The sequence below is a fragment of the Pseudoalteromonas sp. MMG006 genome (genome assembly GCF_018101025.1).
Classification (GTDB): domain Bacteria; phylum Pseudomonadota; class Gammaproteobacteria; order Enterobacterales; family Alteromonadaceae; genus Pseudoalteromonas.
Genome location: NZ_JAGJEJ010000017.1, coordinates 1 through 97088, shown reverse-complemented (window position 1 = coordinate 97088; position 97088 = coordinate 1). Strand labels below are relative to the sequence as shown.

Annotated in this window: 98 protein-coding genes and 2 pseudogenes; 67 read left to right on the top strand and 33 right to left on the bottom strand. The window is 38.4% G+C overall.

All coding sequences use genetic code 11. The features are described 5' to 3' along the window. Positions 1 to 154 precede the first annotated feature (154 nt). Positions 155 to 271, top strand: a pseudogene (locus J8L73_RS15255) (transposase); the annotation flags it as partial. A gap of 92 nt (positions 272 to 363) precedes the next feature. After that, positions 364 to 1338 (top strand): transposase, encoded by a 975-nt coding sequence (locus J8L73_RS15250; RefSeq protein ID WP_211018340.1) that lies wholly within the window; start codon positions 364 to 366, stop codon positions 1336 to 1338. A 305-nt stretch (positions 1339 to 1643) separates the two neighbouring features. Here the strand turns inward: J8L73_RS15250 and J8L73_RS15245 are convergent, their stop codons facing one another. From J8L73_RS15245 to J8L73_RS15225, 5 genes are all read right to left on the bottom strand, one after another. Beyond that, positions 1644 to 2246: a thiamine biosynthesis protein ThiC gene (locus J8L73_RS15245; RefSeq protein ID WP_211018338.1), complete on the bottom strand. Its 603-nt coding sequence runs from the start codon at positions 2244 to 2246 to the stop codon at positions 1644 to 1646. A 341-nt stretch (positions 2247 to 2587) separates the two neighbouring features. After that, a complete protein-coding gene (locus J8L73_RS15240; RefSeq protein WP_211018336.1) occupies positions 2588 to 3289 on the bottom strand; it encodes a metal-dependent hydrolase in 702 nt (233 codons plus the stop codon). Positions 3290 to 3466: 177 nt separating this feature from the next. After that, positions 3467 to 5098, bottom strand: coding sequence for a sensor domain-containing diguanylate cyclase (locus tag J8L73_RS15235; protein WP_211018334.1), 1632 nt, complete (start codon positions 5096 to 5098; stop codon positions 3467 to 3469). Then, a complete protein-coding gene (locus J8L73_RS15230; RefSeq protein WP_210999422.1) occupies positions 5091 to 5531 on the bottom strand; it encodes a hypothetical protein in 441 nt (146 codons plus the stop codon). Before J8L73_RS15230 ends, J8L73_RS15235 begins: the two co-directional genes overlap by 8 nt. Then, positions 5531 to 6793, bottom strand: coding sequence for a hypothetical protein (locus J8L73_RS15225; protein ID WP_211018333.1), 1263 nt, complete (start codon positions 6791 to 6793; stop codon positions 5531 to 5533). Before J8L73_RS15225 ends, J8L73_RS15230 begins: the two co-directional genes overlap by 1 nt. 422 nt (positions 6794 to 7215) lie before the next feature. Between J8L73_RS15225 and J8L73_RS15220 the strand changes: the two genes are divergently transcribed. The 4 genes from J8L73_RS15220 to J8L73_RS15205 all read left to right on the top strand — a co-directional run bounded on the left by J8L73_RS15220 (position 7216) and on the right by J8L73_RS15205 (position 12903). Then, positions 7216 to 7983, top strand: a complete 768-nt coding sequence (locus tag J8L73_RS15220) for an ATP-binding cassette domain-containing protein (protein WP_211018351.1) — start codon at positions 7216 to 7218, stop codon at positions 7981 to 7983. Further along, a complete protein-coding gene (locus J8L73_RS15215) occupies positions 7980 to 9437 on the top strand; it encodes a DUF3526 domain-containing protein (protein ID WP_211018331.1) in 1458 nt (485 codons plus the stop codon). Before J8L73_RS15220 ends, J8L73_RS15215 begins: the two co-directional genes overlap by 4 nt. After that, positions 9434 to 10705: a DUF3526 domain-containing protein gene (locus J8L73_RS15210; RefSeq protein WP_211018329.1), complete on the top strand. Its 1272-nt coding sequence runs from the start codon at positions 9434 to 9436 to the stop codon at positions 10703 to 10705. Before J8L73_RS15215 ends, J8L73_RS15210 begins: the two co-directional genes overlap by 4 nt. An 86-nt stretch (positions 10706 to 10791) precedes the next feature. After that, positions 10792 to 12903 (top strand): TonB-dependent siderophore receptor, encoded by a 2112-nt coding sequence (locus tag J8L73_RS15205; RefSeq protein WP_211018327.1) that lies wholly within the window; start codon positions 10792 to 10794, stop codon positions 12901 to 12903. A 91-nt stretch (positions 12904 to 12994) separates the two neighbouring features. Here J8L73_RS15205 and J8L73_RS15200 read toward each other — a convergent pair whose 3' ends face one another. The 3 genes and pseudogenes from J8L73_RS15200 to msrA all read right to left on the bottom strand — a co-directional run bounded on the left by J8L73_RS15200 (position 12995) and on the right by msrA (position 15167). Further along, positions 12995 to 13738, bottom strand: a complete 744-nt coding sequence (locus J8L73_RS15200) for a transporter substrate-binding domain-containing protein (RefSeq protein WP_211018325.1) — start codon at positions 13736 to 13738, stop codon at positions 12995 to 12997. Between the two features lie 129 nt (positions 13739 to 13867). Then, a pseudogene (locus J8L73_RS15195) lies at positions 13868 to 14212 on the bottom strand (2OG-Fe(II) oxygenase); the annotation flags it as partial. Positions 14213 to 14567: 355 nt separating this feature from the next. Further along, positions 14568 to 15167, bottom strand: coding sequence for a peptide-methionine (S)-S-oxide reductase MsrA (gene msrA / locus J8L73_RS15190; RefSeq protein WP_211018323.1), 600 nt, complete (start codon positions 15165 to 15167; stop codon positions 14568 to 14570). Positions 15168 to 15421: 254 nt separating this feature from the next. Here msrA and J8L73_RS15185 point away from each other — a divergent pair, with 254 nt between their 5' ends. After that, positions 15422 to 15616, top strand: a complete 195-nt coding sequence (locus tag J8L73_RS15185; protein WP_210999415.1) for a CPXCG motif-containing cysteine-rich protein — start codon at positions 15422 to 15424, stop codon at positions 15614 to 15616. A 59-nt stretch (positions 15617 to 15675) separates the two neighbouring features. On the opposite strand, the gene J8L73_RS15180 is transcribed toward J8L73_RS15185, so the two are convergent. After that, positions 15676 to 15876, bottom strand: a complete 201-nt coding sequence (locus J8L73_RS15180; protein ID WP_211018322.1) for a hypothetical protein — start codon at positions 15874 to 15876, stop codon at positions 15676 to 15678. A gap of 103 nt (positions 15877 to 15979) precedes the next feature. Between J8L73_RS15180 and J8L73_RS15175 the strand changes: the two genes are divergently transcribed. The 3 genes from J8L73_RS15175 (at position 15980) to J8L73_RS15165 (ending at position 18093) form a co-directional block, all read left to right on the top strand. After that, positions 15980 to 16462 carry a GNAT family N-acetyltransferase gene (locus J8L73_RS15175; RefSeq protein WP_211018321.1) on the top strand — a complete coding sequence of 161 codons (483 nt, stop codon included), beginning with the start codon at positions 15980 to 15982 and terminating at the stop codon, positions 16460 to 16462. A 136-nt stretch (positions 16463 to 16598) separates the two neighbouring features. Further along, positions 16599 to 17210 carry a MarC family protein gene (locus J8L73_RS15170; protein ID WP_211018320.1) on the top strand — a complete coding sequence of 204 codons (612 nt, stop codon included), beginning with the start codon at positions 16599 to 16601 and terminating at the stop codon, positions 17208 to 17210. Position 17211: 1 nt separating this feature from the next. Next, positions 17212 to 18093 (top strand): alpha/beta hydrolase-fold protein, encoded by an 882-nt coding sequence (locus J8L73_RS15165; protein WP_211018319.1) that lies wholly within the window; start codon positions 17212 to 17214, stop codon positions 18091 to 18093. A 497-nt stretch (positions 18094 to 18590) separates the two neighbouring features. Here J8L73_RS15165 and J8L73_RS15160 read toward each other — a convergent pair whose 3' ends face one another. Together J8L73_RS15160 and J8L73_RS15155 are read right to left on the bottom strand one after the other, a co-directional pair. Next, a complete protein-coding gene (locus J8L73_RS15160; RefSeq protein WP_211018318.1) occupies positions 18591 to 19730 on the bottom strand; it encodes an MFS transporter in 1140 nt (379 codons plus the stop codon). A gap of 23 nt (positions 19731 to 19753) precedes the next feature. Then, entirely contained in the window at positions 19754 to 20929 is a 1176-nt protein-coding gene (locus J8L73_RS15155; protein WP_348771988.1) for an MFS transporter, read from the bottom strand. Between the two features lie 108 nt (positions 20930 to 21037). On the opposite strand from J8L73_RS15155, the gene J8L73_RS15150 reads away from it, so the two are divergent. Continuing rightward, positions 21038 to 21946, top strand: a complete 909-nt coding sequence (locus tag J8L73_RS15150) for a LysR family transcriptional regulator (protein ID WP_211018317.1) — start codon at positions 21038 to 21040, stop codon at positions 21944 to 21946. 62 nt (positions 21947 to 22008) lie between these two features. On the opposite strand, the gene J8L73_RS15145 is transcribed toward J8L73_RS15150, so the two are convergent. After that, complete coding sequence (locus J8L73_RS15145) at positions 22009 to 23217, bottom strand: porin (protein ID WP_211018315.1); 1209 nt, start codon at positions 23215 to 23217, stop codon at positions 22009 to 22011. A 592-nt stretch (positions 23218 to 23809) separates the two neighbouring features. On the opposite strand from J8L73_RS15145, the gene J8L73_RS15140 reads away from it, so the two are divergent. The 5 genes from J8L73_RS15140 (at position 23810) to J8L73_RS15120 (ending at position 31085) form a co-directional block, all read left to right on the top strand. After that, a complete protein-coding gene (locus J8L73_RS15140) occupies positions 23810 to 25399 on the top strand; it encodes an ABC-F family ATPase (protein WP_104643645.1) in 1590 nt (529 codons plus the stop codon). Between the two features lie 160 nt (positions 25400 to 25559). Continuing rightward, positions 25560 to 26042, top strand: coding sequence for a 5-(carboxyamino)imidazole ribonucleotide mutase (gene purE / locus J8L73_RS15135; protein ID WP_058550060.1), 483 nt, complete (start codon positions 25560 to 25562; stop codon positions 26040 to 26042). A 2-nt stretch (positions 26043 to 26044) separates the two neighbouring features. Then, complete coding sequence (locus tag J8L73_RS15130; protein WP_211018313.1) at positions 26045 to 27196, top strand: 5-(carboxyamino)imidazole ribonucleotide synthase; 1152 nt, start codon at positions 26045 to 26047, stop codon at positions 27194 to 27196. A gap of 116 nt (positions 27197 to 27312) precedes the next feature. Then, positions 27313 to 28476, top strand: coding sequence for an endonuclease/exonuclease/phosphatase family protein (locus J8L73_RS15125; RefSeq protein WP_211018311.1), 1164 nt, complete (start codon positions 27313 to 27315; stop codon positions 28474 to 28476). A 104-nt stretch (positions 28477 to 28580) separates the two neighbouring features. Beyond that, positions 28581 to 31085 (top strand): prolyl oligopeptidase family serine peptidase, encoded by a 2505-nt coding sequence (locus tag J8L73_RS15120; protein ID WP_211018309.1) that lies wholly within the window; start codon positions 28581 to 28583, stop codon positions 31083 to 31085. Positions 31086 to 31158: 73 nt separating this feature from the next. Here the strand turns inward: J8L73_RS15120 and rrtA are convergent, their stop codons facing one another. Beyond that, positions 31159 to 31743 carry a rhombosortase gene (rrtA, locus tag J8L73_RS15115; RefSeq protein WP_211018307.1) on the bottom strand — a complete coding sequence of 195 codons (585 nt, stop codon included), beginning with the start codon at positions 31741 to 31743 and terminating at the stop codon, positions 31159 to 31161. 97 nt (positions 31744 to 31840) lie between these two features. Between rrtA and ggt the strand changes: the two genes are divergently transcribed. The 3 genes from ggt (at position 31841) to J8L73_RS15100 (ending at position 36291) form a co-directional block, all read left to right on the top strand. After that, entirely contained in the window at positions 31841 to 33616 is a 1776-nt protein-coding gene (gene ggt, locus J8L73_RS15110) for a gamma-glutamyltransferase (protein ID WP_211018306.1), read from the top strand. 141 nt (positions 33617 to 33757) lie between these two features. Beyond that, positions 33758 to 35452, top strand: coding sequence for an NAD-dependent malic enzyme (locus J8L73_RS15105; protein WP_210999402.1), 1695 nt, complete (start codon positions 33758 to 33760; stop codon positions 35450 to 35452). Positions 35453 to 35562: 110 nt separating this feature from the next. Continuing rightward, complete coding sequence (locus J8L73_RS15100) at positions 35563 to 36291, top strand: SIMPL domain-containing protein (protein ID WP_211018304.1); 729 nt, start codon at positions 35563 to 35565, stop codon at positions 36289 to 36291. A gap of 27 nt (positions 36292 to 36318) precedes the next feature. Here J8L73_RS15100 and J8L73_RS15095 read toward each other — a convergent pair whose 3' ends face one another. Further along, a complete protein-coding gene (locus J8L73_RS15095) occupies positions 36319 to 37671 on the bottom strand; it encodes a DUF2254 domain-containing protein (RefSeq protein WP_211018302.1) in 1353 nt (450 codons plus the stop codon). Between the two features lie 160 nt (positions 37672 to 37831). Here J8L73_RS15095 and J8L73_RS15090 point away from each other — a divergent pair, with 160 nt between their 5' ends. The 14 genes from J8L73_RS15090 (at position 37832) to J8L73_RS15025 (ending at position 53448) form a co-directional block, all read left to right on the top strand. Then, a complete protein-coding gene (locus tag J8L73_RS15090) occupies positions 37832 to 38206 on the top strand; it encodes an MAPEG family protein (protein WP_211018300.1) in 375 nt (124 codons plus the stop codon). Then, on the top strand, positions 38207 to 38836 hold the full coding sequence (locus J8L73_RS15085; RefSeq protein WP_211018298.1) for a sulfotransferase: 630 nt from the start codon (positions 38207 to 38209) through the stop codon (positions 38834 to 38836). It abuts the gene before it with no gap. 75 nt (positions 38837 to 38911) lie between these two features. Then, positions 38912 to 39484 (top strand): tRNA-(ms[2]io[6]A)-hydroxylase, encoded by a 573-nt coding sequence (locus J8L73_RS15080; RefSeq protein ID WP_211018296.1) that lies wholly within the window; start codon positions 38912 to 38914, stop codon positions 39482 to 39484. Between the two features lie 183 nt (positions 39485 to 39667). Further along, positions 39668 to 41587, top strand: coding sequence for a pilus assembly protein N-terminal domain-containing protein (locus J8L73_RS15075; protein ID WP_210999396.1), 1920 nt, complete (start codon positions 39668 to 39670; stop codon positions 41585 to 41587). Next, positions 41584 to 42261: a hypothetical protein gene (locus J8L73_RS15070; RefSeq protein ID WP_211018294.1), complete on the top strand. Its 678-nt coding sequence runs from the start codon at positions 41584 to 41586 to the stop codon at positions 42259 to 42261. The genes J8L73_RS15075 and J8L73_RS15070 overlap by 4 nt, the downstream gene beginning before the upstream one ends. A 542-nt stretch (positions 42262 to 42803) precedes the next feature. Beyond that, on the top strand, positions 42804 to 43193 hold the full coding sequence (locus J8L73_RS15065) for a hypothetical protein (protein WP_210999394.1): 390 nt from the start codon (positions 42804 to 42806) through the stop codon (positions 43191 to 43193). A 67-nt stretch (positions 43194 to 43260) separates the two neighbouring features. After that, positions 43261 to 44028, top strand: a complete 768-nt coding sequence (locus J8L73_RS15060) for a hypothetical protein (RefSeq protein ID WP_211018292.1) — start codon at positions 43261 to 43263, stop codon at positions 44026 to 44028. 6 nt (positions 44029 to 44034) lie between these two features. Beyond that, the gene (locus tag J8L73_RS15055) at positions 44035 to 45330 is read left to right on the top strand and encodes an ATPase, T2SS/T4P/T4SS family (RefSeq protein WP_211018290.1); all 1296 of its coding nucleotides are present in this window, start codon (positions 44035 to 44037) and stop codon (positions 45328 to 45330) included. Continuing rightward, complete coding sequence (locus J8L73_RS15050) at positions 45327 to 46202, top strand: type II secretion system F family protein (protein WP_211018289.1); 876 nt, start codon at positions 45327 to 45329, stop codon at positions 46200 to 46202. The genes J8L73_RS15055 and J8L73_RS15050 overlap by 4 nt, the downstream gene beginning before the upstream one ends. Next, on the top strand, positions 46199 to 47014 hold the full coding sequence (locus tag J8L73_RS15045) for a type II secretion system F family protein (RefSeq protein WP_211018287.1): 816 nt from the start codon (positions 46199 to 46201) through the stop codon (positions 47012 to 47014). Before J8L73_RS15050 ends, J8L73_RS15045 begins: the two co-directional genes overlap by 4 nt. A gap of 9 nt (positions 47015 to 47023) precedes the next feature. After that, positions 47024 to 48190, top strand: coding sequence for a hypothetical protein (locus J8L73_RS15040; protein ID WP_211018285.1), 1167 nt, complete (start codon positions 47024 to 47026; stop codon positions 48188 to 48190). Further along, a complete protein-coding gene (locus tag J8L73_RS15035; protein ID WP_211018283.1) occupies positions 48187 to 51024 on the top strand; it encodes a response regulator in 2838 nt (945 codons plus the stop codon). The genes J8L73_RS15040 and J8L73_RS15035 overlap by 4 nt, the downstream gene beginning before the upstream one ends. Before the next feature lie 339 nt (positions 51025 to 51363). Next, entirely contained in the window at positions 51364 to 52188 is an 825-nt protein-coding gene (locus J8L73_RS15030) for an alpha/beta hydrolase (protein WP_211018281.1), read from the top strand. 483 nt (positions 52189 to 52671) lie between these two features. Next, positions 52672 to 53448, top strand: a complete 777-nt coding sequence (locus J8L73_RS15025; protein ID WP_211018346.1) for a DNA/RNA non-specific endonuclease — start codon at positions 52672 to 52674, stop codon at positions 53446 to 53448. A 511-nt stretch (positions 53449 to 53959) separates the two neighbouring features. Here the strand turns inward: J8L73_RS15025 and J8L73_RS15020 are convergent. After that, positions 53960 to 54238 carry a hypothetical protein gene (locus tag J8L73_RS15020; protein WP_211018279.1) on the bottom strand — a complete coding sequence of 93 codons (279 nt, stop codon included), beginning with the start codon at positions 54236 to 54238 and terminating at the stop codon, positions 53960 to 53962. 249 nt (positions 54239 to 54487) lie between these two features. Between J8L73_RS15020 and J8L73_RS15015 the strand changes: the two genes are divergently transcribed. From J8L73_RS15015 to J8L73_RS14920, 21 genes are all read left to right on the top strand, one after another. After that, positions 54488 to 54733: a hypothetical protein gene (locus J8L73_RS15015; RefSeq protein WP_211018277.1), complete on the top strand. Its 246-nt coding sequence runs from the start codon at positions 54488 to 54490 to the stop codon at positions 54731 to 54733. 972 nt (positions 54734 to 55705) lie between these two features. Then, entirely contained in the window at positions 55706 to 55939 is a 234-nt protein-coding gene (locus J8L73_RS15010) for a hypothetical protein (RefSeq protein WP_211018275.1), read from the top strand. Further along, complete coding sequence (locus J8L73_RS15005) at positions 55923 to 56540, top strand: hypothetical protein (RefSeq protein WP_211018272.1); 618 nt, start codon at positions 55923 to 55925, stop codon at positions 56538 to 56540. Before J8L73_RS15010 ends, J8L73_RS15005 begins: the two co-directional genes overlap by 17 nt. 13 nt (positions 56541 to 56553) lie before the next feature. Further along, positions 56554 to 57153 carry a hypothetical protein gene (locus J8L73_RS15000; RefSeq protein WP_211018270.1) on the top strand — a complete coding sequence of 200 codons (600 nt, stop codon included), beginning with the start codon at positions 56554 to 56556 and terminating at the stop codon, positions 57151 to 57153. 2 nt (positions 57154 to 57155) lie between these two features. Continuing rightward, the gene (locus J8L73_RS14995; protein ID WP_211018267.1) at positions 57156 to 57848 is read left to right on the top strand and encodes a hypothetical protein; all 693 of its coding nucleotides are present in this window, start codon (positions 57156 to 57158) and stop codon (positions 57846 to 57848) included. A 431-nt stretch (positions 57849 to 58279) separates the two neighbouring features. Beyond that, the gene (locus J8L73_RS14990) at positions 58280 to 59179 is read left to right on the top strand and encodes a major capsid protein P2 (RefSeq protein ID WP_247659675.1); all 900 of its coding nucleotides are present in this window, start codon (positions 58280 to 58282) and stop codon (positions 59177 to 59179) included. A 9-nt stretch (positions 59180 to 59188) separates the two neighbouring features. Then, on the top strand, positions 59189 to 59509 hold the full coding sequence (locus J8L73_RS14985) for a hypothetical protein (RefSeq protein WP_211018265.1): 321 nt from the start codon (positions 59189 to 59191) through the stop codon (positions 59507 to 59509). 9 nt (positions 59510 to 59518) lie between these two features. Beyond that, positions 59519 to 59668: a hypothetical protein gene (locus tag J8L73_RS14980; protein WP_211018263.1), complete on the top strand. Its 150-nt coding sequence runs from the start codon at positions 59519 to 59521 to the stop codon at positions 59666 to 59668. Next, the gene (locus J8L73_RS14975; protein ID WP_211018262.1) at positions 59668 to 59916 is read left to right on the top strand and encodes a hypothetical protein; all 249 of its coding nucleotides are present in this window, start codon (positions 59668 to 59670) and stop codon (positions 59914 to 59916) included. The genes J8L73_RS14980 and J8L73_RS14975 overlap by 1 nt, the downstream gene beginning before the upstream one ends. 1 nt (position 59917) lies before the next feature. After that, positions 59918 to 60298, top strand: a complete 381-nt coding sequence (locus tag J8L73_RS14970; protein ID WP_211018252.1) for a hypothetical protein — start codon at positions 59918 to 59920, stop codon at positions 60296 to 60298. Beyond that, positions 60295 to 60429 (top strand): hypothetical protein, encoded by a 135-nt coding sequence (locus J8L73_RS19465; protein WP_282098647.1) that lies wholly within the window; start codon positions 60295 to 60297, stop codon positions 60427 to 60429. The genes J8L73_RS14970 and J8L73_RS19465 overlap by 4 nt, the downstream gene beginning before the upstream one ends. Before the next feature lie 9 nt (positions 60430 to 60438). Further along, the gene (locus J8L73_RS14965) at positions 60439 to 61272 is read left to right on the top strand and encodes a hypothetical protein (protein ID WP_211018250.1); all 834 of its coding nucleotides are present in this window, start codon (positions 60439 to 60441) and stop codon (positions 61270 to 61272) included. Continuing rightward, a complete protein-coding gene (locus J8L73_RS14960) occupies positions 61272 to 61922 on the top strand; it encodes a hypothetical protein (protein ID WP_211018248.1) in 651 nt (216 codons plus the stop codon). Before J8L73_RS14965 ends, J8L73_RS14960 begins: the two co-directional genes overlap by 1 nt. After that, positions 61910 to 62785: a hypothetical protein gene (locus J8L73_RS14955; protein ID WP_211018246.1), complete on the top strand. Its 876-nt coding sequence runs from the start codon at positions 61910 to 61912 to the stop codon at positions 62783 to 62785. The genes J8L73_RS14960 and J8L73_RS14955 overlap by 13 nt, the downstream gene beginning before the upstream one ends. Continuing rightward, entirely contained in the window at positions 62778 to 62987 is a 210-nt protein-coding gene (locus J8L73_RS14950) for a hypothetical protein (protein ID WP_211018244.1), read from the top strand. The genes J8L73_RS14955 and J8L73_RS14950 overlap by 8 nt, the downstream gene beginning before the upstream one ends. A 43-nt stretch (positions 62988 to 63030) precedes the next feature. Then, complete coding sequence (locus tag J8L73_RS14945) at positions 63031 to 63462, top strand: hypothetical protein (protein WP_247659674.1); 432 nt, start codon at positions 63031 to 63033, stop codon at positions 63460 to 63462. A gap of 93 nt (positions 63463 to 63555) precedes the next feature. After that, positions 63556 to 63978 (top strand): hypothetical protein, encoded by a 423-nt coding sequence (locus J8L73_RS14940; RefSeq protein ID WP_211018242.1) that lies wholly within the window; start codon positions 63556 to 63558, stop codon positions 63976 to 63978. Further along, positions 63971 to 64159, top strand: coding sequence for a hypothetical protein (locus tag J8L73_RS14935; protein WP_211018240.1), 189 nt, complete (start codon positions 63971 to 63973; stop codon positions 64157 to 64159). Before J8L73_RS14940 ends, J8L73_RS14935 begins: the two co-directional genes overlap by 8 nt. A gap of 123 nt (positions 64160 to 64282) precedes the next feature. Beyond that, complete coding sequence (locus J8L73_RS14930; protein ID WP_211018231.1) at positions 64283 to 64570, top strand: hypothetical protein; 288 nt, start codon at positions 64283 to 64285, stop codon at positions 64568 to 64570. 87 nt (positions 64571 to 64657) lie between these two features. Further along, positions 64658 to 64873: a hypothetical protein gene (locus J8L73_RS14925; RefSeq protein ID WP_211018230.1), complete on the top strand. Its 216-nt coding sequence runs from the start codon at positions 64658 to 64660 to the stop codon at positions 64871 to 64873. Between the two features lie 131 nt (positions 64874 to 65004). Next, positions 65005 to 65487: a hypothetical protein gene (locus J8L73_RS14920; RefSeq protein WP_211018227.1), complete on the top strand. Its 483-nt coding sequence runs from the start codon at positions 65005 to 65007 to the stop codon at positions 65485 to 65487. 160 nt (positions 65488 to 65647) lie between these two features. On the opposite strand, the gene J8L73_RS14915 is transcribed toward J8L73_RS14920, so the two are convergent. The 7 genes from J8L73_RS14915 to J8L73_RS14885 all read right to left on the bottom strand — a co-directional run bounded on the left by J8L73_RS14915 (position 65648) and on the right by J8L73_RS14885 (position 73525). Continuing rightward, the gene (locus J8L73_RS14915) at positions 65648 to 66121 is read right to left on the bottom strand and encodes a DUF3653 domain-containing protein (RefSeq protein ID WP_211018226.1); all 474 of its coding nucleotides are present in this window, start codon (positions 66119 to 66121) and stop codon (positions 65648 to 65650) included. A gap of 606 nt (positions 66122 to 66727) precedes the next feature. Next, positions 66728 to 67687, bottom strand: coding sequence for a sugar-binding transcriptional regulator (locus J8L73_RS14910; RefSeq protein WP_211018224.1), 960 nt, complete (start codon positions 67685 to 67687; stop codon positions 66728 to 66730). A 201-nt stretch (positions 67688 to 67888) separates the two neighbouring features. Beyond that, positions 67889 to 68902: an ATP-binding cassette domain-containing protein gene (locus J8L73_RS14905; RefSeq protein WP_211018222.1), complete on the bottom strand. Its 1014-nt coding sequence runs from the start codon at positions 68900 to 68902 to the stop codon at positions 67889 to 67891. Between the two features lie 10 nt (positions 68903 to 68912). After that, positions 68913 to 69743, bottom strand: a complete 831-nt coding sequence (locus tag J8L73_RS14900; protein ID WP_138682298.1) for a carbohydrate ABC transporter permease — start codon at positions 69741 to 69743, stop codon at positions 68913 to 68915. A gap of 3 nt (positions 69744 to 69746) precedes the next feature. Beyond that, entirely contained in the window at positions 69747 to 70619 is an 873-nt protein-coding gene (locus tag J8L73_RS14895; RefSeq protein ID WP_138682297.1) for a sugar ABC transporter permease, read from the bottom strand. Between the two features lie 123 nt (positions 70620 to 70742). Continuing rightward, complete coding sequence (locus J8L73_RS14890; protein ID WP_211018220.1) at positions 70743 to 72050, bottom strand: sugar ABC transporter substrate-binding protein; 1308 nt, start codon at positions 72048 to 72050, stop codon at positions 70743 to 70745. A gap of 143 nt (positions 72051 to 72193) precedes the next feature. Then, positions 72194 to 73525: a hypothetical protein gene (locus J8L73_RS14885; RefSeq protein ID WP_211018218.1), complete on the bottom strand. Its 1332-nt coding sequence runs from the start codon at positions 73523 to 73525 to the stop codon at positions 72194 to 72196. 537 nt (positions 73526 to 74062) lie between these two features. Here J8L73_RS14885 and J8L73_RS14880 point away from each other — a divergent pair. From J8L73_RS14880 to J8L73_RS14860, 5 genes are read left to right on the top strand one after another with little or no spacing between them, the layout of a single operon-like run. Next, positions 74063 to 74446 (top strand): response regulator, encoded by a 384-nt coding sequence (locus J8L73_RS14880; RefSeq protein WP_211018216.1) that lies wholly within the window; start codon positions 74063 to 74065, stop codon positions 74444 to 74446. Positions 74447 to 74459: 13 nt separating this feature from the next. Then, positions 74460 to 75365 carry a MoxR family ATPase gene (locus J8L73_RS14875; protein WP_211018214.1) on the top strand — a complete coding sequence of 302 codons (906 nt, stop codon included), beginning with the start codon at positions 74460 to 74462 and terminating at the stop codon, positions 75363 to 75365. A 5-nt stretch (positions 75366 to 75370) separates the two neighbouring features. Continuing rightward, positions 75371 to 76357, top strand: a complete 987-nt coding sequence (locus J8L73_RS14870; RefSeq protein ID WP_211018212.1) for a DUF58 domain-containing protein — start codon at positions 75371 to 75373, stop codon at positions 76355 to 76357. Beyond that, a complete protein-coding gene (locus J8L73_RS14865) occupies positions 76357 to 78327 on the top strand; it encodes a DUF3488 and transglutaminase-like domain-containing protein (protein WP_211018210.1) in 1971 nt (656 codons plus the stop codon). Before J8L73_RS14870 ends, J8L73_RS14865 begins: the two co-directional genes overlap by 1 nt. A gap of 8 nt (positions 78328 to 78335) precedes the next feature. Beyond that, on the top strand, positions 78336 to 79658 hold the full coding sequence (locus tag J8L73_RS14860) for a Na+/H+ antiporter family protein (RefSeq protein WP_211018208.1): 1323 nt from the start codon (positions 78336 to 78338) through the stop codon (positions 79656 to 79658). Positions 79659 to 79856: 198 nt separating this feature from the next. Here J8L73_RS14860 and J8L73_RS14855 read toward each other — a convergent pair whose 3' ends face one another. Genes J8L73_RS14855 through J8L73_RS14845 form a run of 3 tightly spaced genes read right to left on the bottom strand, consistent with a single transcriptional unit; the run spans position 79857 to position 81965 of the window. Next, positions 79857 to 80291, bottom strand: a complete 435-nt coding sequence (locus J8L73_RS14855) for an acyl-CoA thioesterase (protein WP_104642633.1) — start codon at positions 80289 to 80291, stop codon at positions 79857 to 79859. A 5-nt stretch (positions 80292 to 80296) separates the two neighbouring features. Further along, positions 80297 to 81115, bottom strand: a complete 819-nt coding sequence (locus J8L73_RS14850; protein WP_211018207.1) for a M23 family metallopeptidase — start codon at positions 81113 to 81115, stop codon at positions 80297 to 80299. After that, positions 81108 to 81965 (bottom strand): 6-carboxytetrahydropterin synthase, encoded by an 858-nt coding sequence (locus tag J8L73_RS14845; protein WP_211018205.1) that lies wholly within the window; start codon positions 81963 to 81965, stop codon positions 81108 to 81110. Before J8L73_RS14845 ends, J8L73_RS14850 begins: the two co-directional genes overlap by 8 nt. 203 nt (positions 81966 to 82168) lie before the next feature. Here J8L73_RS14845 and fabA point away from each other — a divergent pair, with 203 nt between their 5' ends. After that, on the top strand, positions 82169 to 82684 hold the full coding sequence (fabA, locus tag J8L73_RS14840; RefSeq protein WP_058550023.1) for a bifunctional 3-hydroxydecanoyl-ACP dehydratase/trans-2-decenoyl-ACP isomerase: 516 nt from the start codon (positions 82169 to 82171) through the stop codon (positions 82682 to 82684). 68 nt (positions 82685 to 82752) lie between these two features. Here the strand turns inward: fabA and rmf are convergent, their stop codons facing one another. Next, entirely contained in the window at positions 82753 to 82923 is a 171-nt protein-coding gene (gene rmf / locus J8L73_RS14835) for a ribosome modulation factor (protein ID WP_004586522.1), read from the bottom strand. A gap of 427 nt (positions 82924 to 83350) precedes the next feature. Here rmf and J8L73_RS14830 point away from each other — a divergent pair, with 427 nt between their 5' ends. The 3 genes from J8L73_RS14830 (at position 83351) to J8L73_RS14820 (ending at position 85519) form a co-directional block, all read left to right on the top strand. Further along, a complete protein-coding gene (locus J8L73_RS14830; RefSeq protein WP_211018203.1) occupies positions 83351 to 83986 on the top strand; it encodes a TetR/AcrR family transcriptional regulator in 636 nt (211 codons plus the stop codon). 50 nt (positions 83987 to 84036) lie between these two features. Next, on the top strand, positions 84037 to 85029 hold the full coding sequence (locus tag J8L73_RS14825) for an MDR family oxidoreductase (RefSeq protein WP_211018201.1): 993 nt from the start codon (positions 84037 to 84039) through the stop codon (positions 85027 to 85029). 73 nt (positions 85030 to 85102) lie between these two features. Beyond that, the gene (locus J8L73_RS14820; RefSeq protein WP_210999371.1) at positions 85103 to 85519 is read left to right on the top strand and encodes a VF530 family protein; all 417 of its coding nucleotides are present in this window, start codon (positions 85103 to 85105) and stop codon (positions 85517 to 85519) included. A 102-nt stretch (positions 85520 to 85621) separates the two neighbouring features. Here J8L73_RS14820 and J8L73_RS14815 read toward each other — a convergent pair whose 3' ends face one another. Beyond that, positions 85622 to 86053 (bottom strand): DUF3859 domain-containing protein, encoded by a 432-nt coding sequence (locus tag J8L73_RS14815; RefSeq protein ID WP_210999370.1) that lies wholly within the window; start codon positions 86051 to 86053, stop codon positions 85622 to 85624. A gap of 164 nt (positions 86054 to 86217) precedes the next feature. Between J8L73_RS14815 and J8L73_RS14810 the strand changes: the two genes are divergently transcribed. Next, the gene (locus J8L73_RS14810; RefSeq protein ID WP_211018199.1) at positions 86218 to 86769 is read left to right on the top strand and encodes a hypothetical protein; all 552 of its coding nucleotides are present in this window, start codon (positions 86218 to 86220) and stop codon (positions 86767 to 86769) included. 52 nt (positions 86770 to 86821) lie between these two features. Here the strand turns inward: J8L73_RS14810 and J8L73_RS14805 are convergent, their stop codons facing one another. Beyond that, positions 86822 to 88639: a serine/threonine protein kinase gene (locus J8L73_RS14805; protein ID WP_211018197.1), complete on the bottom strand. Its 1818-nt coding sequence runs from the start codon at positions 88637 to 88639 to the stop codon at positions 86822 to 86824. Between the two features lie 226 nt (positions 88640 to 88865). On the opposite strand from J8L73_RS14805, the gene J8L73_RS14800 reads away from it, so the two are divergent. Next, positions 88866 to 90881, top strand: a complete 2016-nt coding sequence (locus J8L73_RS14800) for a TonB-dependent receptor (RefSeq protein WP_211018195.1) — start codon at positions 88866 to 88868, stop codon at positions 90879 to 90881. Between the two features lie 119 nt (positions 90882 to 91000). On the opposite strand, the gene J8L73_RS14795 is transcribed toward J8L73_RS14800, so the two are convergent. The 5 genes from J8L73_RS14795 to J8L73_RS14775 all read right to left on the bottom strand — a co-directional run bounded on the left by J8L73_RS14795 (position 91001) and on the right by J8L73_RS14775 (position 94397). Next, positions 91001 to 91354, bottom strand: coding sequence for a hypothetical protein (locus tag J8L73_RS14795; RefSeq protein ID WP_247659673.1), 354 nt, complete (start codon positions 91352 to 91354; stop codon positions 91001 to 91003). 185 nt (positions 91355 to 91539) lie between these two features. Next, positions 91540 to 92199, bottom strand: coding sequence for an NAD(P)H-dependent oxidoreductase (locus J8L73_RS14790; protein WP_211018193.1), 660 nt, complete (start codon positions 92197 to 92199; stop codon positions 91540 to 91542). 416 nt (positions 92200 to 92615) lie between these two features. Further along, entirely contained in the window at positions 92616 to 93074 is a 459-nt protein-coding gene (locus J8L73_RS14785) for a hypothetical protein (protein WP_211018191.1), read from the bottom strand. Between the two features lies 1 nt (position 93075). After that, on the bottom strand, positions 93076 to 93312 hold the full coding sequence (locus J8L73_RS14780; protein ID WP_211018189.1) for a hypothetical protein: 237 nt from the start codon (positions 93310 to 93312) through the stop codon (positions 93076 to 93078). A 71-nt stretch (positions 93313 to 93383) separates the two neighbouring features. After that, on the bottom strand, positions 93384 to 94397 hold the full coding sequence (locus J8L73_RS14775; RefSeq protein WP_211018187.1) for a DUF5924 family protein: 1014 nt from the start codon (positions 94395 to 94397) through the stop codon (positions 93384 to 93386). A gap of 438 nt (positions 94398 to 94835) precedes the next feature. Between J8L73_RS14775 and J8L73_RS14770 the strand changes: the two genes are divergently transcribed. Further along, positions 94836 to 95810 carry a DUF1852 domain-containing protein gene (locus J8L73_RS14770; RefSeq protein WP_211018185.1) on the top strand — a complete coding sequence of 325 codons (975 nt, stop codon included), beginning with the start codon at positions 94836 to 94838 and terminating at the stop codon, positions 95808 to 95810. 30 nt (positions 95811 to 95840) lie between these two features. After that, on the top strand, positions 95841 to 96872 hold the full coding sequence (locus J8L73_RS14765) for a methionine synthase (protein WP_211018177.1): 1032 nt from the start codon (positions 95841 to 95843) through the stop codon (positions 96870 to 96872). Positions 96873 to 97088 lie beyond the last annotated feature (216 nt).

The window sequence follows — 97088 nt, the reverse complement described above, 5'->3', positions numbered from 1 at the left end:
AAATCCTCTTTGTGAATTAGTCTTAAAGAGTAAAATGGCTGTCACTTTAAATAAAAACTAATAATAAAACTAATAAGACACCCATTCTAAATTTTGCACTTTTCAAAGTTAGAGGCTAGCCTTTATTTAGTGCAAAAAACAAGCAGGGTGTCTTATGGCAATTGCAAGAAAGCGTCAAGTAAGTTTGGTTGATACAAAATACTACCATTGTATTTCACGCTGTGTTCGTCGTGCATTTTTATGTGGAGAAGACCGTTTTACTGGTCAATCTTAAGAAATTAACAAGACACCCACTTTAAATTTTGCACTTTTCGAAGTTAGAGCCTAGCCTTTGTTTAGTTTGATAAACAAGCAGGGTGTCTTATGGCAATTGCAAGAGAGCGTCAAGTAAGTTTGGTTGATACAAAATACTACCATTGTATTTCACGCTGTGTTCGTCGTGCATTTTTATGTGGAGAAGACCGTTTTACTGGTCAATCTTACGAGCATCGACGAGGGTGGGTTGAAGATAAGCTGCTTGAGTTAGCTAAGATATTTTGTATTGACGTCTGTGCTTATGCAGTAATGAGTAACCACACCCATTTAGTCCTGTATGTTGATGATAAAAAAGCGAATCGATTAAATGACAAAGCGATTGTTATTCGCTGGCATAAACTCTGTAAAGGCACATTGTTAACGCAAAAATACATGCAAGGTGAAAAGCTAAGTAACGTTGAGCTCATCTTTTTCAATCAAACGGTAAAACAATACCGAGAACGTTTAGCAAGTATCAGCTGGTTTATGCGGCTATTAAATGAAGACATTGCGCGTAGAGCAAATAAAGAAGATAACTGTACAGGAAGGTTCTGGGAGGGTAGGTTTAAATCGCAAGCACTCCTTGATGAAGCAGCACTTGCAGCGTGTATGGCCTATGTAGACTTAAACCCCATCAGATCCAAAATGGCAAATACACCAGAAGACTCTAACCATACAAGTGTACAAAGGCGCTTAACAAGTGCAACAGAAGGTAAGCAACCTAAGCAGTTACTTCGCTTTGCAGGTATGCCACGTCAGATTATGCCTAAAGGGCTGCCGTTTGAGCTTAAATCGTACCTTGAACTTGTTGAGCTAACAGGGCGAATAATACGAGAGGATAAACGCGGGCATATTGATAATATGAACCTTCCTTTGCTTGAAAGGTTAAATATATCCCCAGGAAACTGGTTAAAACTCACCACACAATTTACGCGCGTATTCCACGGTGCAGTAGGCAGGCCCACTTCACAAGCAAGTTACTGTGAAAATTTAAACCGCAAGCGGCGGACAAATATCAGTAATTGCGAAAAGCTACTCGCATAAAGCTTAAACTACTCAGTAAAACTATCAGTAATAAATCACAACTTCACCATGCAGTCATTTTCATGCGTGCAATTTAGGTTTAATAGGGCTAATTACTCATTTAACAGATGAAATAAAGTGACCCAGCCATAAAAGATAAATTTTGAACTTGAAGAGCAAATATTAGTGTCACAGTTTTGTTTGTTCAATAGGAGTGGCTGTCTAGTTTGGTTATCAAACGAAAAACATCGGCGGATTAGCACTCTAATACACGCCGATGTTTATAACTTATTTGAATAAGCAAATTACCTGTAAGGTATTTGGCCTTAGTCTTGTTTACGGTAAAGACTAATCAAACATATCGCTAAAAGTAATGTTGCAATCATACCCGAAGCGCCAGCAACACCTGATGGAAGAAATCCACCACGACCAAAGGTAATTAAAATGCCATTGGCTAACATTGCAGCTCCGCCAGCTAAGGCTGTAAGCCCGCCAATTGCTTTACCGCCTTTAGCGATGAAAGACAGGCCAAAAACAAGTGCTGCTAAGCCTAATAATAATTTAGCTGCGTAGTAAATCATGAATGACAACGACACCACGCCACCAATTAAAGGTTGTGCGCCTTCTACTGTACCTGCAACTTTTCCAAATGTTGAAAACAACGTTAGGCCAACGCTTACCTGCACTATGTTAAGTACTGCGCTAAACGCGATAGCCGACCAACCTAGTTGAGCGTTTTTTGCTTGCACCATAGCTGTGCCTGCAAAGGCAACAAGTAAAGTAAATATTAGTGCTTCTAACCCCCAAGCAACTTGCCTTGAAAAGCTAATTTCAGCACTGTAAAGGGCTGAATAAATACCCTGTGATATCGCTAATATCAACAATAACGATGCTGTAATTAGGGTGGTGCGTTTATGTGTAAATTCCATTATGGACCTCTTTTGATTTTATATTTTTCGCTTTCAACAGGGATTGCGAGTTTGAATGTATCAAACTGTTTAGTCTTTGTATTTAAATAGCGTTTATCGTTGTAGGTATAAGACAGGTAAAGCGAGTTAATTATTTCACCTAAATCTATAAAAAGTATTAATTAATAACAAATTAGCTCAGGTTACTGCTTTTAATTAAACTTAACTTTGCAAAGCTGCTTTTATTTAAGCCATGTACGCTAATAAAACACGGCGCTTTGCACCCGTTTAGTGAATTAGCTTTAAATTACCAAACGGGCACTAATTTGAGTATGCAGTAAACTGGCTTATTACTAATTTTGTTAAGATAAAAACCTAAAATTAGACCAGTCACTTAACGCTATGATTGTGTGCTTGGTAGGGGGCGCAATATAGATTAAACCTGCAATGGCAATAACCGATGCCAACGTGATTAATTTATTATCAAAGTCAGCTATTTTTAAAGCCGTACCAAAAGAGCGTTTAATGGTGACATTATTCAAATCGACACTGTAAAGTTCATCGAGTAATAAATGGATTAACCCGCCGAGTAAAATAAACCCACCTGTTAACCAGGCAAAAGTAGCGGCTTGTGCGGTTGTTTGGTCGTTTAGTTTCCACGTTACTTGGGTTGTTAATAGTGCGCATAGCAATAAAAACAGTAAAGAGTGGCAACTGCCTCTATGTACAGTGATCCATTCAAAAATGGGTCTAATAATGTATTTCATAAACCCGTACACTAATAGCGGGACTACTATTAACTCAACAAAACTAATAGTAATAATAAGCTCGGTGGTTATGTAATGCAGCACCAGTAATACAGCGCTCAGTGCAAATAAGTTAAAAATAGTATCGAGCGATGTGGATTTATCTGAGTCTATGTCGGGTAATAAGCCGCCAATAGAGCCTAAAAACCATAACCAAAGCGCGCCGTTTAAATCAACATGGCCTGCAGATAATAAAGTGGCTGAACCTAAACCGGTGACGATGACTGCAGTATTAAGATGAGTATTGAAATTTGCCATTGTATCTCTTGATAGAAAAATAGGTTGGCATTCTAGCAATCAAAAACTTAATTGTTCAATGTACTTTATAGGTTGGGCTTAAAATATGTTTTTGTTAGTTTAATTAACTGTGGTTTATTACATCAACGTGATATTTGAATCGATGAAGTGATAACTTTTGCCGTTTATTACTAATCGCTATTTTTTAAACTCATCGAAAAATGCAATTTGCCCTCGGCCTGTTTCTTTAATGTGGTAGAGCATGTTGTCTGCGTTTAGCATTAACGCAACTAGTTCGTTACCATCATTTGGGGCTACTGCAATACCTATGCTTGCACCTACTGCGCATGTTTTATTTTGCGCAATATTAATATCGTGTTTTAATTCACTGAGTAGGGCGTTCGCTGTTTGTTGTGTTGCCGCTTTATCGTAGGTTTTAATTTGCTGAGCAACAATAAATTCGTCGCCGCCTAGGCGGATACACATGTCGTTTTTTTCGTGAAAAAGTGTTTTAAATCTGTGTGCTATTTCAATTAGCACTTTGTCGCCGGCTTCGTGGCCATAGGTGTCGTTAATGGGTTTAAACTTATCTAAATCAATCATCATAAGCACTAAGTGCTCATTATGTTTAATACATTCACGCAGTGCTTTTTTAAGGCGTTTTTCGCCGGCACGCCTGTTTAATAGGCCGGTTAGCGGGTCGTGATCGGCTTCAAAGCGGGTTTGCAGTTCGCGCTCTGCGCGCTCGGTTACATCGTGTAAAATTACTTCTACTAGTTGCTCTTGTTTGTGGCTTCGTTTACTTTCTCTTTGGTCTGTTAATCTTACAAATAAGCAATGAAACCACACCGTTTTGTAGCCAACCTTACACTCAATATCTAAGGTGGTTTGTGGTGGGTTTTGAGTAGAACGAATATCGTCCAGTAGGATTTGTAATTCTTCTACGTTGCTTAGTAACTCAGGAAAATGCAAGGTAGGTAACTCTTTTTCACCAGGTACAGTAAAGTAATGCTTAAATGCTGGGTTAAATGTGGTGATACTATTTTTGCTATCGAGTAAACAAATACCTGCGCTGGCTTGTTCAAAAATAAGTCTAAACTTGGCTTCTAGCTCTTGGGTTTTTTTACGCAGCGTTTGCTCATTACTAATCGTTAAATGCAACTCGTTCATTAAGGCATTTATACCGTGTGTTAAACGGCTTATTTCGTCTCGTTTGCCTTGCTTAAAGGTCAGCATTTTAAGGGTTTCTGGCTCGCATGGATTTATTTTAGCAAAGCTATCGGTCAGGTTTTGAATAGGTTGAGTAAGCCAACGTTGTACTACTAGCGATACAAAAAATGCGATAACAATAGATTGAATTAACATTAAAATGAATTCTTTTTTAAGCGCTGCTTGTGCTTGTTGCTGTATAAATTTATCGTCGGGGTATATTGATAATACCCCTATATAAATGTCATCCAAAAAAGGGTGAGCAAGCTTAACTAACACCGCTTCTTTTTGTTTATTAATAGTGCCGTTGGCAATAAATAACGCCATGTCGCCTTTTGCGTTTGTTTCACCTTCTAGGCTTGCGCCTTGTACTAAGTCGTTACTTAGTAGGCCGTTGATTATTTCTTGACTTAATTCATTATCGTTTAAATAAGCAGCTATGGCGGCTGTTTTTTCCATTGTTTGCGCTAACTGTTGAACAAGTAAGTAGTTGGTGTTTTTCTTTTCTTTATAGCCTGAATAATATGACAGCATAGAAGAGAGTAGAGACACAACAATAGCCACTAACGCAATTGATATTGCGACACGTATGTAGAGTTTTTGGCTAATAACTTTAATCAAATTTGTATACCACTTTTACGGCATCTGAAACTTGCGATAGCGGAATGTAGCCAATCGCAAATTGTGATGATGCAATTTTTTTTATTGCGTCCTCTACCGATGTTGAAGGAGATGGAGGGTTTGCACGCCCTGAAAATAACAGCCTTGCCCAATACGCATTTATTTTTTGCTCGTCTTTATTAACCAGTTTTAAGTAAAAGTCGTTTTTTAAAGTTGATTGCGCGGGCAAATCAATTGGTTTTGAAGTTTCACCATCAGGAAAAGTTAAATACCGGCCCATGTAAATATCAATAACTTCTCGTTTTGATAATGCGTTAATCGTATTTTTTTTATTAACGACGACCACAAATTCTGTCGATTTAGCACAAAAGCTCACAACAAGCAGGCACAAAGGCAGCAAGGCATTTATAAATAGGTTGCGAGGGCTCATCATTAAAACACCATACTAGCATTTAGACTAAGTATGTGTACTTTGTGGCCCTTATCAACGTCTGAAGGTTTACTAAGGCTCCATAGGCCAGCGCCTTGAGGCTTTATATCAAAGCGGTCTAACTGGGCTTTTAATGCTACGCGCTCAGACAGTTGCCATTTTACACCTACGTTAATTGAGTGTTGGTGAACATTGGTAATTTTAAAAGCAGACTGGCTGGCAACTGCGAGCTGCTGTATTGGCACTGTAAATTGTTCAGGAGTACTTGGCGCAAAAGCGGGATCGTTTACTTTTATTACATCATGACGGTGTTTAGCCGCTGAAAAACCGGTGTAAAATATTGCGTTGTCTACTCGGTAACCTGTACTAATGTAGCCACTAAGAACTGATGGGGCAACTATCCAATCAGATTCTGAAATACCTAGCTCAGACTGAATAAGCCAATTGTTATGATCGTAAGTAAGCCCAAACGCAGCGTATTCTATACTGTTGCTTTTGGTGTTAAATTTGCTTGATATTTTTTGTGCATGCGGCCATAAACTTTGTGGTACGGCATCAAGTGCGGCTAAATACTCATCTAAAACAGTTGACTTATAATCTCCAAAGTCTGATTTCGATAATGAAAGTCGCATAGTCCATGCATCTAAAGAGTAGGTTGCGCTAAAAGTTGTTAAGTTTTCAAAATCAATAAAGAAGTCGTCATTATAGGCTTGTAGCTTGGCTGTTGTACTACCATAAGCAAGTTTTAAACGTAAAAAACCGTCGTTAAAGGCTTTGCTGTATTCAACATCTATACCGTCGAAGTTTCCTGCAAGGTTTGCAAACGAGTAGTACGAATGCGGCGGGCGTACCCATAAATAGGCATACCCTACGTAAGGATATTCAGACAGTAAGTAAAGATCGCTGTTCAACCTACCAGCACGAACAGCCCAATGGCGCGAGGGACGATAACGTACAAAGGCGAGTTCTAAAAAATTATCAAAGCTTTTAAAAGCATGATCTTGAATGACAACTTGAACCACAGAGTCCCAATTTTTGGCCAATGATATATTAGCCTGCCCACCTAATATTGAATCTCGCGTTGCTGAAAAACCAGAGTCGTTGACATTTGAATAATTCGATGCAAAGCCAATATCTGAATCGTCCGTGTAGCTGAGTGTTAAGGATGCAAAACCGCTAAATTGTACGTCTATGTCGTTTGCATAGGTTTTATTAGCAGCGGAAATTGCCAATATTGCTATGGCAATTGTACCTCGGAACAACATGTTAGCCCGTATTTTTGAAATGTAGATAATAAAAAGATAGCACAATTTATTAAATTACCAACGTGATCAACATGGTCTTTAACTAAATCCGTAAGAATGATGAATTTAAGAAAATGACATTATTTAGCATTAGCGCAAAATTTTGATTGTTTAACGTTAAATTATGTATAAAACGCAATTGATACAAGTGGTTAAGTACATGCAGATTAGTTAGCTACATATATAAAATGCGAAGTAAACGTATTTACAATAGGCTTTGTAACTGACAGATATATTTTATATCGTTTGTTAATGATTTGAACGTTATATTGTTGCATTTAAATATTGATATAGTATAACATTCGCCGAATTCTAATTCATGAAAGAGCTTGAATGTGACAACACACCAACCGGTTAACCACACATCTAATAATGTTTCTACAATTGCAGAACAATCAAATAATCAAAATAATGACAATAAGAGTGCTAATTATAAAGCGATTATTGAAGTGGACTCGCTTAGTTTTAGTATTAAAAACAACGCTATATTAAAAAACTTAAACTTTACTGTGGGCTCAGGCGAAATTTACGCATTACTTGGCGGTAATGGGGCGGGTAAATCAACCACGTTAAAAACGTTACTGGGCTTTAATAAACCAACGCAGGGTTCGGTACGAGTAGCGGGTAAAGAGGTGATTAAAGCACTTGATTTTGTTCGTGGTAAAACGGCGTACTTACCAGAGTCTGCAACGTTGTACCCGCATTTAACAGCACGCGAAAACATAGAATATTTTTTATCACTTGCTGATATTAATAAAACAGACGAGCAGATTAACGCCGCGTTTAAGCGTGTTGCTTTGCAAGAAGGGGCGTGGGAGCGGCCTATGCAAACGTACTCTAAAGGCATGAGACAAAAAACCGCGATTGCATTAGCTATTTTACGTGAGGCACCGATATTTTTACTTGATGAGCCTACATCAGGCCTTGATCCTGTTGCCATTGATGAGTTTAACCAGTTAGTACGTGAGCTTGCATTATCAGGCGCCACTATTTTAATGGTTACACACGATGTTTATGGCGCCTGCCAAGTAGCAAACCGAATTGGTTTACTAAGAGCGGGTGAGCTGGTGGGCGAATTTGACGCGCCCGAAAATGGCCGTATTGATACTGAACAAGTGCATGCAGCCTTTGCGCAAAGAGGCGCGTCATGAGCATAAATAACTTATCAAAAGTGGTTATAGTCGCCAAAGATGAATGGCGCTATTGGCTACGCTCAAAACTAGCAATGACTGTGCTGGCTATTGGTTTATTGCTAACGCTTTCATCGGTAGTGGTTACCGCCATTACTATGCATGAACTTAGCCATGCTCGCCATGAACTTCAATCAAATGCTGAGCAAAGCTTTGTTGATCAGCCCGATCGTCACCCGCACAGAATGGTGCACTATGGGCACTATGGGCACTATGCATTTAGAACGCCTTCACCACTGAGCACGCTCGATCCAGGTATTGACGCTTACACAGGCAATTCAATATTTTTAGAAGGGCATAGGCAAAACAGTGCCATGTTTGCCGACCAACGACAAGGTACAGCGCTGACTAAATTAGGTAGTTTAACACCTGCTTTTATTGTGCAAACATTAGCGCCGTTACTTCTTATATTAATTGGTTACAGCTCTATTAGTCGTGAGCGTGAATCGCAAACGCTTTCATACTTATTAGCGCAAGGCACATCGGGTATTACATTAATAGTCGGTAAAGGTTTAGCGCTGCTTTCTGTTGTAGGCTTAATTATTGCGCCACTGGCAGTATCGGCTTTATTTACGGTATCTTCGGGCGAAAGCTTACTAGTAGTTACAAGTTTTGTTGTAGGTTACGCGTTATATTTAACCGTGTGGGTCTTACTCATTTTATTAGCATCGAGCGTGTTTAGTAAAAACAGTGGTAGCTTTACGGCACTTGCGTTTATGTGGATTTTACTGTGTATTGTTATGCCGCGTGTTGCAAGTACAAGTGCATCAACAGCTGTACCATCAACGGGCAAAATAGAAACCGACTTTGCAGTTAAAGCTGAGCTTAGAAAACTAGGCGATGGCCACAACACGAACGATCCTGCATTTAAGCAATTTAAACAATCACTCCTTGAAAAGTACAACGTAAATAGCATTGATGAGCTGCCAGTAAACTTTAGAGGGTTAGTGGCCAGTGAGTCAGAGGCAAAACAAACCGATGTACTGAACCAGTTTGCCGAGCAGCGTATGCAAGCTGAGCTTAAGCAAACGCAAGTGTCGCGTTATTTTGGCTGGGTTTCACCTATGGTGGCTATTCGCTCGCTCTCAATGATTGTGGTGGGTACAAGTATAGAAACGCACCACCGATTTTTACGCGAAACCGAGCAACTACGTTTTGATTTTGTGCAAGGGCTTAATAAAGTTCACATTGAAAAACTTAACTACCAAGACGACATGAACCGCAATGCCAATGCCGCAGCGACTCAAAAAGCACGCGTAAGCGCTGATAATTGGCAAATTCTTCAAGAGTTTAACTTTACTGTAGATAGCGCAAATATTCGCGCACAAAGAAGTGTACCTGCTTTTTTACAATTATTGCTGTGGATAGCAGTGCTAGTAGGCGGTATTAAATTTGTAGGGAAGCGTTTGTCATGAACTATTTAATTAAGCAATTTACGCGTGAATGGGGCTTTTTACTGCGCCAAAAATACGTAGTGGTGTTACTGCTTTGTAGCCTTGTTTTATCTGGTTTTGCTATTTACAGCGGGCTAAGCGAAGTAAGCGCGCAGCAGCAAACTATTGAGCGTTTAAAAGCTGCAGATCAGAGCGATCGCGCTAACGTACAGCAAAAGCAAAACGATGCGGGCATGTTAGCGTATTACAGCTTTCATTTAACGTACTCTCAGCCATCTAACCTTGCATTTGCTGCATTAGGTGAACGCGATATTTTCCCGTGGAAGCACCGCATTAATTTGTTGGCGCTTGAGGGGCAAATTTACGAAAGCGATGCACAAAATGCTGAGCTGGCCCAAGCCGGAAAAATAGACTTTGTGTTTGTAATTAGTGCGCTTGCGCCACTGGTTATTATTTTGCTGTTTCATGATTTATTTGCAAGCGAGCGCACAAGCGGCAGACACGATTTACTCGTTACTACGGCTAAGTCTTACTTTGCTTTATGGGGCGCACGCATAACCGTGAGGTTTGTAGCGGTAATAGTGTGTTTAATGCTGCCATTTTTTGTGGGTGCTTTTATAGCTGGAGCAAGCGTCTTTGAAGTGGTGTATGTATCGCTTTTATGCATTGCATACCTTGCATTTTGGGCGGTGCTTAGTGTGTGGCTAGGTAAAAATGCAACCAGTGCGCCGCGTGTTGCTTCAAGCTTAATTGGTTTGTGGGTGTTATTTGCTTTTATTATTCCTATTTTAGGCGACCTTGCTATTAATAAAGCGGTGCACTCTCCTAATGGTGGCGACACTGTGCTTACCCAGCGTGAAGCGGTAAACGACGCGTGGGATTTACCTAAATCAACCACCATGAGTACTTTTATTAAAGAGTACCCAGCACTTGCGCCTTACGTTGATATGAGCAGTGAATTTGAATGGAAATGGTATTACGCATTTCAGCAAATGGGGGACTTGAAAGCGGCAGAACTTTCACAAGCCTACCGCGATGCAGCCGCTAAAAAATATGAGCTAGCGGGCACTGTATCTTGGTTGTCGCCACCGCTTTTATTACAACGTAGCCTAACGCGTGTAGCTAATACCGACTCGGTGGCCGCTTATAACTACGAGCAGCAAATTAGAGATTACCATCAACAATTGCGCGAGTTTTATTACCCGTGGTTATTTTACAAAGGCGACCCAACTAAAGCAGCCCTTGAAAACATGCCACGCTTTGAAAGCACCACGCAAAGCAGCAACTAAAAATACAGTGCTGAACATAGCTGTTTAGCGCAATAACATATTTAAAACACAACTATAAAATACGTACATTACTCACAAGGTAAAACATGAAAACCAATACAAAAGGGCATAAGCTCACCTATTTAAGTGCTTGTTTAGTAAGTTTGTTTAGCAGCCAGATTATGGCCGCAGAGCAAAAGCAGCAAGTTAAAAGCGTAACGGATGACGCAATTGAAAAAGTAACCGTTGTTGCAACTCGCCAAGCTTACCAAGGTAACTTTAGCCCTTTAGAAACACCTCAATCGGAGCTTAAAATAGATTTAGAAGCCCTCGAAAACGCTGGTGCAGTAAGCCTTGATCAAGCACTTGACTTATCAGCCTCTGTTGCGCGCCAAAATAACTTTGGTGGGCTTTGGAATAGTTTTGCATTACGTGGTTTTGTAGGTGATGAAAACCTACCTAGTAACTACTTAGTAAATGGCTTTAATGCTGGGCGTGGTTTTGGTGGCTCGCGTGACTTATCTGGTATTGAATCGGTTGAGGTTTTAAAAGGCCCACGCGCGGCGTTATTTGGCCGTGGTGAACCAGGTGGTACAGTAAACTTAGTTACTAAACGCCCAACGTTCGATACTGCAGGTGAAATTAAACTCTCTGTAGGTAGTTTTGATACTTACCGCGCCAATGTTGATTATACAACGCCGCTTAACGACGACGTAGCAATTAGACTGGTTGGTTTTTACGAAGACGCCGAAAGCTTTAGAGATACCATAGAAACCACTAAGCAAGGTTTTAGTCCATCAATAGTGTGGAATATAAACGACAGCAGCCAGCTAATATATGAGCTTGAATATTCAGACCAAGAAGTCCCATTTGATAGAGGCGTATTAGCAATAGATGGCGAACTTGGTTTAATTCCTGAAAGTCGCTTTTTAGGTGAGCCGGGGGATGGCCCAATTGAAGCCGATGTACTAGGGCATCAGTTAGAGTACATTCATGACTTTGATGATAACTGGAGCATTTTATTTGGTGCAAACTATCGTGATACCTCTATGGAGGGCTTTGCAACCGAAACCGGCTTTGATGGCGTGATTGACGGTGAAGTAAATCGCTTTAGACGCTACCGCGATTTTGACGCGAAATATCAAGTATTTAGAACTGAGGTAAGTGGTAATCTTGAGCTTAGCGGGTTTGAGCACCGTTTAATTATGGGTGTTGATGCCGATAAATTTGAAAACGATCAAGTAATTTTACGTGTACGTGGTGATCAATATATTAATGTATTTAACCCTGTTTACGGCGCGTACGAATTACCAACGCCAACAGCTAATACTGACCGCGTAGAAATTCAAGAGTCGGTAGGGATATTCATTCAAGACCAAATAAGCATTACCGATAAGTTAGATATTCGCATTGGTGCACGTTTTGATGATTATGAGCAGCGCTTAAATAACCGCTTAGCCAACACCAACACAAAACAAACTGAGTCACGCGTAAGCCCGCAGTTTGGTGTGGTGTATGAAGCAAATGATTACGTAGCTGTTTATAGTGCTTATGGTGAAAACTTCCGTCCGCTTTCGGGCACTGATGCTAATGGCGAGGGCTTTGAACCAAACCAATCTACATCTGCTGAGGTGGGTGTTAAGTTTACGCTAAACGACGGTGCTTTATTTGGTACTGTTGCTGTGTTTAAAGTAGAGCAAGACAACATGCTAGTAGTTGATGACCCAACTGCATTTACCTACGCAGCTATTGGTGAAGCGCAAAGTAAAGGTGTGGAAATTGATATTACAGGCGAGCTTACTGACACCCTTGAGATTTGGGCGTCGTATGCGTATGTAGATGCCACTATTGAAAACTCATTTTTTGATGCTAACTTTGGTTTCACAGTAGAAGCGGGCGCGTCATTATTAAACGTGCCAGAGCAACAGCTTAGCTTACAGTTAGTTAAATCGGCTGATTTTTACGGTAAAGCTATAAAATTGGGTGGTGGTTTAATACATGTTGGTAAGCGTAATGGCTTTTTTGGTACCGACTTTGAACTACCAAGTTACACAACCGCGCGTGCTTTTGTAAATTACGATGTAACAGACGCGATTGATATTACGGCTGAGGTAAATAACGTGTTTGATGAAACGTATTATACAAACTCGTTTGCCGATACATGGGTACAACCTGGTACACCTAGAAACGTTAAGTTTTCTGCATCATATAAGTTTTAAATTTTTAGTTTTAAACTTTTAATTTTAAACTATAAATTCAAAACTAAAAAAGGCTGCTTTAATTAGGCGGCCTTTTGTTTATTTGAATTGATTATTCTAGGTATTTATCAAATATTTGTTTGTACTCGCCGGATTCTTTGATTTTTTTAAGTTGTACATTAAAGTCATCTCGCACTTTTTTAGAGTTAAATAAATATCCATTAGGGCTTTTACCAAACAAAGCAAACCTATCAATCTTTTGTGTTGTATCAATATCTTTTATATTTGTGCGAAAGTAGTTAAAGCTATGTTTGTCCATTTGTATTACATCAACCTTGTCTAAGTACAAAAACTTCACTTGAAGCGACTGGTCGTGGATTTCATTATAACGCGGGTTAGCTTTAACCATATGTGCATACTCATCCCCTAAGTGAATAGCAGCACTTGGCCAAGACAGTAAACTATAACTTTTTAAATCGGTTATTTTACTAAGGTTAATGTTATTTTTACTTAAAGCGACCGCTACATTTTCGTATGTGTAGGATTCGTTTGATAAATAGCCTTTTAGAAGGCTTCCGTTGGCGGTATTTAAATTAATATCTGCTATTACATCAATTTTTTCTTTTTTGTAGTCGTTAGCTCGCCTTGAATAAGGGTAATAAAGCGCCTCAATTTTATACCCCAGAGGGGTTAATGCCGCTGTAATAATATCTACCGTTAACCCACTATTTGATTGAGGAAATACAAAAGGAGGGAGTTTTTCACCAAAGCCTACAACAAGCTTTTGTTGAGTGGTTGAGGCACTAACGAAAGGGGATATTAGTAATGTGGCTATTATTATGGTGTTTAACGTCATTTTTTCTGCAATAAATTAACTATTAATATTAAAAGGTAGTAACTAACGGGTTATACAACAAGTAAAAAGCCCATTAAACTAACGATTAATTAGCGTTAATGGGCTGAGTTATCTGTTGTTTAAGCACTATTAAAACGGTGCGTAGCCATCATTTGGATTGTTAGGGTTAGTCCAGCGCTGTTTAGGGTCTATTTCTAGGCGTGGTGTGCCTTGCAATGGTAATTGGCCGCGCTCTCCATATAACCACAATACAAAGTTAGTTCGCTCGCCACTGGAGATAGGTTTGGCGGCGTGTGCAATATTACCACGATGTAACATAGCTGCTCCGGGTGTAAAGGTAAGTGATTTAATGTCACCTGTGTACGGGTGATAAAAGTCTACTTCTGATCCTGTAAACTCTTCCCCTGGTAAGTTTAAGTTGATATTAAGCGTTACCGATGATGCATCGGTATGTGGACGAATAGAGGCATCTGTAATCAAGCTCTTTGAATTGCCAAAAGAATATATCTTTATCTTGGTTTCTAGTTGCTCGCATGTCTACTAAATTTAGGTGCACTGACTGTGGGGCGCTTTATGAGTTTACTCAGCGGCATAAACTAATTGGTATTGTTGCTGTTATTCCACTGTTAATTATAGTGAATGTGTTAGAGCCTTTGGTCACTATCTCAATCCTAAGGTTTGTTATAGTGTTAGCTATTGCGGTTACAGTGATGATTTTTATACCTAAGCAGCACACTCTCTAAGTGCATGACATTTTAAAAAAGGATGAAGATAAAAATAAACATAATGGATTAATACTTAACCCATTATGTATTAAACAATCTAGCATTTAGTGTGTAACTCTATCGCCCCAAATTTCTTCTAAGCGACTGTCACGCCCACAACGCCAGCGATAAGTGTTGTATCGAATAGGGTTATTTTTATAATAATCCTGATGATAGCTTTCTTTTCCTTTTATAGGGTAAAAGGTACTCGCGTTTAAGATTGGTGTAACAACCGTTTTATTTGGAAATTCGTTTATAACGGCCTGTTTAGTTTGCTCTGCTAGTTTACGTTCTTGCTCGTTAGCTACAAAAATAGCGCTTAAGTAGCTAGGACCTTTATCACAAAATTGACCTCTGGCATCAAAGGGATCTATGTTAACCCAGTAGTGATCGAGTATGCCTTTGTAACTTACTACGGCTGGGTCGTAAGTAATTTCTACTGCTTCATAATGGCCTTGATGATTACCATTGTAAGTAGGATTTTTAAGTTCCCCACCAGTAAAGCCTGATATTACATCTTTTACGCCTTCGAGTTTTTCAAAGTCGCTTTCCATACACCAAAAACAACCGCCAGCTAACACTGCTTTTTCGGTTTTAGCCGCGTGGGTAAATGTGCTAAACAAAATTGCGGCAGATGTTAAAGCAAATGTGAGTGATTTTTTCATAAAATTATCCACCTGTAGAGTGAGTTTAAAAACATAACCTGACACTAAATTAAAGGGCTTAGGATCTATTGAGACACCAACGGGTGTTCTAGCTGTAAATGATTCAGGTTACCTATATAGCTAGACCCGTTAATACCCAATACTCTTTCAGTGTTTTTGATAGGTTTACTAACGGGTTAATTTAGCTATTGTTGTATTATTACCGTGTGTTTATTAAAGTGATCACATTATTAAGGTAAATTAGCAGGTGTTAAATGAACCAGTTAACCGAAAAATCTATTAGTTGCCCTTATTGCGGCGAACATATAGAGGTATTACTTGATGCAGCTGATGTTGATGAGCAGTACATAGAAGACTGCCAAGTATGCTGCAAGCCTATTTCGTTTGCGGTGTATGAAGATGGCGATGATTTAAATGTAAATGTTTATAGTGAAGACGATACGTTTTAAAGTGGCGTACATTACAAAAATAGGCTGCATAAATGCAGCCTATTTTTGTTTATTAACTGTTAGCTATTTTGCTCTCGAGCTAGTTGGTTTGGCAAAAGCTCTTCTACTATTTCACGAGCCTGGAGCGTGTAACGTGTACCGTCAAACATCACGGAGGTAAACTCATTTATATTAGTAATGCCGGTTAGGGTCCAGCCTTCGCCGCGTTTTGGGCAATAAACAGTTGTGGTGGGTTGTATTACTTTAAAATCATCACTCATTACGGCCTCTGTACTTTTATTGCTTGAATATAATGCTTGTTAATAGAGTATGGTAAGTTAATAATGCCTAGCCATAAAGCGCTATTTTAATTCACTAAATAAAATGTTTAAACCAATATTACTTGAGCGCGTTACTTTGCGCTTAATAACTCACAAACATGCCTCTCAGTTATTTGCTATTTTAAACCACCCTCAAGTCAGTGAGTATAACGACTATCAAACACCGCTGAGTAAAAGCCAAATAAAACAATTAATACAAGATGATATTACCGCATACTACGAAGGCGAAGTCATTAGAGTGGCAATTGAACATAATATATCTGGCGAGTTAATGGGAACCTGTGGGCTTTATAACTTAACGCCTTGTAAAAGTAGGGCGTTTATAGGCTTTGAATTACACCCAACCTTTTGGGATAAAGGTGTAATGTTTGAGGTTATTACAGGTTTTTTAGACACTCTTAACGAGCAAATAGGTCTTAAATATGTATCAGCGCAAGTCAGTGCTCATAATGCTCGGTCGCATAATTTACTTATTAAATTAGGGTTTAGTTTAAGAGAAAATTCAATTTGGTTTAAGGAGCTTTAGGCTCATTTAGTAAATGTATTATTATTAATTGCGTGTATAGCGTATAAAAAACAGGCTTTGTGTCTTATAGTTAATTGCAAGCAAATGAATTTGTTACCCGTGTTTAAAAAACGTTTACGCTTAACAAGGATTTTAGATGCTAGAAAAACTACCTCAGGATGCCCTTGTAATATGGGCGACTATAGACCCAATAGGAACAATGGCACTTTTTGCCGCACTTACTTCTCATTTAACAGATCAGCAACGCCGTAAAACAGCTATTAAAACGGTTGTTTATGCAGGCGCCGTTTTATTAGGCTCCATTTTAATAGGTCAATTAATACTTAATGCGATGGGCATTAGGCTAGTATCGTTTCAATTAGGGGGCGGTATCATTTTATTTTTGTTTGGCCTGCAAATGATATTTGGGAGTGACTCTAATAAAGCAAAACAAGATCCCGACCACGATATAGCTGTTTTCCCGTTGGCTATACCAGCTACGGCCACGCCAGGCGCTATTTTGGCGGTAATACTGCTTACCGATAACCATATACATCCAATAACTACACAAATAGGCACAGCGCTTGTGACTATTGCCGTGTTAGGAATAACCTTAATACTGCTATTACTCTCAGGTAAAATTATTAAGCTAATAGGGATAGGTGGCGCGTCTATTTTAACGCGAGTGATGGGGATGATTTTAGCGGCGTTTTCGGTTGAATTAATTATGACTGCGCTTGAAATCAAACAGTGGGTAAAACTAGACTAAGATGATAACTAAAATAACAAAGTATCAAGTAGTTAATGCATGTTTGACTGTTGTGATGATGGCTTTGGTAGTGGCGGCTATTAAGTATTATAACCAGTACGTTTCGTCATTTACTGATGTAACAATTGATTCTAAAGCGCTTAACGAATCGCGTAAGGTGTTTATAAGGTTACCGACTAATTACAACAAAAATATAGCCTACCCACTTATTATTAAAACAGATGGTAATTTTAATTTAAACGAATGGGATCGTATTTTAACTGCTCGAAAAGAAGCTGGCGAGGGAGGAGGCGCTATATTGGTGTCTATCCCTAATTTGTTTTTTACAGATACACGTAATCGGGATTTAGTGCCTCCTTATGCCCGCCAAGATGTAAATACACTAGCGCGCCCAGAACATGAAACACCTATAGAGCCTAATGGTGAAGCCGACAAGTTTTTAGCGTTTATTGAAACTGAATTACTCCCGTATTTATCGACAACATATAAGCTTAGTAATAACCGTGTTTTAAGTGGGTTTTCGGCAGGGGGAAGCTTTGTACTTTATACACTGCATACTAAACCTGAGCTATTTAATGGGTATTTTGCATTTAGCCCTGCAGCTTGGTATGACGACATGACCGTAGTTGATAATTTAGAAGCGTTTTTAACAACTCAAGCTAACAAAGTTAAGTCGCCAACTTATTTATATATTTCGGTGGGCGGGGCAGAGCATCCGTTAATGTTAAAAGCGTTTAGTAATTTAGAGTCTGTTTTAACAGCAAACCCAAACAATAATCTTGTTTGGCAAAGCACTATAAATAAAGGTGCTGATCACTCAGATAATCCACCACTTAGTGTAGCTAAGGCGTTAGCCGGTTATAGTGCGTTTATTGAAAGGTAGGTTAGTAAGAGTTAAAGAGTTGCTGTATATACATACAGTAGCCGTTGTTTTATCAACTTATGACAACTAATCAATTTTATAGCATTTTATTTAGTTAATATTATTAATGACTTACAAAATTGAGTCTCTTTAATTTATTCTAGGCAATAAATACGCACACTGTATTTATATACAGTGGTAAAGCTTTTGAGTTAAAATGCCGTTTGTATTTATGAGTGTATGCTACACCTATTTATTATTTTTTAATTAGCGCTTCACTAGGTGATTTGCAATTTCGCGATTTCAATATAATCTACACCATTTTTAACATTTGAGTTTGATTAATTAAAATTAGCTGGTGGTTTATGCAAAAGAACACATCATACTGAGTGTTCTTGCAATGCTAATCTTGTCAAAAGCGTAGTTTTAAATAAAGTAATCAAGGGGGCCAGTGCTAATAATAAAGTGAGGGGGTGGTGAAAAGAGCATTTATAAAAATGCTCTTTTTTAGGATTTTACTATCTTGCTTTTGTCGGTTTAAAAAATAATACCAGAGCTATTACAAATGCTAAAACGCTACAAATAATAAATACGTTATGAATACCACCAGGTATATATTCCATAAAGGAGGTAAAAAACTGACCAGAGAATACTGCCATAGTAAAGTACGATAAGTTACGACCACGTACGTTTTCTGCACTGAGTTCTACTGTCATATGGTTCAAAAGCGGAATGCTTAAGCCAAAGCCTGTACCAATTAATATTGCGCCTAAAATTAAAAGTAGGGTACTTGGCTGAGTAAAACATAAATACGATAATCCAAAACCTAAAAATGCCAGTGCCACTACGTTTGTTTCGCCTATTAACTTGGTTGCTTTAGGCATTCCGCCGGCTGTAATTACTGCTACTAACGAAATAAACGCAAGCAATTGTCCAATTTGAGACTCGTTATAGTCAAGTGCGCTCATAGTAATAGGTAATAAAACGGTGGAGGTAAAAAATATAGTCATCGCTAGAGTAGAAACTATATAAACCCCTTTTAAAGTAAAAATGCCAATAATGGTTTTTGTACTATCAGTGCTGTGTTTCTCAACTTGGTTACTTGCTTTATGTTTACTTGGAACAAAAAACAAAAGCATGGCTAAAAATACCCAGGCAATTAAATAAAGTGTGAGCGGTAATCCCCAAAACTTTGAAGCTAAATACCCCCCTAAAAATAAAAATATCACGCCGCCAAGTTCTATCGCCATCCCTTGTTTGGCTATCATTCCTAAACGGGCTTCTCCTTTGTACCAAGTAGAAATTAATACAGTACAACCAGCCATAACTATGGCCGTTATCCCACCAAGAATAAATCGGTTAATAAATACAAGCGTTGGGCCATATAAAAAATAGCCGCTTGCACCTACAAGGCCATATAAAAATAACCCGATTATTAAAAGTTTATACGCGCCATATTTATCAATTAATCGACCGGCGATTGGCGCAAATACCACGGCGCCTAAAGAAGGCAGTGTAATTAAAAGTACAGCGTTATTAGTAATACCTAACCCGTTTGAAATGCTAACTAAACCGGGCGCTAAAAGTGTACCTACCATGATGGTTAAGCTGGCAATACATAATAACGTAAAGCTACCGGCCGCTTTGAGTGAATTCATCGTTTCTCCAATTAATGTACAAGTTACACTTTTTTAGAAAGGGTATTAAAAATCCCGCTAATAACTATAAAAATAATACTTATGACAATTACGCCATCCCATTTGTATAAATCAAATGCTTTTACGCCAGCGGCTGAGCCAACTGCACCACCAATGTAGTAACCGAGCATATAAATGCCGTTAATTCTGCTTTGAGCGCTTGGATCTATACTAAATACGCGTACTTGGTTAGATACCTGAGCGCTAAATACACCAAAGTCGATAAGTATTATTCCAACTATTAAGGCTACTAAACTGCTACCAAATAACCCTGTTATTAAAAAGCCTGCTGCGATTAAGCTAAGTGAGAGTGCAATAACGGTTTTAGAACCTAGCTTGTTTACAAATTTCCCCGCTAATTTTGCGCCAATTACACCAGCAAGAGCTATTACACCAAATAATCCTGCTTGTTGAGCACTGTAGTTAAATGGCTCATCGCTTACATAAATTGCAAGCGTTGCCCAAAGCACATTGAATGATGCAAACCAAAAAGCGCCCGAAAACGTAAACATACGCAGTTGTTTGTATTGTTTAAATAAACTCAAGCTGCTCTTAATAAGCGGTAAATAACTCAAATTAGCATGCGGTTTATTAACGGGTAAAAATACATACAGTAAAATGCCAAACAATGTGGCTAATAAAGCCGACATGTAAAAAACACTTTGCCAGCCAAAGTGCTCGCCAACAAAACCACTAAGCGTACGTGAAAGTAATATTCCAAGTGTTAACCCCATCATTAACGTGCCAAGCGTGGCACCTTTGTTTTGAGTACTGACCATTGATGCTGCAAACGGAATAAGTTGCTGTGTAATATTGGCGCCTACGCCTATTAAAAATACGCTTATAAGTAATACGGTTAAATTGGGCGCCACTGCAGCAATGAGTGAAGCTGTAATTAACAACCCAGACAAAATAGTGATTAGTTTGCGCCTTGGCAGTGAATCACCAAGTGGCGATATAAATAAAAGCGCAAAGGCGTAACCAAATTGTGTAAGTGCAGGAATACTCCCTAATTGCGTATCGGTTAAATTAAATGCATCTTTTATTAAAGGTAGTATGGGTTGGTTGTAATATAAGTTTGCAGCTGTTGCTGCTATGGCGCTAGTCATTAGCAGCAACAAAAAAGTGCTTATTTGTTTGCTATTTTTTATATCTGACACAATCGGTACTCATGCTGTAATTTAATAGGAGAACAATAAACGCTTTTTTTGCATAACAAAAATGATATTATTTTATAGAATCTATACATTTTTGTTATTGGTGGCATTTTGGATATTAAAACATTGAACAGTTTTATTAGTGTGGCAAAACATAAAAGCTTTTCAGGTGCTGCGCGTGAATTACACACAGTACAACCTGCAATAAGTAGGCATGTATCGGGGCTTGAGGCCGAGCTTGGCGTTAATTTGTTTTTACGCAATTCACGCGATGTAACTATTACCGAAGCAGGTGAGCAGTTATTAAAAGATGCAAAGGCAATTATTGAGCTAACTCATCAGGCTAAAACAAAAGTTAAGCGCGCTCAAAATGGTCAAATTGGGTCGCTCACTGTTGCTCACTTAAGCTCTGCGTGTTTATCGTTTATGGCGACGCTTGTGAGGCGTTATAAAGAAAAGTATCCACATGTACATGTAACTCTTATCGAAATGACCGCTACAGAGCAAATAGAGGCGCTTAAAAATGAGCGTATTGATATTGCGTTTTCACGAGCGCTGCCAAGCTCCATTGCAGATGAGTTTTTAAGTCACTGTATTTATGTTGATTCGTTAGTGGCTATTGTTAATCAAAATCATCATTTGGCTACTCGTAAAAATATTGACTTGTCGATTTTAAAAAACGAACAGTTTATTATTTTTAATCGCGAAGAAGCGTTAGGGCTTTTTGATGAAACCATTTTGCTGTGTAAAAAAGCGCAGTTTTCACCAAATATTATTAGCCAACCTAGGCATATGCAAACGTTAGTGACCGAGGTGGCCGCTGGGCTTGGAGTGGCTATTGCGCCTTATTGCGTGCGTAAGTTATACAGTGATGGGTGCCACTTTATTAAGCTTAATAATGTAACTACGCAAATACCGGTTGAAATTCAATTTAAAAAAACAGTCACCAACGCGGCTGTAAACGCATTTGTTGATATATCACTTAACGCAAGAGATCAAATTCAAAAAAGCATGGCGTAAAAAAAGCCCAGTTAAAAAGTTAAAAGGGCTAAAAGGGTTGTACTTAGGGAGTAGTACTCTTTTTAAAACTTATATCTAAATCCAAATGCGATGCCGTCATCTTCTGACTGCTCCATTTGTGCTTGCTGATCTTTATCATCGCTTTCAAAGTCACTAAAATCTTTACGTGCTTCAACGTAAGCAATGGTGTCTTCATCAATTAAGTAATGAAGCCCAATAACGGCAAACTGTCGTTTAAATACATCGTTCGGATCAGCGTTAAAGTTTGGTTGAATCACATAATCATCGCCTGCATCAAATACGTTGTAGGCAATGAAAGGGCGAAAATCATTATCAAAGCGATACGATGCAAACGTTTCTATACCAATGGCGTCTTTTATTAAACGACCAATATTGTCTGTATCGTGGTTTTTGTTCTTATTAACATTTGCTGCAACATAAAGGCCTTGCTTATCAATGCTGCCCCACATAATACCAGCGCCATAAATTAAGTCTTCAACGTTACGAGTAGAGCCATCACCAAAGGTTAAATCAAACTCGCCACGGTTAACGCCTGCTGTAAGTGTTAGCATATCGGTAGGCGTGTAGGTAACAGATGCACCAAATGTGTAATTAAATTCTACTTCTTGGGCAGCTGTATCGCCTGCATTCCAAAGCGTTTCGCATTCTTCTTCTGTAATGTCACTCACGTCACAGGTATAAAATTCACTGTTTTTAAGTTGCGCTTGTACTGCAAAGCTAAAGTCGTTAAAACTATTACGGTATTGCACTAATTTATCGCCTCGGCCTGTACCGTTTACTGCGCCGTCATCTTTGTTGTACGTGTAAACACCAGCGGCATTACCATCCCATACAAAGCTGTTATTCGTGCCGTATACCACGTCGTACCATGCGCCCCATTGCTTACCAATCGTAAGCTGGCCGTATTTTTCATGTGAAAGGCCGGCATAACCTAAACGGTTGTACAAAAACTCATCTTGAATTGATTCAAAGCGATTATTATAAATAATGTCGCTGCTACCCACTGGGTTTACACCCCATTCCACAAGTGCTAGGGCAGAGAAGTCATTTTTAAGTTTGCGAGTAAACCCAAAGTTGATGCGCGAAGTACCATTAACTACTTCGGTTTCGTTTTGTGTGTTAATTACACGCACATCAAGATATCCGCCTACTTTTACGCTGTTTTTATCATCTTTGTATAATTCAACCGCTGAAACTGCTGGTGCTAATACAATACTTGCGCTGAACAGTGTCGCTAATTTTTTGCTCATTTTGTGCGTGCCTTGTGTAAATTGAACAGTGTTTTTACGTAGGTAAAAATTCAGTTTTGAAGACTAGCAAAGCGGCAAACGGCTCTAAAGTGAAAAATACTCAATAAATTTAAGTTATAAATCCGCAAGATGTTCACGTAACGTTAACGTTGTTTTCTATGTGTTGATGAAGTTTGTTTTTGAAGCTAATTAGTAGGGAAAAAGGATTGGAAAATTCACGTGTTAAAAAATATTTATTTGAATTAATTTCATGTTGTTTAAAAAATAATGGTTAGTGCAAAAGCTCTAAACTGCTTTATTTTCATCAATATAGCTTTTTAGCTAAATGGTTTACACATAAATGAGTTAAACACACGCGTAAACACGTTAAAAGTGCAATTACTCTAATTATTATAAATTTTGGTATTAAATTCACGACACTTAAAGTTGAATTTAAATTTAAACAAATTGAATAATAATTAGTAGAAAATAAGGGCTAAAGTTCTTAGCCTCGCAAGTGCCATAGGCTTTAAACTTTCATAGAAAAAAAGGCCATTTTGGTTTAAACTGCGCGCAATTTAAATACATCCTGTCTCCCTTGGAGGGTAGCGCTATTATTAGTACAGCTAACATCACCATGCAATTTGGTGCTAAACCGTTATTTGAAAATATTTCTGCAAAATTTGGCGAAGGTAACCGTTATGGTTTAATCGGTGCAAATGGTTGTGGTAAATCAACATTTATGAAAATCCTAAGTGGTGAGCTTGAGCCATCTTCGGGTAACGTAAGCACTGATCCAAATGAGCGTGTTGCTAAACTAAACCAAGACCAGTTTGCTTACGAAGAATACTCTGTAATCGACACTGTGATCATGGGTCACAAAGAGTTATGGGATATTAAACAAGAGCGCGACCGTATTTATTCTTTACCAGAAATGAGTGAAGAAGATGGTATGAAGGTTGCCGACCTTGAAACTGAATTTGCTGAAATGGACGGTTACTCTGCTGAGTCTAAAGCGGGTGAGCTTTTATTAGGTGTTGGTATTGCTACTGAACAGCATTATGGTCCTATGTCTGAAATTGCACCGGGCTTTAAACTACGTGTGTTACTGGCACAGGTGCTGTTTTCTGATCCAGATATCATGCTACTTGATGAGCCGACCAATAACTTGGATATTTATACTATCAAGTGGTTAGAAGATGTTCTTAATCAGCGCGACTGTACTATGATCATCATCTCGCATGACCGTCATTTCTTAAACTCTGTGTGTACGCACATGGCCGATATAGATTACGGTGAGCTGCGTATTTACCCAGGTAACTACGACGAATACATGTTTGCAGCAACGCAAGCACGTGAGCGCCTATTAAGCGAAAATGCCAAAAAGAAAAGCCAAATTGCTGAGCTTCAGCAGTTTGTATCGCGTTTCTCGGCTAACGCGTCTAAAGCTAAGCAAGCAACTTCGCGTGCTAAGCGTATCGACAAAATTCAGTTAGACGAAGTAAAAGCTTCTTCGCGTCAAACACCGTTTATTCGTTTTGAACAAGAAAAGCAGTTATTCCGTAACGCGCTAGAAATGACAAGCCTTAGCCAAGGTTTTGAAGACAACACGTTATTCTCTGGTCTTGAAGGTTTAGTTGAAGTAGGTGAGCGCATTGCCATCATTGGTGAAAACGGCGTGGGTAAAACAACCTTACTTAATACACTTTCAGGGCGCTTAGCACCTAAAGGTGGTGAGTATAAGTGGTCTGAAAACGCGAACATTGGCTACTACGCACAAGATCATGCCGACGAATTTGCAACCGACATGAACTTGTTTGAGTGGATGGAGCAATGGCAGCAAGAAGGCGACGACGAGCAAGTAGTTCGTAGTTTCTTAGGACGTATGCTGTTTTCACAAAATGATATTAAAAAGTCAGTTAAAGTAATATCAGGTGGTGAACAAGGCCGTATGTTGTTTGGTAAAATTATGATGCATAAACCAAACATATTATTAATGGATGAGCCAACTAACCACATGGATATGGAATCTATCGAGGCGCTTAACTTAGCCCTTGAAGCTTACGAAGGTACTTTGTTGTTTGTATCTCACGATCGTCAATTTGTATCATCGGTAGCGACCCGTATATGGGAAGTTAAAGATGGTAAAATTATTGACTTTAGAGGCAATTACGCAGAATACCTAGCGAGTAAAGAAGCGTAAGCTCTTTTAACTCCTAAACTTTAAAAGCCATGTTTAAAACATGGCTTTTTTTGTTTTTGGCAGTTTGTATTAGTCGCAATTAATATGGCTTTGGGTATAATACCCGCCTAAAACCGGACATAAGTCCGCTATTTTGAAAATACATTACTGAGGAGTATTTATGACTGTTGGCATTATTATGGGTTCTAAATCAGATTGGCCAACCATGGAACACGCAGCACTTATGCTAGAAAAATTTGGCATTGAGTACGAAACCAAAGTGGTATCAGCCCACAGAACTCCTCAATTACTTGCAGATTATGCAAGCTCAGCAGCCGACAGAGGCATTAAAGTAATTATTGCAGGCGCTGGCGGTGCAGCACATTTACCGGGTATGGCAGCAGCATTTACCTCATTACCAGTATTAGGCGTGCCAGTAAAATCAAAAGCGTTAAATGGTGTTGATTCACTTTTATCTATTTGCCAAATGCCAAAAGGTGTAGCAGTAGGCACATTAGCTATTGGTGAGCCGGGCGCTGCAAATGCTGGTTTATTAGCGGCACAAATTTTAGGGTGCCAAAACCCAGAAATTTTTGCAAAAATTGAAGCGTTTCGTAAAGAACAAACCGATACAATTTTAGCTAACCCAAACCCTGCAGAGTAACAATGACTATTTTAATTTTAGGTGCAGGCCAGCTTGCACGTATGATGAGTTTAGCGGGTGCACCACTTAATTTAAATGTGGTTGCTTACGATGTTGGTAGCCAAAAAATTGTTCACCCGTTAACAGGCGAAGTGTATTCAACTACGCTTGAGCAAGCTATTGAATCAGCTGATGCAATAACCGCTGAATTTGAGCACATTCCTGATGATGTATTAACGCTTTGCTGTAACAGTAATAAGTTTTACCCAGGAAAAGCCGCTATTAAAACCGGTGGTGATCGTGCTTTAGAAAAAGCATTACTAGATAAAACTAATGTCACTTGCGCGCCATATCAGCTAATTACCGAAAAAGCGCATTTAGAACTTGCCGTTAAAACCTTAGGTAAGCCACTGGTTATTAAAACATGCCAAGCAGGCTATGACGGTAAAGGGCAATGGCGATTAAAATCAGATGATCAAATAGATGAAATTTGGTCACAAATGGCTGATTTTATAGCGTCAGGTACAGACGATGCGCCGCATACTATTATTGCTGAAAAAATGATCCCTTTTGACCGTGAAGTTTCTATTATTGGTGCGCGAGATAAGCACGGTAATGTTGCTATTTATCCGCTAACTGAAAACGAGCACACTAATGGTGTGTTAACGCTTTCTATTGCGGGTAAAAATAATCATCAGGTTGAGCAACAAGCCGAAGACGCGTTTACTAAAATAGCGAATGAGCTAAATTATGTAGGCGTGTTGGCCATTGAGTTTTTTGATGTGCAAGGCACTTTATTAGTTAATGAAATTGCGCCGCGAGTACATAACTCAGGGCATTGGACGCAACAAGGTTGTCACTGTTCGCAGTTTGAAAACCATATGCGTGCTGTTGCAGGCCTGCCGCTTGGTAATACTGAGCTTAAACACATTACCGCGATGATCAATGTGTTAGGTCAACCAAGTATTCCAAGTGATGTACTTAAAACGGTTGATGTAACGAGCCACTGGTATGGTAAAACAGCAAAACCGGGTCGCAAAATGGGTCATATTAATGTATCGGCGGTTAATATAAGTGAGCTTGCAGACAAACTTGGCGAACTGACAGAGTGCCTACCTGAGCAAGACTATCCAGGTATTTTAAAAGCAGCTGCAAATTTAGTGCTTAGCTCATAACTTGCTTAAATTTATTATATAAATACCGGCTTTAGCCGGTATTTTTTTGTCATAAAAAAAGGCTTTAAATATGTAATACTGTTAAAGTCTATTTTTCAAATTTGTGAAGTAAAATAATGAAACTAAAAACAATTTATGGCGCGCTTGTTATCGCCGCTTCATTTAGCTTAAACGCATTAGCAAGTGAGAGCTTACGCGTTGCTACCTTTAATGTAAGTATGGATGCAACTAATCACACGCCAAAAGGTGAGCAAATTAAAAGTGATGCATTAGTTAACGCGCTTAATGCCAACCACCAGCAGATTAAAAACATTGCTGAAATTATTCAGCGTGTACGCCCAGACATTATCTTACTAAACGAATTTGATTACATACCTAAAGAGCAGGGCATTGAGTATTTTAAAAAACATTACTTAAACGTTAGTCAAAATAATCAACAAGCTATTGATTTCCCATACAGTTTCATAGCCCCCGTAAATACAGGTTTAGCCACTAATTTTGACTTAGATAACGACGGTAAAAGTACTGGCATAATGGGTGATGCGCAAGGCTTTGGCTTTTTTGAAGGTCACTATGGTATGGCTATTTTATCTAAATACCCAATCGACTTTGAAAAAGTAAGAACGCTTCAAAAATTTAAATACAAAGATATGCCACACGCTCAAATGCCAACAGATCCTAAAACAGGTGAGAACTGGTATAACAAAAACGAGTGGCAAGCACTTAGGTTAAGTTCAAAGTCGTTTTGGGATTTACCCGTTAAAGTAAATAATAAAACGGTGCACGTATTAGCTTCACATCCAACACCACCTGTATTTGATGGTGACGAGGACCGAAATGGTAAGCGTAATCACGATGAAGTAAGGCTAATTGCCGATTACGTTAGCAACAAAGCATATATTTACGACGATAAAGGTCAAAAAGGCGGATTAAAAGCAAATTCTCGCTTTGTAATTTTAGGTGATTTAAACGCAGCGCCCGAGGGTGATAAAGCGCGTACAAATACAACGGATCAAATACTAAAAAACCCACTCATTAACGCTCGGTTTGTACCTCAAAGTGCAGGGGCAAAAGAGCAATATAATGCAAAAGAAGCGCAAAATTACACGGCTAACTGGCAAGCACGTGTTGATTACGTATTGCCTTCGCATTATGGGTTTAAAGTAAAAAGTGGCGGTGTTTTTTGGCCCACTAAATCAAGTAATGAGTACCGTTTAATTAAAGATAGAAACGCATCAAGCGATCATCGTTTGGTTTGGCTAGACTTAATTGTAAAGTAAACGGAGCTTTACCCTATTAAATAGCTGTTTATCTTAAAAAATTGCAATAACTTATGTGCTTCTGCTTAAATATGGATTAATTATAATAACCGTATAGAAGCACTATGATTTTTAATTTTTCTTCATCAAAAACGTTAGTGGCATTGGCCGTCGCCTCAAGTGTTATGCTTGCAGGTTGTAGTGCTACCGCTAATACTTCCTCTTCACAGCAAGGCGCTTTACCAGCAACTAAAGTTGCTGCGGTTGTAAATACACCAGCCGATGTAGGCTCGCAAAATATCACGCTTGAACAAGCAATGGCCGATCCTGATTGGATGGGTAACAAGCCTGAAAATGCCTATTGGGGTTTAGATTCTTCAACTATTATTTATGCTCAAAAACAGCAAGGTAGCACGCTTCGCGATCTATATAGCCAATCAATTACAAGTCAAACAGCGCAGCAAATTGCGCTTGATAAATTGCATACGATTGGGTCATCAAAAGCTGTTTATTCAAAAAATAAAACTCTCGCTGCTTACACTTTTAAAGGCAATGTATTTGTAAAAAATCTAAAAACGGGTGAACTTAAACAAATTACCGCCACGTCAGCTAGCGAATCTAAACCACAGTTTTTAAATAATGGTGATTTAGTTTACCGCCAAGGTAATGTGTTTTTTAAGGTTGATTTAAAAACAGGTCTAACAACAGAGATTGCTAATTTAAAATTAGCCGATGAACCAAAAGGGCTACAAGAACCAAGTAGTTACATAGCTAAAGAACAGCACAAGCTTATTGAGTTTGTAGCACTACAACAAAAAAATAAGCAAGATAAGCAAACTCGCAACGAGCAAATTAACGATCAAAATAGCTCTATTGCAAATACAAGTTACTACCTTGGCGATGGCAATACCGTTAAAGAAGTTCAGCTTTCGCCAAGTGGTGATGCGTTAATAGTGGTTGTTCAAAAGCAGCAATCATGGCGTGGTGAAGGCGATATTATGCCTAACTACATTACCAATGACGCGACAATAGAGCCTAAAAAAGCACGCCGCCGTGTGGCTGATGCAAAAGAGCAAACCTCAGAGCTTGTTTACATTAACTTAGCTGATAAAACGCAAAAAACACTTAGCTTTGACACGTTACCGGGTTTTGATGAAGACGTTTTAGCAAAAGTTAAAAAAGAAAACTATGCACGTGATGGCAAAACATATAAATCTGAAAAAACACCACGTGGTATTAATTTAATTATGGACTGGGGTTTTGAGCAAAGCCCAATAGTGTGGAACGATGATGGCTCACAAGTCGCCATTATGCTTGAAGCGTGGGATAACAAAGACCGCTGGATAGCAACGGTAGACTTTGAAAGTAATAAACTTGTATCGCAACACCGCTTGCATGATGACGCGTGGATTGCGTATGCGTTTAACAATTTTGGTTGGCTACATGATTCAAATACGCTTTATTACCTTTCAGAAGAATCTGGCTACAGCCAGCTTTATAAAAAGCCAATAAATGGTAAAGCAACCGCGCTAACACAAGGTAAATTTGAAGTATCAAACTTAACGCTAACAAGTGACAACAGCGCAATTTACTATAAAGCAAATATTGAACATCCAGGCCTTTATGAAATTTATCGTGTTGATCCGCAAACGGGTACTAATGAGCAAGTTACCGATTTAAACGGTATGACTGATTACACGCTAAGCCCAGATGAAAGCAAGTTACTTCTTAATCACTCTACTATAATGATGCCAGCAGAAGTTTACGTTGCTGATGCTAAGGCAAATACTACTGCTACGCAGTTAACACATACAGTTTCTGATGAGTTTTTAGCTAAAAAGCTCACAGCACCTAAAATTGTTGCTGTGCCATCGAGCCATACGGATCAACCTATTTATGCAAAAGTGTATTACCCAAGTGATTACGTAGAAGGGGAGACAGGTAAAACACGTAAAGCAGTCATCTTTAATCACGGTGCTGGTTACTTACAAAACTCTCATATGGGTTTTTCGGTGTACTTTCGTGAATTTATGTTTCATTCACTACTAGCTGATGAAGGCTATATAGTAATGGACATGGATTACCGTGCTTCAAAAGGATATGGACGCGATTGGCGAACAGCTATTTATCGTCAAATGGGCACGCCTGAAACACAAGATTTAGCTGATGGTGTAAAATGGATGGCACAAAATGCGAACGTTGATACTAAAGCGGTAGGTACATATGGTGGCTCATACGGCGGCTTTATGACCTTTATGGCATTGTTTACAGCACCTGAGTTGTTTCAATCGGGTGCGGCGCTTCGTCCAGTTACCGATTGGGCGCACTACAACACAGGTTACACCGCTAATATTTTGAATCACCCGGATGTAGACCCTATCGCTTACGAGCGAAGCTCACCAATTTACTACGCTGAGGGATTAAATAAACGCTTGTTGATTAATGCCCCTATGGTTGATGATAACGTATTTTTTCAAGACTCAGTGCGTTTAGTACAACGTTTAATTGAGCTTAAAAAACAAAACTTTGAAACAGCTATTTTCCCAGTTGAACCGCATGGTTTTGTGCAGCCTTCAAGCTGGTTAGATGAATACCGCCGCATTCATAAGCTATTTAAAGAAACGCTTTAATCTTAAATTTTTAAATTGAAGTATAAAAAACGCCGCGTTAACTAACGCGGCGTTTTTATTAATATTTAAAAGCTTAATCGCTATTTTTTAAGTATTTAATCGCTAAAGGTATGCCAAGCAAGGTGCCGCCTACAGCACCAATTAAATGCGCATCTATTGCAACAGTTGAATTTATTAAGTTACCTATGTCGGCATTTGGGCCGCTAAATTGCTCAAACGCTATTTTTATCCATACACCTACAAACAACAAATAACCCGACTTAAGCCCTAACGTGACATCTTTAACTGCACCCCAAATAATTACACCATGAAGTAGGGCGCTGAGCCCAGTATAAATATGAATGCTTGGACAAAACCAATAAACACCGAGTCCACACCAAAGAGCCAGTAAACAGATATTAGTGGTATACCGTAATGGTGTGGAGTATTCGCCGTGCAGTAGCCAAATAAGAAGTATACCACTGCAATTTAAGCCTAAATGAGCCCAATTAGCATGTACAAACTGACTGGTAAAAATTCGCCATAGCTCACCTTGTTCGACAAGGCTTCGGTTAAATTCAAGTAAATTATTTAAATCAAATGCAGCAAAAATGGTACTAAAAAGCATCAAGAATAATGGCGGTAATAAATAACGAGGTTGAAAAGGTAAATTAAGCATTTTATTGTAATTTTTTAGTCAAAATTTTTGCATATTGTGCCCGTTTAACTTTAAGATGCCAAATACAACTACGTAATTAAGTGTTTTTAGTATTTTTATGCATTTTAAACTTAACTCATTATTTGCCATTGGCTTGTGTGCAGTAACACTGCCAACAATAGCCAAACCAACTCAAGTCGAAACACGCGAACCAGAAGCCACTACTGCCATTACACAAAAGCAATTGGTTACCGGTGAAAAGTATATGGTTGCGGCAGCAAATCCATATGCGTCTAAAGCGGGTCAACAAATTTTAGCTAAAGGTGGTAGCGCAGTTGATGCTGCTATTGCTACTCAACTTGTACTTACACTTGTTGAACCACAGTCGTCGGGGATTGGTGGCGGTACATTTATGATGTACTACAACAAAGCAAACAATAAACTGACCAGCTTTGATGGCCGTGAAACTGCACCCGCCAATGCAGATGAAACACTGTTTTTAGATAAGCACGGTAAAGCCGTAAAATGGATTGAAGCCGTTGTTGGTGGTCGCTCTGTTGGTGTACCAGGTATTTTGCACGCATTTGCCAATGCGCATAAGCAATATGGCACATTACCTTGGCAAGCACTTTTTAAACCCGCTATAGAGCTTGCAGAGCAAGGCTTTGAAGTATCACCCCGTTTACATGGCCTATTAGCGCGTCAGTTAAACCCGGGTGTACTTAGCATGCCAGTTATCAACGAATATTTTTATCCAAATGGTAAATTGATTGAAGCAGGTACGATTAAAAAAAATCAGCCACTTGCTGATTTATACAAAGACATTGCTAAACAAGGCATTGATGCATTTTACAAAGGCGATAACGCCAAGCAAATGGTAAATGCAGTTCAGCACTCTAAAATTGCACCTGGTAAGCTTAGCGTACAAGACCTAGCTGAGTATGAAAGTAAAGAACGCGATGCCGTGTGTATTGAATACCGCGCATATAACGTATGTTCAATGGCTCCGCCAAGTAGCGGTGGTGTAGCTGTGCTACAAATGCTTGGGCTATTAGAGCACAAAGATATGAGCGCGCTTAAACCAAACGGCGAAAAAGCGATTCATTACTTTAGCCAGGCATCACGTATTGCTTTTGCCGATCGTAATATGTACATGGGCGATCCTGATTTTACTCAAGTGCCTACAAAAGAGCTTTTAAACAAAGATTACATCGCATCTCGTGCAAAACTTATAACCGAAAAAGATACTAAAGCAGTAGCAGGTAATCCGGTTAGTTATTTAAGTTACGCAATGGATGATTCGTATGAGCTGCCGTCGACTTCGCATGTGTCTATCGTTGATTCAAAAGGTAATGCTGTTTCAATGACCAGTTCAATTGAAATGGCATTTGGCTCTACAGTTATGGTCAATGGTTTTATATTAAATAACCAACTTACCGACTTTTCACTTTCTCCTCGTAAAAACGGTAAGTTAGTAGCAAACCGTGTAGAAGCAGGTAAACGCCCGCGCAGCTCTATGTCGCCGGTAATGGTATTTAATAAAGACGGTAGCTTACGTTTGGTAGTAGGCTCACCTGGTGGTAGCCGTATTATTGATTACGTTGCCCAAGTGGTAGTAGGCGTTATTGATTGGGATTTAACCGCGCAAGAGGCTATAAACTTGCCGCGCACGACTAATCGTAACGATTATACTAGTCTTGAAAAAGGTACAGACCTTGAAGCTATTGCACCTGCGCTTACAAAACGCGGTCATAATGTACGTGTAATTGATTTAAATTCTGGTTTGCATGCGGTTGAAGTTAAAAATAATACGTTATTTGGCGGTGCTGACCCACGCCGTGAAGGTGTTGCGGTATCTGATTTAACAGACAAAAACGCCACTATCAAATTTTAATTTATGTATAATGCATATGCAGGCAGTGAGGCCTGCATGTGTTTCTCTCAATGGTCTGACAAGCTCAATTGTCATTGCAATTAAACCTTTAACAATGATAATGACAGATCATAACTTAAGACTCCGTTAAAGCCTGGAAATATGACAACTAATACTGATCCTAATTACTTATACATTCATCACTCTGGCCCTGGCCTAATTGAAACGCCGCTATTAAACAAAGGCAGTGCCTTTAGTAAAAAAGAACGCGAAAATTTCAATCTTGCTGGTTTACTTCCTCCACGCTTTGAAACTATTGAAGAGCAAGTAGAGCGTTGTTATCAGCAGTATTCTAGCTTTACCGAAAACTTAAATAAGCATATTTACCTGCGTGCAATTCAAGATAATAACGAAACGCTGTACTATCGATTAGTGCGCGATCATCTTGAAGAAATGATGCCTATTATTTACACGCCAACCGTTGGCGATGCATGTGAAAAGTTCTCAGATATTTATCGTAGTGCGCGAGGCTTGTTTATTTCGTATGAAGACCGCTTTCAAATTGACGACATTTTGCGTAATGCAACTAAAGGTAAAGTAAAAGTAATTGTAGTAACTGACGGTGAGCGTATTTTAGGCTTAGGCGATCAGGGTATTGGTGGCATGGGTATTCCTATTGGTAAATTATCGCTTTACACAGCGTGTGGCGGCATTAGCCCAGCTTATACGTTACCGGTAATGCTAGATGTAGGTACCAATAACGAAAAACTACTTAACGACCCAATGTACATGGGCGCACGCCATAAGCGTATTGCGCAAGACGAGTACGATGAGTTTTTAGATTTATTTATTAAAGCAGTTAAACGCCGTTGGCCAAGTGTATTACTTCAATTTGAAGATTTTGCACAACCAAATGCAATGCCGTTACTTAAGCGCTACCGCAATGAAATATGTAGTTTTAACGATGACATTCAAGGTACTGCGGCTGTTACAGTAGGGTCTTTACTTGCTGCATGTCGTGTTAAAGGGTCTACGCTTAGCCAGCAAAAAGTTGTTTTTGTTGGCGCAGGTTCTGCAGGTTGTGGTATTGCTGAGCAAATTATTAGCCAAATGGTATTTGAAGGCATTAGCGAAGCACAAGCACGTAGCCAAGTATTTATGGTTGACCGATTTGGTCTTGTATCTGAAGGTATGGAAGGTTTACGTGATTTTCAACAAGCCCTAGCTCAGCCTACTGCAAGCTTGAGCGAATGGACTTACAGCGGTGAATACGCATCACTATTAGATGTTATGCACTGTGCAGCACCTGATATTTTAATTGGTGTATCTGGCCAACCTGGTTTATTTACTGAGCAAGTTATTCGTGCAATGCACGCAAATTGCGAACAGCCGATTATTTTCCCATTAAGTAATCCATCTAAGCAGGTAGAAGCGCACCCAGCTGATGTGATTGAGTGGACAGACGGTAAAGCACTTGTCGCAACAGGTAGTCCGTTTGATCCTGTTGAATACAACGGCGAAAAATTCCCAATTCCACAGTGTAACAACAGCTATATTTTCCCTGGCATTGGTTTAGGTGTAATAGCGGTTAAAGCGACGCGTATTACAGATGCAATGCTAAGTGTGTCTAGTGAAATGCTAGCCGAGTCATCACCTCGTGCAAATACAGGTAAAGGTAGTTTATTACCCGCACTTACAGAAATTGAAACGCTAAGCAAACGTATTGCTTTTGCTGTTGCTAAAAAAGCGATAGAAGAGGGCGTAGCACTTGAGTTATCTGATGATGCGCTATGGGCTGCTATTGATAGAAATTACTGGTTACCTAAATACCGTAACTACAAACGCTGTAGTGTTTAATTACAGCTGATAACAAAAAACAGGCTATTGCCTGTTTTTTTGTGCTTGTTCATTTATTGTTAACCACGTAGGCTCTTTAATAGAGTTAATAAAATACAATGGATAACGCTATGAAAACACTCACACTCTTTTTAGGCAGCGCATTAGCACTAACAGCGTTTAGCTTTAATACACTTGCGGCCTCAACACCAGATGCCCCTCATATTTATGTTAAAGGTGAAGCAACCTTAACGACAATGCCTGATTATGTTCAGCTAAGTGTTGGCATTACTGAAATTGATAAAGACCTCATTGCAGCTAAAAACAAAACAGATACCGCTATGGCTAAAGCAATTAAATTAGTTAAACAGGTAGGGGTAAAAGAAGGGGATATTAATGCAGGCCATATTTCAATAAATCGTGAAAGCCAATATAACCGCACATCGGGGTCACAAGATTTTAAAGGCTTTAGAGTGTCGCGCACACTCACTTTAAAACTAACCGATATAAATAAATACCCAGAGTTATTACAAAGCTTAGTAAACAACGGGATAAACCAAATTAACCAAACACAATTTTTAGCCAGTAATTACAATGAGCTTCGTAAAAAAGCGCAAAAGCTTGCTATTAAAGATGCCCGCGATGCGGCAAAAGAATTTAGTGAAGACTACGGCGTGCAGCTTAAAGGGCTTTATACAGCTTCGCTTAGCCCAATGAATGTGCCATCTCAGCCTTATATGCGCGCCGAGCAAACAATGATGAAAGCAGATAGCGCACCAGATAACTTTGTACCCGATGCCTACCATGCTGGAGAAATAAAAGTGACGGCTTCAAGCTATGCTGTTTACTTTATAGAATAACTGTACGAGCAGTCAGCTCAACTTTAATTAATTTTGGTGGCGCTCAAAACGCGCCACTAATTCCTCACCTTGTTGCTCACTTATTCGGGCAATTGAATTAAGCATATTTTTAATTTCACGCCTGTCGTACTCATTCGTCACTTGCTCATTAATGTCATCTACTATGGCGTTTAAATAGTTAAACAAACTATTGCGCGCACCTTCATCGTTATGAGCCACAAATAAAATGTTTTTAAACGCTTCAAGTACGTTGGTCATTACATAAGCATCGCTTTTAGCGTAATTACGCAGTGGCGTAAAATTATCGTGTAATAGCTCGTCAAAACTTGTTTCGTGTATAAATAATAGCGGATCGTTATCACTGTGCTTAAACGAGTAATTTGTGTCGCTTATTTCAAGGCGCTTAATAAGCAAAATACTTAGCATATCAATAGATTTAACCGCAGTACCCGGATCGTTTATCCCAGGGCTCATTGCTTTAACCGCTATTTCTGAAATTTGCGTTAAACCATATCGATAATGATCGCTAATATACTCTTCTATATAAAAAATAAAGCAGTCTAAAATTTTAGCAATTAGCTCTTCATCGGCTGAGATGTCTTTATCGCATTTTAAAAACGGATACCCTTTAACTGTAAAGTAACCTTGATTAACAGAAATATAGATACGTATGTTCTCTTGCTCTAAAAGCGCACACAGTTTGTCTGTATGAACGCCTTTGTAATAACCCTCAGTGGTACTTTTAATTGAATGCCATTGAGTAAAGTCTGGGAAATCGTTAAAAGGGCACTCTGTTTGTCTTGCTTGTATGCTTTTTATCTCTGTTTTGGTTTGTCTAAATAAGCCATTTAATACGTTATCAACCTGTATTGCTTTAGAAATAGAGTGGATAAAAAATACAAACAACCCCAGCGATATCAAACCAAAAACCAGCGCAAATAAAACCCCTAAAGAGGGTATGGCTGTATCGCCTCCTTCAAGCTTATTAATATTGATAAGCATAATAATTGAGTAAATTATGCTACCTAAATAAAAACCAAGCACCATTTGGTGAGACTTACGGGTAATAAGCCCAGGTACAACACGCGGTGATAGGCTCGCACTAGCTGAGTTTAAAACCACCATCACCATTGAAAAACTAAATACGGTAAGCGATATAATGCTGCCAGCGAGTGTGCTTAAAATAGTACGTGCGTTTTCAGCGCTATCAACTAAAACCACCGATATAAATGACTTTAATTGCTCAACAGGTGCTACGTACTCAAGAGACATAGTTATAACTGCAAACAATAAAAAGCCAACAGATAAAAACGAAGGGTAAAAGCCAATACTGTTTATCATTTCACGATAACGGTCAGCTACTTTGCGTGGTACAAACATATAATCCTTATGCGGGCTTAAAAATTTATTTCACTACATTAGCATATTTGCTAACTAAACTTCTGATAATGCTTATCAAATTATATGGTATTATCAGCGCTTAAAATTGCGAGCCTAACAGCTTGAACAAAATTCAAATAATAAATAACAGGAATACACTGTGATCATTTCAACTTATGCTGCTTTACTTGCGTTTTACTACATTTATTTAAGCTTTAATGTCATTAAAGTGCGTAGAAAAGAGCAAATATCACTTGGTGATAACGGTAATCTTAAATTACAACGTGCTGTGCGTGCCCATGCAAACTTTATGGAATACGTACCCTTTACTATTATTTTGCTTTTTTTAGCAGAATACCAAGGCCTAGCTAGTCACTACTGTAATATATTAGGTGCTGCGTTATTGATAGGGCGCGTGTTTCATAATTTAGGCATTGTAGAAGCAAATTTAAAGTATCGCCAAATAGGCGCTGTAGCCACATTTTTAGTGATGGTTATTAGCGCATTTTTATTACTTGTTACTCGTAATAGTTAAATGAATAAAGTTTTTATAATGGGCCTTCCGCGTACTGGCACTACAAGTGTGTGCCATGCAATTTTAGAGCTTGGCATTGCAACAGCGCATACTGCTTACACGCAGGCTTGTTTTAAAAATGCTATAGCAATTGCCGATACGCCTATTTTCAACGACTACCAAGCGCTCGATAAACATTATCCGGGTTCTAAATTTATTTACCTAGAGCGCGAACTAAGTGCTTGGTTGCCTTCTATTAAACAGCTTTTAATGCGTATGCATACTAATTTAACGCGCGGCGATGGTGGTTTTAACATTCATATTAAGCGCTGTTATTTAAATACCTTTAGTGAGTTTTCGCTTGAAAATATTAACGATGATGATTATTTAGAGAGTTGTTATAACAGCCATTGTGAATCAGCCAAGCGCTACTTTGAAAACCGCCCGCAAGATTTTTTATCCATTGATATAGCCAAACCTGCAAGTTACAAACTGTTGTGTGATTTTTTAGGTATAACAAGTGATAAGACAGATTTTGAAAAAATGAATATGGGCGGAAAAGTAACAGCTTGGAATGATATAAAGCACACCTTAAAAGTAGAGTCGACGGCGAAAGGCCGCATTGATAAACATTTGCCATATCAGATTTAATTTTGCCAACTGTATCAAGATTTTTAATACAAAATACGCTAAAATCCCCGCATTATTTTTTAAGTAGTATAGAAAATGTTTGAATTAAAATACCAAACCCCATTTGAATGGACCGAAGTTGTTTTAGCCGACTTTAATACTTTTTTACAAGACCATGCCGCAGCTGAAAAAAAGGCATCGGGTATGGCTATGTCTATGCTTTCGCATTACCCAGACAAACGTAAACTTGTAAAAGCGATGACCGACCTTGCGCTAGAAGAGCTAATTCACTTTAAACAAGTGCTTAAGCTACTTATTGAGCGTGATACTAACTTAGGCGACGATAAAAAAGATCCGTACATTAAACAAATTCGTGCTTTATTTAGACACGGTCGCGATGGCTTTTTAATGGATCGACTTTTAGTAGGCGGTGTTATTGAAGCGCGCGGGCATGAGCGTTTTTCGCTGGTAGCTCAAGCACTTCCAGAGGGTAAAGAAAAAGACTTTTATGTTGCTATTGCTAAATCAGAAGAAAAACATAAAAACTTATTTGTAGAGCTTGCGTATGAATACTTTGAAAAAGAAGAAGTAGATGTACGACTTGAAGAACTACTCATTGCAGAAGCCGAAATTTGCGCAAGCATTCCATTTACTGCAGCGCTACACTAATTTTTATTGCACAGTGTTTTGCACTGTGCAATTACTCCTAACATTATTTGCATTTTGCAAACCAAATTAATAAAAGTCTTCTAAAACCCTCTCCAAAACCCCGCAAACAACTGATACATAAGTAAAATAACCACTGGCTCTATAATTGCAATGTTTAAACAAAGCATAAATGAGGACGTGTGTATGTTTAGAGCTATTATCGTTATATTGCTGTTTTTGCCAGGTTGGGCACAAGCACAACAAAGTAATTTAAATTACATAGAAAATGCAAATGGTGAACGTGTAAAAAAAGTATCCCATCTCGTTAAATGGACACATACTCGCTTTGTGTTTAACCGAGATATTTCACGTGTTGCGCTTGGTCATGAAACGACGCTTGATGTAAATGTTGTTGATGGCAGAGAGTTATTAATATTAGCCAAAAAGCTTGGCCGTACATCTATGATGGTGTGGTATGACGATAACAGCTCTGAAACATTTTTACTTGGTGTAACCGAAGACTACAGCGTTCTTGAAAATGCACTAAATGATATACACCCAAATGTACAATTAACTATCGCACCAGACAGACACGCAGTTGTTTTAAGAGGTGAAGTGCCTACGCTAAATTATCGCCATGCAGCGCATGAAGCCGCTAAAAATTATTTGTACGCAAGTAGCGCTCAGTCCTCGCAGCCTGTTATTACCTCAAACCCTAATCAAGGCATGTTTAACTCACTTGCTCAACGCCTTCAGGGAATGGGTAATTTAAATGGTGGTGCAGCGCAAAGCTCTAGCAAAGTAGCAATCATAAATCTTATTAAAGTAACGCAGGCTCCTAAACCGAAAGAAGAACGCATAGCGCAAGTTTTAAAATCTATGGGCGCCGATAAGGTTCTAATTAAACGTATATCTGTTGATGAGCTTTCAAACGATGAAAACGATGTATTTATGCTCTCAGGAACAGTAAAAAATCAAATAGAGCTAGTACGCTTATTAAATACGGTTAATAAATTGTTTGAACCAGAGCAAGCACAGCAAACCCAAGGCTCACCACTTGACCCTAATGGGTTAATGAGCAGTGCGACTCAAAATGAAACCAGCGCTATTGAAGTATTAGCTAACGAATCTGGTGGGTTATTAAGTGAAGACTCAGGTTTAAATTTAAGTAATGTTAGCTCTAACGTAGCGCGAGCTACCTTATTATCTGTAGCTGGCGGTAAAGTACTCTCAAGTATTGAAGTTGAAGACTTACCGCAAGTACGCGTTTCTGTGCAGCTTTATGAAGTTAATCAACGTCGTTTAAAACAATGGCGTCCAGATATTAGCGTACTTTCTAACGGCTACGAAAAACAGGAAGGTTTATTTGGGCTTGAGGGGATGGCTAATCGCGAATCAGGATCTGCCAGTATAGAAAACGCATTGCAATTAATAGGTGGGCAATTAACTAACAACCTACAACTTTCAACGTCTCAATTTGCTATTGATATGCTGTTTTCATTGTTGGAACAAGAGGGCATATCGCGCACACTTTCACGTCCAACATTAACTGTGTTAGCCGGTGAAAGTGCAGTATTTAAAGTTGGCGGCGAAGTGCCAGTGCCCACAAGCTACAGCCCTTCAGGTGTTACTAGCGGTCAACAAGGTAATAGTGGATCGGTGTTTAGTGGTACTGAATTTAAATCGTTTGGGGTAGAGCTTAGTGTTCGTGCCTTAGTCGATGATAAAGACCGTATTACGCTTGATCTAAACCCAGTGATTTCGTTACCTGATACTACACTTACGGCTGAAATTGCCGACAGCACAGGCAGCAGCCTTAATAGTAGTGCGTTTAACACGCGCAGTATGCAGACTTCTACACGCTTACAAGATGGCCAACCTTTGATTATTGGTGGGCTGATCAGCACCGACAATAACTCTAGCCATGATTTTGTTCCGGATGCTAACGGCAATAGCATGCTAGGTAAAATTACTGAAACCACGAGTAAAAGCGAAAACAACAGAGAATTAATTATTGTTGTCACACCAAATTTAGTACGAGAGCCCGTAAACAGTTTACGTGCTTGGCAACAAGCTGATGTTGATACCCAACTAATAAGCTATTTACAGGAGCAAGGATTATGAGAACGTTCATTTTATTCTTTACGTTGAGCTTATCAGGCTGTGCGCACATAGATTACGCACCAAGTGTAAACCCATATGATGCGTTAAACGATATTGTAACGAAATACCAATTAAAATCAGCACCGCTTAAATGTGAAGGCGCTCAAGCTGTTAATTGCCTTTCGTTAGTTCATGAGTTAAACCAGTTACTACTTGAACACCCAAATAATACGGCTATCTTATCAGTTAGTGCCTATAGCTATTATAAAACGGGTAGGAACACGCAAGCCCAACAAATTGTTAATCAGCTGCTTAATTTACCAAATCCGCCTTTAAATACATTAACGCTTGGTATTTCATTAGCAATAGATCAAGGCAACTTTACTAAGGCAAAAAAAGTTGCTCAATATGCCATTGACGTTTTTGGCACTGAGGCTTCGCCTTATCTACAAATGGCGTCAATACATTATGCACAAGGCGGCTACGTTATTTCAGCAAACTATCTTGAATTAGCTTACAAATTTGGGGTGACTAAAAGTAGTTACTTTTACCACAAAGGCTTAATTGAAGAAGCGACAAAAAATAACTCGTTAGCGTGCAATTACTACGATCAAGCAATTAATCACGATGCTACCCATAAGTACGCTGTAGCACGTTATGCCAAGCTATCTGTGCTAGGTAACTGCACAAGCTAATATACTTTTAGCTTAGTATTATTTACTTAAAGGCCGAAAGGCCTTTTTTATTAGGGTTGAAACCTGCTCATTTATCGTTTAATCACTATTTTGAGCTTGGCTCTTCTCACTGATGCTCAACATTAAATATCTATAGACTTCACCAGGTTATCTTCGCAGGACGATTTTTGCATAATCATCAACTAAGCCTCTAAACAAGCCTTAACGTTATGCAGCACAATACTCTTATAAAAGCTTTTAAGTAAGAGCTAAATCTTAATGCATGGTTATACTTAAATAATATACACGCCTTAAAAATATGATCCTTTGTTCGCAATTCCGTTTTAAATTTCAATTTAGCTGTTCGTTTTTTATACAATTTTTAATCGCTAATAAATTACTTAATTTAATATTGATTTGCAAAATGCGAATCATATCGAAGAGATTTGACTTACTAGTAACAATTTGGTTTTAACCTATTGAAATTATGTGATTTTATATTTGGCACGGTCTTCGCTATATATAAATTGAGCATAAGCTCTTACATATTTAAGGTGAACATTATGAAATCTATGAAAATTAACTCAATCAGCAAAAAGCAAAAAGGTTTTGTACTTACTTCAGAACTAATCATTCTTTCAACTTCTATGGTTGCTGCACTTGTAATTGGCTTATCGACGTTACGTGATTCAGTAACAAGCGAACTTGAAGATGTAGCAGAAGCAATTGGCTCATTAGACCAAAGTTATGTTTTTGATGGAATGATCAACGCAGAAGGCACAGCCGAAGTTTCTGGCTCAGGTTATGTAGATGCGGTTGATGTATACGCTGGTGATGGCAGTTCATTTACTTTTGTTGCTTCAGACTTTAGCGAAAGCGCAGCGCTTATTAATGCGACACCAAGCGGTGATGCAGCTACTCGTACAGCAGCAGGCGGATCGCAAGGTAATTAGTTTGTATAAAAGGTTTAAGCACACTGCCACAAATGTGTGGCAGTGAAGTTTTGTCAGGAGGATTATTATGAAAAGTAAAAATAACAAAGGTGCTACCACAGCAGCACTGACCTTACTTATCACCTCTGGCATGTTGGCTTCAGCATTAGGTATAAGACAGGTAAACGAGCAAGATTTAGTCAGCGCATGGGTGGTTAATAAAAACATGGCTGCAGGGCAAACAATTAGTGTTAATGATGTAGCTCAAAAAGAAATTGATCCAAGCAACTATACTAATATGGCGCTAAGCATTCAAAACCCTCGTGCACTTATAGGTAAACAACTAGCTACAAACAAAATGGTTGAACAGCCACTTTTTGAAACAGATTTTGTTCAAGCTAAAAGTCAAAACTTATCCGAAGCAATTCCAGCAGGCCGAGTACTTTACACACTAAAGTTAAACACTTTAGATATTCCATTATCACGAGTACACAAAGGAGACCGCTTAGATATTGTAGCAAAGACAAATCGCCTAGTTAGAACAGTAGCACGAGACGTACAGCTTATTGGTGTGTCAAAAGGGCCTAAAGGCAATGGTCAAAAACCAGGTATGATGGATAACTTATCAAGTAAGCAACCATCTGATTCTGCTGGTGTATCGTTGGTTTTAGCTGTACTACCAAAAGATGTTTACTCACTCGCAGGTATCGATTTAGACGATAAAGTATCTATTATTGTTCATAGTGCTTACGACATCGAGCAAGGGAGATTACAAAATTTTTCAAGATTACAAACCAGTCGCACTATTGAAGTTGTTAAAGGTGTGAAAAACGAAGCTGTGTATGTGGCTAAGTGAGTATATATGTTTAACTTATCAAGTAAGCCTCAAGAAGTTGTAACGAGTTTAAGCACATTTGAAGAGCTTAAAAAGGTTTTACACGATGCAGTAATAGAAGAATACGAACAAGATCCTACTGCACTTTTATCGCAAGGCGTACTTGAAAAAATAGCAGCGCTTTGTGCTGATATAGATGAATTTGAGCAATCTTCTTTTAATTCCCACCAACAATCACAAGTAGTGCAAGCCGTTTATGATGAAATTCAAGGTTTAGGGCCTATTGCCCAGTTTATGCTCGATGATCAAGTGAGCGACATTTTAATTAACGACACACAAAATATTTGGGTAGATAAGCAAGGCAAATTGCTATGTACCGCGAGTAAGTTTGATGATGAGCGCCACCTTCGCCGCTTTGTTGACCGCTTACTTGATAGCTGCGGTCGTCAGGTAAATGCGTTAATGCCAATAGTCGATGGCAAACTTAAAGATGGTAGCAGGGTGCATATTGTTGTACCTCCTGCTTGCACAAGTGCTGCAATCGTTTCTATAAGAAAGTTTAATCATAAAAAAATTAACGATGATTTTTTAATATCTAATAATGTTTTATCTAAAAACACCCTTACTTTTTTAAAAACCGCCGTTAAGTTAGGTGTAAACATTTTAGTGTGTGGTAATGCAGGCGCGGGTAAAACCACGCTACTTAACGTACTTGCAAACTCAATCAATCCTAACGAACGTGTTGTAACAATAGAAGAAAGTGCTGAGCTTAACTTGCATCACAACCATGTTGTTCAACTTGAAGCGCATGATACAAACAGCGATGGTAAGGGCGCTGTTAGCTTACGAGATTTAGTTAAAGCAGCACTAAGAATGCGCGCTGACAGAATATTAGTAGGTGAAGTGCGATCTGGTGAAGTAATAGACATGCTACAAGCAATGAACTGTGGCCACCAGGGCTCAATGACAACAATACACGCAAACAGTGCAAGCGATGCTGTAACTCGTTTATCTACATTGGTGCAGTTACACAACGCACAGCTTAGTGATAATCATACGAGTGCATTAATCGCTTCGAGTATTCAGTTGATTGTACATGTATCAAGAACTACCAACGGAGTACGTTCTTTAAAAAGTATTGGGGAAATAAAAAGCGTTAATGGCCACGCCCAATTTAGCTCTTTATTTAGTGCAACCAGTACAGAGCAAGCAAATAAAAGCAATATTGAAAATTCAAGTGTTATTGAATTTATGAAAAACCAAGGCGCTAACGAAAAACAATTAAAAGCGTTGTTAGTTCACAATGAAGGGGAGTCATTATGAGTAAACTTGACTACCTGCTTGCCATAGCCAGTATCATATCGCTGACTTTAGCGTTAAGTATTTTTATAACTCTAAACGTTAAAAGAGCCACTACAAGTGTACCTAATGACATTGATATACTTGAAGAAAAAGACATTTTAACACTTTCACTAAGAGTGCTAGGTCTCAATATAAGCAATGCACTGTTTATAAGTGTTGCTTGCTCTGCAGCAAGCAGTACCTGGTTTATAGCAAAGCAGTATTACCCTGAGGCATCTACCAGCGCATTAATATTATCTATTGTGGTATTTATTAGCTGCTTTATAACTGTAATTGATTTAGCCCATTACAAACTAGCGAAATTTGAGCATTTATTTTTAGAATACATAGAAACTGTTCAATCTTGCTTAAGCACAGGCATGTCACTTCAACAAGCCATGCAATTTGCTGATGAACATGCCGATAGCTATATAAAAGCACAAAGCCACTTACTTGTTCAACGTATGACTATGGGAAGCGATGCACAAAGCTCGTTTTACCCATTAATACAGCGCTACAACTGCGAAACAGTTAGGCTTTTTGCTCACAGTATTATTACGCACACACAAAGCCAATGCGACTTAACTGATATGTTAAAAAGCGTATGTAAAATGATGGCTTTGAGAACGCTAGACCGCCAACAGCTTAAAGCAAAACTGTCGGGCACCAAGTATGCTGCTGTGTTTAGCGGTATTTTACCATACGCGTTAGTACCACTTTTTAACTACACCGACCCAACGTGGTTTGACCCACTTTTAAATAACCCTAACGGAATGGCATTTATAACTGTAGCCGTATTATGTCAGTTGTTCGGCTTTTTATGGTTACGTTTAAGCTTGAGGGTAACGCTATGATAGATATATTTTTATTAGTAGGGCTACTAATGAGTATGGGTTCTTTTATCCATATTCAAAAGCAATCTTTGAAAGCTGAAGTTCAACAACCCGTTAAAAGAGATATTAACTGGTACCCACTGATTGTTATTTCTAAAAAGCAATTTAGACAAGCTGGTTTTCAAATAAACAAAATATTATTGAGTATGTATTGTTTTAAAATGGCCGCAGCATTTTGCGCTTTTACAGCAATTGAAATCACAGGATATGAGTTAAACCAAACAGCGACAGTACTAATATGTGTAGGATGTTTTTTTGCTCCTGATTTTTGGTTTTTATTTAGAAAAGATCAACGTAAACAACAAATAAACAGCAGTTTAGAGTTTTTTTTAAGTGTTTTATTAGTATACATGCGCGCTGGATTTTCACTTGAGCGTGCGTTTGCATTAGCTGTTGATCATGGACTGAGTAAAAAACATCCTCTGTATAAAGAACTAAAGCTTTTTTTATTTGAGCTAAGTGCAGGTAAAGATCGTGAAATAGCGTTTACCTCGTTATATGAAAGAACAGGTGTGGCGGGTATAAAAAAACTAGCTAATCTAATGTTGATTGGGTCAAAGTTAGGCACACCGCTTATTCAAGCAGTTGAATCTCAACTTGAAAGCTTTGCTCTTAAAAAAAATATATTACTTGCCAAAAAGGTAAACAAAAAAGCGTTACACACAACATTTCCGATTATATTAATTTGTTTCCCTATGTTTCTAGTATTGGTGTTTTTTCCTGCGGCCTTGCAGGTTATGAACGTACTAAAAATGTTAGTTGAAGTGTTATAGGAGCGCGGTATGAATAAACAATATCAACGCGGATATATACTTACCATAGAGCTAATTTTAATTATCACCATTTTAATCATAGGGTCTATTGGTGGAGTAATTCTAGTACGAGATGCGTTAATAAAACGCTACCATACTAAAGTAGATAACCAAATAACGGTGGTTGATGCTAACAATAAACCGTTGGGCATTGCCATTGGATTTGATGAACACCAAGCCCCTTTAATTTTTTATACAGACCGCCAAGCAAATAGTACCTACCGAGCATTAATTGGCATACGTGATGACCGTTTCACATCTCGTGAAGCCGTATATTACGACGCCCCAAATTGCCAAGGCAATCCGTGTTTAAAAGGGTTAAGCGATGAATTATCTGACAGTTTAGGATTAAGTAAAACAGTCAATAGTGGCAATGTAAGTTATATAAATGCACTTCAACAAGGGCCCAATTACGCAATAGGGCAATTAGATTCAAGTGTTATAGGTCTACTTTTGAAAAGCACTGCATTAGCTTGCCCTGCAACAGGAGATGAAATTGTATCGCGTTATGTATCGCAAAAAATAGTTACAGGCAACCCATGTGAGAGTTTTTCTATTGATAAACAACAAGCTGATAGTAGTTGCTTAGTAGGTGTAACGGCATTGGGGAATCCGTTATTAGGAATAGACAGTCAGCAAGTGTCTCAATCGTGTGATAGCTGTCAAACCGGTTATGAATCACAAGGTGACATACTCGATATTTACTTACCGCAAGTAGAACCTTTGCTAAATACAGCTTTAGATGCACTAGCATTAGTAGGTGTTGCTGCAAACGTAGATGTAGAGTTGGGCACAATTTGTTGCCCAGAAGGTACACGACTAGAAGAAGATGAAAATATTGTTGAAACCTTAGTGTTTACTATTTTAGAAACTACTTTTGAATTACTTGGGATAGACTTATTAAACAACGACATCATCATTCAAACACTTGCGCTAATAGGCATTGAACCTGGCGTAACCTATTGCGAAACCTCGCTAAATCTTATTTCAGCTGAACCGGTATTAAATAGCGTAACAGGTGAGCCAGCATTAAGTAACTTAGTAGCGCCGTTTAAAGTAAAACTTCCATCACATACAAGTGCTAATAGTACTCGTTGGATTTCTACACCTGCAAAAGGTGAAGGAGAGCGTCCATGAATATACCAAATAATTTTCACGTGAATGATATTTCTAATTTAGAAAATGATGAAATTAAACAAGACATAAACGAAACTTTGGCTTTGATGAGGCAGTTTTACGACACGGCCATTGTTAAATATGTCGATTTTAGCTCTGTTTACACGCAACAAATTATAAATAGCGACGATCATTACAATATTGATCTTGAGCTTAACGCATACCAGCATCAGTGTGATCAGGAAAAAATGTACATTATTGATGATACGTTATTCGACAACCTTACTAATAAAAACAGTAGCTTGGTAAGGTTTTATGCACAGTATCCAATTTATGGCGCTAATAACAATGTGCAAGGCATTTTAATAATTGCTGACTTAGCCCCAAAAACACTAATTGGTTCGCAAAAAGATCAATTTGTGTCGTTTGCACAACTTTTGCAAAGCCAAATTAATAAGAACGTATCACAAAGCCAGCCCATAGAAACTAAAAAAGCGCCATCGCTAAACCGATTCGTGCACTTATTTAGTTTAGCCCCAGTTGCTTTTTTAATTGCACTCGTGATTTGTTCTTTTTCGGTTTTATTGCTTTATACACTGGATAAAAAAGAGCAACAAAGTGAATATGCAGCTAAAACCCAACAGCTAAGAAAAACACTTTTTGATGCCTTAGAGCGCTTTGATAATCAAGCAATATACATTACTCAAAAAGATAAAATAGTTGCAGGCTTTTTACAAAGCCAAACACGTTATACACAAAAGCAATTAAGTGATTTAGTAAAAACTCAAGTCTCTGAAAACCTAAACTACAAAGGTTTTGTTGTGTTTGATGGTGAGTATAATCAGTTAGCATTGTGGTCAAAAAACAACTTTGATTTAGCAGCCTATGGCTTTAAAAATTGGCTAAATAGATTTTCCAATAGAGCTAATAAACAATCCGTGGAGGTGTTTACTGTTGCAGATACTGCGTTTCTAATTTCAGAAATTAAGCTTTCTAGTGGTTCTGTATATACACTTACAGCATTTGATCTTAGTAAGTTTTTAAAAGCTATTATAGGCAAATTAAACACTCAAAATTACAATCTATTTATAACTACACCGCAATTTACGTTAGGTAGCAGAGGTGAAATTAATGCATCCGTTATACCAAATAGTATCAGTGCAGCTAGTAGCCGGTTCCCTGCAACCTGGAGAATACATGTACAACCTAATCAACCAATTTTAACGCCTAAAGTAACTAGCTTCGATTTATTTAGATTAGCGCTAATTGGCTTTGCAGTGTTTGCTTTTGTATATTACTTTTTACGTTTACCAAAGCGCTTACATGATGAAATTAAACAAAAAAATAAGCTAATCTTAAATAGAGAGTCATTGTTTTCAAGCTCACTTGATGCACTGCCACATGGTTTTGCAATCTTTAATAATAATGAGTTACCGGTCATTACTAACGAAGCATTTAATAAGCTTTTTGCACAAATAATTAAACCTAATACTCAATTAAGTTACAGCCAAATCATTAGTGTTGCTCAGCAAAATAATTTGATTAATCACTATAAAGAGCACAGCAAGTTAGCAAATGAACACAACCAACTTATTGATATTGGTTTTACCGATGGTCGCTGGATCACGGTAGTGCAAAGGCATACCGATTTTGGTGGATTTGTGTGTTACTTTAGGGATGAGACACAAGCGCATCAAAAAGAACTATTGCTTGCAGAAGTACTTGAAAAGTCAAAACAATCTAACCAATTAAAAGAAAAATTTGTTACACGATTAAGTCAGCAATTAAAAGCACCACTAAGCTCATTAAAATCTATTATAGAGATAGCTCAAAAACCAATGAGTGCCTCAGATTTTAAAGGTCATATTGGCAATATAAATACTGCGAGCGAACAACTCGAATGCGTTATTCAGCAGCTTGTTAATGTTAATAAATCTCAAACAGGAAAGTTGAAATTAAAAGCTAATAAGATTAACTTAAACAAGATGCTAAGTAATAGCGCATCGATTTTAAATAAAAACTCAGAAACAAAAAATGTTATTACAGATAACAAAGACAATAAAGTAGCAGTAGTAAGTGATGAAAAACTAATATCTCAATTGGTTATTCAGCTGTCGACGGAGTTATTAGAAAGCAGCTATAAATCACAGCTTACTATTCAAAGTAATATTGAAAATGAAGATAAAAGAGACTACTTAAATCTAATTTTTTCTATAAATAACTTAACTACTAACAATGATTTTTTATCTCAATTAAAGTTAATATCAAATCAAACAGCGATTAATTTTAATGACGAAATAGATGCAACACTTGAGATTAAGTTTTTTATATCAATATTTAAAATGCTAGGAGGAAAAGCTATCAACATTAACGAAAGAGGTAAAACAACCACTATTTCTTTATCGTTATTGGTAAACGTAACGCATATTGATGAGGTTACTGACGAAACCCCTAAAAATAATATTACACCTATTGTACCTAACAAACTCAAGTCTAAATCGTTGCTACTCGTTGATGATGAACCGCTTGTTGAGACGGTAATTAAGGCCATGCTTAAAAACGAAAACTTAACAGTTGATTATGCAAGTAGTGCGATTGAAGCAATGTTAATGGTTTCACAAAATGATTATGACATTATTTTGATGGACATTGTGATGCCAGAACTTTCGGGTACTGATGCTATGTTAAAAATCAAAAAACATAGCAGTGATAAAGTTACCAAAATTATAGCGCATACTTCTGATGCACAAAATAATAGCAGCGCTAAATATGTAGAGTTAGGTTTTGATGACATGCTTGAAAAGCCGGTTAAACAGGACATTTTAATTAATAAAATTAAAAAGATAATTTCTTAATGTTGAGCAAATAATAATGGGATTAAGATAACTTAATCTCATTATTATTCTCAAAAATCGTTAACTTTAAAAAACTAAACGGTAATTATTTCATACTGCTAACTCTTTATTTCACACTTTATAAAGTTAAGTTTAAATAAAGCTATGTATTACATGCTCGTTTTATTTAAATTGACACTTTTTGCCATTACAACATCCTCCTACAGAGCAATGTATACACGTACATTAATAAAAATAGTATTGGCAGATAAAAATAAAACGTAATGTGGGATGAAAATTGCTCTTGCTTATAGATACATAATCAAATTTTATAATCAGTATTGATAAGGAAAAATTAGTATGAGTAAGACACAGTTCGTTAGCGTTGAAGGTCATCACATTGCATATCAAGAAGTAGGGGAAGGCACACCATTACTATTGTTGCATGGTATACCTACCAATAAATATTTATGGCGAAATATTATTCCTGAGCTTGCTAAATCACACAAAGTGATTGCACCTGATTTACTAAATTATGGTGAATCAGATATGCCTGAAGATACAGATGTTTCTATTAATGCGCAGTGCAGAATAATTACCAAGTTTATGGACTCCCTTGGCATCACTAAAGCTCATATAGCAGCACACGATATTGGTGGTGGGATTGCACAGTTGATTGCATTAAATCACCCTGAAAAAGTGAACGGACTAATTTTAATCGACAGTATATGTTTTGACTCTTGGCCAATTCCAGAATTTGAACCATTACTTGAGCCTGGTATTGAGGAAAAAACAACGGTTGATGAATTTGTAAATACACTACAAGATTTTATGCCTAAAGGCGTATACGATAAAAGTATAATGACTGATGAACTAAAAAAAGTTTATTTAGAACAATGGAGTAACGAGCAAGGTAAAGCTGCATTGTTTGCTAATATGCGCCGTTTAAATAAAGAGTACACGCAAGCAATTGCAGGTGAACTTAAAAGCTTACCGCATGAGACCCTCATTTTATGGGGGGAAGAAGATAACTTTCAAAAACCTAAATACGCCCCCATGTTAGAGCAAACCATTCCTAACTCTTCACTTATATGGTTAGAAAAAACAGGGCATTGGTGTTTAGATGAACAGCCTGAAAAAATAGCTCTATTAATAGGCGACTTTTTAAAAGGTAAAACGTTTTAAATCTTAAAGTTGTATATTAGCAATCTAACGAGGCAGTTATGCCTTGTTAGATTTATGGGCGTTCTATACTTAACTGAGTTAAAAACACGATATTTAAAGTAAAAATCCTACCTAAAATGTATCTGACATCAAAATTTGCTCAATATTAAGCCAGAAAATGTGTGTTTTTGGTGAGCTATTGTAGTTATTCACCTTAGTGAAATCGATTAGCGGTCAATTTAACATAATGAAAATCTGTGTAATTTAACCTTTGTATTCAGAGACAGCTCGCCATTAGACCTTTGGTTATTAGCGCTGCTCAAGGTGATTAAAACTCAATTGATAGGTAGGGCGCTTGTATGTTTTTAACTTGTGCTTAATTAACACCAATAACCTAGGCTAATATTATTATTTTACTTTTATGTTTAAAAACATGTAGTTAATTAAATATTATTGTAATAATGAGCTGTTAATTTTCATCCTCTTTAAATTGAGGATATAACAATCAAGACAATAATAAAGGCATCAATAGTACTTACAGGTTTATGTTTCACTCATGGTGCAAACGCAGCTAATTGTTTACAAGGTTGCCCAACGGGCTTAAATAATGGCAACACCATTGAGCGAAGTATTTATACATTAAAAAATAATAGATATACAAAGTTTGCTGATTGGGTTGCATACCATGTAACTACCAAAACTATGAGTGGACCCTCTAGAAATAGAAGTTGGAAAGCTGATCCAGATTTATATTCCCACTACACGTTAGAACCTAGTGATTATACCGATGCGTACGCAACAATAGATACAGATAGAGGCCATCAAGTCCCATTAGCATCTTTTAGTAATACGGCTGATTGGAAACTAACAAACTTGCTTTCTAATATTACGCCGCAATCATCTGCATTAAATCAGGGCCCATGGGTTACGCTTGAAACCGCAGTGCGAAATCATGTTAGTAATGGCAATGATTTATACGTAGTAACCGGGCCGTTGTACGAATATTACTTTGCAGTATTACCGCAAGCTAATGAAGCACATACAATACCAAGTGGTTATTTTAAAATTGTGATGGAGCTGTCTGGTAGCACAATTAAAGCATCGGCGTTTATTATGGAACAATCAGCAAGCCGCAGTGATAATTTTTGTAATACGCAAGTAAGTATTGATGAAGTTGAATTACGTGCTGGTATTAACGTCATGCCAAATTTATCCTACAACAACGCGCAAACAATTGAATCATCAGTGTTTGGTTTAAGTACTGAGCTAGGTTGTAACTAGAAACTTAAATTATAAAAACATAAGCCTTAAATTGAAGTGTATTTATTTAAGGCTTTTAAAACTCATAGTTACAGACCTTAATTAAAATAGAGCTTTTTAAATAGGAAAACTAAGAACGCAAAAACCATTAAGTGATAATATTTAATTTTATCCTTAGCCATTTGTTAACTTAAGTATTGGTTAACTAGAGAGTCGATAAAATTTTTTAACTCAGTTATTAGTGGATGTTACATTTGTAGGTGTAGCCAACTTAGATGAAATAATATTACCCATAATTTAAAACTGGCAATAATGATAATTAAAGAGTGATTACAAATATAAGCCAGATCTAGATAAAATAGATGAAAATAGGGGTTACATACATAAAATAATGAAGCACTTTATCTTACTATTATAATAAAATACCTTATTTAACATAATATAAATCGTAAGAGTTTACCCCAGCCGCAGGGCACGCCAGACCCCAAATTACCTTTTTTAGAAACGACATTTTGATGGGGTTAAAACTCATTTAAGCCGCACTTTTTCGCCATAATTTAGCTATCTCAGGCTTTCCCTTCTTTTCTGCCTTGTTTGCCTCTATCAAAGCCAGTGTTTTCAAGGGTTCTGGGTGGTCTGCAATTAAAAGTAACTGTAATGAGATATGTTCTGCAAACTCACGTTCACCTGTTCTTATGTAACTAAGTGTTTGTTTTGCTATACCTGTCAATTTCCAAACCATGTAGTCTGAGTCAATACCTGCGGTATCTCTGAACCAGTCTAGTAGCTCTAGCGAGTTGGTTATTTTCATATGTTTTGAATCCGTCTTGGCGTGTCGGTAATTTGATTATAGTCTTAGTCAACGTGATATGCATTAGCACGCTGGTAGTTGACTAAATCCCTGCTTGCGTTCTATTATCTTTCCGAATCAGTCAACAGGCTGTTTCAATCCATGCTTGGCAGCAAGTGGCAGTTATTGCGCAATACAATAACTGCCACAACCTAGACCAAGTATGAACAAATAAAGCAAATTTACATGCCAAGCTTAGGGAATAAGACAATGAAAGAACGTTTAAATACACTCAGTTTAGACACTGCTTTTAACGATGCAGCCAGTATCAATTTTACTAAAAGGATGGTTATTACAAGCAGCCTGTGTGCCTATTTTGATTCACTATCATTTAATGATGATTGTGAAATTATCGCCTGTGTTAAAGACCAAAAACCCAGCGCACACTTTCAAGTCTTACCCCAAAGCTACAAAAGGCTAAAGGCTGAGGCCAAAGCCCAAAACCTAATAAATTAACCAGCCTTGTGCTGGTTTTGTGTTTTTAGCTAAGGCCATTACGGTGGCTTTACCTAAAAACATACTCGTTAAATAAATGGTTTTGGGGTGCGTGCGTAGATTGGATCAAAGAGTTTTGTGGTCTACGTACACTAAAATCGTGGGGATTGAGTGCCTCAATTGAGCTATCACGGGAACAATGCCGACAGTTCAACCTGTACGAAGCGATAACATTATTGGCTAGGATAAGCGCCCAATTGGGGTAATAGAAGGTTCGCAGCCTTTCGCACATAACCGTTAGGAACACGGCCAACGTTATGAGAATGAGCAGGGGCATAAGGGGGGCAGAGGTTGCAAGCTCTTTTAAGTCATTCTTGCGGGTCGTTTACCTAGACACACCGCCAACCGAAGTAAGGCTTACCAAAGCACACTTAAATAGCGTGCTCTGGTAAGCCCCTCAATGCGACTTCGGGTGTAGCGCCTACATTGTAATTAGCCTAAGTACCGATTGAGTTCGGTTAATCTTATCGCGGTTTACAAGGGGCTTGCTGCATCCGAAGCGTAGCGAGGGGCAGCAAGTAGTAACAGTTCCCAGCCCTTTTAGGGCGCGCATCATAAATCAGAGAAAAGCCCCGCAGGGGCCAACATTACTTTGGGGTGCAACGGCTCTTTGTTGCGCGCCATACAACCCAAGGCGTAAGTGAGGAGAAAAGCCCCGCAGGGGCCAGCCTTTAGCCCGCCGCTAGGCGTTAAAAAAGCTAAGTTATTTTATTAAAAAATCAAAGGAAACTTATAGGGCGGTGTGGTATGTGCGTCAATAAGCCCCGCAGGGGGTTTTGTCCATATATCCACGGCTGATTGTATTGTGTGTTAAGTGCGTCAGTAATACGCGCAGCGGATTCTGTCCACTTATCCACAAATTTTGTTTTTTACGCTCTGCCAAGCACTTAATAAACAAACTGATCATGTGATCAGATTTAGACAGGTGTTGAAATGTCCGATATTACTAATCAGATAAAACGTGTTGAAACAGCCGCAGAACTAGCGAAACGCGCCAGCATGTTAACCACAAAAACAGCCGCAATAAATTTAGGGGATGAAACGTTAGTTTTATTAAAAATGTTCGCGGCGCTGTGCGGCGAACTTAGCCAAGAAACTAAGCTATTACGTCAAGAACTAAGCGAGCTTAAACCCGTTGCTGGGGGGAATGATGAAATTACCAAGTAAAACAGTTCCTGTATCAGGCGGCACAGTCCCATTACGTACAAGCAAAAACCCTGTGGTTGGTGTGTATCTGCATCACTGTGGTTCAATTGCCAGCGTTCACCAACCAAAGGGAAAACGTAAAAACACGTATTATTTGATATGTGAAGAGTGCGGTACAGATCAATGCGGTGGTAAGCCTTATCAAGAAAAGATAGCAAGTGAAATGCAACCAACTATCGAAGCGCTTTTAACCGCAAACACTCCCCGTATCGACGTAGACGAAAAAGACCAGGAACACACCCCGCCGGCTATCGCACAAAAAAGCGAAAGCGCTAACCTTATAGGTTTAAATGAAAGTAAGACTAGGGCAATTGATACTCCCGATACGGTTAAGCCGCTGGATACCGCACAAATAGCGGTATCCAGCCAAGTACAAGCCGACCCATTAACCGTAAATCAAGCCGAAAAAGTGGCCGCACCTAAGCCGATAGACACCGCTAAACACGCGGTTAAAACTGACACACTCCCAATTACACCCGAGACAATCCCCCCTGAAAAGGCCAAGCGCGTGGGTATATTTGCCCTTGTCGGTGCTGGTCTCGGTGTATTACTCGCTATTTAATCTAAGGTAAATCATGAACGCTATAAACGAAAATCAAACAAATGAAATAGAAGAACTTACGCAACCGGCTGACGCTATCGCCGATGAGTCAACCCGTGATGATGCAGTATTGGCCGAAGCGAACAGGCTCGGTATTGACCTTGGTAAAGGCGAGGACTTCGATCCGCTTAAGAAGAATATTAAAGATGAAAAACCGCCTACAAAAGAAGAGCTAGAGGAGCAATTGATTAAAGAAATGCAAACCGAAGAAGGCTCTATGTACATGGCAACGAACATAGTAACTGGGCTTGAAGGCGCATTTAAACTGTTCGGTCATAAAAGTTTTACCATTGCTGATTTAGAAAAAGCGGAATCGGCCAAGGCAATTGCGCCGGCAATTCAAAAATACAGCGGGTCGTTAGTGCCATTCATGGGCAACTATGAAGTAGAAATAAAAGCCGCCTTCGCATTGGGCATGCTCGCTTATGGCTCAGTAAGCCAAATTAAGGCACTTAAAGCGCTGGATAGAGAAAAGCTTGTTAATCCAACTGAAAGCCCAGAGCCAGAGCAAAGCAGCGCCACAGAGCCTACCAACACGGCTCAGACCGTCAATACGGCTGAGCAGGCGGCTTAATTATGTCATTATCACCGATTAACCCTAATGATAAGTTAAGCATTACGCACGCACTTTACGCAGGGGCTACGGGGTCGGGTAAGTCTGTTGCTACGCGTAAAATGAAGTTGATCAAAGCCACTGACCAAGTGGTGTTTTGGGACTTATACGGCCAATATAAAGAGGGAGAGTTTTTAGGGCGACAGGTTCGCACTTACTCAACCTTAAAAGGGTTTTTAATGGCGGTTCATGCAGGGCGTAAAACCAAGCAAGGCTTTAAGATTGCATTTACCCCTAACAATCCCCCAAAAGATAAAAGCAGCATTCGTAAATTGTTTTTAGAAGTGTGCGCCATTGTGTGGGGTATGGGGAATGGTAAGCACCCTAAAACCCTGCATTTTATCGCCGAAGAAATTAACCGTGTGACGGTATCGTCAGGCGATGAGGATTCTATTTACGGTGAGCTATTAGAGGCAGGGCGTAAGTTTAATCTTATGGTGCATTCGGTAAGCCAACGATTAGCGCCGATACCTAATACGGTTATTTCTATGTCCGGTTATAAATGGGTTGGGTGTCAAAACCTAGTCAGTGATGTTGAACGCGTAGCCAAAGAACTGCAAGTAACGGCCGCCGATATAATGGCCTTAAACAAGCTCGAATATTACTTTAAGGGTGAGGGATTCGGTAACGTCAAAAAGGGTAAATTTCGATTTTAAAAATAGTCTCTTCTTGAAAACCGCTTAAATGCGGTTTTTTTCCGCCTAATTTAACCTAATAGGTTAACGCCCATTTTCCTCCATTGACCCAAGCCGAAACCATAGCGTTTACTAAAAGCCACTCAAGCAAGCAACGAATAGACGGCGCAACGTGAACAAACAAATTATATATGGCACAGGCGCGGCGGTCGCCGCGTTTGCAGCAGTAAAACTTATTAAACACTTTTTCTTTAACAGTCATAGCGAGAGCGAACAAAAATGAAATTGAACAAAAGTAACTACTTGGTTATTGGTATCTGCACACTGATTGCGGCGGGTGTTGTATGGGCATCAAACAACGTTGATGCAGTAGAAGACGTAATTGGTTAACTGGGTATGCCCGTTAAGCCAAAAAGAATTTTTTTAAAATTACTAACGCAGGACGTTAAAAAATGAATCAAACAAGTATTGCTGCCGCGATTGCGGTAATGATGGGTGTTATGCAACCGTCAATGATCCAATTAGAAGGCGCAACTGGTGTTGCTTACAATGAAGAGGCAACCATTAATCTACAAGCTGGCCTCACTTATCATTCCATTGAGCTTGAAACCAATTTAAAGCATATCCAAACAATTGAAAAAATCACCATTGATATTAATGGTGCGCCCGTTGTTTATTCATCAAATGTAATGCTCGACGTGTTGGATAAAGCCTATAAAAAGCACCAAAAAACAGGCCGCTTTGTTTTAGATTTATCTAAATTTGAATACCGCACATCGCAAGGTGTTTACCAAACACAATTGGTTACTGAAATTACCGACACAGTAACGCTAAAAGTGAAGTTTGTCGGCAAGGGTGAAAACGATCCCGATGTGCCAACAATGAAAGCAAAAGCATGGGTAACCGATACCAAGCCAACAGGCCGTATTTATGTTCCAACGCGCTATGAAGCAACGCAACAAACAGGCGCAAGCGGTGAGCATCAATGGTCATTCCCTAACGGCAACCCGTCAGAGCAAGTTCAGCGAATGGTATTTGCTGAAAACGAAGTGACGATTTCAGAAATTCGTATTAAACGCGGTGATAAAACAATAAACCGCCTAATGCGTAGCGACTTAGATTACCACCTTCAACGTGTCGCCGGCGTTAAGTTACAAGCGGGTTATTGTATTTTAGATTTCACAGCCCTGGGCTTTGGTAATGAAGGCGCAATTAATACACAGGGTTTAAATTTTGAATTGACCGTAAGCGGTAAAGGCACGATTAAAACGCATATCCAAGGCTTTAAACAAGTTAAAGCAAAACCAACGCGCGAGCAGTTAGCGCAGCTAGCAATCAGCCGCTCAGCATAAGGGGATTTTATGTCTTGGTGGGATTCGATAGTTGATACGGTTACCGATGTGAGCGGAGACTTATACAGTGGCGCGACACAAGTAATTGGCGACCAATACGAGAATTACCAAAAATCGGTTAATTCTGACAATGCAAAAAATGTAGACAACCTAAAGAACGCGGAGCCGCTTAAGGGCAATGCTGTTGATGGCTCTACGACGGTGGCCGCTACAAACACGGGCGCACCGCAATACGCACCCGCTGTTAGCAATCAAATCATTGCTGGCGTTGACAACAAATTATTAATTGCAGGCGGTGTAATCGCTGTGCTGTTTTTAATGAAAAGATAAGGGGGTTTCATGCCGTTACTCTTAGTATTTTTTGTCGGCGGTGGCCTTGGTTTTGCGGGCGGTGCGTGGTCGTCTGATTTGCTCAGCAAAGCCACAAAACTAACGTTAGTCGCGGGTGTGGGTTATGTCGGCTACCAAGTTTATAAAGGGGGTCGCTAATGTTTGATTTAGGCGCGTTAGGCGGACTAGGTGCGGGCGCATTGGGTGCAACAAACCCAATGAGTGCATTAGGTGCGCTGGGTGAAAACCCACTGACGGGCGGCGGCAGCAGTGCCAGCAATGGCGACCAAACCTTTAACGCCGATTCTAAATTCGGCGGCTTAAACTATGGCGGTGAGGGTGTTAGCCCTTGGCTACTTTTTGGTTTGGTGGGGTTGGGTGTCGCTTACATGGTACTTAAAAAATAACATGCATAAAGTGAGCTTCGATATAGCAAAAGAAACCCTAGCGCCCGCTATGAAAGGCGGCGCAGGGGCGATAAAACGCGAAATTAAGCAGGGTTTAGCCAGTGTCTACCAATCAAATAATAGAGCTTTATTTGCAGTGGTTCGCCCAGAAGGTCATGAACTTGTTTTCGTCGCCGTGGCAGGCACTGGCCTTGCCAATGCGGTAAATGAGTTTGTTTTATTCGCCCTGCAGGACGGGTTTAGCTCTATTCGCTACCACACTAAAAACCCGCATTTTTTAGCAAAAGGCATAAGCGCATTAGCATTTAAGCCGCAATTAATCGAAGTGCGTAAAGCCCTATTTGGCAATGATGAATATATCTACAGGATAAATTTACAATGAAAGTATTAACAGCGAAAGGCGCGCAAAAGCTAAAGCGCCGCAAAGTTAACCGTGTAGTGCGTAAGGCTCGCCGCGACGCTATCGGCGGTAATGTTGGTAAGTTGCCCGCTGCGCTGCAATTAACGCGTTAGGAGGTTGGTATGGGTGGTAAATCCAAGAGCAGCCAATCAACCAGCAATCAGCAAACTACCAATAATATTGTTAATGATGGTGATTATGCAGGGGTGGGCGGCAATGTAACGCATGATGAATCGTCAAATGATAATAGCGTTGATAATTCTCAAGAATGGGAGATTGATAACTCCCAAGAGTGGGAGATTGATAATTCCCAAGAATGGGAAGTGGACAACAGCGTTACAAATGATGGGGATTATGCAGGCAATAGCGGCAACATATCCATACTGGATGGCGGCGCTATTGGCAATGCGTTTGACTTTGCAAATAACGTTGCAGATGGTGCGTTGAACGTTGGCGAAAAAGCACTTAATACAAACGAAAACGTAAGCAAAGCCGCCATTGATGCCGCGAATAAAGCGGCTGAGATAGCAGCAAAAACGGCCGTTGATGCAATTAAAGAAAACGGCAATGTGCTTGATTCTGCGCTGGGGTTTGCAGGTGATGCGGTTAGTGTTGTGGGTGATACTGCTAACACCGCTGTCGGTGAGGTGGGCGACTTTGGCCGCTCAGTAATTGATAGTTTTAGCGAGTTTAGCAGCGATGCAATAAACGACTTATCGAGCAGTTTATTAAGCGCCACACAAACCCAGTTAAACAGCTCAAGCCAAACCGTTGCACAAATTGCACAATCAGCAACCGAAGACAAAAGCATTATTTCAGCGCTTGCCAAAAACACCGCCCTGCAGGGGCAAGATATTGTGGCTAATCAAGCGGGGCAAATGGTCAAGTATATGGCCTTAGCGCTGGGTATTATCGGGATTGCGGTTGTTGTTACGTCAATAAGTAGAGGTAAATAATGCCTGTAATGACATTGAAAGCAGGAGAAGAGCAGCAGCGCCCAATGGGCGCGCGCTGGCTCTCGATTGTTGAAGCAAGTACGCGTTTTAAAATAGAGGGTGAGTTTGGTAGTTTGGTTGGTGAAGTTGGCCGCGTAATAGATACGCAAGGCTATAACCAAGTGACCTTTAAAAACGAAAGCGCACACCCGATTGAGCTTGAATATGAAGCATCAAATCTAAAAGTGTATGCCGCTGGTAAAGGCGTTGTATCAATATCCAATGCAGTAGAAGTAAGCCGCATACGTGAGGCGATACAAGTTAATGCTAATGCAACGGTAGAAAATGGCAAAATGGCAATCTTACCATCAAATAATTTTGAAGCCATACCAACAAATAACACCGTTATTTCAGCAGGCCAAACGGTAAAGGTGTTTGCAGCGCGTAATAGCATTGGGCGTAGCGCGTTAATTCAAGTTATCAGCGAGGGCGACGAGTTCACGCCCGTTCGTGTGGGTGCATCGCCGGAAGGTATCGACAACGCCATTTTCTTATCTGGCAATAAAAACAATCCAGCATCGTATGAGTTAGAAACACAAACAGCCGTGTATGTTAAAAACACCGGTGAAAATAAAGTGACATTAGCAGGGGGTGAAAAGTGGCGGGAGTAAGTAACCAACCAAACATTAAGCCGTTAATTGATAAGCAAACACACGCACAAACGATTGAGTTTAAAGAAGTCGAACGACTTGTTGTAGAGGTGTTTAGCAATGTTGATGAAGTTAAAGGCCACAGCTACGTCTCGCGTGTTAACACAGCAGATATAAAAGACATTGTTAACCTAGAGTTTGCAGCGCTCAAAGACCTTTTAAGCTCTGAAATTGACAGTAGCGGTGATTTAACCGTGGCTAATTTAGCCAGCTTTAAAACGGCCGTCGTTGAAGAAGTGCAAAACAGCCAAAGCGCCCTTAACTTTACTATTTCAACAAGTGCTGATGCCGTTTTAGAGAAAATAGAAACGACAGCAACCAGTGCAACTAGTGCTACCGCTGACAGTATCGCCCTGTCAGAAATCGCAGTAACGAGCGCTGTTACCTCAGCTAAAACAACGGTTTTATCTGGGGTTACTTCTGCAAAAACAACAGTTTTATCTGGGGTTACCTCGGCTAAAACAGCGGTGTTGACTGGAATTAATTCAGCAAGACTCAACACTTTATCAACGGTTAACGGCTACATTACAACGGCAAAAAATGCAATTGCGGGATTAATAACCGCATCGGAAAGCCGTATAAATGCCAATATAAACGCTAAAGCAAGTGGCATTAAATCGGTGCAGCGTGGCACGTTAGCGTTGGGGATAAGAACATCAGGAAACATCACAATATCAAGTGTTAACTTATCAAAATGTGCCCTGTTAATATCAGGCTCAAGTGGGACATACGGCCAAATGATTTCAGCTAACAAACTATCATTAAAACAGACAGGCGGCGGTAATTCAGGCGTTGTTCATTGGCAGGTGATTGAGTATGTTTAATATTTTAACGTTTACAGACATTGAAGATAAAACCTTTATAACAGGGGTTCGCATGGTGGGTATTGATGCACAGATTGCCGCAGATGAAATTAAAATCAGCGAATACAACCCCGACTTATTAGGCTGTGAGTTAATTAACAACACAGTGATAAACGACGCGGGCGACGTGGTGTACGTATTAGAAGGGGCTAAAGGTGAGTAGGCATTCTGTGCTTATTTCCCTTTGTACTTTAGGGCTTATTTACATGATAACAAAAAAGCAAACTACACCGCTTAACGTGCGTTACAACAACCCGTTAAACATACGAACGGGGAACGATTGGGAAGGTGAACGCGAGCGCGATATTGAAAAGGGTTACGAGGAATTTTTAACGCCTGCGTTTGGGTTTCGTGCCGCGTATAAGTTACTTATGACATACAAAAATAAGTATGGCGCTTATACGCTCGACGCAATATTAAATCGTTGGGCCCCTGCAAACGGCGAGCACAACGGGCAAACTTACGTAAACCATACACACAATTATATTAAGTATGTGAGCCAGCGTTTAGCCATAACGAGTAACGATGCAATACCCGAACACCTTTACCCTGAGCTTATGCTTGCAATGTCAGATTTTGAAGGGGCAAAAGGGGCATTTAATCTACACCAAGCACGCGAAGGGGTCGCACTCGCATGATAAATAAAACATGGTTAATCACCGCAGTAGCAGGGGCGTTAATAGGGGCTTTTGCTGTGTATCAAGTTAAAAAACACACCAAGGGGATTTTAGATGACGACTAAAGCAAACCCGTTCTTTAGTTGGCTGGGTGGCATCTTTGCCCCCATCACTACGTACATAGAATATCGCGGTAAAATCAAAAAGGCTGAACATGACAGAGAATTGGCCGTAATCAACGGCCAAACAAAGCTTGTTCAGTCGGGCGTTGATAATAACCACAATTGGGAAATGCAAAGCCTACAAGACAAAGATAAAACGCTTCGGTTCTTTAGTTACTCCATGTTTACCGCGCCCATTTTAATAACGGTTATTTCGCCAGGACATGGCGCAGAAATTTTTAAAAATTTAGAAGGTGTCCCGCCCTGGTTAATTCAAACATGGATCGCCATAAATGGGGGCGTGTGGGGCATCGCGAGCTTAAAAAACGTGGTACCACAGTTTATAGCGTCAGTTAAGAGGGCTAAAAATGGATAGCTTAAGCCTCAATTTAAAGGACTTTATATTTATCGTTATGCAGATAATTATTATAACGACGGTCGTTGTGACTAATAAAACTCACATCGGTTTTTTACAAAACCAAAATGAAGATTTAAAAGAATGCATCAAAGAAATGCAGAAAATCATCACCGCGCTACGTGTTAAAGTTGGCATTTAACACGTAGCGCCCACGCTACAAACATTATTATTCACAATTTCTAGTTTCATCTAATCATTGTTCACTTACACACCTTTTATTGTATTATGATGCTTTACAAACTCAGATAAGGTCAATAATACAATGAGCAAAATAGATTTATCTTTAGCAGGTAATCACTTAGACAGTTCTGATAATTTAAGCTCTTTAGATCGTTTGCTAATAATTCAAGACGACTTTTCAAAGTCTTGCATGAATTCAGCTATGAGCGCTTTATTTGAACGCGTAAATAAAAAATTGGATATGGAAAAAGCTATTTATAATAAGTTATCAAATATCAATAAATTTTATCTAGTTAGAGGCGCATTACCTGAGCAGGAAAACGATTTGAGGGCTTATATTCTTGAACGGTTTTATAAGTGTATTAGTTAAAGTATGTTTAGCTCTGCTTTACATTTTGTCTCACTTTTTGTGGCGTTAGCCTTTATTTATTAACCCTAATTAATTTAAGAGAATAATATGCGATGTTTATTTCTTACTGCTAATGATCAAGTTATCGATTTAAAAAACGTAATTGCTATCGAAAACATTCCAGTTAATCATGATGAATACAACTATGTTGAATTCACATTGATAACCGGAAAAGTGATTAGAAGTACTCACAAAACTCAAGAAGGTGCAATTCAAGAAAAATGGAATGCATACGAAAAAATGAAAAGTCCCGTAGTTTCATAGTTAGTATTTAGCAATAAACCAAGGCAGAGGGTTTTATTCGAGAACAAATAACGGTTGTATTTTCTGTCTTGCTTATTTGCGCCAACTATAATTTATCGCCTAAAGCAGCGTTATTACATAAGGAACCCCCTGTGGAATTTCAATTGAAAGATATAATCATAATTCTTAGCACGTTCGTTACAGGTTTATTTACATTGGGTGCTGTATATCTCACTAATAAGATCAACTCTTCAAATAGTCGAGAATTATTAGCTCAAGTAAATTTGAAAGAGAAGGAAAAGAATAAGCTCTTAAAACTTGAAGAACTTTACGTAAAATTCGATAAGTGGTCACAATCATTTATTACTACTTGTTTTAAGTATTTACATTTAAGTAATTCAAAAAGTCAAACTGACGTTAAGCTTGAGTTTATCGAACTAAAAATGTTGGTTAACATTCATTTCCCAGAGTTGAAGTCTGAATTATATTTAGTTTTTCAATCGAGAGATAAGTGCGCTAAATTATTTACTGAGACTCATCTAAGTAGCGAATTAAAAGCTGAAATGGAGGGGTTTGAATTAGCAAGAACAGAGTTCAAAAAACAGATTGAAAAACTGTCAAAAGCTTTATATTGAGTAGCTGGAGGTCTCTATGCCACTCATTATGCACTTTTATTGACAGGAAATGAATTACTGGTTTAGCTTCCAATAACACTTATGATGCTAAAAATAGCAATTACCAATAGGGTACTTGCTATAATTTTTTATTAGTTAAATTGAAAAATAATTTAATTGTTTAGGCTCTTTTTTTATCCCCATATTTCAACACTATATCTTTTAGTGCAAAATCGTCACTCATTTTAATTAAGTCATTACCTATGGCCTTTAGTGTATTACTGGCTTCAACTAATTCATGTAAGTGATCAATTTTATGCTGTAGGGCATTTACATGACTTTCATTATAACGAGCTGCACGTTGTAAAAACTCTATTTTGTTTATGTAGTCAGGTTCGTAGCGTTTTCCGTGAGGTGTCCATAAATATCCATCACGGCAAATATAAAATCCCTCCCAATTTTTGTGAAAGCTCATACCGCCATTTATTCGTTGTTCAAGCATAAGCACAGCACGCGGGCATGGCTTGTCAGTGCTTATCCAGCGCTCTAAAGTTCGCTCAGTATTAATAAGTAAAAACTCCATTGCAGCTCGCTTATCTAGTTTATCAAAATTCATAAAGCCAGCACGAAACAATAAATTTCTAAATGTATCCATAAAAAAAGTAATCCATAAAATAATAACCCGAGAGGATTCTCAGGGGCGCTCATTGTGATATCGCTTACTGATTTATAAAGTGATCACCATTGATAAGCGTCTTTATATAAATAAATATGTAAATTTCCATTCTTTTTTTAGATTGCTATATTTATTTTTTACGATTTAACCGAATTCTCAAGAGAAATAGAAAACTTATAATAACAAGGCTTAGGGGGGGTATTTTGACTGAACTTAAATACCGCCTAAATATCACACAAATACAGCGACAAAATGACGGGGATTACCCATATAAATCCATCCATACGCTATTTAACATAATATAAATTATAGGTAGTTAACGAGTGTTTAAAAAGGAGTGTTAATAACACCCCTTTAATGTCCAATACTAGACGGTATCGGACATAAGCTAACTTTATACATGTGTTTTATTACTTTAAAAATTAGTGCTTCATGTAACTACTTACAACAGCTATAACAACTGTCTTGAATTCGTAATTTCTGAATAGCTGAAAAACTTAATTAAACTTATATATTCCTATTAATTTAAACTTAAATAATCCATTTAAATACACTGCTATATGAGTTTTAAAATTTAGCTGATTACTATTCAATACTTAACAACCGTTCTGCTGTGTATTCGTTAGTAATTAATCCGCTGATCATATTAGACCTAACAGCGCCAAGTATTGCTAAAACTTTATCTTCACCTGCAGCAATCGCATAAATTTGTTTATTACTTTCAATTTTTAAAGGCGTACTGGCAACACGTTGGTTTACCGTGCAATCAATTAGTTGGCCTGTTTTATCATAAACCCAGCTAATCATTTCGCCAACGGCTCCTAAACTTTGTAGCTCTTTAAGTTCTTGCTCATCAATAAATCCATCAATATGCAGTGGCGACTTTTCACCTAAGCTACCAACACCAACAAATGTAACGTCCGCCTGAGTAGCTAACTTTAAATTACTGGTAATATTATGCTGTGCATGAAGCTGTTGTTTTTCTTCAACACTTCTTGGTAATACCGGCAATGGCATTGGATAATGCTTTGCATTGATATGTTCAGCCATTCTTACCACAACGTCATATGGTGACGCCGAACCATCAAGGGCCATATTACCAAGCATGGCCACTACTTTATGTTGACTACAATCAAGTGTTGGTAATTCATCAACACAGGCACGTAATACACGCCCAGTTCCCATAGCTAATATTTTTGGTGTTTCTGATTTTAAATGGCGCTGAATTTCTGCCGCGCCAGCTTGTGCCAAACCAACAGTAGAATTTGGATCTGATCCGTCACTTGGTACCACTTCACATGACTCTAATCCAAAACGATTTTTTATTTTTTCAGCTAAATCCATGCATTTAGCAATTGGGTGTTCAAGCCTGACTTTAATTAGCCCTTGGCTTACCGATAAAGCGACCATTCGTTGTGCAGATTGGCGAGATACATTTAACTTTTTAGCTATTTCGTCTTGGGTTTTTCCCGCAACATAATATAACCACCCTGCTCTTGCTGCATCATCAAGCTTACGTATTTCTGTATTTGATAGCTTTGCCACTTAAACCTCTTAATATCAAAGGATCGTGTCCTTGGGTTCGATAACTTTTAGATAAATTACTAAAATACACCGCAATTAATCATCTTATAATATTCGTAAATATATCATCGATTTATAAAATGCCGAAGTATCACATGTACTTAATAACCAATACTTTATACGTAAACGAGCTCGTATAAAGTATTGGTGCATATTTACGCTTTAAGGTGCGGCATTTTTAATAGTTAAGCCATTTTTATCAAACCGATGTACTTTATGCTCAGGCGCACTTAAGTAAATAGTATCACCGTATTTTAAAGGACAATCACCATCAGCTTTTACTGTTACTGTACTGCCATCTTCAATGGTTACATGTAAAAAGCTTTCAGAACCTAAATGCTCTATAACACCTACAGTAACTTGCCATGTACCTGAGTCAGTGGAAATTTCAAAGTGCTCAGGACGTACACCTAAACTTTGTGTTTGCGCATTGCTATCGTTAGTTACATCAATAAAGTTCATTTTTGGAGAGCCAATAAAGCCCGCTACAAATTTATTTACCGGGTGTTGGTATAGCTCAAGCGGTGTTCCTACTTGCTCTATAATTCCGCCATTAAATACCGCGATTCTGTCAGCCATTGTCATGGCTTCAACTTGGTCGTGAGTAACATAAATCATTGTTGTTGCTAAGCTTTTATGTAACTCAGATATTTCTAAACGCATGTTTACACGAAGCGATGCATCTAAATTTGACAGTGGCTCATCGAACAAAAACGCCGATGGCTGCCTAACAATTGCGCGCCCTATAGCTACACGTTGTCGCTGACCACCAGATAACTGACCTGGTTTACGGTCTAAGTAGTCTGTTAAATTTAATATTTTAGCCGCGTTTGCAATTTTAGACTCTATTTCAGCTGGATTCACTTTTGCACGTTTTAGTGGAAAAGCAATATTATTTCGCACACTCATATGCGGGTATAAAGCGTAAGACTGAAATACCATTGCCAAGCCACGTTTAGCAGGTGGTGTATGTGTTGCGTCTTGCCCGTCTATTTCAATATTGCCACTTGTTGTGTCTTCAAGCCCTGCAATCATACGTAAAAGTGTTGATTTACCGCAGCCTGATGGCCCAACAAATACAATGAATTCACCGTCTTTAATCTCTAAATCGAGCGGTTTTATTACGTTTACTTCATCAAAGTTTTTAGTTACTTTTTTTAGTGTGATGCTGCCCATGTGTGTTCTCCTACTTTACTGCGCCAAAGCTTAAGCCGCGCACTAATTGTTTTTGACTAAACCAACCAAGAATTAATATTGGCACAATGGCCATGGCAGAAGCTGCCGATAATTTGGCGTAAAATAACCCTTCAGGGCTTGAGTAACTGGCAATAAATGCCGTCAACGGTGCGGCATTTGCAGCAGTTAATATAAGTGTCCAAAATGCTTCATTCCAAGCCAAAATTACGTTTAATAGTAGTGTTGAGGCAATACCTGGTAAGGCAATTGGGAGTAAAACATGAAATATTTCTTCGCCAATTGTTGCGCCATCCATACGTGATGCTTCTAAAATCTCCCCTGGGATCTCTCTAAAATAGGTGTATAACATCCACACCATTATTGGTAAGTTAATTAATGTCATTACTATGACTAAGCCAAGCTTGGTATCAAGTAGTGCAAAGTCTCTGAACAATAAGTAAATCGGAATTAACACACCAACTGGTGGTAACATTTTTGTAGAAAGCATCCACATTAATAGGTTTTTAGTTTTTTTAGTTTGCACAAATGCCATTGACCATGCTGCAGGTACGGCAATCATTAGTCCTAATAAACTTGAACCAAGTGAAATTACAACTGAGTTCCAAAAGTGATCAAAATAAGGCGAACGTGCTAATACATCTTGATAGTTTTCAAGTGTCCAATCGAATGCAAATAACGCAGGGGTTGCTGAAATAGCTTCAGCTTCTGTTTTAAAGCTTGTGATTAGTGTCCATAAAATTGGGAAGAAAATCATCCCACTGATCGTCCAAGCAGCAAGGGTATAAATTATTTTTGATTGTTTGGTTGATGCAATAGCCATGAATTAACCCTCCAAGTTTTTGCCAATAAGGCGCATTAAAAATATGGCTACTATGTTGGCAATGATAACTGCCACTATGCCCCCTGCTGATCCGCCGCCCACATCAAACTGTAAGAGCGATTGGGTATAAATTAAGTAAGTAATATTGGTAGAGGCATAACCTGGCCCGCCACTGGTAGTAACTAAAATTTCAGCAAAAATAGACAGTAAAAATATTGTTTCAATTAATATTACAGCGGTAACTGCACGTGATAAGTGCGGCAAAACAATGTAAAAAAACTTACTAAAAGGCCCTGCGCCGTCTAAGTCTGCGGCTTCTAGCTGTTCACGATCTAATGATTGAATAGCAGTAAGTAAAATCAGCGCTGCAAATGGAAGCCACTGCCAAGACACAATTATAATGATTGAAAACAAAGGCATTTGTGCAAAAAAATCAATGGGATCTAAGCCAAGCCATAGTGCAAAGTGAGCAAATAAACCATTTACGGGGTTCATTAGCATGTTTTTCCATACTAATGCCGATACTGTTGGCATAACAAAAAATGGCGCTAAAACCATAATACGTACATAGTTCCTTCCCCATATCGCTTGGTCAAGGAGAATAGCTAACCCTATACCACCACAAATAGTGATGGCTAATACACCCGTTACTAGGTAAAGCGTGTTAAAAAAAGATTCAAAAAATGCTGGATCAGTTAAAAAGAATTCATAGTTTAAAAAGCCTACAAATTCACGCTCTCCAGGTATAAGTAAGTTGTAATCTACAAATGAGAAATACAATGTCATGCACAGCGGTACTATCATCCAACCGAGTAATAAAATTACGCTAGGGAATAGCATCATGCGTGCAAGCGTACGTGATTGTGTCGTTGCCATAGTGTGGTGACCTTTCAAAAGTCAGCATTATCCCTAGTAAAGCCCAGTGTGGGCTTCACTATAATTCTTAGCTAATGCTGACATTAAATACGAGGTAAGTTGAGAGCTTACCTGCCTACTGATTTATTTTGGGTAGCGAGCTTTTCGCATTGTGCGTTCAACTAAGCGTTGTGATGCATTGAGCGCTTGCTCAACGGTCATCTGCCCAGTGAGCGCAGCTGAAAATTGCTGCCCAACTGCGGTTCCAATTCCCTGAAACTCAGGAATGGCTACAAACTGAATACCAACATAGGGCACAGGTTTTACAGTAGGGTTTTTAGGGTCTGCTGAGTTGATTGAATCAAGCGTAATTTGTGCAAATGGTGCTGCACTCATATATTGCTCGTTTTCATAAAGAGATGCGCGTGTACCTGGCGGTACTTTTGCCCACCCTTTATTATCAGCAACTAACTGGCTGTATTCTTTAGACGTAGCCCAGCTAATAAATTTCATAGCTGCGTCGGATTTTTTACTACTCGATGGAATAGCAAGTGTCCACGACCATAGCCAGTTTCCGCGTTTGCCTAAGCCGTTATCAGGAGCGAGTGCAAAGCCAACTTTATCTGCGACCTCAGAGTCTTTTTTGTTAGTAACAAATGCGCCAGCTACGGTTGCATCAATCCAAATACCACATTTACCGGTTTGAAATAATGCTAAGTTTTCGTTAAAGCCATTTGCTGATGAACCCGCAGGGCCTGACTCTTTCATTACATCTACGTAGTATTGAAGTGTTTCTTTCCACTGTGGTGTATTAAATTGGGGTTTCCAGTTTTCATCAAACCAGCGTGCGCCAAATGAATTAGCCATTGAGGTAATTAATGCAACATTTTCGCCCCAACCTGCTTTACCACGTAAACAAAGACCGTATATACCGTCTTCTTTATTGGTCATTGCTTTTGCTGCTTTTTGAATAAAGCTCCAGGTCGGTGCTTTTGGCATTTCAAGGCCTGCTTTTTCCATCAGATCAGTACGATACATAACCATAGAGCTTTCACCGTAAAATGGTGCTGCATATAATTTGTTATCTATCGTTAAACCACTACGAATGGCAGGCAGTAAATCATCAACATCGTAGTTTTCGCCTAAATCATCAAGCTCAGTTAGCCAGTTTTGTTTTCCCCAAATTGGCACTTCATAAGTACCAATAGTCATTACGTCGTACTGGCCACCTTTTGTCGCTACATCGGTAGTTACACGTTGGCGTAAAATGTTTTCTTCAAGTGTTACCCATTTTAATGAGATGTCTGGGTATTTTTCTTCAAAGTTGTTACTTAATTCTTTCATGGTGATCATGTCACCATTATTTACAGTTGCGATGGTAATGGTTTCTTTTGCGGCAGCATTACTCATTGCCATAACACCGCATGCTAGCATTAATAGTTTAGTTTTCATGGGGGAACCCTCAAGAATATGTTAAATAAGACGCTTAAATAAATTAAGTGTTAAACGCCCTACTAAATAAAGCGATAAGCAATAACCATCATCTTTAAAGGATGATTATTGCAATTAAAAGCAAGCTAACACTTGCTCCTTATTTAAAATTTAACTGAGATTTCTGAGGTGAATCCATCAAAACCAGTACCAATTTGGCCACCTGAGTTTGCACCTTCTTCTTGGTTTACATATTCAACTTTTAGAAGAGTGCTGTCGTTAAACCAGTAACCTGCGGCAACTTGTAAACGCTCAACGGTGTTATCGTTTTGAGAAATAAGATCTGAAGTGTTTTCAGCTTCTGCGTAACGTGCTGCTACGTATAGTTTTTCTGGAATAATGTATTGCTGAGCTTCAACAACATAATATTGAACTGAGCTTTCGCCCTCAATTACGCTATTAGAGTCATACGTTGTTCCGTTTGCATCTGCAACACCACTTGCGTTACCAAAGTAAGTAATGCCTGCAACTGCATTACCTGCAGAATCTGCAAAAGTAAAATCGTCTGATGATTTACCAAGCATTAAAATAACACTTGTTTGTGAAGTTGGTTGGTACGCTAGGTTTAATTGAATAGTTGTTTGATCAAGACCAGGCATAACACCTACGTGGGTATCACGTTCATTTGAAGGTGAAGCTGAGAAGTTGTAGTTTTCACCATCACCAAAACGGTAGTTCGTAGTAGTTACACCATCAAGGCTTGCTACACCATTTTCAAAGCGTAATTGGTCACCTTGATTTGCTTGAAGATAGTTAAGGCCTGCTTTAAAACCACCTTCAAATTCTAATGTACCTTGAAGGCGGTAATTATAACCTCTGTCTTCTTGAAATGCTTCGCCAAAACTAGAAGTAGTAATATGGCCAGTTACATTGTAAGAGCGGATCAAGCCACTATCATATTTTTTTGTGTAGCTTAATTGCGCGCCGTTTTCAGCAGTTGCATAATCGGTCATTCCGTTACCAATAAGGGCATTACCTTGGTTATCTGCACCGTCTTGAAAGCCTTTAAACTGAAATGGTGAGCCACCAATGTTACCTAAACGCAGCGTAAGGTTTTCGTTTTCACGTATGTTATCGGTCAAGCCAAATAAATCAAACTCAACACCCGCGAAGTCATTATGAAACGAAAAGTCACGATCCTCGCCACCAAAGTCATTTGGCTCTTCAGCAATGTCTATATCTGCAGTAATAAATTCGTTGATATGAAATTTCAGCATTAAGTTGGCACGGATGCGACCAAAACCAGACGATTGTTCTTCGTCTTCAGGACGAAAAGCACCATCTTTAGCTTGAATCGACTGAAAGTTTTGCATAGCAAGAAAGTTAACTTCAAGTCGATCTAAGTAATCTGAAACTTCTGCTTGGGCAGGAGTAGATGCTGCCATAGCAGCTGCAATTAAACTAACTGCAAATTTAGTTTTTTTATTATTTAACATATTAAACTCTCTATAAAGTGTGTTGTGTCTGTTCAGGGAGTTGAGTCTATGTATCTGTACAATGCATTGCTGTGTAGGCAATTACAGATTAATGGGCATTGGCTCAACTGATGAGCATAATCACAAATAGATTTTATTACGTCAACGAATATTTATTACAAAGAATTTACAACACGTGTGAAAATATTATTTAATATATTTATATCAGTAAGATAGCTTAATTTAAGTGAGCAAATAAATTTATATATGTGACTAAGGTCTTACATTATTATGAATAAACAGCTGCGTTTTAATGTAGTGACAATTGCTATTGCTAAATTCTAAATAAAGTACCAAAGGCTCTAAATCACTGTTAGCCAGCCACTAAACAAACCTCTTATACTTGAACTCCTATAAAAATAACTTAATGAGGTCATTAACAACTACATAACTATAAATGTTAATATCTTAATATTTTTTGCTGTGTTCTTGAGCTTATGGGAGGCTTAGCTTAGTATTGAGTAACTTAAGATGTATTTAAATTAGAAGTAACAACATATGGAATTTGTTCGCCCGTTAGAGCCTATCCTCATTATTGATGATGTTAAGGAAATCCGTGATTATTTAAATCAAATATTAACCGAATTAGGCTTTGAAGATATTTTAGAAAGTGCGGATTTTAGCTCTGCTAAGCCTGTAATGAATAAAAAATCTCCAAGCGTTATATTTGTCGATGTCGACCTACCTGACTCTGATGGCACTGATATTTTAGATTACATTAATACTACCTACCCACACACTCACGTTGTTATGTGTTCTGGCCATAATAATTTAGAGAATGTACAAAGCACCTGGGAACTGGGCGCTAAAGGCTTTATAGCAAAACCTTTTAATGCAAAAAAAGTAGATACGGTAATGAAGCGTCTTGAATTAATAGAATAGTAATAAGGTTAGCATGCAAAGTACTGTAACAAGCATAATTGAAGATCTGTCGAATGTTATTTTTGGAAAAAAAGAGCAAATAAAACTGGCTTTAACCTGCTTGTTTAGTCAAGGGCATTTACTAATCGAAGATTTGCCTGGGATGGGAAAAACAACGCTTTCGCATGCACTTTCCGCTGTATTAGGGTTAACCTATCAACGTGTTCAATTTACAAGTGATCTATTACCTGCCGATATTATTGGCACTAATGTATTTAACTCAAGCGAACACAGTTTTACGTTTCATAAAGGACCAATTTTTAGCCAAGTCGTTTTAGCCGACGAAATTAACCGCGCTGGCCCAAAAACTCAAAGCGCATTACTTGAGGCAATGGAAGAGCAGCAAGTAACCGTTGATGGTAAAAAATATACCCTACCTGATCCTTTTTTTGTGATTGCCACTCAAAACCCACTTTATCAGTCAGGAACTTACCCTTTACCAGAATCTCAACTTGACCGTTTTTTAATGCGTATTAGTTTAGGCTTTCCTCCAAAAGAAGCTGAAAAGCGCCTCATTTTAAATATGCAAAAACGAGACTATAGCCAGCTACCCCAGCGTATTAATCAGCAGGAATTAGCTCAAATTCAAGCGCAAATAAGCGACATAACACTCAGTAGCCCAGTAGTTGACTATATTATTGAACTGGTCAATTACACTCGAAAAAGTAATGCATTTGCAGCATCTTTATCTCCTCGAGCTAGTATGGCGCTAGCAAAAGCAGCAAAAGCCTGGGCTTATATTGACGGACGTGACTTTGTAATGCCTGAAGATGTACAAGCTATTTTTGCAAGTGTGTGTCAGCACCGCTTAGGTTTACATAATGAATCTGGGGATGAGCAAGTAAATAGTATATTAAATGCTGTTATGGTACCGGTATAAGCTTTATGCCAAAAAAAGTAGCTAAAGGCCCTTCTTTATTTAAGTCATTTAAAACTCGTGTATTTAATAAATTATTAAAAAATAAGCATCTAAAAAATACTATTACATTAGAACATAAAACAATTTACGTTTTACCTTCATCACTTGGTTGGTATTTTATAGTTGTAGCTGTATTAAATTTTGTGATGGGTATTAATTATCAAAACAATTTAATTTTGATAATGGCCTACTTAATGTTTGTTGTAATTATAATTGCTGTACTTATGGGTTATAGCAACGCAAAAGGTTTAACGGTTAAATTTAAAGACACGTTTAATAGTTTCTCACCTCAAAAACCTCAAATAAAATTTGAATTACAAAGCCCTACTGTGTGCCAATCAGTAAGCTTAACCTACCAAGGTACAGTACAAACTAGTCAACACGTTGATGAGGTAACTAGTAATACTCAGCTACTATCACTGCCTTTACCTTATTTTTTACGGGGTAAATACGACGTACAACGAATTAAAATTTCAAGTAACTACCCTTTTGGTTTAGTAAGTGTATGGAGCTACATTCAATTACAAACGTACGTATTTGTATATCCATCACTTGAAAAGGTGTTAAGTGATGCTCACGTTAATGCGTTAGATGAGCAAAGTGATAATGGTGTAGCTAAAGAAGTTGGCAGTGACGAATTTGAATCTCTCTTGCCTCACTTACCAGAAATGGGGTTACATAGAGTATCGTGGAAACATTATGCTAAAACGCAGCAACTTTTAGTAAAAGAATTCGTTGATTATAAAAAAGCGAATGCCCTATTTGATTTTACTTTTATGAATGGCGACACAGAGCAGCGTTTGAGTCAGTTATGTTTTTTAGTTTGCGAAGCAAGTGAGCAAAACACGCCTTTTATGTTAAAACTCCCAGGTAAAATAGCTAATACCAATACCGGACTTGAGCATAAGCAACATTGCTTAGCATTATTAAGCACATTTAAAGGTGGTGTGTAGTGCACGAAATTAAAAACGAAAAAGTTATTAATTACTCCATGTGCTTTATTTATGCATGTTTAGTCATATTTTTTATTGCTCATCTACCTGTTGTTTTTATAAGTGTTTTGGCTGTTATTTGTGCGTGGAACTTTTACTTAACCTATAACAATAAACCTAAGCCTAATTCTATTTTCGCAAACATACTTGCAGGCGCTGCATTGGTATTAATGTTATTTAGTGTTGGAATGTCCGATACTGTTATTTTGTTTGTAGCCATGCTGATGCTTTCGAGCTTGTTTAAATTACTGCAAGCTAAAACTAAAAAACATTACCACGTAATTACAACACTTACGTTTTTCTCGCTTTCGTCCGTTTATTTATTTAACCAAAGTATTTTAACCACACTAACGGTGAGTGGTTTATATATTTTAAATTTTGCGGTACTTGGTTTATTAGAATCAAAACATAATTTAAAAATAGCCTCTAAGCAAAGTGGTAAATTGCTATTATTAGCACTGCCCTTGGCAATATTCTTATTACTGTTTTTACCTAAAATGCCAGCATTTTGGCAATTACCAGGGCCAAAATTAGCTAAAACGGGGCTTTCTGAGCAGGTAGACCCCTTTGATATTGCAAAACTTTCTAACTCTGATGAGCTCGTCTTTAGAGCAACGTTTAATAACTCAGCGCCGAGTGCTCCGTATTATTGGCGTGCAATAGTTCATGATGAATTTAACGGCAACGCATGGCTTACGTCTGACTTTTTAAAATACAATAATTTAAAATCAAACTCTAAAAATGATTTCGATGAGCAATTTATTGCAAGCTACTCTGTTATAGCCGAGCCTGCTTCTCAAAAATGGCTTTATGGACTCTCTTATTCACGTAGCGATTCGCAAAATGTTGAAACAAATACCTTGGGGTTATTGCGTAAAAAAAACTACCAGGCAAAAAGTTTACAGTACGATGTAACTAGTTCACGCTTCACTAGCACGCCTCTTACTGACTTCGAAAACAAGCGTTACACTTACCTCACTCATAAAAAAAATGTTAAAGCGGCTTCACTCGCTAAAAATTTAAAACAAAATACACAAACAGATCGCCAGTTTTATAATCAGCTATTACAGTATTTTGTAGATAACAAGTTTACTTATACTTTAACGCCAACGCCTATGAGTGGCGATAACACAATTGATCAGTTTTTATTTGATAATAAACGAGGCTTTTGCGGCCATTATGCAAGTGCCGCTGCGTATATTTTCAGAAGTGCGGGTATTCCAGCACGTTTAGCAAGTGGGTATTTAGGCGGAGAATTAAATTTAGATAACAGCACCCTATCCGTTCGCCAATACGATGCACACGCTTGGGTAGAAGTATATATACACAATGAAGGTTGGGTTATTTTTGATGCAACAGCAGTAGTAGCACCTGAACGTTTAAACGGATCGCTTTCGCAAAATGAAGCGCTAAATACAGAGTTTAAAAGTAATTTAGATTTTGGCTTAGTTAGCTTAAGTAACTTCCCTGATATTAATTGGCTGCGCTTAGAACTTGAAAACCTTGACTACCAATGGTCTAGTTGGGTATTAGGTTTTGATAAACAAAAGCAAAATGATTTTTTAAAATCGTTATTTGGCAGCCGTAATATTTGGTTGGTACCGCTAATAGTTTTACTTACTAGTGGAATATGTTTTTTAGCTTATTTTGTTTATTTAAACTTACCTAAACGTGCTACTAAATTAGCGCCTATGGTTAAAGAGTTTTACGAAATACAAAAATGGGCTCAAAAACACAATATTAAAACGCCAGATCACTTAACACCAAGCCAACAGTTACAAGTATATATGGAACAATCCCCACAATCTGCGCAATCAATAAGCGCATTTAGCCAGTTATTTAACCAAGTGCGTTATGGTAAAAAATCGTTTACTAATGAACGTAAAACTCAGGCTAAAGATCTGATAAAATTAATTAAAACATCCAAATAGAGAAAACTATGAATGCTGTTGTTATAGGCGTTATTTTAATGCTGGGGCTATCATTGGCCCGTGTAACTGTAATTGTTGCAATGACAATTAGTGCCTTAGTTGCAGGCTTAACTGCAGGCTTGGGCATAAAAGAAAGTGTTGATGCATTTAATTCAGGCCTTTCAGCCGGGGCTGAAATTGCATTAAGTTATGCCATGCTTGGCGCGTTTGCAGTCGCTATTTCTAAGTCTGGACTAACACGAATCCTTGCCGACAAATTATTAGATAAAGTAAACGCAAAAGGTAGCACTAACCAAACGTTTTTGAGCTACTTTATTTTATTAATTATTTTAGGGTGTGCTATTTCTTCGCAAAACTTGGTACCAGTACATATTGCGTTTATCCCTATTTTAATACCTCCCTTACTTGTTGTTTTTAATCAATTAAGATTAGATAGACGCGCAATAGCATGTATTTTAACGTTTGGGTTAGCTACCTCTTACATGGTACTACCATATGGTTTTGGTGGTATTTACTTGTACTCAATACTGCATAAAAACTTGGTTGATAACGGACTTAATATAGTCAATACACAAGTACCAATGGCCATGATTATTCCTGCAATTGGTATGTTTATAGGCTTACTCATCGCGGTATTTATTACTTACAGAAAACGCCGCGAATACAATGCCGTGCCTTTAACTACACAAACTAAAAACTCAGACATTGAAAACCCTAAAAAAGTCATGATAGTTGGCTTATTTGCAGTGCTTTCTTCACTTGTTGCGCAAAACTTAAGTGGCTCAATGATTTTAGGCGGCTTAGTCGGTGTAATGATATTTAGTGTATTTGGTGTAGTTAAATGGGAAGAAAATGGCGACGTATTTAGTAAAGGCGTTGCAATGATGGCCATGATTGGTTTTATTATGATTTCTGCACAAGGCTTTGCGTCTGTTATGCAAGCAACCGGCGACGTTGCAAGTTTAGTTCACAGCGGTGCCGCTCTTTTTGATGGCAATAAACCATTAGCTGCAGGTGTTATTTTGCTAGTAGGCTTATTAATAACAATGGGAATTGGTAGTTCATTTTCTACAGTGCCTATTATTGCCACCTTGTTTGTCCCTTTATGTTTAGACCTTGGTTTTTCTGTTATGGCAACCGCAGCCCTTGTCGGTACAGCTGGTGCATTAGGTGATGCTGGCTCTCCCGCATCGGATTCAACACTTGGCCCAACATCAGGTCTAAATGCTGACGGCCAACACGATCATATTAGAGATTCTGTTATTCCAACTTTCATCCACTTTAACATCCCACTGATTATATTTGGTTGGATAGCCGCCATGGTACTTTAAGTAAGCCTTAAATGAGGTATGGGTCGGCCATACCTCTCCTATCTTTGTACAACACTCTTTTGATTAATCTTTTTTATTTTCTTTATAGCTCAGATTATTTCATATAAAAAATTAGTATGATGTGTTCTTTTGGTATGAAAATATAAGTACCATAAAGTTACTTATATTTAACTAAATAACTGTAACTATACAGCCAAGTTATTCTTTAAATCCATTGAGCATTTTATCGCAAACTACTGGTGTTGGCCTATGATCGTCATCAACCGCTACAAAAGTAAAGCTGCCACTTATTGCTGAGTGCTTATCATCTTTATGCATAGTCTCTAATAAAATATCTACATCTACCTTTAAGCTCGTATTACCAACATGCACGACTTTTGCTATTAACTCTGCAAACGTACCCGCCGGTATTGCCTCTTTAAAATCAACACGGTCAGAAGAAATAGTTACTAACGGCTTTCTACAAAAACGAGTGGCTGCAATAAAAGCCACCTCGTCCATCCAGGCTAAAGCATCACCACCAAAAAGTGTATTATGGTGATTAGTGCGACCCGGAAACACTGTTTTAGTAACCGATGTAGTTGAATCTTCTATTCGTTGTGCAATTACAGCATCACGCTCAATGTTAGTCATAGTCTCTACTTTTTATTCGCAAGAGTATCTTGCATTAGTAATGCTGGATCTAGGCGCTCACCTTTCCAGTTAAAACGCCAATCTAAATGTGGGCCAGTAACACGGCCTGTTGCACCAATTTCAGCTACTTTATTACCTTGAACAATTTTATCACCTACTTTTACATCTAACTTGCTCAAATGAATATAAGTAGAGGTAACACCATGTCCATGATCAATAATTAAAGTACCGCCTGAATAATATAAATCAGGCTCAGCATATACTACAGTTCCACTTATTGGCGCATACACAGGGGAGCCTGTTTTATTAGCTATATCTAACCCAAAGTGAGGTCTGCGCGGCTCGCCATTAAAATAACGCTGGCTACCGTAAACACCTGAAATACGCCCTTCAGCAGGCTTTAAAACAGGGTCTAAAAAGTATTCTAAGTCTGAATTTACTTCGCGCGCTTTACGCACGGCTAAAGCTTCGCGACTAATACGGGCGCTTACTTCTTTTGGTGGCGACACATACTTTTTTGCCACACCTGTAATTTTGTCAATTTTATAATCGCGCTTTGTTATTGCTAAGTGTTGAGTATGCTCTTTTCCAGAGCTGTCTATCCACGTTAACGTATGAGTTGTATCTGCATCACGCCCAAAGCCAAATACAAAGTCACCGTTTTTAGAAAGCTTTAACTCGGTGCCATCTAAATTTACCGATTTTGCATTATCTAACTTACCGGTAACTAAACCACCCTGCGTAAGGTGTCCTTTTAGTTCAAGCGCCATTGCGTTAAAACTTGCAGAGGTAATAAGTGCAGTAGCCAAAAGAGTTTTAAGCATAACTAATCGATCCTTTTCCAACGCCTTCATAAGCCGTTATTTTTACGTCTTTATCAGGGTATTGAGCTTTTACTTGGCCAGCTACGTGCTCAGCAATACATTCAACCGTAGTATCAACAGGTAAAATATCGCAGCGAGATTCACTAATAGCCATTTCAAAATAGCCTTGAGCAGATGTATAGGCAAAACATACGTCATCAGATTTAGCTGATACGTGTTTTAAATCTTTAGCGTAAATTTGATCTTCACTTGTGGCTAGGTAAATATCTTCCCACTTTTGAGACCATTCTTTTTGCAAGCGAGGCATAGAAATACCATCAAGGCTAATACCTATTTGTGAACGATGGCCATGAATAATACGCTGACAATTACCATCGTGCTTTTTAAGCCCGTGACTATAATGATAATAAAAACTTTGGCTATGCTCAGGCTTGAGTTCAAGCTCAATTTTTTCAATGTTATCTGGTAATTTAGGTAAAATAGTCGCAATTAAAAATTCTGTTACCGATTCAACATTTACTTGCTCTGCATCTATCATGCAATAAGCTTGATGAGGAGCACTCATTGCTAAATGCTTGTTATCACCAAACGTGCAATCAAGTGTTTTGTGATTTTCAAATTCATTAACTGAGCCTGTAAGACCTGATGGAATAGCTAAACGATGATCAATACAGTCATCAATAATGCCTTTGATTTGCTTTTTAACTAAGCCAAAGTCTAATACCATAGACTCGTCGTTTAGCTTACCGTGCAAAGTTAAATCAACAATCCAGCTCTCGCCAACGGCGCCGCGTTTGTTACATAAGTAAGAAAAATCAATCACTGTTAGTGAGTTAACAAAAAGGATCATAAACTTCCTTTAAACTGGTTATAAGTCAGGGGTAATTATAATGATTTCTGATTGTAATTGCGCGGTTTTATAGTGCAAAAACCAATCGCGCTGATTGATTGGTGATAAAACACCCAATAATTTGATTTTTTAACTGCTCCGAGTTGTTTAGCGTACAAGTGTACGCTAAAGTACTTGGCAATTTCTAAGCGAAGATAAGTGTTATGGAACCTAAAAATAGCTATACAAAAGAAGAGTTGATCCTTTGTGGTCAAGGTGAAATGTTTGGTGAAGGCAACTGCCGTTTACCAAGCGACAACATGTTAATGATGGACCGCATTACTTCTATTACTGCTGATGGCGGAAGCCATGGTAAAGGCGAAATTATTGCTGAGCTTGATATTGACCCGAGCCTTTGGTTTTTCGATTGTCACTTTAAAGGTGACCCTGTAATGCCTGGTTGTTTAGGCCTAGATGCAATGTGGCAGCTAGTTGGCTTTTACTTAGGTTGGTCTGGTGGCCCTGGTCTTGGTCGTGCACTAGGTGTGGGCGAAGTTAAATTTACAGGCCAAATATTACCAACCAATAAAAAAGTAACTTACCGCCTTGAAATGAAACGCGTAATTAAACGTAAACTGTTTATGGGCGTAGCAGATGGTACTGTAGAAGTAGATGGCCGAGTGATCTACGAAGCAAAAGATTTAAAAGTGGGCTTATTTCAAGACACTAGTGCGTTTTAATTTATTAAATTGCTAAACAAAAAGGCCTCCATTTGGAGGCCTTTTTGCTTTAATTCGATTGTGATTAATTAGGTTTTGTACATGTTGCGGTTTTCAATCGCTTCACGCCAACCCCCTAACCACTCTGACTTAGGATCGATTTGTTGATAAGGGCATAGCTCTTTAGAGCGACCAGCTAAACCTGCTTTAAAACCTTGAGAATGAGCTCTTTCTAAACGATCTCTTTTCTGTCTCTTCATCGGTAATATCCTCACCTTTTTATTTGTATATTTTTTGTAGCATTAGTGAAATCTACAATTAATGAATAGTTAATAAAAATGTAAAATTCAAATAGCAAAAGCAATTAAATTGTTTGACATTAACTAAGCTGCTGATGCAAAAATGAATTAACATTTAAAAAAGTAAGTGGTCATGCAACATTTAATTTGACCGGTTTTATGCTAAATATAATGCGACTTAATAATCGCTAAAATGTACTTAAGTACACAAATTACGACTCGCCTATTTTCACTTAGTTCCAAACAAAATTGTAACTGTGACATTATTATTTCTAGCTAATAAAAATTCTATATTGAATTAATTTTGTACAATTTAAATTTATACTTGATTATTTAAATTCGATCGGTCTATATTGTACTTAACAAAAAACAACCAGTTTATTTATCTATGCAAAGTAATGATCAAACGCGTGTAAGGCGTGGCCGCCCACCTAAAGTGCCACGTGAAAACGCGGACACAAAAGCGCTTTTAATAAGAACAGGGCTTGAAACACTTACCGAGTTTGGCTTTAGTGCTACAGGCTTAGATACAATTTTAAAAAAAGCAGCGGTCCCCAAGGGCTCTTTTTATCACTACTTTAAAAGTAAGGAAGCGTACGGTATAGCTTTAGTAGATGCCTACGACACCTACTTTATTGCTAAGCTAAATCATCATTTAAAAGATGAGGCCACGCCCCCTTTAGAGCGCATTGTTAATTTTACGCAAAGTGCCATTAAAGGCATGCAAAAATACGAATTTAAACGTGGTTGTTTAGTTGGTAATTTAAATCAAGAACTTAACCACTTAAGTGACGATTTTAAAATACGCTTAATGCAAAGCTATGTTACGTGGCAAAAACACCTTGAGTTGTGTTTAAACCAAGCAAAACAACAAGGCACTATTGCTAATAACGTTAACACCTCTTTGATGAGCGAGTACTTTTGGATTGGTTGGGAAGGTGCGGTTATGCGCGCTAAACTTACCAAAACAAGTACCCCACTGACTTTGTATACAGAAATGTTTTTACGCGCATTACTAACTTAATGCGCTTTTTATTCACACATTAAAAGACGATCGGTCTAAAAGGATATCTCATGAGCAACCCAATTAAAGCCGTTGTTATTAACAAAGACGAAAATAACTATAGCGCTACTTTAACAACTATCGAAAACAGTGATTTACCAAACGAAAATGTATCGATAGATGTGCTTTACAGTACGCTTAACTATAAAGATGGATTAGCTATTACTGGTAAAGGCCCAGTTGTGCGAACCTTCCCTATGGTGCCTGGCATTGACTTAGTAGGGAGTGTTACTAAGTCCACCAGCGATGAATTTAAAAGTGGCGATCATGTTATTTTAAATGGCTTTGGTGTTGGCGAAAAACATTGGGGTGGGCTTGCTCAAAAAGCGGCACTAAATAGTGATTGGTTAATTCCTGTTCCCGCTGCAATTTCACCAAAACAAGCTATGCAAATAGGCACCGCAGGATACACTGCAATGCTCAGTGTTATCGCGCTTGAAAAACAAGGTATTACTCCAAGCTCAGGCGAAGTACTCGTAACCGGTGCTAATGGTGGTGTGGGTAGCTTTGCTATTTATTTATTAAATCAACTTGGCTTTAGCGTAACGGCTGCAACAGGCAGATTAGATCAAAGCGATTATTTAAAAGCGTTAGGGGCTTCGCAAGTAATACATAGAAACGAGCTTTCAAACCCAGGCAAACCATTGCAAAAAGAGCGCTTTGCTGGCGCAATAGACTCTGTAGGAAGCCATACACTCGCCAACATATGTGCCTCATTAAAATATGGTGGCGTTGTTACAGCATGTGGACTCGCCCAAGGCATGGATTTACCCGCATCAGTTGCGCCTTTTATTTTACGTGGTGTATCGTTAATTGGTATTGATAGCGTAATGCGCCCTAAAGCTGATCGAGTAGAAGCGTGGAATAAATTAGCCACATTAGTTAAAGCAGATTACCTTGATAAAATCTCTAGTGAAATCACGCTAGATCAAGTAATTGATAACGCTGAGTTACTTATGCAAGGCAAAATTCGTGGCCGTGTAGTAGTTAATTGTCAAAGTTAGGCTAATTATCCTGTTAAAGCCTCGGTATTAAATTTATAATACGCTTTGTATTTTTAATAACGAGGCAACACCTATGAGCAACCAAGAACTTTTCAGTAATAATCCACTGCAAGGCGTAAAATTAGAACAAGTGGTTGAAGAGCTGGTTGAACAATATGGGTGGGAACTTCTTCACGCTTATTTGCAACTTAATTGTTTTAAAAACAATCCAGACATTAAATCTGCCGTAAAATTTTTGCGTAAAACCCAATGGGCACAAGAAAAGGTAGACAATTTTTACCTTTACCGTCTTAAAAACCTACCTAAACCGGACGATGTTCAGTACGAATTGCCACCACGCGATAGAGTGATCCCTGAGGATCACAAACCAGGTGAACCGTGTGAGCTTAGCTTTAGTGATGCAAAACGTATCATGGAAAAAAAGGCAACTAAACAACGTGCCCGCGCTCGTAAACAACGCTCTAATGCAAGCAACCCTTGGGGTAACTAAGCTTTAGTGAAAAATTTAAACTAAAAAGCCAATTTATATTGGCTTTTTTTGTGGGTAAATTTTGCTTAAGTAGTAAATTGTATAAAGCGAATCACTTTTAATTTAATAGCCTCTTTTTCTCCAAAAATCATTTTCAGAGCCTTGTTGTTCAAGAGCTATATTAAACGTTTTATCTGCAATAACTTTATTATTTAATGTAAGCGTTAATCGCCAATCACCGAGTTTATTTTCAATAGGCTCCCACAATGTATCACCTAAATAAAAGTGCCAGTCGTTGTCTTTAACGTATACAACTCCATCAAACGGAGCCATTACCTCGCCCTCTTCATTAGGTATATCAGGATGATAAATACAAAAATGGAGCTTTTCGCCTTTGGCTTTTTTAATATTAACTATTAAACCAAACTCCACATCAAGTTTGGCAGTAACATTAGTTGTAAATTGCTCAATTTGCGGTAACGCTTTGCTTTTGCTATCCCACGTTGAGTAAATCCCATAACTTTGAATAGAAACCTCAGGTTTAGACTTTGCCATAACTTATATTTATTACCTTAGAGTGCTAATAAGCTGATTTTATAACAGTTAAGTCAATAGTAAAATCCAACTCATTACTAATCTGTTTAATGTTGACTTATTTTTACACATTGCTTGCACAATATTATTTAAAAGTGACTTATCTAAACTCATGACTTTTAATAATGATCAATACGACTCTTTACCTAAGCTCAAAGTCTAAATATGTGACAATGCTATTCGTTGTTATGCTTTGCTTACTATTTATAGATACAAGCATTGCGAATGAGAATAAATATAACGCAATACTTAACATCGAAGATGACACTATTTTTATTAGCGCTACCCTTCCTGTATCAGTGTTTTACAACGTGGATAATAACCAAAATGGTATAATTTCTATTGATGAATTTAATACACATAAAAGAAGGATAAAACGAAAAATACACACGCACTTATATTTAAGCAATCAACTTTATAAATTTACTGTTAAAGAGCTTAAAATCACCCCTAATGCAGTAAAAGTTAAAAATGCTGGCATTAACACTCTAGCCCTAAGTGGTAAATTTACGATGCCTATTATTACAAAAAACTTAAAATTAAATATGAAATTATTTAGTCACAATAAGGCTGATAGCAGGTACTTAATCACTACAAAAAGCAACCAAAAATCGTTACATCAATTTACGATTTCTCAAAGTTCACCTTTTAACTCGATATTTAATGATGAGTTGTAAATAATTAAAAGTATTGAGTTTAAAATTAATAATGCTCTGTATTGTTATAGATTCAACTTTGCAAAAGCTTTGGATTCTTAGGAAAAAAGTGATCGCCTTGTTTAGCGCATAGCTCAAACTCGCGGGTATTTTTATACGGTAGTTTCATAAACCCAGCAACCCCCACATCAGTAATATTAACGGCGTATTGCATCAACTTATTAAGTAGGCGCTTAAATTCTACCTCTTTAGTAGAGTCTAATAGTCGGTAGTAATGGTGAATCTTCATTCTATCGGGCAAAGCTTCAAAAATAATACACCCTGTATGATGAATCTGATTTAGCTCAAATACGCATTTAATCACTTTTTTAGGCAACTGCAGTTGCTCGTCTGGGTCTTTACCATCTTCAAAGTAGGAATGTGGTCGAGTTATTTCATTTGCTTTCATGCTTACTATTTCGTAATCAAGCTCTGGTAAGCTATCAAATTTAAATGCCCCGGTACCGTCCCGCTCTAATTGAATAGTTTTACGTGCATCAAACAAACAACATTTAAAAAGCCCCTTTTGGCTAATACCTTGTGCAAGCATTACCGTGTTGTTTATTGCATCTGTAAATGCATTTGCGAGTGTTTCGTCGTGCATAATAAGTGACGACTCAACAAATAAAGAGTCATCTTTCCAATGAAAACTCAACCCCCCTACTACAGGGTATTTAGCTAAACGGCTAATAGACGCTAAAAAAGCCTTTTCGGTATCGCCGGTATCGAACAAAAATTCTTTATAATAACGGTCAAGCTGTGCATCGTTTACATCTAATAGCTGTTGTTTATGATCTGCTTGGCGTAAAAACTGTTTACGTGAGCTATAAACTACCGTGTCAGGCTTATCGCCATCACCAAACCAATATGGGATAGCAGGTCGTGACTGTTGGGGTTTTATTTCTGGTAAATAGGCTTTGGCCATAGTGGTAATATTACGCATAAAGTAATCGCCTGCACCATCACGCTCTTCTTTATTTTTCGAAAGCATGCCATCAATCACTTTAGCCAGCTCTTTAGGTAGCCCTAAACTACTCGCAGGAATAGCTTGCGCGCCGAAACGACATGATTGCGCCGAGGCGAGCGCATATAAAGTTGCTGCTACACCTTGCTCATCAAAACGCGGAGATGACTGTTCCCCCGACATTTGTGCTTCGCCAATAAAGTACACATCCCCCATACGCGCATTAGTTGTACTTAAATCTCCCGACATTAAATCCATAAAGTTACTGGCAATAGGCTCACCGTTACTATCAACCTGTGCATAAACAGAGCTTCCCCAATCAACAAGTGAAAGCGCATCGGTTTTTTCATCCCACACAAGGTTAGAAGGCTTAATATCGCCATGCACAATAGGCTGCGGGCTAATACCATTTTTATGGCTACGTAAATCAACTAAAACATTACGAAGTCTCAAGGCAAGCGCCATTATTTGCGCCGCACTAAAGCGCCCTTTTTTTAAAGATACTTTTTCAAGGTCTTCGCCAATCGCGCGTGCCATCATTAAAATGCCTTGCTTTTTAATGCGCTCAAAGGCGTAAAAGCTGGGCACTAACGGATTGTTAATTTGTGAGAGCATATACGCTTCGTCTTCAAGGCGAACGCGTACACTTTGGGCAAGCGTAATGCGCGAGAACTTAAAAACCCAAGGTAAGCCGTTATCGTCATCACCGGCAAACACAAAGCCAAAGGCACCAGAGCCTATCATTTCTACATTTTTGTAACCAAGCAACGTTAATTGTTTAATACAAATGTTAAGCCACTGACGATGCTTTTTAGCATCGCGGTGCGAAAGCAAATAAACAGATTGCTCTTCGTTAATGTAAAAATTGCGAATTTCTTTGGCTTTCAATACAGACTCTCTAATTGAGTGATTTGTGTAGAATTTTTTAACACGCTGATTATTAGTTTTATATAAAGATATTACAATAGCTTGCAACGTAGTTTTTAAATTACAAAACAGAGTTTGTGTTTAAATAATTACAATTAAACAACAAATGTTGCATCCAAAAAATTTACTTAGCCGTATTTAATTTAACAGCACTGAATAGTAAGCATATTAAATAGGGATTTTAAGCATGAAAACATTAGCGATTTTAACTATGGGCACTTTATATAGCGGTTATGTTCATGCCAATATAGAAAAGCTCACTGTATATGGCCACCGAGATGGGTTAATTGGTGAGTCAATCAGCGCATCTAGCGGCATTATTGGCCAAGGAGAAATAGAGCAGCGCCCTATGTTAAGAAGCGCCGAAATGTTAGAGCTAATACCGGGTATGGCGGTTACTCAACACAGTGGCTCAGGTAAGGCTAATCAGTATTTTATTAGAGGCTTTAATTTAGATCACGGTACCGACTTTGCCACCAGCATAGATGGCATGCCCATTAATATGCGAAGCCACGGACACGGCCAAGGCTATACCGACCTAAATTTTATCATTCCTGAATCTATTTCAACAATTAACTATCAAAAAGGCTCATATAGCGCAAGCCAAGGCGATTTTTCAGCAGCAGGTAGCGCACAGTTTAAATTGGCTGATAACCTAAAGCATCAACAAATAGAACTAAGCATAGGAGAGGACAACTATAAACGTGCTCTTGTACTTGGCTCTACTAATTTAACAAAAGGTAAAATTATTGCAGCGGCAGAATGGGAAGGCTACGACGGCCCTTGGGATGATATAAACGAAGACGTAAATAAAAAAAATGCCCTACTACGCTATGTAGGTAAAGCTTTTAATGGTGACTTATCAATAACTGCTATGGCATACGACAATACTTGGAACTCCGCAGATCAAATTCCACAGCGTGCTGTCTCGCAAAATTTAATATCTCAATTAGGCTCACTTGATACCACACTTGGCGGTAGCTCTAGCCGTTATAGCTTATCGAGTAACTGGCAAGGAGCTCATATAAAAGCCAGCGCTTATGTAATTAATTACGATTTAAACTTGTATTCTAATTTTAGTTATTTTTTAAATGATCCAATTAATGGTGATCAGTTTAATCAGCAAGATAGCCGCAATATTTATGGCTCCAATATAAGCTATCAGTTTGAAACTAAAACATTAGATACAAACATGCTACACACAGCAGGGATTGAGCTTCGACACGACGACATAGATAACGTAGGACTTTATAACACGCAAGCAAGAGATCAACTTAGCACTATAAGGCAAGATGCACTAAAGCAAACCAGCTACTCAAGCTTTTGGGAGTCTAAATTTTTACTTAACCCAAAACTACAGGCTACAGCAGGTGTCAGGTACGACTACTTTGATACAAACGTGACCAGTATTACTGGTGCAAACTCAGGTAAAGCAAACGATGATTTAGTCAGTTTTAAAGGAAGTTTAAATTACCGCTTTACTGATTTACTCGCTGCATATGCTAATTGGGGTCAATCTTTTCATTCTAATGATGCGCGTGGCTCTACAATTAATATTGACCCAGTTACAGGTGATCAAGCAGAGCAAGTAGACTTATTAGTAAAAAGTGAAGGCGCTGAAATTGGATTACGATTTGCCGATGAGCAAAAATTTAATTTATCAGCTGCACTTTGGTGGTTAACACTCGACTCAGAACTATTATTTGTAGGTGATGCCGGTAATACAGAGCCCAGCGATGCGTCTAAACGCTATGGCTTAGAAATGAGTGCTTATTACTGGATTAACGACAAATTCAGTATCGATTTAGAAGCCTCTTTTACCCATTCACGCCTAGATATCAACGACGATAATGATTACATTGAAGGCGCTGTACCTGTTGTAGCAAGTACAGGTTTAAATTGGCACTTGAGTGAGCAATGGCAATCATCAATTAGAGTACGCCATATTGGCAAACGTACATTAACAGACGATGGCGATAATCGCTCAGAGCCCTTAACGGTTGTTAATAGATCAGTTAGTTATAAGCAAACCCACTGGAAAGTAGACTTTGAATTACTCAACTTATTTAACAGTACCGACCACGATATAGACTACTATTATGCTTCGCGGTTACCGGGTGAGCCAGCACAAGGCGTTGAAGATAATCACTTTCATCCAATAGAGCCTAGAACAGCGCGATTAACACTCAGTTTATTGTTTTAATATTCTTAAGAATACATTGGTGCTGTATATAAAAACAGTACTACTATAAACTAGTCCTTACCTGCTAAATTTTGTACAAAACCAGTAAGTACCGGTAAATAGATATAAACACTCATTTTTTAGTTAACAATACGAATTTGATCAACTGAATTTACATCAACGTGTGTTTGATAATAATATTTATTGGTTCTCCTGCCCTTACTTAAAAAGTCGATAGTTACTCGCTTCGCTTCACCTGTCACTTCAATTGTTTTATCAATAAAAAATGTGTCGGCTGGTTGTCCGTATTTTTCTGTGAGTTTATCAGCTACTTTTGAATCAATTACAATGGTAATAGCGCGTCGATCACGGTAGTCATTTTCGGTATTTAAAAAAACGTCACCGTACTGCGAGCCCGCAGTTTTAATATAAAACTTAAATGTACCACTAATACCTTGTGGCGCGCTCTGCTCCGAAAGCGCTATTAAGTTCATATTTGCAGTAGTGCCTTCGCCAAGCACTAAGTGTTAGTACACTTAAAAGAGTAAGGTATTTCAAGATATAACATCCATTTTTATAAGTAGATGTTAATATTATCATTTATAAACTTTAAGTTTCTATAAAAGAAACAAGTTTAGCCCAGTTCGGGGCAAAATTAATTATATTTTAAAAGTATTCGTTAAGGCGCATTTCGCTGAGAAGGATCTGTTTTAAAGCTTTTTAACAGTTTATGCGGGTCTTCATTTTCACTGTGCTCTTTTGCAGCTTTTGCCCACCAAACCATCTGTGAAAAAGTACGATGAAAATAATTAAACCACGAAGATTGTTCTTGCCCAGTTTGTACACAGCCGTCATCATTAAAAACTTCTTGTGCTTTTGGTACGTGGATCATTGCAGATACAGGTAAGCAGCCCAGCTCAGATAAAAATGTGCGCATGCTTATTGCAGCTCTTGACCCGCCCCATTGCCCAGCAGAATAAGTAACAATGGCACTGGGTTTGTACGAAAAGAGTGAACTACCAAAGTGATTAAGTAAGTCGCTCAGGGCTGGGCTCATACTATGGTTATACTCAGGGCTAACCATTACATAGCCATCAGCCGCTTTAATCTTGTCGGCTAAGGTGTTGAGCATAGAAGGCGCCTTACCTTGTGCATACGCAAAGTGAGGCTTAAAAACTTGCTCATTTGGGTAATCAAGTGCATCTATTAGTTCAAACTCGTGCTCTGAATACTGCTCATTTAAACATTCAATACAGGCTTTAGCTACACGCTCACCTAGGCGCGCGGGTCTCGGAGGAGTGCTATCTCTCACGGTGCCTAAAAAAACCAAAAATTTCATATAACTTCTCCATTTGTATTTATATACAACAGTATTAGCCTAACATTTTTTATTAGATGGTTTTAAGTTACCTACTATTTATTGGCTTTCAAAATAAAACGAAAAAAGTAATAAAATTTTAGATATGTAAGACCGGCTGCTGGACCACCAGGAGATCACCAAGGGCCGACACCAGGTAAACACTCTGACAAACATTAAAAGAGGTTATTATGTTTATAAAAAATATTGTTTAAGCTTGTTTGGTATAGCTTTACTTGCAGCACCTAAATTTTTAAATGCGCATTCAGGACCGTTAAATGCTCTTGCAGTAAAGGCCTGCACTAATAAAGTTACATCTCAATCGTGTAAATACGAAGGCGGCCATAATGATTTATATATCTGCAGCTGCTAATTATCGATATTGTTTATAAAACGTATTAACTGTTTTTTATATGCCACATTTTTACGCTACCAAATAAGTAAAATAACCCATAAATACAGCAAATTATCGAGCTTATAATCCAAAATTGAATAGAGTTGTGGTGAATTATTTGGCTTGTAGTTAAAAAAGGAATGATTAAACCCGCAATACCGCGCACTAAATAAATTGCGGTGATTAATACCAAGGCTGTTTTTAGTAGTGGCAGTTTTAAGATAACACCTGCACCTGAGAGCGCATATAAGCCCCAAATAGCAATAATAACTGAAATAGCTAAAGTTATATAAGTAGGATACGTACTTCCCTGCTCTGCCAGTTGAGCTATTTGCTCACCAGCACCCAAAAAGCGATACCAGTCAGGGCCTCCAAAAATACAGGCAACATGTAAAAGCGAAGCTATAAAGCTTAAAGCACTCGCTGCAATTAAAAATCTATTTTTTTCATGTGGTTTGCACAATTTAGTGGCTCATGTAGGCAACAAAGCCAATCAATAGCACGTAAAAGCTAAAACCAAGTAAACAAATTAAAAATGTACTTTTAGATTTATTAGCCTTAAACGACACATAGTCGCTAACATCACTTTTAAATTTACCTAAGGTGGCTACTTTTAAGATAGCGCAACCTGTTGAGTAAATTAAAAAGCCCAAAATGGTTTCTATCATTAACCAAATAAAAATATCAAACGCAATACTCATACTATTCATCCATTTAACAACGTTAATAAAAGCTTACCAAAAAACACTGTATTTACCAGCCAATCACTCAACTAAGATGTAACAACAAATTTTGTTAACCCAATTAATTGACCCGATTCAGTGACTACTTTTATTTGCCATTTTCCTTGAGAGTTTTTAGGGAAATTTACTTTATGTGTCCACGCTCTATAGCCTTGCTTGCGCCCCCCATTAATATTTAAGGTGATTCTGTCGACTTCTTTTTTATTGTGTATCCACACATGAAATATTTTTTCATTTAAACCCCGAGGTGCTTTAACAGCAGTCCACGAATATAAACCTTCGTGATGAAGTGTATATAAATCAAGCTTATTAATACTCCCTATCGGCTTTTTATGTTCTAGATCGACTTTATGGGCCAATGTAATATCTGTTAGGCGTAGTGCTGCTGGTGGTACAAAGCTGCGTAATTGCCAAACGCTCGCGCTTACTGCACATAACATCAACACTAAAATAGGAAAACGCCACCAACGTACATTAGGCATTAAATTATTAAAACTCGGCAAAGTGATCAGTACAGAAGTAACTAAAGCAATGGCTAAACTTTGACTTGTAGTTAAATTTAATAAAATAGGAAGTGTTACCAGTAATACAACAAATAATGCAAAGTTGTGAAATACCGTAAATAGAGTGCGGTTTCTGGCTAATTTTTTATAATAAAGCGGGTCTATAACCGACACTACCGCACATAAAACAATAAGCGATGTAAAAATAGCTTGCGGATGATCCCACTGCGTAACCGCTAAAAAAAAGGGCAATGCAAAAAACAAACTCTCTTGCTGAACCATTTGCAACGCAAAACGCATTACATTAGGCGATACCTCAACTCCAAACCGCTCTTCTACCTTTTCACGCAGCCAATTATCAATAATCAACCAAAACCAGCTTATCAATAACACAATAGCGATAACCTGAGAAAACGACTCTTTTCTATCAACCATTACATAGCTTGCTACACCTGAACAAAATGCCAGTACAGCCAATAATCCTGGCCGCTTTTGCATGGCTTGTATAAATTGCGTGATCAGGTTTTTTAATTTGTTCATCTATTTACTTATGCGTACACAATGTACTTTATTATTAAGAAGTTAGTTAGCAAGTGTAACCAAGTTTAAATGAACGACAGATAGATAACCTGACTTTTTACACATTACGTTATTAATAAAGTAGAGCCCTGAATATTACTCATACACAACATGAATTTAACGCAACAAAACCATCTAGACATCTAAACTGCTATAAACACTACTCTTAACCGCTTACCTATGCGTCTAATTTCAACCTATCTTAAGTGCGAATGCTTAGCCATATTTTATAAATGAATCAAACTCATGTTTTATGTGAAATTATACCGTTTTTATTTAAAGCATAATTTACGTATAAATTACTCATCAACAGCGCTTAGCTAATATCTGCTTTTATAGCTAAGCAGCCGCATTTAAACATTGGCTTTGCCTTTAAATAAAAATTGGATACACAACACCATGAGTAAAAACTTAACCTTTAATATTAAAAGTCAGCGCCTTGATGAGCACTACACGCCATCAACAAATACTCGTATTACCACTAACTTTGCAAACTTGGCACGTGGCCAGCACCGCCAATCTAATTTGCGCAAAGCACTTAACATGATCAACAACCGCTTTAATACGCTTGCTAATTGGGATAACCCAACAGCGGATCGTTATTCAATCGAACTCGAAATTATTTCTGTAGATATTGGCTTAGATGAAAACAGCCAAAGCTTTCCATCAATAGAAATACTTAAAACCAACATAGTAGATAACAAAACGAATAAACGCATAGAAGGCATTGTTGGTAATAACTTTTCGTCTTACGTTCGTGACTACGACTTTAGTGTGCTACTACAGCAACATAATAAAGATAAACCGCAGTTTAGTATTCCTGATAATTTTGGTGAGCTGCATGGTAAGTTGTTTCAGTCGTTCGTGAGCTCTACTACATACAAGCAAAACTTTAAAAAGCCACCGGTAATATGCCTAAGTGTGTCAGATAACAAAACTTATCACCGCACAGCAAACGAGCATCCTATTTTAGGTATTGAGTACCAACCCAACGAATCTTCGCTAACAGAGCAATACTTTAAAAAAATGGGCTTACAGGTTCGTTACTTTATGCCTGCAAATAGCGCAGCACCGTTTGCCTTGTTTTTCTTTGGGGATTTACTTAACGACTACACCAACCTTGAGCTAATAAGCACTATTAGCACCATGGAAACGTTTCAAAAAATTTATCGCCCAGAAATTTACAACGCAAATGCAACGGCAGGTAAAGCTTACAAACCTAACTTAAAAAATGCCGACCATTCACTCACGCAGATTATTTACGATAGAGACGAGCGCAGTAAATTAGCTGCAGAGCAAGGTAAATTTGCCGAAGAGCACTTTATAAAGCCATACCAATCAGTGCTTGAACAATTTACAACGGTAAACATCTAAATTTAATTAAATTATATGGTATCACTTATTATGAAAACTTTATTACCTACCTCTACAGCAGGCAGTTTACCTAAACCTTTATGGCTTGCCGAACCAGAAACTCTTTGGTCACCATGGAAGTTACAAAACGATGAACTAATAGAAGGCAAAAAAGACGCGCTGCGTATTGCGCTTCATGCACAACAATTAGCAGGCATTGACATAGTTAGCGATGGTGAACAAACACGCCAGCATTTTGTAACTACATTTATAGAACACCTTAACGGTGTTGATTTTGAGAAACGCAAAACAGTAAAAATACGCGACCGATACGATGCAAGTGTACCAAGCGTAGTGGGCCCTGTTAGCCGCCAAAAACCTGTATTTGTAGAAGACGCTAAGTTTTTACGTTCGCAAACTAACCAACCTATTAAATGGGCACTCCCTGGCCCAATGACCATGATAGACACACTGTATGACGACCATTACAAAAGCCGCGAAAAACTAGCGTGGGAATTTGCTAAAATACTCAACCAAGAAGCCAAAGAGCTTGAAGCGGCAGGCGTTGATATTATTCAATTTGATGAGCCCGCGTTTAATGTATTTTTCGATGAAGTAAACGATTGGGGCATTGCGTGTTTAGAGCGCGCAATTGAAGGATTAAAATGCGAAACCGCTGTACATATTTGTTACGGCTACGGCATTAAGGCCAACACGGATTGGAAAAAAACATTGGGCAATGAATGGCGCCAATACGAAGAAGCCTTTCCTAAATTACAGCAATCGAATATTGATATTATTTCACTAGAGTGCCACAACTCACACGTCCCTATGGATTTACTCGAACTGATCAGAGGTAAAAAAGTAATGGTAGGTGCTATTGATGTTGCCACCAATGAAATAGAAACACCTGAAGAAGTAGCCGCCACTTTACGAAAAGCCCTAAAATTTGTAGATGCCGACAAGCTCTATCCGTGTACAAACTGCGGCATGGCTCCACTATCACGCGAAATTGCTGATGCTAAACTCAATGCCCTAAGTAAAGGCGCAGAAATAGTAAGAAAAGAGCTATTAAAAAACTAGCTTTGAAATACAAATTATAAACAATAACTGCTGTGGCAGCATGCCATGGTAAAACCCATAAAAATGCTGCATCAATTAAAACCTTCTAAAGAACAAAGTTTAGATTGGATATTTAATTTTTATTGAAAAGCTCTAACCTGTTTTTATAAGCAGAGGACGGCTATGTATTAAAAAAAAAGCTGCTCATTATGAGCAGCTCTTTTATACATATCATAC

Bases quoted from the DNA above. Each gene is read 5' to 3' on its own strand.
- J8L73_RS19465 (WP_282098647.1), top strand. From the start codon at position 60,295: ATGAAAGTATTAACAGCGAAAGGCGCGCAAAAGCTAAAGCGCCGCAAA.
- J8L73_RS15055 (WP_211018290.1), top strand. From the start codon at position 44,035: ATGTTTAACTTATCAAGTAAGCCTCAAGAAGTTGTAACGAGTTTAAGC.
- J8L73_RS14935 (WP_211018240.1), top strand. From the start codon at position 63,971: ATGGATAGCTTAAGCCTCAATTTAAAGGACTTTATATTTATCGTTATG.
- J8L73_RS15245 (WP_211018338.1), bottom strand. From the start codon at position 2,246: ATGGAATTTACACATAAACGCACCACCCTAATTACAGCATCGTTATTG.
- J8L73_RS15030 (WP_211018281.1), top strand. From the start codon at position 51,364: ATGAGTAAGACACAGTTCGTTAGCGTTGAAGGTCATCACATTGCATAT.
- rmf (WP_004586522.1), bottom strand. From the start codon at position 82,923: ATGAAGAGACAGAAAAGAGATCGTTTAGAAAGAGCTCATTCTCAAGGT.
- J8L73_RS14770 (WP_211018185.1), top strand. From the start codon at position 94,836: ATGAGTAAAAACTTAACCTTTAATATTAAAAGTCAGCGCCTTGATGAG.
- J8L73_RS14820 (WP_210999371.1), top strand. From the start codon at position 85,103: ATGAGCAACCAAGAACTTTTCAGTAATAATCCACTGCAAGGCGTAAAA.
- J8L73_RS15210 (WP_211018329.1), top strand. From the start codon at position 9,434: ATGAACTATTTAATTAAGCAATTTACGCGTGAATGGGGCTTTTTACTG.
- ggt (WP_211018306.1), top strand. From the start codon at position 31,841: ATGCATTTTAAACTTAACTCATTATTTGCCATTGGCTTGTGTGCAGTA.
- J8L73_RS15170 (WP_211018320.1), top strand. From the start codon at position 16,599: ATGCTAGAAAAACTACCTCAGGATGCCCTTGTAATATGGGCGACTATA.
- J8L73_RS15225 (WP_211018333.1), bottom strand. From the start codon at position 6,793: ATGTTGTTCCGAGGTACAATTGCCATAGCAATATTGGCAATTTCCGCT.
- J8L73_RS15040 (WP_211018285.1), top strand. From the start codon at position 47,024: ATGAATAAACAATATCAACGCGGATATATACTTACCATAGAGCTAATT.
- J8L73_RS15080 (WP_211018296.1), top strand. From the start codon at position 38,912: ATGTTTGAATTAAAATACCAAACCCCATTTGAATGGACCGAAGTTGTT.
- J8L73_RS15215 (WP_211018331.1), top strand. From the start codon at position 7,980: ATGAGCATAAATAACTTATCAAAAGTGGTTATAGTCGCCAAAGATGAA.
- J8L73_RS15200 (WP_211018325.1), bottom strand. From the start codon at position 13,738: ATGACGTTAAACACCATAATAATAGCCACATTACTAATATCCCCTTTC.
- J8L73_RS15105 (WP_210999402.1), top strand. From the start codon at position 33,758: ATGACAACTAATACTGATCCTAATTACTTATACATTCATCACTCTGGC.
- J8L73_RS14815 (WP_210999370.1), bottom strand. From the start codon at position 86,053: ATGGCAAAGTCTAAACCTGAGGTTTCTATTCAAAGTTATGGGATTTAC.
- J8L73_RS15085 (WP_211018298.1), top strand. From the start codon at position 38,207: ATGAATAAAGTTTTTATAATGGGCCTTCCGCGTACTGGCACTACAAGT.
- J8L73_RS14915 (WP_211018226.1), bottom strand. From the start codon at position 66,121: ATGGATACATTTAGAAATTTATTGTTTCGTGCTGGCTTTATGAATTTT.
- J8L73_RS15240 (WP_211018336.1), bottom strand. From the start codon at position 3,289: ATGGCAAATTTCAATACTCATCTTAATACTGCAGTCATCGTCACCGGT.
- J8L73_RS14890 (WP_211018220.1), bottom strand. From the start codon at position 72,050: ATGAAAACTAAACTATTAATGCTAGCATGCGGTGTTATGGCAATGAGT.
- J8L73_RS15100 (WP_211018304.1), top strand. From the start codon at position 35,563: ATGAAAACACTCACACTCTTTTTAGGCAGCGCATTAGCACTAACAGCG.
- J8L73_RS15000 (WP_211018270.1), top strand. From the start codon at position 56,554: ATGAACGCTATAAACGAAAATCAAACAAATGAAATAGAAGAACTTACG.
- J8L73_RS14870 (WP_211018212.1), top strand. From the start codon at position 75,371: ATGCCAAAAAAAGTAGCTAAAGGCCCTTCTTTATTTAAGTCATTTAAA.
- J8L73_RS15075 (WP_210999396.1), top strand. From the start codon at position 39,668: ATGTTTAGAGCTATTATCGTTATATTGCTGTTTTTGCCAGGTTGGGCA.
- J8L73_RS14780 (WP_211018189.1), bottom strand. From the start codon at position 93,312: ATGAGTATTGCGTTTGATATTTTTATTTGGTTAATGATAGAAACCATT.
- J8L73_RS14810 (WP_211018199.1), top strand. From the start codon at position 86,218: ATGATCAATACGACTCTTTACCTAAGCTCAAAGTCTAAATATGTGACA.
- purE (WP_058550060.1), top strand. From the start codon at position 25,560: ATGACTGTTGGCATTATTATGGGTTCTAAATCAGATTGGCCAACCATG.
- J8L73_RS15005 (WP_211018272.1), top strand. From the start codon at position 55,923: ATGAAATTACCAAGTAAAACAGTTCCTGTATCAGGCGGCACAGTCCCA.
- J8L73_RS15185 (WP_210999415.1), top strand. From the start codon at position 15,422: ATGAACCAGTTAACCGAAAAATCTATTAGTTGCCCTTATTGCGGCGAA.
- J8L73_RS15060 (WP_211018292.1), top strand. From the start codon at position 43,261: ATGAAAAGTAAAAATAACAAAGGTGCTACCACAGCAGCACTGACCTTA.
- J8L73_RS15035 (WP_211018283.1), top strand. From the start codon at position 48,187: ATGAATATACCAAATAATTTTCACGTGAATGATATTTCTAATTTAGAA.
- J8L73_RS15175 (WP_211018321.1), top strand. From the start codon at position 15,980: ATGTTTAAACCAATATTACTTGAGCGCGTTACTTTGCGCTTAATAACT.
- J8L73_RS15250 (WP_211018340.1), top strand. From the start codon at position 364: ATGGCAATTGCAAGAGAGCGTCAAGTAAGTTTGGTTGATACAAAATAC.
- J8L73_RS14765 (WP_211018177.1), top strand. From the start codon at position 95,841: ATGAAAACTTTATTACCTACCTCTACAGCAGGCAGTTTACCTAAACCT.
- J8L73_RS14990 (WP_247659675.1), top strand. From the start codon at position 58,280: ATGAATCAAACAAGTATTGCTGCCGCGATTGCGGTAATGATGGGTGTT.
- J8L73_RS15065 (WP_210999394.1), top strand. From the start codon at position 42,804: ATGAAATCTATGAAAATTAACTCAATCAGCAAAAAGCAAAAAGGTTTT.
- J8L73_RS15095 (WP_211018302.1), bottom strand. From the start codon at position 37,671: ATGTTTGTACCACGCAAAGTAGCTGACCGTTATCGTGAAATGATAAAC.
- J8L73_RS15010 (WP_211018275.1), top strand. From the start codon at position 55,706: ATGTCCGATATTACTAATCAGATAAAACGTGTTGAAACAGCCGCAGAA.
- J8L73_RS14950 (WP_211018244.1), top strand. From the start codon at position 62,778: ATGTTTAATATTTTAACGTTTACAGACATTGAAGATAAAACCTTTATA.
- J8L73_RS14965 (WP_211018250.1), top strand. From the start codon at position 60,439: ATGGGTGGTAAATCCAAGAGCAGCCAATCAACCAGCAATCAGCAAACT.
- J8L73_RS14930 (WP_211018231.1), top strand. From the start codon at position 64,283: ATGAGCAAAATAGATTTATCTTTAGCAGGTAATCACTTAGACAGTTCT.
- J8L73_RS14885 (WP_211018218.1), bottom strand. From the start codon at position 73,525: ATGTTAAATAATAAAAAAACTAAATTTGCAGTTAGTTTAATTGCAGCT.
- J8L73_RS14830 (WP_211018203.1), top strand. From the start codon at position 83,351: ATGCAAAGTAATGATCAAACGCGTGTAAGGCGTGGCCGCCCACCTAAA.
- J8L73_RS14875 (WP_211018214.1), top strand. From the start codon at position 74,460: ATGCAAAGTACTGTAACAAGCATAATTGAAGATCTGTCGAATGTTATT.
- J8L73_RS14790 (WP_211018193.1), bottom strand. From the start codon at position 92,199: ATGAAATTTTTGGTTTTTTTAGGCACCGTGAGAGATAGCACTCCTCCG.
- J8L73_RS14850 (WP_211018207.1), bottom strand. From the start codon at position 81,115: ATGCTTAAAACTCTTTTGGCTACTGCACTTATTACCTCTGCAAGTTTT.
- J8L73_RS14800 (WP_211018195.1), top strand. From the start codon at position 88,866: ATGAAAACATTAGCGATTTTAACTATGGGCACTTTATATAGCGGTTAT.
- J8L73_RS15165 (WP_211018319.1), top strand. From the start codon at position 17,212: ATGATAACTAAAATAACAAAGTATCAAGTAGTTAATGCATGTTTGACT.
- J8L73_RS15050 (WP_211018289.1), top strand. From the start codon at position 45,327: ATGAGTAAACTTGACTACCTGCTTGCCATAGCCAGTATCATATCGCTG.
- J8L73_RS14985 (WP_211018265.1), top strand. From the start codon at position 59,189: ATGTCTTGGTGGGATTCGATAGTTGATACGGTTACCGATGTGAGCGGA.
- J8L73_RS14795 (WP_247659673.1), bottom strand. From the start codon at position 91,354: ATGAACTTAATAGCGCTTTCGGAGCAGAGCGCGCCACAAGGTATTAGT.
- J8L73_RS15160 (WP_211018318.1), bottom strand. From the start codon at position 19,730: ATGAATTCACTCAAAGCGGCCGGTAGCTTTACGTTATTATGTATTGCC.
- J8L73_RS14845 (WP_211018205.1), bottom strand. From the start codon at position 81,965: ATGATCCTTTTTGTTAACTCACTAACAGTGATTGATTTTTCTTACTTA.
- J8L73_RS14980 (WP_211018263.1), top strand. From the start codon at position 59,519: ATGCCGTTACTCTTAGTATTTTTTGTCGGCGGTGGCCTTGGTTTTGCG.
- J8L73_RS14940 (WP_211018242.1), top strand. From the start codon at position 63,556: ATGACGACTAAAGCAAACCCGTTCTTTAGTTGGCTGGGTGGCATCTTT.
- fabA (WP_058550023.1), top strand. From the start codon at position 82,169: ATGGAACCTAAAAATAGCTATACAAAAGAAGAGTTGATCCTTTGTGGT.
- J8L73_RS14945 (WP_247659674.1), top strand. From the start codon at position 63,031: ATGATAACAAAAAAGCAAACTACACCGCTTAACGTGCGTTACAACAAC.
- rrtA (WP_211018307.1), bottom strand. From the start codon at position 31,743: ATGCTTAATTTACCTTTTCAACCTCGTTATTTATTACCGCCATTATTC.
- J8L73_RS15125 (WP_211018311.1), top strand. From the start codon at position 27,313: ATGAAACTAAAAACAATTTATGGCGCGCTTGTTATCGCCGCTTCATTT.
- J8L73_RS14880 (WP_211018216.1), top strand. From the start codon at position 74,063: ATGGAATTTGTTCGCCCGTTAGAGCCTATCCTCATTATTGATGATGTT.
- J8L73_RS14775 (WP_211018187.1), bottom strand. From the start codon at position 94,397: ATGAACAAATTAAAAAACCTGATCACGCAATTTATACAAGCCATGCAA.
- J8L73_RS15120 (WP_211018309.1), top strand. From the start codon at position 28,581: ATGATTTTTAATTTTTCTTCATCAAAAACGTTAGTGGCATTGGCCGTC.
- J8L73_RS15070 (WP_211018294.1), top strand. From the start codon at position 41,584: ATGAGAACGTTCATTTTATTCTTTACGTTGAGCTTATCAGGCTGTGCG.
- J8L73_RS15145 (WP_211018315.1), bottom strand. From the start codon at position 23,217: ATGAGCAAAAAATTAGCGACACTGTTCAGCGCAAGTATTGTATTAGCA.
- J8L73_RS14900 (WP_138682298.1), bottom strand. From the start codon at position 69,743: ATGGCTATTGCATCAACCAAACAATCAAAAATAATTTATACCCTTGCT.
- J8L73_RS14970 (WP_211018252.1), top strand. From the start codon at position 59,918: ATGCATAAAGTGAGCTTCGATATAGCAAAAGAAACCCTAGCGCCCGCT.
- J8L73_RS14925 (WP_211018230.1), top strand. From the start codon at position 64,658: ATGCGATGTTTATTTCTTACTGCTAATGATCAAGTTATCGATTTAAAA.
- J8L73_RS14995 (WP_211018267.1), top strand. From the start codon at position 57,156: ATGTCATTATCACCGATTAACCCTAATGATAAGTTAAGCATTACGCAC.
- J8L73_RS15020 (WP_211018279.1), bottom strand. From the start codon at position 54,238: ATGAAAATAACCAACTCGCTAGAGCTACTAGACTGGTTCAGAGATACC.
- J8L73_RS14960 (WP_211018248.1), top strand. From the start codon at position 61,272: ATGCCTGTAATGACATTGAAAGCAGGAGAAGAGCAGCAGCGCCCAATG.
- msrA (WP_211018323.1), bottom strand. From the start codon at position 15,167: ATGAAAAAATCACTCACATTTGCTTTAACATCTGCCGCAATTTTGTTT.
- J8L73_RS15015 (WP_211018277.1), top strand. From the start codon at position 54,488: ATGAAAGAACGTTTAAATACACTCAGTTTAGACACTGCTTTTAACGAT.
- J8L73_RS14975 (WP_211018262.1), top strand. From the start codon at position 59,668: ATGTTTGATTTAGGCGCGTTAGGCGGACTAGGTGCGGGCGCATTGGGT.
- J8L73_RS15205 (WP_211018327.1), top strand. From the start codon at position 10,792: ATGAAAACCAATACAAAAGGGCATAAGCTCACCTATTTAAGTGCTTGT.
- J8L73_RS15130 (WP_211018313.1), top strand. From the start codon at position 26,045: ATGACTATTTTAATTTTAGGTGCAGGCCAGCTTGCACGTATGATGAGT.
- J8L73_RS14860 (WP_211018208.1), top strand. From the start codon at position 78,336: ATGAATGCTGTTGTTATAGGCGTTATTTTAATGCTGGGGCTATCATTG.
- J8L73_RS14895 (WP_138682297.1), bottom strand. From the start codon at position 70,619: ATGGCAACGACACAATCACGTACGCTTGCACGCATGATGCTATTCCCT.
- J8L73_RS15180 (WP_211018322.1), bottom strand. From the start codon at position 15,876: ATGAGTGATGATTTTAAAGTAATACAACCCACCACAACTGTTTATTGC.
- J8L73_RS15230 (WP_210999422.1), bottom strand. From the start codon at position 5,531: ATGATGAGCCCTCGCAACCTATTTATAAATGCCTTGCTGCCTTTGTGC.
- J8L73_RS14825 (WP_211018201.1), top strand. From the start codon at position 84,037: ATGAGCAACCCAATTAAAGCCGTTGTTATTAACAAAGACGAAAATAAC.
- J8L73_RS14905 (WP_211018222.1), bottom strand. From the start codon at position 68,902: ATGGGCAGCATCACACTAAAAAAAGTAACTAAAAACTTTGATGAAGTA.
- J8L73_RS14855 (WP_104642633.1), bottom strand. From the start codon at position 80,291: ATGACTAACATTGAGCGTGATGCTGTAATTGCACAACGAATAGAAGAT.
- J8L73_RS15045 (WP_211018287.1), top strand. From the start codon at position 46,199: ATGATAGATATATTTTTATTAGTAGGGCTACTAATGAGTATGGGTTCT.